This window comes from Methylobacterium sp. V23, from assembly GCF_002917135.1.
Taxonomy (GTDB): Bacteria; Pseudomonadota; Alphaproteobacteria; order Rhizobiales; family Beijerinckiaceae; genus Methylobacterium.
Genome location: NZ_PDHT01000013.1, coordinates 54,636 through 150,680 on the forward strand (window position 1 = coordinate 54,636; position 96,045 = coordinate 150,680).

Consider the following 96,045-nt stretch of genomic DNA (forward strand, 5'->3'; position numbering starts at 1 on the left):
TGGCCGGGGATGAAGGCGACGTCGTCGCCCAGCGGCAGGACCTTGTCCTTGATCGCCCGGATCAGCTGCTCGTGGCTGCCGCCGGGCAGGTCGGTGCGCCCGACCGAGCCCTTGAACACCACGTCGCCCACCAGGGCGAAGCGCGCGTCGCGGCTCATGAAGACCACGCTGCCGGGGGAGTGGCCGGGGGCGTGCAAGATGTCGAAGGCCAGGCCGCCGACCTCGACCCGGTCGCCGTCGGTGAGCCAGCGGTCCGGCGTCACGGCCCGGGCGGCGTCGATCCCGTAAGTGGCGCCGGTCTCCGGCAGGCTGTCGAGGAGGTAGCGGTCGGCCTCGTGCGGGCCCTCGATCGGCACGCCGAGCCGGTCCCGCAGCTCGGCCGCGCCGCCGGCATGGTCGATATGCCCGTGGGTGAGCAAGATCTTCTCGATGGTGATGCCCTGGGCGGCGATCGCCGCCTCGATCCGGTCGAGGTCGCCGCCCGGATCGACCACGGCGCCGACCTTGGTCTCGTCCGACCAGATCAGGGTGCAGTTCTGCTGAAAGGGAGTCACCGGAATGATTCCGGCGCGGGGCGTACCTGGCATCGCTGCTCTCGCGGGATGGCGCCGCGGCGGCGCGGACGGGCCGCCCGCCCCGGCAGGGGGTTGGCGCCGCTGCGGCGCCGGTGGGCCTGTCTAGCCCGAGATCGGCGCGGGCGCGAATCCGCCGCGCCCGGGGCGGTCCCGGGCGTGGCGGCTCCGAGATCGCGGTCCTCGGGGCGCGGCTTCCAGGTCTCGGCTTCCAGCTCCCGGCTTCCAACTCCCGGCTTTCCGGTCCCGGCTTCCAGGTCCCGGCTTCCAGGTCTCCGCTTCCCGGTCTCGGCCCCCATGTCGCGCCCCCATGGTCAAACTTCGGCCTCGCCACGGGCCTAACGGAGCCTTAACCACGGTCCGGCCGCACGCCTCGCCGGGCGAGCCACCGTCCCCCTTCCCCATCCGGGCCCCTTGCGCACATGCTGAAAACCGCCTTCGTCGCCGCACGGGACCGGCAGCGCCTCGGGGAGATCGCGTCCGTCCTCATCGGCTTCGGCGTCACCAAGGTGGTCGAGCGCCTCGGCCTCGCCCAGGTGGCGCGCCTCGCCAAGCGCCGGACGCCGCAGGTGGACATCGCCCGCCTGTCGCAGCCCCAGCGCGTGCGCCGGGCGATCGAGACCCTGGGGCCGACCTTCGTCAAGCTCGGGCAGATCCTGGCGAGCCGCCCCGATCTCCTGACGCCGGAATGGACCGAGGAGCTGGAGAAGCTCCACAGCCAGGTCTCGCCGATCCCGTGGGAGCGCATCCGGCCCCAGCTCGAGGAGGATCTCGGGGCGCCGCCCGCGGAGATCTTCGCCGAGTTCGACACCACGCCGCTGGCCGCCGCCTCCATCGCCCAGGTCTACCGCGCCCGCCTGCAGACCGGCGAGGAGGTGGTGGTGAAGGTGCTGCGCCCGGGCCTGCGCAAGACCATCGAGGCGGACCTGCGCCTGATGGGCCACGCCACCCGCATCGTCGTGGACGAGTGGCCGGAATTCGGGCGCTACCAGCCCCAGGAGCAGATGCGCCACCTCGCCAGCGGCCTCTACGGCGAGCTCGACCTCATCAACGAGGCGCGCAACTGCGAGACCATCGCGGCGATCTTCGCCGACCGCGACGACATCGTGGTGCCCAAGATCCACTGGGAATGGACCTCCGAGCGGGTGCTCGTGCAGGAATTCGTGCACGGCATCCCGCCCAACGACCATGCCCGCCTGGACGCCGCCGGCTACGACAAGGTGCTGCTCGCCCAGAAGGGCACCGACGCCTTCCTGCAGATGGCCCTGATCGAGGGCGTGTTCCACGCCGACCCGCATCCCGGCAACATGCTGATCATGCCGGACAACCGGATCGGCTTCATCGATTTCGGCATCATCGGGCGCCTGTCCCAGCGTCGGCGGACCCAGCTCCTGATGCTGATCGGCGCGATGCTCAAGGAGGATTCCGACGGGCTGATGGCGGTGCTCCTCGACTGGAGCGGCTCGAGCAACCCGGACCTGACCAAGCTGGAGGCCTCGTCGCAGGCCTTCGTCGCCCGGCACACCGGCGCGACCCTCGATTTCGGAGCGCTGCTCACCGACTTCATGACCATGGCCCGCGAGAACGACCTCGCCATGCCCACCGATCTCGCCATCCTGTTCAAGGGGCTGGTGACGGCCGACGGCGTGATGCGCCAGCTCGACCCCGGCTTCGACCTGTTCTCGGCCGCAGGCCCCACCGTGAAGCGCAAGCTCGCCTCGCAGTTCTCGATCAAGGGCCTGACCCGCAAGGTCGAGGCGGTGGGCGCCGGCCTGTTCGGCGCGGCCTCCGAGCTGCCGACCTTGATCCACCTGATGCTGGTGCGCCTGAAGCAGGGCCGCGTCACCGTCGAGATCGAGCTCAAGGGCATCGAGAAGCTCACCCGCGGCATCGAGCGCGCCGCCGCCCGCATCGCGGTGGCGCTCATCGTCGCCGCCTTCGCGACCCAGCTCGCCCCCCGCTTCATGGACCTCGGCACGCCCGCCTTCATCACCGTCGGCGCGGTGGTCTGCGTGATCGGGATCGGCTGGCTCGTGTTGCTGGGCCGCAACAAGTAGCGGGTCGGGCGATCCTCAGGACGTCGCGGCGGGTTCGGCCGCGCGGGGGCGGACGCCGGAGTAATCCACCGTCGCCCGCGCCTTCGACAGGTCGTGGGCGTTCTGGAGGTTGAGCCAGAATTGCGGTGCCGTCCCGAAGCGGACGCCGAGCCGGATCGCGGTATCGGCGGTGATGCCACGCCGCCCGCGGATGATTTCCGAGACGCGATGGGCCGGGACCCCGATTTCCGCCGCGAACTGTCGGGCGGAGAGGTCGAGCGGCGTCAGGTATTCCTCTACGAGGATTTCGCCGGGATGGGTGCGAATGCGGGCCATGGTCGATCGCCTGTGCGGTCTCGCGATCCTGTCCTCGGTCCTGATGTTTGAAAAGGCCTGCCGTGGAACAGCAGAGGGTCTGCCAGTGGCGACGATCGGACGACTGACCGCGGCATTGGTCGGGGCAACGGCATGCTGGCCGCGGACCGCGTGCGACGCCCGCGAACCGGAGGACAGAGTGTCGAAAACGCTCAGCGGATCGTTTCTATGAGGTTGTAAAGTTCGCGCTTGAAATTACCTGAAGTTGGTAAGCCCGTGTGGGCTGCGAACGGAAGGAAGCGTGCACCATCGCTGATCGCGCGGTCAGGAAGACCGGAAAGAACGCTCAGGGCGACATCACGACGTTGTGTAACGACGGCGACGCGTGGTCGCCGCGTCGGAAGCCCGATGCCATCAACGACATCGAGTCCGGGCTCCATACCTATCATGTGCCCTGGATCAACGGACGGACCGAGATCCGGGTCGTCCAGGGGCCGAACGGCAAGTACCTGCGGACGGACCGCGATACGACGACCCGAAACAACCTGGACGATCTTCCGGATTGCTGATCTGGTTCAGGGTCCGGGCGCGACCCCCGCGGCGGCCCGGCTCCCGGCGGGGCCGCCGCGCCGGCGCCTTCGCAGCCGGCTCACCCCACCCGCCGCTTCAGCGGGGCGTCGAGGCCGCCGACGCGGAACCAGTGGTAGCCGTAGCGCTCCATCATCAGGCAGTGGCGGCCCTCCGCGTCCGCCTCGCAGCGGCGGCCGGTGAGGAGGTCGACGAGGATCCGGCCCTCCGGCCCCTCGACCCCGGCCGAGAGTTCGATCTCCATCGGCGTGCCCGCGAGGTTGTGCACGCAGAGCACGGAATTGCCCTCCCAGTCGTAGCGGATCGCCAGGATCGCCGGCGAGGCGGTCTCGATCACCGCGAAGTCGCCCCAGCCGATCTCCGGCACCTCCTTGCGGGTGCGGATCACGCTCTCCATCCAGTTCAGGAGCGAGCCGCGGTCGTGGCGCTGGCTGGCCACGTTGACGTGGTCGAAGCCGTAGGCACCGTGGTCGATCACCGGCAGGGTCGGGGTCTCGCTCTTGGTGAAGCCGCCCTGGGCCTCGTCGCTCCACTGCATCGGCGTGCGGGCGCAGTCCCGATCCTTGAGCGTGAGGTCGTCGCCCATGCCGATCTCGTCCCCGTAGCGCAGGACCGGCGTGCCCGGGAGGGTGAACATCAGGGAATAGGCGAGCTCGATGCGCTGCTGGTCGCCCCCGAGCATCGGGGCGAGGCGGCGCCGGATGCCGCGGTCGTAGAGCTGCATCCCCTTCTCGGGCCCGAAGGCGGAGAACACCGCCTGGCGCTGCGCCTCGGTGAGGCGGCCGAGGTCGAGCTCGTCGTGGTTGCGCAGGAACACCGCCCACTGGGCCGAATCCGGCCGGTTCCAGGTCTTGCGCATGGCCTTGGCCAGGGGGCGCCCGTCGCCGGCGGCGAGGCCGTAGAACAGGGCCTGGTTGACCTGGAAGTTGAACAGCATGTGCAGCCGGTCGGCGTCGTCGCCGAAATATTCGAGATCCTTCTTGGGCAGGATGTTGGCCTCGCCCAGGATGATGGCGTCGCCCTGGCGCCATTGCAGGAACTCGCGGAAGTCGCGCAGCATGTCGAACTGCTCGTCGGGCTCGCCCGTGACCTCCGGCCCCTTCTTGGCGATGACGAACGGCACCGCGTCCATTCGGAAGCCCGAGACGCCGAGCTGGATCCAGAAGCCCATGATCTTCTGGATCTCGGCCCGCACCGCCGGATGGGCGGTGTTGAGGTCCGGCTGGAACGGCATGAAGCGGTGGAAGTAGTAGGCCCCCGCCTTGGCGTCGCGGGTCCAGGTCGTGGTCTGGACGCCGGGAAACACCATGCCCTCGTCGGCGTGGGGCGGCCGGGTCTTCGACCAGACGTACCAGTCCCGGTAGGGCGAATCCGGGTCCGCGCGGGCGGACTGGAACCAGGGATGCTGGTCCGAGGTGTGGTTGACCACAAGGTCGATCAGGACGCGCAGGCCGCGCTGCTTGGCCGCGTGGGTGAAGGCGACGAAGTCCCCGAGCGAGCCGTAATCCGGGTCGACGCCGTAATAGTCAGAGATGTCGTAGCCGCCGTCGCGCTTCGGCGAGGGCTGGAACGGCATCAGCCAGATCGCCGTGATGCCCATGCCCTGCAGGTAGTCGAGCCGGCGCTCCAGCCCGGCGAAGTCGCCGATGCCGTCACCGTTGCCGTCGAGGAAGGTCCGGACCGACAGGCAGTAGACGACGGCGTTCTTGTACCAGAGGTCCTTGATCATGCCGGCATCCCCGGGGGCGGGGGCCCCGGAGCCACAACGCGGCCCCGCGGGAAAGCGTTGCCGTGAGCGTGGCCGTCCGCATGACCCTTCGCATGACCGGGCGCATCGCCAGCGGGCGCCGTCCCAAGCGTGGCCGCGTCGTCCTTAAATCAGCCGCCTTGTGCAGCGCATCTGCCACGCTCCGGCGCGCGGCCTCGGCTATGACCCGTGCGGACCCAGTCCCGTGACGACCCAACCTCCGGTATCCCGGCCCGCATGAACATCATCCTGATCAAGCTGTTCGCCACGGCGCTGACGCTCAGTCAGGTCACGACGCGGCCGGATGCGGTGAAGACGCAGTTCGATCCCGTGACCGACAAGGCCCAGGTGGTGCAGATCCTGCGCGACGGCTGCGCCCACATGCGCAAGGCCTTCGACATCGAGGACATCAACCTCGACGAGCTGATCTCCACGGCCATGGAGGACCCGAGCGGGGTGGCGGGCGCCAGCGCCCCCAAGATCCTGCACGGCCTCGACATCGGCGAGCTCAACGTCAGCTACCGCCAGTTCTGCAAGGGCGAGACGCCCAAGGACTCGCCCTTCGACGCGGCCGAGGTCATCGCCTTCTACAACAAGGCGGTGGCCGACCTGCCCTCGGCCGAGGCCCTGAAGGAGCGCAAGCTCCCCGGCGCCAGCCTCATCCTCGACGGCGCGGGCAAGCGCTACGCCGAGGCCTTCGAGGCCAATGGCCGGCGCCTGAGCGTGCCCATCGCCGAGGTGCCGGCGATGGTGCAGAAGGCCTTCGTGGCGGCCGAGGACAAGCGCTTCGAGACCCACCGGGGCATCGACGAGCGCGGGGTGATCCGCGCCTTCATCGGCAACCTCGCCTCCCCGGGCCGCCCGGCCGGCGGCTCGACCATCACCCAGCAGGTGGTCAAGAACCTCTCGGTCGGCGACGACGTCACCTACGAGCGCAAGATCCGCGAGATGATCGTGGCCTCCCGCCTGGAGCACATCCTGGGCAAGCCGCAGATCCTGGAGCTCTACCTCAACGGCATCTATCTCGGCCGGGGCGCCTACGGCATCGAGATGGCGGCGCGCAGCTACTTCGGCAAGTCGGTGGGCCAGCTCACCGTGCCGGAGGCCGCGCTGCTGGCCGGCATGCCCAAGGGCCCGAACTTCTACAACCCTGACAAGTACCCCGACCGGGCCCGCGAGCGCCGGGCCTACGTGCTGGCGCGCATGAAGGAAGAGGGCGTCATCACCGAGGCGCAGCTCGCCGAGGCCGCCAACGCGCCCCTCGGCCTGAAGCCGATCGACGCGGTCCGGCGCGATTCCGGCTTCTACTTCGTCGACCACCTGGCCCGGGAGGTGCGCACCTTCGCGGGCGTCGACTCCCTCACCGCCGCCAGCCACGTGGTGCGCTCCACCATCAATGCGGGCCTGCAGACCGCCACGGAGGCCGCCCTGCAGGAGGGTCTCTCCACCTACGAGCGCGCCACCGGGCGCGCCCGCTACGAGGGGCCGGAGCTCAACCTCGCCGACGCCGTGCGCAAGCTCGAGGCGGCGGTGCCCGCCGCCGAGGCCTCGCCCCTCGGCGTGCCCCTCCTCACGGGCGATTCGGTCAAGCCGGCTCCTGGTCCGAAGCCGGCCCCGAAGACGAAGGCCGAGCGCAGGGCCGCGGCCGCCGCCGATAAGGCGGCCGAGCAGGCCGCCCCCAAGGTCGAGCGCCCGAAACCGGCCTGGCAGCGGGCGCTGGAGACCGCCCGCCCGGTCCTCTACGACGTGCACTGGCCGCTGGCCGTGGTCCTCGACACCGGACGCGGCGGCACCGCGAAGGTCGGCCTCGCCGACGGCCGCACCGCCAGCCTTGAGCCGGGCCCGGCCCGCGGAAAGCTCCAGCCCTACGACGTGGTGCGGGTGAAGCTGCGCGATCCCGGCGCGAAGGTGCCGCGCGCCGACCTGCGGGTACGTCCCGGCGTCCAGGGCGCCGCCCTGGTGCTGGAGAACCGGACCGGGCGCATCCTCGCCATGGCGGGCGGCTTCTCCTATCCGGTGAGCCAGCTCAACCGCGTCACCCAGACCGTGCGCCAGCCGGGCTCGACCCTGAAGCCCCTCACCTACCTCGCCGCGCTCAATGCCGGCCTGCAGCCCAACACCCTGGTGATGGATTCCGCCATCACCCTGCCGCCCATCGGCGGCGTCGGCGAGTCCTGGTCGCCGAAAAACTACGAGGGCTCGGGGGCCGGGGCCACGACCCTGCGCCGGGGGCTGGAATTCTCCAAGAACCTCGTCACCGCCCGCCTGCTCCAGGGCGGCATCGCCGACAAGGCGCCGGCCAGCCTGCAGAAGGTCTGCGACCTCGCCCTGGAGGCGCAGATCTACGCCGCGTGCGAGCGCTACTATCCCTTCGTGCTCGGCGCCCAGCCGGTGCGGATGGTGGACCTGGCGGCGTTCTACGCCGCGGTGGCCAACGAGGGCGCCCGCCCGGCGCCCTACGCCCTGGAAGCCGTCGAGCGCGACGGCAAGACCCTCTATACCCGCGAGGCCCGGGCCCCGATCCGGATCGGCTCGGCCGACCGGGTGGCGTTCTACCAGCTCAAGACCATGCTGCAGGGGGTGACGAACCACGGCACGGCGGCGGCGCTGAGCCGGTTCTCGTCCTCCATCGCGGGCAAGACCGGAACCTCCGAGAACGAGAACGACGCCTGGTTCGCCGGCTTCACCAACGAGATCACCATCGTGGTCTGGGTCGGCTACGACAATGCCGACGGCACCCGCCGGACCCTCGGGCACGGACAGACCGGAGGCCACCTCGCGGTGCCCATCGCCGGCTCCATCCTCCAGGCGGCCTGGGCCAACGGCGTGCCGCGCACGTCCCTGGCCCCGCCCTCCCCGGAGGCGCGCCAGGACCTGCTCGAGGCCAGCATCGATCCGCGCAGCGGCCAGCGCGTCGACGGCGGCGGGTTCCAGGAGCATTTCCGGATCAAGGACGGCCGGATGGCCGACACCCAGTACAAGCTGCTGCCGCGCGAGACCCGGACCGCCATGCGGCCCGATCCCGAGGATGGCGACCTCGGCGCCGAGGACGAGGCCCCCGACGTGGCGGGCGGCCTGTTCGGCGGCCTCGACGGCAGCAGACGGGCGCAACCGGACTACGATCAACGCCGGGGGCAGCCCGAGGCCGATCTCCTCGATCCCTACGGCGAGCGCCGCAACCGCCGGGCCCAGTCCGAGACCTACCAGCCCTGGCCGGGCACGCAGCGCTCGCCCTTCGGCGACGAGGAGGAGGTCCGGCCGCGCCAGCGCCGCCGCGATCCCGACTACCTGTTCGGCGACGAGCCGCGCTTCTAGGGCATGCGGCGCCGTGAGACGCCCGCGGGCGACATCCGAGGTGCGTGGCACGGCGCTGGGGCCGATGCGGAGAAGGCCGGCGCCATGCTGACGCCCGGGTCCCAGGGCCGGTTTGCCGATCCGCCCCCGCCCGAACTCCGCCCGGGCCGCGGCGGCCATTGCGCGGTGGCGGGCACCTTCTACAGGGCCGTGGCCCCGGCCCATGCGGCGGCGGCGCTGTCCGGGTCGCACCGGGCCGGGCGCTATTCGCGGCCGGGCCAGCCCACGCTGTATCTCAGCGCCTCGCGGGCCGGGGTCGACGCGGCGATGCGCGCCCACACCACCGCGACCGATCCGGCGAAGGTGGTTCTCACCCTCCGGGTCGAGGCCGACGGCCTCTTCGACCTGCGCGACGCCGAGGCCGTTGAACGCGTGCGGCGGGCCGCCGGCGCCCCGTTCGGCGACTGGCAGCAGGATCTCGCGGACGGGCGCGAGCCGTCGTCCTGGCGCGCCCGCGACTGGATCGCTGCCCAGGGCGCGCAGGGCCTGATCGATCCATCCCGCCGGGCGCCGGGCCTGTGGCACCTCGTGCTGTTTCACTGGAACGTCACGGGTGCGCCGCAGGTGTGCCGGTGACGGCCCGGCCGGGCGCGCCGGCCGCCTGCCCCTGATTCGACGGACCGCCGGCCGAGACCGGGGCGCGCGCCCACATCCTTCCCCGACTCCGTCCTTCCCCGACTCCCATTCTTCCCCCGACTTTCGAGGCCCCGACGTGAACAGGCAGATTTCGCAAGCGCCGCTCTCCCGCAGCCGCAGGCCGACGACCCTTCTCGCCGCCCCCGTCCTGACCCTGGCCCTGGCTCTGGCCCTCGCGGGCGGCACCCTCCCGCCGGCCCGTGCCCAGGAGGGCATCAAGCTGCAGCCGCCCGCGAGCCCGGCGGTGTCGGAGCGGATCAAGGACGTGCCTGCCATCGAGGCGGCCGGCGTCACCGGCCTGAAGCCCGGCACCATCCTGTTCACCGACCATCGCGACGATCCGACCAAGCCGGAGAACGGCCTCGTGGCCTATCTCGACTGGGGCAAGCTGCGCCCCGGCGAGCGCGCGGCTCTGGCGCCGCACCCGACCTATGCCGAGCCCGACTACGTGCAGACCCTGAACGGGGTGGCCAAGCGTCGGCACGAGACCCTGAAGGTCTACGTGGCGCAGGGGCGCTTCGTGGTGGCGAAGGCCCCGGAGAGCATCGACCTCTCCGCCTACGCCACCCTCGGCTTCGTCGCGAAGATGGACCCGGTGATCAAGCACAAGGCCCTGAACCCGGCCGACGCCACGCCGAACAAGGACCCGGCGGCGGCCTTCGCCAAGCGGCCGGACCGGCCCTGGTGCGAGGTCGGCACGACCTGCATCGAGTCGCGCTACGACCTGGAGGGCAAGCTGCCGCTCGGCGTGAAGCTCGCGAACCGGCTGGAGGACGGGGCCTCGAAGAAGATCGCCGAGTTCGTCTCGTTCCAGAGCGAACTGCGCACCCTGCCCCCGGCGGAGATCGCGGCCCTGGGCAACCTCACCAAGGTCGACACGCCGGTGACCGGCGGGCTGGAGCAGACGATCTTCTGGGTCAACCAGATCCTGCGCTTCGGCAAGTTCCTGGCGGTGTTCCAGCCGATGCCGGGCGATCCCGGCAAGACCGTGGTGACCACCTACATGGCCCTGGCGATCAAGGGCGACGTCCTCGACCGCAAGCAGGAATACGCCCGCGTGCCGGTGCTCAAGAACCTGCTGCCGGCCCAGGTGCTGATGGGCAACTCGTCCTTCAACACCGGCACCTCGATCAGCGCTGGCCTGCCGACCTACGCCCGCAACCGCATGATCGCCTTCGCGGACGCGCTGGCGAAGAACTGAGGGCGGGCCCTGGGGCACGCGCCTCCCCGGCGGATCCCGGGCCTGCCCGAGATCCGTCGCGCTCCCAGCGGATCCCGGGCCTGCCCGAGATCCGTCACGCTCGTGGAGTGGCGTTGAAGGCGGAGAGGCTTGGGCGACCCCCGACCGTCGGAGGCCCGCGGAGCCACTTCCGCGCCGAGCCTCGTCCCGCGCCGGGGAGAGGGACACGCCCTCCGTCCAGGCCGGGCGACGCTGATCCGCTCCGGCTTCCCGGCGGGGTGATGGCAAGCGACAGCGCATCGTCGTTCCGAGGCGCCGTCGGCGAGCCCGGAATCCAGACCCGCCAACGCTGTCACATCTTGCGCCGCCTGCGCGCCTGGATCCCGGGCGCCGCTGCGCGGCCCCGGGATGGCGGGGTGGGACGGCAACCGTTTCACCGCGCGAACCAGTCTTCGCGGTCAACCCGGGTGGACGCCGTCGCGTCGCTCAGGTCCTCGCGTGGAGGACGGCGTCACGCCCACGCCCCTCCCCCATCCGGGGAAGGGACGCACCGGGGGACGCTGCCGGCTCAGTTGCCGCGGAAGGCGATCGAGGGCATCGACGGCTGGGTGTACTGGCGGTTGACGTCGCGGCGGGTCTGGGTGCCGTTGGTGTTGCTGGACTGGCGATAGTTGCTGGTGTCGAAGGCGTCCGAGAGACCGCTGCGCCCGCTCGGGCTGTCGCTGTTGCAGGCGCAGAGGCCGCCCAGGAGGGTGGCGGCGAGGGCGAGGGAAGCGAGGCGCATCGGGGCGGATCCTGTGGCGAAAGCAGCGCCTGTGGTGCTGCCCTGGCCCCGCGCCCGTCAAGCGCAAGGCTAACGAATCGTCGCCGGTTCCTGCCGTACTGATGTTGCCGTGCCACGAAAATGCTCACCACCTCGGCAAGGAAGCGGCGGTTCGGGGGGTGAAGATGGGGAATCGCGGCGCGTGCAGGCTGGCGCTTTGCCCGCGAACACGCGAGACATGGTGTCAATGAGCAACGTCGTTCCCTTCCTCCGCCGCCCCGCCGATCCGCCGGTCGTCATCAGCGACGTGGTGGCGGTCGCCGACGATCTCTTCGCGCTCCTGGAGCAGCTGGAGATCGTGGGCGCCCGGGCCGCCGCCATGGGACGCCCGGCCCGCGAGGTCGAGCGCACGGTCCAGAACCTCCTCGACGCCGTGACGGCCGTGGAGCGGGCCCTCGACTGTATCGGCGAGGGCGACGAGGCCGGCCAGGCGCGCTGACGGCCGGTCCGCACCGGCTTTCCCGGTCCGGGTCCTGACGCGAATGCACGAATCGGCCCGATGACGGCACGCGTCCACTGAAGTTCCCATCAAAACGACAAATTTGTCTCAGCAAAGGTCTACTTGTAGACAGACGGATGCGACGGCTCTGCGCTAGAGGCCGAAGAGACAGACGGTGAACACAGCGCACGGCATGGGCCCGGCCTCCGATCGACCTACGGGCAACCTTCTCCTCGACGGCCTCCGGCCCGAGGATCGCGCGCTGCTCGAGCCCTTCCTCGACCCCCTGCCGCGGGAGCGCGGCGAGTCCCTGTTCGAGGCCGGCAGCGACGTCACCTCCATCGCCTTCCCGTGCCGGCAGGCGGTGGTCACCCTCATCGTCGCCATGCGCGACGGCCGCAGCGCCGAGGTCGCCACGGTGGGTCGCGAGGGCGCGGTGGGCGGCGTCGTCAGCAGCGGCTTCCTGCCCGCATCCACCAACGCCGTCGTCCAGATCGGCGGACCGATCCTGCGCATGGACGCCCTGCGCCTCCAGGAGGCCAAGCGGGTCTCCCCGGCCCTGCGCAACCTGTTCACCCGCTACGCCGACTGCCTGCTCGCGCAGGTCCTGCAATCGGTGGCGTGCAACGCCCTGCACCCGATCGAATCGCGCTGCCTGCGCTGGCTCCTGACCCTGCAGGACCGCATCGGCACCGACGTCCTGCCGGTGACCCACGAGCTGCTCGCCACCATGCTGGGCGTGCAGCGGACCTACCTCACCCGGATCCTGCGGGCGCTGCAGCAGCAGGGCCTGATCGAGGTCGGGCGCGGCCGCATCACCATCCGCAACCGCGTGCTGGCGGAGACCGCCGCCTGCGAGTGCCACGGCGTCGTGCGCAGGCACTACGAGACGGTGCTCGGCGCGGTCTACGATCCCGGCGGCGGCCTGGTGGCGGTGGAGCCGCCCCCCGACCGGCGGGAGACGGACGCGCCGCGCGAACTCGCGACGTCCGAACCGGCCTGACCCTCCCCTCCGCAGAGCCCCGCTTCCCCGCCTGCCCCCGATGACGCAGCCCGCCGCAAACCAGCAGCCCGGCCAGGCCCCGGACGAGCCGCCCCCGGCCGCCGGGGACCGGACGGCTGCGGGCGCGCCGGGCTTCGACGCGGCAAGTGGTCCCCCGAGTGATTCCGCAAGCGATCCCACAGGTGATCCCGCGGATGCGGCGCTGCTCCTGCGTCTTGCCGCTGAGTCGGCCGGCCTCGGCCTGTTCACCTACGACCCCGCCACCCGGACCTTCCGGTGCGACGCCGGATTCCGGAGCCTGCTCGGCCTCGCCGCGTCGGGGCCGGTCGCCGACGCGGACACCGTCCTCGCGGCCCTCGACCCCGAGGATCGCGCCGCGCTGGACGCGGCGTTCTGCGCCGCCCTCGCTCCGGCGGGGTCCGGGACGCTGGACTGCACGGTCCGGCGCGTGACCTCGACACGACCGCGTTGGATACGGGCGCGGGCGCGACGCGTGGTCGACCAGGGCCGCGCGGCCCGCCTGGTCGGCACGATGCAGGACGTCACCGAGGCGCGGGCGGCCGAGATCGCCGCACGCGCCACCAACGACGCCATCCGCGACTGGGACCTCGCCACCGGAGTCGTGCTGTGGAATCCCGCCCTGACCACCGCTTACGGCTGGGCGCCGTCGGAGGTGGGACCGACCAGCGCCTGGTGGCTCGCCCGGATCCACCCGGACGATCGCCCCGGCGTCGAGGCCGCTCTGGGCTCCGCCCTCGCGGGCGGCGTCGAGGCCTGGAGCCAGGAGTACCGGTTCCGGCGCGCCGACGGCACCTACGCGGAGGTCCTCGACCGCGGCGCCCTGGTCCGCGACGCGGACGGAATCCCCCTGCGCATGAGCGCCGCACTGCTCGACCTGACAGAGCGCAACCGCGTCGGCGCGCAGTTCCGGGCGGTGTTCCAGGGCGCCAATATCGGCATCGTCCAGTTCGATCCGCGGACCGTGCGCGCCTTCGCGGTGAACGCCAAGCTGTGCGAGATCTGGGGGGCGCCGGAATCCGAGATCCTCGGCCATTCCCTCGCCCGCTGGACACCGCCCGAGGACGACGAAGACCGGGCGGGGCTGCACGAGCGCCTCGCGACCGGGGAGACCCTGCAGCTCCGCCTGGAGAAGCGCTACCGCCGCATGGACGGGCGCATCATCTGGGCGCGGGTCAACCTGGTCTCACAGCGCCTGGGCGGCGACGTCCACGCCACGGCGATGATCGAGGACATTACCGAGGAGAAGCGCGCCGATGCCCGCCGCGAGGCGCTGATCGCCCTCGGCGACCGCCTGCGCGACCTGCACACGCACGCCGACGTGGTCGCCGCCACGGCCGAGAGCCTGGGGCGGACCCTCCTGGTCGCCCGGGCGGGCTATGCCCAGGTCGACCCCGGCGGTCAGATCGCATCGCTCAATCCCGACTGGACCGCCGAGGGGGACGCGGATGCGACCCACGCCGTCGGCCTGCCGACCGCGTCCCGGTCGACCCTGGCGGCGAGCGTCGGCCGTCTGGTCCGCGGCGACGTCATCAGCGTGGCCGATATCGCCGCAACGCCCGAGCGCGTCGACGACCCGGAGGGCTATGCCCGGCTCGGGATGCGCGCCGTGATCAAGGTGCCGGTTCTCCGCCGGGGCCGCCTCGTAGGCATTCTCTACGTCCTCGATCGCCATCCCCGCGATTGGAGTGCCGGCGAGATCACGTTCGCGCGCGAAGTGGCGGAGCGCGCCTGGGGCGGTCTCACCCGCGTCGAAGCCGACGAACAGCAGCGTACGTTGAACCGGGAACTGAGCCACCGCCTCAAGAACACCCTCGCGATGGTCCAGGCCATCGCCTCGCAGACCCTGCGCAACGTCACCGATATCGAGGCCGCCAAGGAAGCCCTGGCGGCCCGTCTCATCGCCCTCGGCAAGGCACACGACATCCTGCTCGCCGGGGTGCACGAGAGCGCCGAGATGGAAGCGGTGATGCGCGGCGCCCTCTCGATCCACGACGATCGGCAGCCCGGGCGCTTTGCATTCGCGGGCCCTGCGGTCCTTCTCGGCTCGAAGGCGGCCCTGGCCCTCGCGCTGATGCTGCACGAGTTGGCGACCAACGCCGCCAAGTACGGTGCGCTCTCGGTTCCCGATGGACGGGTCAACCTTCACTGGAGCCTCGACCAGGATCGAACCACGGGTGGGACGATGGTCCGTCTGATCTGGTCCGAAGCGGACGGGCCGATGGTCACACCGCCCACGCACAAGGGGTTCGGGTCGCGACTGATCGAGCGCGGCCTCGTCGGTGCCGTCGGCGGCACGATCGCGCTGGACTACCATCCCACCGGTCTCGTCTGCAGCGTGGCAGCACCCCTGGAAGGCTTCCAGTCCAGTGGCTGATCGCCCGAGGACGTGACCGGGTTCCGCCTCCTGCGCGTAACCCACGCATTGCCGCTGCACCGCACCCTGGGCTAGAGGGCGAGACCATGTGGACACGCCTCGCCCATCCCGGTCACTTCCTGCGCTGGACCCAGCCCGTGATGCCCTGGCTTGCCGGGCTGTCGGGTCTGCTCCTCGTGGTCGGTCTGTATCTCACCTGGTTCGTCGTGCCGCCCGATTACCAGCAGGGCGAGACCGTACGGATCATGTACATCCATGTGCCGGCGGCCTGGCTCGGCGTTTTCTTCTACGGCGCCATGGCGATCTCGGCCATCGGAACCCTCGTCTGGCGTCACCCCCTGGCCGATGTCGCCCAGCGCGCCGCCGCGCCGATCGGGGCGGCGTTCACGCTGATCTGCCTCGTGACCGGATCTCTGTGGGGCAAGCCCATGTGGGGCACCTACTGGGTCTGGGATGCGCGCCTGACCTCGATGCTCGTGCTTTTCCTGATCTATTGCGGGATTATCGCCCTGTGGCGGACGATCGAAGATCCGAGCCGGGCCGCGCGTGCCATCGCCATCCTGACCCTGGTCGGCGCGGTGAATCTGCCGATCATCAAGTTCTCGGTGAACTGGTGGTCGACCTTGCACCAGCCGGCGTCGATCATGCGCATGGGCGGATCGTCCATCGATCCCAGCATGCTCTACCCGCTGCTCGAGATGATCCTTGCCTTCACGATCCTCGGCGTCACACTGCACCTCCAGGCTATGCGCACCGAGATCTTGCGGCGCCGAATTCGGGCCTTGACCCTGCGGGAAGCCGAACGCCTCGATGCCGGCCCGTCGTCCGCACGTGGGGCGTCGATGAGCCAGGGGGCGATGGGGCAAGCGCCGATCGGTCGGGCGGTTCAGAGCCTGTGAGCCGCATCGATGTAGGCAGCAGGGACAGGCACCCCGGAAATCTCACTCGTGAAGTTTTGTCTATGACCCTTGGCCAGCACGCCGGCTACATCCTGGGGGCCTATGCCTTCACCGCTCTGGTGGTTGGTGGGCTGACTCTTCATGCGTTGCGCGATCAACGCTCTCGGAAGCGAGAACTGGATCGCCTGCAGGGTGAGGTGAAAGACGGTCCGGGAGGCCGCGCGTGAGCACGCCCGAATCCTCGATGCAAAGTCCGGAACCAGTCCGGCGTTCGCTGCTGGTCATCCTGCCGCTCGTCACGTTCGCAGTCCTTGCTGGAGTCTTCTTTCTTCGCCTGCGCTCGGGTGCCGATCCCGCGGCCATTCCCTCGGCGCTGATCGGCAAGCCGGCGCCGACCTTCACCCTGCCGGCGATGCCGGGCTTGGTTTCACAGGGCGCGCCCGTTCCCGGCCTCTCTCATGCCAATCTTCTGGGCAAGGTCACGGTGGTCAATTTCTGGGCTTCATGGTGCGCTCCCTGCCAGATCGAGCATCCCCAGCTCATGCGACTGGCGCGGGAGCCTGGCGTCCACTTGGTCGGCATCGACTACAAGGACACGCCGGAGAATGGGCGCCGTTTCCTGACCCGGAACGGCGTTCCCTTCCAGGCCGTGGGGCTCGATACGGAGGGACGCACCGGCATCGATTTCGGTGTCTACGGAGTTCCCGAGACCTTCATCATCGGACCGGATGGCACCATTCGGGACAAGCTGGTGGGAATCCTGACCCCGGAGAGCTATCCCGGTGTGCTCGACAAAATTCGATCCATCGGATCGGCGGCCTCCGCCCCGCGATGACCTGACCCGACGGACGCTCAGCGCCTGGCCCGGAGGAGGCGGCGATATTCCGTCTCAGGCACGCCGTAGCTGTCCCCCGCCGCGGCCTTGAGCTTGTCCCGGTCCAACACCTGAACGTGCGAGCGCCGAGCCTTGATCATCCCGGCGCCCTCCAGGCTGTGTATCGCCGTCGTCACGCCGGGGCGGCGCACGCCGAGCATCGTCGAGAGGAACTCGTGTGTGACGGGGAACTCGTCTCCGTCCACCCGATCGTGGCACATCAGAAGCCAGCGGGCGAGGCGCTCTTCCAAGGTATGACTGCCGTTGGACAGCGCGGTTCCAGCGGTCTGCAAATGGGCCACATAGGCGTAATGCGCGAAGATCCCCCTCAGGAGTCGCCGCTCCTCGATGAGGCGCCGGAATGCCGTGGCTTCGACCCGGACGGCATCCCCCTCGATCTGCACGAAGGTCTCATGGGGCGTCCGGTCGACATCGAGCAGCAGCGGGACCCCGACAATTCCTTCAGGACCGGTGATGCACACCTCGATCCGCCGGCCGTCGGGCGTAGCGGCAACCTCCGAGGCGATACCCGATTCTAAGAAATAGACGTGCGTGATCGATTTGTTGGCGGCGATCAGGATGTCTCGGCGCCCCAGCGCCACGCCCTCCGCAACGGATTGGATCGCCTCATAATCATCAGGGCTGAGGATGCTGAGGAGGTGATTTCGAACGTATCGCTGTGACGGCACCGGCATGAAACGTAGCGGCTCGATAGAGCAGCTATCGAACGTCTTGCTGCTCGGACAGGGGGACAGACGTCTCTCATAGCCGGATCTAGGTCTTAAGGAACTGCATCAGAGGGCGTCTGTACTATGTCGTACAATTTGCTGGGGAGGCTATGTCTGCCCCTGCTCCGGAATGTACGCTATCGTACGGTTGAAAATGCGATCTCGAGTAAGACTCGACCGGATGGATCCGTAACTTCGAAGCTGCGGCACTCCCAGATTTTGGGATCACCATAGGTCTCTGGGCGCCTGCGAATGTCGTGAACGGTGCGCTCGACGAGATCGCGTGCCTCAGGCAAGCCCGATAAGACATCGCCTTCGGGATCAAAGATCAATGTATCTCGGTCCCGGATATTTAGGAAGTACTGGGGCATGGCGGATTCATCCGGTGATTACCTGAGGGAACTGCACCATGCGAAGCTTGAACGGCGCCGCAAGGTGCTTGTTCTTGTAAGGGGGGTTCCTCCCCTCTTAGACGATCGTCTCCAGGCCTCTTCGTACGTGCAGCCACAGCTAAGGGTATCTGCACAACAGATCTTTATTCTTGTTTGTCACTGCTGGATTGGCTCTCCATAATCTCACCTACAAGAACGGCAATCAAGGATAGAACAATATTTCAATCGGTTGTGATTATATATTTCTAACGAAATTTATATTAAAAAAGATATAGATTGTTATCTTATATCACAAGGGGAGTTTCTGTCTTTCTAGATAAGTTCTTCGTCTGATAACGGACCGAAATACAACTCGTTGTTATCTTCACAATGCAGCATCGATATGGCATGTCCACTTCGTCGCCCAAGTTAAGTACGGGCTGCGGGTGACCTTGCGTTCGCACTCCCGCTTTTTGATTGCCGGGGTTGTGACGTCGATCATTGTTCAATCCGAGGTTCGCAACCGCCTCCTTCGCGCGTTGCCGCCATCCGAGTTCGAGCGACTTCGATCAGCGCTGGTTCGTTGCTCATTCGAGCAGGGAGCCTTGCTCGAAGCCCCTGGCGAGCCAATTGCGGCCGTACATTTCCCGGAGCCGGGCATGATCTCCGTGATCGCTCACGCGTCCGACGGTGTACAATCAGAGGCTGGGATCGTCGGGCCAGAGGGTATGATCGGCATCGCCTTGCTCAACGGGGTCGATAGCGCGCCGCACAGCGCTCTCGTTCAGGTGCCGTGCCGGACCCTGCGCATCGACGCGGATGCATTCCGGACGGCACTGTCCGAGAGCCGGGCTCTGCACGCCTACTTCCTGCGCTACGCTCAGTTCTACGCCGTGCAACTGGCCCAAGCCGGTCTCTGCAATGCGCATTTCACTATCGAGCAACGCCTCGCCCGCTGGCTGCTGATGTGTCACGACCGGGCCGACCGGGAGGATTTGCCGCTGACCCATGAGACGCTCTCACTGATGCTCGGCGTCCGGCGTGCAGGCGTGACGACCGGGCTGCGCGTGCTCGAACTCGCCGGCGCCCTGAAGATGCGCAGGGGCGGCATCGGAATCCGTGATCGTGTTGCACTTCTCGCTGTCGCCGGGGCATCCTACGGCGTTCCTGAGGCCGAGTATGCCCGCATCATCGGCGCAGCTTGAGGAACGCCGTCAGCTTCGCGCGATATCAAGGGGAACTGCTATCAGGCTCTTTGCGCTCATGGCGCAGAAGAAGCGGTGTCTGGGCCAACGCGAAGGCGATAGTCAGCGGCATGATGCCGAAAACCTTGAAGCTGACCCAGAAATCTTCCGTCTGAGTCCGCCAGACGACCTCGTTGATCACCGCCAGGAAAAGGAAGAACACCCCCCAGCGGAAGGTCAGCTTGCGCCATCCATCCTCCGTAAGGGCGAACATCGAATCCAGTACGACCGAGAGCAGGGACTTGCCGAAGGCGAGGCCGCCCAGCAGCACGACGCCGAACAGCGTGTTCACGATGGTCGGCTTCATCATGATGAAGGTCTTGTCCTGTAGCGCCAGGGTCAATCCTCCGAACACGATCACCACCACACCCGAAACCAGGGGCATGATCGGCAGGCGCCGCATCAGCGCATAATGGACCGCGAGAGCCGCCACGGTTGCGGCGATGAAGATGCCGGTCGCCACAAACAGCTTCTGATCCGGGTGGACGCCCAGGCGTTCGGCATAGGCGTTGCCGAAGAAGAAGACCATCAGCGGCCCGAGCTCGAGGGCGAGCTTCAGGAACGGGGGGAGATGGCGGTGCGGGGGAATGGCTTCAATCTGCATGGTGTCCGTCATATAGGGTTGCGGGTGACGGCTTGCCGCGACACGGCGCTTCAGGGTGCGTGCCGTCTCACCCGGCGTCCAGTCCTGCGATGGCCCGGGCGAAGTCTCGGGCAGCGAAGGGCTCCAGGTCCTCCACGCCCTCACCGACGCCGATGAAGTGCACCGGCAGGCCAAACTTGGCGGCGAGTGCCACCAGGATGCCGCCGCGAGCCGTGCCGTCGAGCTTGGTCATGACGAGGCCGGTCACGTTCGCTGCTTTCGAGAACAGCTCGACTTGGCTCAGTGCGTTTTGACCCACGGTGGCGTCGAGCACGAGGAGCACTGCGTGGGGTGCTTGCGGGTCGATCTTGCGGATCACCCGAAGAATCTTTTCCAGCTCCGCCATCAAGCCTGCCTTGTTTTGCAGCCTGCCCGCCGTGTCGATGAGGAGCACGTCGCTCCCTTGCGCCTTGGCGGCTTCGTAAGCGTCAAAGGCGAGGCCCGCGGCGTCCGCGCCCTGCGCTCGGGCGATGACGGGCGTCTGTGTGCGCTGGCCCCAGACCTTAAGCTGCTCGATCGCCGCAGCACGGAAGGTGTCGCCCGCGGCCAGCATCAGGGAGTGCCCTTCTGCCTTGAGCTTCAGTGCGAGCTTACCGATGGTGGTGGTCTTGCCCGCGCCGTTGACCCCGATCATCAGGATCACGAAAGGCTTCTTCGAGGTATCAATGCGAAAGGGAATCGCCACGGGAGCGAGCGCGCGCTCCACCTCCGCCGCCAAGATCTCGCGGACCGCATCCGGCGAAATACCCTTCTCGTAGCGGCCCTTGCCTACGGCCTCCGAGATTCGGGTTGCCGTCTCGATGCCGAAATCTGCCTGGATCAGGGCGTCCTCAAGCTCCTCCAGAGTGTCGGCGTCGAGCTTGCGCTTGGTGAACAGGCCGGTGACGCGCTCGGTCAGGGCCGAGGAGGTCCGCTTCATGCCTCCCGTCAGGCGGCTCCACCAGCCGCGGGTCGGTTCTTCCGAAGCCGCGTCGGGCTCTGGCATGAAAATCTGAGTCGAGACTTCCGGCTCGAGCTCGGGACGTGGTGCGAGTGGGACTGCCTGTGCCGGCTCGGGTGCAAAGGCTTGGCTCGTTGTGTCGGCGGCCTTGGCTCCCCGTGCGGGATCGTCGCCGGCCGTGCCGGCGGGCGGACGCTCCTCCGCGCCCTCCACGGGCTGGAGGTCTGCGCCCTCGAGTTCGTCCGGGATCGCATTCTTGCCCGGTGTCCCTTCACCCGGCTCACCGGGCGGTGGCGGTACGTGGAAGACGTCCGTTGCGGCCGTGGCGAAATCGGGTTGACCCTCGGACAGCGAGGCGGGGGAGTCCACGGGCAGCGCGGCCGGTTCGACCACCGGCTCGACGATGGTCTTTGCGACCGGTTTGGGATCTGGCGGTTGAACCGGCACCGGGGCGGGCCGCTCCTCCTCCTTGGTGCCGAACATCTTGCGCAGCAGCCAGCCCGGCCTCTTGTCTTCGCTCATTCCCGCTTGCTCCCCGGACCCGGCATGGTTAGCGCAGGGCCATGCCCCCAGCCGATGCCCTCGTAACAGACATAGGCGCGCGCCTCCTCTACCGCGATGCCCTTATGCTCGTCATCGACAAGCCGGCGGGTTTGCCGGTCCATCCTGGCCCCAAAGGCGGCGAGACTCTCACCGATCATCTCGACGCTCTGCGCTTCGGTCTGCCTCGCCGGCCCGAGGCAATCCATCGCCTCGATCGCGATACCTCGGGCTGCCTCGTCCTCGGGCGCCACGCCAAGGCCCTTGCGCGCTTGAACAAGCTCTTCGCCGCGAGCGGCACGGTCGTGAAAACCTACTGGGCCCTGGTCGAGGGCGAGCCAGAGGTGGGGGCCGGCGAGATCGCCCTGCCCCTGGCGCGTCGCTCCGACGATCCCCGCTCCTGGTGGATGAAGGTCGACCCGGCGGGCGATAACGCCCTCACCCGCTTCGCGGTCCTTGGGTGCGGCGGCGGCCTGACTTGGCTCGCCCTCTCGCCGGTTACCGGGCGGACGCATCAGCTGCGCGTCCACTGCGCCGCGATGGGCTTTCCCATCCTCGGCGACCCGATCTACGGCACTGCCCCCCGCAGCGGCAGCCCGGGCCTCCAGCTGCATGCCCGCGCGCTCACTCTCCCGCTCTATCCAAAGAAGCCCCCAATCCGGATCGAGGCGCCGGCGCCTAGGCATATGCAGGTGGGATTGGCAGGGTGCGGGCATCGGGGAACCGGCAGCGCTTAGACGACCGATCGGCCGCGATCCACTTAGGCGGCGATGAGCGCCCGTCCGTCGTGCCCGACAATTGTCACGTCGGTGAAGAGTCCGGGCGGTGTCTCGGGCGGGAGCCGGACCGGCGTGAAGGCGTCCGTGCGGCCGAGGCCACCCCGCTCCGTGAGCACCCGGCGGGTCTGGCCCACCTCGCCGGCGAGATGGGCCGCGAGGGCGGCGTCGCCAGCAGCCCGCAGGCGCGCGGCGCGATCCCGGATGACGTCGCCGGGTACAGGTGGCATCCGGGCGGCCGGAGTGCCGGGGCGGGCGGAATACGGGAAGACGTGGAGATGCGTCAGGCCGCACTCGGCCACGAGGTCGAGGGAGCGGGCGAACTGCGCGTCGGTCTCGGTGGGGAAGCCCGCGATCAGGTCGGCCCCGAAGACGGCGCCGGGGCGCAAGGCCCTGACCGTGTTGCAGAATCTAATCGCGTCGGCGCGGGCGTGACGCCGCTTCATCCGTTTCAGGATGAGGTCGTCGCCGGCCTGGAGGGAGAGATGGAAATGCGGCATCAGCCGCGCCTCGCCGGCAATGGCCGCCATGAGTGCCGCATCGGCCTCGATGGAATCGATCGAGGAGAGGCGCAGCCGGGCGAGGCCGGGGACCTGCGCGAGGATGGTCTGTATCAGGTATCCCAGGCTCGGGGTCGCGTCGAGGTCGCGCCCATAGGCGGTCAGGTCGACCCCGGTGAGCACCACCTCGTGTCCGCCGGACTCGACGATGCGCGCGACTTGGTCGACCACGTCCCACAAGGGCACGGAGCGCGAGTTTCCGCGCCCAAAGGGGATGACGCAGAAGGTGCAGCGGTGATCGCAGCCGTTCTGGACGGGGATGAAGGCGCGGGTCTGGCCGGCGATGCCGGTGATCCGGGTCGGCGTGGCGCGGCGTACCGCCATGATGTCGTCGACGGCGGTCCGTGCCTCCGGACGGCTGGGAGCGGACCAGGTCTCGGCTCGGCCCTTGGCGTCGTTGCCGACGAGGCGCGCCACCTCCGGCATGGCCGCGTAGGCGTCGGTCTCCACCTGGGCGCCGCAGCCGGTGACCACGATCTCGGCGCCGGGGCGTTCGCGGGCAAGCTTTCGGATCGCCTTGCGGGCCTGGCGACCGGCCTCGGCGGTCACCGCGCAGGTGTTGACGATGACGAGGTCCGCGGACGTCGTCGTCGCCGCAGCCGCGTGCCCGCGCATCACCTCGGATTCGACGGTGTTGAGGCGACAGCCGAAGGTCAGTGTCTCGACCGTCATCTCAGGCGGCGTCTTCGGCCGAGAAGATCTCCGGCGGGAAGCTGCCGTCCCATTCCAGCGCTACCGGGCCGGTCATCAGAACGTGGTCGTCCGCGCGCCATTCGATGACGAGGTCGCCGCCGGGCAGGCTCACGGTGGCGCCGCGACCGATCATTCGCAGGCGCGAGGCGGCCACCACGGTGGCGCAGGCGGCGGTGCCGCACGCCTGGGTCAAGCCTGCGCCCCGTTCCCAGACCCGCAGCTTGATCCGGTCCGGCCCCAGCACCTGGGCGACCGAGATGTTGGCGCGGTCCGGAAAGATCGGGTGGTTCTCCAGCATCGGGCCCATGCGGGCGAGATCGTAGGTGTCAGGATCGCGATCCACGAAGAACACCGCGTGCGGGTTGCCCATGTTCACGACGCTCGGCGAGTGCAGCACCGGATCGTCGATCGGACCGATCTGGAGTTCGATCCGGCGGGTGTCCTGGAAAGGCTCGGCCAGGGGAATCTCGGTCCAGGCGAGCTTCGGCCGGCCCATGTCGACGGTGAAGGAGCGCTCGGCGACGCGCTTGACGCCCACGAGCCCGCCGCGGGTCTCGAGGAGGAGCCGGCCGCTCTCGGCCGGCCGGGCCATGGCGGGGTCGTCGAGCATCGCGTAGGCGACGCAGCGGGTGCCATTGCCGCAGGCGCCGGCTTCCGAACCATCGGTGTTGTAGATCCGCAAGGACGCATCGGTGCCCGGCGTACGGGTATCGTGGATCACCATGAGCTGGTCGAACTGCGCCCGGGGATACGCCGCGATGGCACGCGCCTCCCCGGCCGAGACCTGCGTCTGCATGCCGCGCAGGTCCAGCACCACGATCTGGTTTCCGGCTCCATGCATCTTCAGGAACCGTCGATGGGCAAGCTCGCTCATGCCGCCTTGTCTCTGTGTCGTGCGTCCGGGATGTTCGAGATCGCGCAGGTCGACGGACCCCCGCGAGGGCGACCGGCCCTGGTGGGGCTATAGGCCAAAGCGTCCGCGCACGCACGGGCCTCGAGCGGCGTGGCTGCGTTGCAGAAGCGCCGCGCTTCATCCGCTTCGTGCGGCGCGGCACCCGGGACGTCTCGCCCAAGGCGGGTATCGCGCCTAGGTTCTTCGTACGGGCCCAGGGGTGCGCGATTCGACGTGCCCCGCGCCGATCCGGAGCCACCGCCTTGACCCGCCCCAGCTTCTTGACCCGCCCCAGCTTCAAGTCGCTCGCCACAGTGCTCGCCGGATGCGTCGCGCTGTCGACGGCCTGCGCCGCGAACCCGGCCCAGGCGCAGGCGGTCACGCCCCCGGCCGCGGCCAACCCGCTGCCGACCACCACCAACCCCGATCCGAAGACGCCGGGCACGGCGGACATCCCGGTGCCGGCCCAGGCCGGGACGGCCCCCTCCGCCACGCCGCCGGCCGGCCCGCGGCAGACCCTGGTGGCGACCCCCGGCGACGCCAACGACGTCGACGAAGTCTCGCTGCCCGCGAAGCCCGCGGCGATCCTCGCCGGGCGGACGAAGTGGGAGGAGGCGGTACCGAGTCTGAAGGCTGCGTTCCAGCGCATCGAGGCCGATCTCGCCAAGGCCGGCATTCAGGCCGTGGGCCGGCCGATCGCGGTCTTCGCCAAGACCGACGACGACGGCTTCCAGTACGATGCGATGATCCCGATCGCTGCGATGCCGGACCCCAAGCCGGCCGAGGCCGACGGCCTGCGCTTCGGCACCACGCCGAGTGGTCGCGCCCTCCGGTTCCCGCACAAGGGGTCCTACGACGAGATCGATGGCACCTACGAGACCCTGACCGCCTACCTGGATGCCAAGGACATCGTCGTGCAGGATAAGTTCATCGAGGAATACGTCACGGACCTGAACGACAAGGCCGACGAGAAGCTCGACGTGAACATCTACGCCCTGCCGAAGTAGCGGGCAGGCAGGCGATGATGTCGCCGACCGGCGAGCCCACGTAGCGCACCACGAAGACGAAGCCGGATCGGATGGCGCTGCCGCTGCCGATGAGGGCCATGTCGGTGATGAGCGCCGCGATGGTCCGGAACAGGGCGAGCGTCTTCGCGCGGTGCGAGAGCCCGAAGAGCGTCGGTCTCGACCTCCGTTCTCAGTAGCGAGGATGCGGTGGCGGCCGAGTTGCTCGATCCGTGCGATCGGCGCGGTGAGGAGGATCCCGACGAGGTCCTGGCTCAGGGTGGCGTTGCTGCAGCGGCCGGCCAGGGCGCTGCCAAGGCCGGGAATCAGGCTTCGGCGATACTCAGCACCCCGAGCTCCGGAAAGATCCCCGGGGAGTCGTCCGTCGGCCCGCGTTCCACGTCGATCGCGGCGCTGACCTTCGCCAGCATTGCGGCGATCGCGACTTCACACACGGCTTCGACGGCCGACGAGATCGCCACCCGGGGGCGGGGCCGGCCGCAGGAGCCTCATGGCATCCCGGCCGAGTCGTTTGCGTCCAGCCCTGGGTTGCCTGTTCGAGACTTCATCTCGGACGTGGGCGTGAGGGGCAGTTCAGGTGTGCAGCGCCGAGCGACATCCACGCTGAGGCGGGCATCCTCAGAACAGGCTGGGCTGCTCGGGCGGTTCGGTGCGCGAGCCCCCCTCCAGGGCCAGCAGGAAGCGCTTGATGTCGAGGCCGCCGCCAAAGCCCGTCAGGGCTCCGCCGGCACCAATGACCCGGTGGCACGGTACGACGATCGGCAGGGGATTGGCGCCGTTGGCCGCTCCCACGGCGCGGCTGGCGCCGGGCCGCCCGATTCGGCGGGCGAGTTCGCTGTAGCTGATCGTTTCCCCCGGCGGGATCTCGGTGAGAGCCTGCCAGACCGCGTGTTGGAACGGAGTGCCCCGCGGTGCCAGGGCGAGATCGAAGCGGGTGAGGCACCCGTCGAAGTAAGCTTCGAGCTGTGCGCGCGCCGGAGCGAAGGCGGTGTCGTCGCGGTACCAGTCCGGCCCCGGCGTCACCGCGCCCTTGCCGCGCGGAAACCCGATGCAGGCGAGGCGTTCATCCGGTCCGGCGAGGACCAGCGGACCGATGGGGGTCGACAGGATCGTGTAGCGTGTTGCTGGCATGGCGAGGCTCGTCATCGAAGGGCCTGACCTTCGCTCTCTGTCCGGTCAGATTTCGAGGATGGGCGGTTTTTCGATTGGGAATGCGCCAGGCCGCTTGTCCGGCGACCGGACCCTTGTGCCGGGCGGACGCAAAGGCTCGCTGAAAAATTCAGGCATATTCTGCCGATGATTTACAACTAATCACCGTAATAAACAACTCAAGGTTTGGGCTCGATACTGATCTTTCTGGAGTTGATCGGTCTGTCCGATTCACCATTCCGGTGGATTTTGCGCAAATCATTTGCATAACGGAAAAAACCTCGCCTTACAGGGACGGCATCCTGGCGCGCATCCTGACAAGGCGGAGCGCTGGAGGAGGCTGCTGACGGCAGGCGCATCGGACAAGTTGCAATGACGGGTCATCCGCGTCCCGATCCGGTCACCTGGCGCTCCCAGGGACGGTTCGTTGCCAGTATCGCATCGATGCGACAACTCCAGCTGTTCAACGATCGCGGCGGACTCGCAATCGGTTTCGACGTCCTGCGTTCGACCATGCCCGACATCGCGATCGCCGGCAGTCAGAACGAGGCCTTCAGCCTGTGGGAGACCCGCTCGTCCAGCGGCTTCGTGACGAAACCCAAGTTCAACGCGCAGCTGATCACGATCCGCTTCGTGACGAGCGGTCACGTCATCTATCGGCGCCGGTCCGGAGACGTCGACGGCGTTCCGACTCATGCGACCCTCGTCAACTTCAGCGACCTGCGGGAGGTCCAGGCCTTCGGCGCATTCGGTGCGGTCAGCGGGACGTTCAGCGTCGAGGCGCTGATGGCCGCCCAAGTGGCCCTGACGGGCATCCGCGATGGTACCCTGCCGGACCTCGCGCCCACGGCTCCCGTGGCGACCCCTGCCATGATGGCCCTGTTTCTCACCCTGCAGCGGGTTCAGCAGCAGATCCAGGGACTCGACAGCCATGACGACCTGACCTTCCCGCTCCTGAAGGAGATCCTGAGCTACCAGCTGCTGTCGGCTTGGCCCCGGCGCGTCGCCCCTGCTCCGTCCCAGGCGCAAGACATCCCCTCCCGCAGCCTCAGGCGGGCGCTCGACTACATCGCGGCGAATCTTTCGCGGGCCCTGACCCTGGCCGACATCGCGGCAGTGGCGGGGATCAGCGTCCGCTCGCTTCAGGACCGATTTCGCCGTGACCTCGGGCGTACGCCCGTTCAGGTAATCCTCGAGCTTCGGCTGGCGCAAGCCCACCGGGACCTGATGTCCCCCACCAAGGCGTCCCTCTCGGTCGCCGACATCGCCCGCTCCTGGGGCTTCGTTCATATGGGCGATTTCGGCCAGCGCTACCGTCGCCAGTACGGTCGCACGCCGACGGAAACCCGCCGCGCCAGCCGCGCCCTCTGAGGCGTTCGGACCGGCCCGGCACCGTTGCGGGGCGCCGAGAATGCTCGGCCCTCGCCAACGATCGGATCGGCGTTGGGGCGTTTCTATCGGGATTGCGCGCGACCGTATCACGATTGCGATGATTTGACAGTTTCTGTCATTTGACAGAATTTGAGTAAGCGTCGCTTTGCCGAAAAGAATAGTTCCAAAAGTGCGATCAATCTGCGGGGCGGACTTCAAGTGCCTGGCGGGAGATTTATCGGTCTATCGCGGCAATGATGGTTGTATCTCTGTTGCAGCAGAGTGCCGACGGTGCAGACTCTCTTTATCCAAGCCTTTCCCGATGTTGCAATCACACGTGTCGCCAGATGCCGTATACTGAACCCACGCTTGCCTGGCTGGAAAACCTCAACCGGGGTCGGACCGTCGCACCGCGAGCCTTCGCCGAAGGCGCCGGCTCGGCCACGGCGGACGCGCAGCCGACCTCGTTCGACACTGCCGATACGACGGGCCTCGAGGACGAATTGCAGAAGCGTCTCGGCCAGATCGTGTTCTCGACCCTCTGCGAGAAGCTCGGCCGATCGGCCCTGCTGTCGGTGGAGAGTGACCTCGCCGCGACCGGGAGCCTGACGCCCGATCATCTCCGGGCCGCGCGTGCCCTGCTCAACTGGTCCATGTCCGATCTTGCCCTGTAGAGCGGCCTCTCGATCTCGACGATCAAGCGCATCGAGTTGGAACCGCAGGACGTCACTCGGCGCAGCTACCGCCTCGTGGTCGACACCCTGCGGGGCGGGGGCATCCGCTTCGTCACCCTCGAGGGCGGCACGATCGCGGTGGCCAAGGCAAGCCGGGCCGCGCCGCCGGCGTCCGCGCTTCTGCCGCAGATCCCCGGCCACGCGGGCTGACGCGCGGCGTCCCGCTCAGAACAGCGGGATGTCGTGATGGCTGAGCCCCGAATGTGGGGTGTGATGGGGGGCGACGTCGAGGTGCGCGCCGGACTCGGTCCCGGTCGCATGATCGCCGGCCTCAAGCAGACTGGGCTCCGGAGCGTCGGCCATCGTGGCCATGGCCTCGACGCGCAGGTCGGCGGCCGGATCGCCTGCTCCTTGGCCGCCCTCTGCGAATACGAAGCTGTCGGCACCGGCTTCGCTCGCGACCCGGTGGTGGCCATGGCTGACCGCGTGGTCCCCGTACCCCTGGTGCCGAGCGGCGTGCTGGTCGGGTCCGACCGGCGTGGCGGTGCCGTCCTGATCACCCGGTGTCGTGGCGGGTGGCGGCGTGAGCGGTGTGGCCTCGGGCAGAGCCGCCGCGCCGCCGCGACCGTCATCGTGCAGGAGGCCGTCATCATGCATGATCTGGCCCGGCAGAACGCCCTCGGTGTCGACGCCGATGAGATCCAGCTTGGCGACGTAGCTTCCCATCCCGGCCGCTTCGGCCTGAGCGTGGACATCGGCGACCTTCTGCGCGCCGGTCACGTACTCGATCGCGACGACGTCCTTGCCGGCATCCTGGGCGATCTTCAGCTGGTCGAGGCTCGCCTGCGTCTCGGCGGTAGGCTGCTTCGCGGAACCGTCATCGTTGTAGAACAGGTTCTCTTTGAACAACCCGTCGATGCTGTCGACGTAGGCTTTGTCGGTCAGCAACTCCTCCGCCCCGTTGACCCAGACCTTGAACGTCGGAGCCTGCGCCTTGGCATAGGCGCTCAGCTCCTGGACGAGCGTCCGCATCGCACCGGCGGCGTCGCCCCCGGGCGCATGCGCCTGGGACCAGGGCAGTTGGAACGCATCGACCACGTCGAAGTAGATCCCGTCATAGCCCGCCTTCACCATCCGATCGATGGAGGCTTCGGCGACCCCTTTCCACTCCGGCGTCCAGTAGGCGACCTCGAAATCGCCCGCCCAGTTCGGGTCCTCGGGTCCGAGCGCTTCGCTCGGGATCGAGGCGAAGTAATCCCGGTAGGCCTCGGCCTCCCCGAGGCTGAAATAGCCGAGGAGCAGGGCCTGGCCCGGGCCGCCGCCCATCTGCTTCACCTCGGCCGGCGTGAACATCTGTCCGTCATCGGTGTAGACTTCGACCACCTTCACGTCGAACGGCGCGGCCGCGATCACCGCGGGATCGACGCCTTGCAGGACATACATCGCCGTCTTGGGCATCTCCGTGCCTCCCATGGTGTTTCTGTGCTTTTGGATGGGTGATGAGTCGGGGCCTGCGCGGGCCGGGACCCGTCGGGTCTCGCGGGCCGTGCGCCCTGTGACCGGCGCCCTAGTCGGTGGGGGCCAGGTCGTCCGCGGACCAGGTCTCACGGATGTTGCCCACGTCGATCTCGTAGGCTTCTCCGAGATTCCAGACGCCGACGACGGCGCCGACGCGGCCGTCGGGCAGGCGCACCAAGTCGAGGTGAATGAAAGGGGAAGGGGTCACGGGCACATCCTCCAGCGTCTTCGCCAACGGAGTGCGCCGTCTTCGAACCCGAATATCAGTTCATGTGGCGCAACCGGGGCGATCAATACGACTGACAATTGATGTAGATATTTTTTCCTGCCGTATTGAATTGGTGTTAATCTTAGACGTTTATGGGATTGACGTCAAAGCGCGCTGATCTACGGCCCCGAACCGGGGACGGATGGCTGCGCTTCGGCGCATCCGGCCGCGGCGTGCCGCCAAGGCGGTTCGGACCGGCGGGAATGGACCACGTGGGGAGCCAGGATGTATTCCACAGCGATCAACAGCAGCGTTGCTTGCTGATCTTTGTAAGGCCAAGTTCCAGCCACAATCTTCAAGAAGTCTACGGCTCCTGCTATTTCTGCGGAGGCGGTCATGACAGTGACGATCTTTGATCCTCTGACCGGGAAGATGGTGACGATCACGCTGCCCGACTGGCGATAGGCCGAGGGCTGTGCCGCGCGGGCATCACGCGTAAGGGGACGCTCCCGTCCCGGGCGGGCCGGGGGCGCGATGCACGGGCCCTACTCCGCCGCCTCGCTGTAGGACTCCACCGGCGGGCAGGCGCAGACGAGGTTGCGGTCGCCGTAGGCGTTGTCGACCCGGTTGATCGGGGGCCAGTACTTGTCCATCCCCAGGCTTCCGTTCGGGAAACAGGCCGCTTCGCGGGAATAGGGGCGTTCCCAGGCGCCCACGAGGTCCCGCACCGTGTGGGGGGCGTGCTTCAGGGGGTTGTTGGCCCGGTCCATCCGCCCGTCCTCGATGGCACGGATCTCCTCGCGGATCGCCAGCAGGGCGTCGCAGAAGCGGTCGATCTCGCCCTTGGTCTCGGATTCGGTGGGCTCGATCATCAGGGTGCCGGCCACCGGCCAGGACATGGTCGGCGGGTGGAAGCCGCAATCGATCAGGCGCTTGGCGATGTCGTCGACGCTGACGCCCGCACTCTTCTGGAACGGCCGCACGTCGATGATGCACTCGTGCGCCACCCTGCCCTGCGCGCCGGAATACAGCACCGGGTAGGCTCCCTTCAGACGCGCCGCGATGTAGTTGGCGTTGAGGATGGCGATGCGGGTCGCCTGGGTGAGGCCGCGCCCGCCCATGAGCAGGCAGTAGCTCCAAGAGATCGGCAGGATCGAGGCCGAGCCGTAGGGCGCCGCCGAGACCGCCCCCGCCTCCCCCGTGCGCGGGTCGGTGGGCAGGAACGGGATCAGGTGCGCCTTCACGCCGATCGGACCCATGCCGGGGCCTCCCCCGCCGTGGGGGATGCAGAAGGTCTTGTGCAGGTTGAGATGGCTGACGTCGGCCCCGATATCGCCGGGGCGGGCGAGGCCCACCAGGGCGTTCAGGTTGGCCCCGTCGAGGTAGACCTGTCCGCCGTGGCCGTGGACGATGTCGCAGATCGCGCGGACCTGCACCTCGAACACCCCATGGGTCGACGGATAGGTGATCATGCAGGCGGCGAGCTTCTCGGAATGCTGCTCGGCCTTCCGCCGGAAATCGTCGAGGTCGACATTGCCTTGCGCGTCGGCCCCCACGACCACGACGCTCATGCCGCACATTTGCGCCGAGGCCGGGTTGGTGCCGTGAGCCGAGGACGGGATCAGGCAGACGGTCCGGTGCACGTCGCCCCGCGACAGGTGATAGGCCCGGATCGCCAGGAGTCCGGCATACTCGCCCTGGGCACCGGAATTCGGCTGCATCGAGATCGCGTCGTAGCCGGTGATGGCGCAGAGCTTGTCGGACAGATCGTCGATGAGCTCCCGGTAGCCAAGGGCTTGGTCCGCCGGGACGAAGGGATGGATCTCCGAGAATTCCGGCCAGGAGATCGGCAGCATCTCGGCGGTGGCATTGAGCTTCATCGTGCAGGAGCCGAGCGGAATCATCGCACGATCGAGCGCCAGATCCCGGTCGGCGAGACGGCGCATGTAGCGCGTCATCTCGCTCTCGGCCCGGTTCATGTGGAAGATCGGATGGGTCAGGTAGGGCGAGGTCCGCATCAGCCCGGCGGGCAGACGGTTCTCCGGCCAGGCCTCGTCGTAGGCCGGGTCCGTCGCCCCGAAGGCGCGCCAGACGGCCTGGAGAATGTCGGGCCGGGTGCGCTCGTCCACCGTGATACCGACGCGGTCGTCGCCCACCTTGCGCAGGTTGACGCCGTTGGCCGCCGCCTGTCCAAGGATCAGGCCCTGGAAGGCCCCGACCCGGACGGTGATCGTGTCGAAGAAGTGCTTCGGCTCCACCGTGAAGCCGAGGGCCTCGAGCCCGGCGGCGAGACGCACGGCGTCGCGATGGACCCGGGCCGCGATCGCCTTCAGTCCGCGCGGGCCGTGGAACACCGCGTACATGCCGGCGATGACCGCGAGCAGCACCTGCGCGGTGCAGATGTTCGACGTCGCCTTCTCGCGGCGGATGTGCTGCTCGCGCGTCTGGAGCGCGAGGCGGTAGGCGCGGTTGCCGCGGGCATCCACCGACACGCCGACGAGGCGACCCGGCAGGGTGCGCTTGTGGGCATCGCGGGTCGCCATGTAGGCCGCGTGCGGGCCGCCATAGCCCATCGGCACGCCGTAGCGCTGCATCGAGCCGATGGCGATGTCCGCGCCCATCTCACCCGGCGATTTCAGGAGCGTCAGCGCCAGCGGGTCCGCCGCCACCACCGCGACCGCCCCGGCCGCGTGCAGGTCGGCGATGGGCTGGGTCAGGTCGCGGATCCCGCCGCAGACGCCGGGATACTGGAAGATCGCACCGAAGACCTGGGCGGGATCGAGGTCCTTGGCCGGATCGCCGACCACGACGGTCCAGCCCAGCGGCGCGGCGCGGGTGCGCAGCACCGCGAGGGTCTGGGGCAGGCACTCGGCATCGACGAAGAAGGCGGTCTTTGCATTGCCGGAGATCCGTTGGGCCATGCCCATGGCTTCCGCCGCTGCGGTGGCCTCGTCGAGCAACGAGGCGTTCGCGATGTCGAGGCCGGTCAGGTCGCAGACCAGGGTCTGGAAGTTCAGGAGCGCCTCGAGCCGGCCCTGGCTGATCTCCGGCTGATAGGGCGAGTAGGCGGTGTACCAGGCGGGGTTCTCGAAGATGTTGCGCTGGATCACCGGCGGCATGGTGGTGCCGTGATAGCCCTGCCCGATCAGCGAGACGAGGAGCCGGTTCTTGTCGGCGATGCCCCGCATGTGCTCGATCACCCGACGCTCCGTCATGGCGACCCCGAAATCGAGGCACTCGTCCTGCCGGATGTCGGCCGGCAGGGTCTCGTCCATCAGGGCCGGCAGGCTCTCGGCGCCGACGACGCCGAGCATCGTCTCGATTTCCTGCGTCGTCGGGCCGATGTGGCGGCGGTTGGCGAAGTCGTAGGGGTCGTAGCGGTCGGTGGTCATGGGGGACCTCGGATGTCGCTGGTGCGGGAATGGGATCGCGCTGCCCTCCCCCTGATGGGGAAGGGATCGAGCGTGGGGCCGCCGGGTGATCCTCGATCACCGGGAGGCCGCGGGCGTCGGCCCTGCCTGTCCGGACGGGGGCAGGCGCCGCTCCGCGGATCGGAGGGGCGGCGCTACTTCGCGAATTCGGCGTAGGCGGCCTCGTCCATCAGCCCGTCGAGGCTGGCCGGATCGTCGAGGCGGATGCGGTAGAGCCAGCCTGCGCCCTGCGGGTCTGTGCCCACGCTGGATGGGTCGGTCACGGCCGCCTCGTTAACCGCGATGACCTCGCCGGAGACCGGCGCATAGACATCCGAGGCCGCCTTGACGGATTCGACCACCGCCGCGGCCTCGCCCTTGGTCAGCTTCGCGCCCACCTTTGGCAGCTCGATGAAGACGAGGTCTCCGAGCTGTTCGGCGGCGTGGGTGGTGATACCCACCGTGGCGACCTCGCCGGTGCAGTCCAGCCACTCGTGCTCGTCCGTGAACTTCCGCATCGCACTCTCCTGGTTGTTGGCAAAGGGGATTGGAACGGGCCCGATCAGGCGCGCTTGAAGCCTGCGGGAACGAAGGGCAGGGCCGCGACCGCGACGGCGAGGCGCTTGCCCCGCACTTCGGCGAAGACGCGGGTGCCGGGGGCAGCGAGCGCGGCCGGCAGGTAGCCCATGGCGATGGGGGCCTGCAGGCTGGGTCCGAAGCCGCCGGAGGTCACTTGGCCGATCGCCGTGCCGGTCTCGTCGGCGAACAGCGGCGCGCCCGCCCGCACGGGAGTGGGCCCCTCGGGACGCAGGCCGACCCGCTTGCGGCTCGGGCCGTCCTCCAGGGCGGCGAGGATGCGCGCAGCACCGGGAAAGCCGCCGGCCCGGACCCCGCCGCGCCGGCGCACTCTCGGAATGGCCCAGGACAGCCCGGCCTCCACCGGGTCGGTGCCCGGGTCGATGTCGTTGCCGTGCAGGCACAGCCCCGCTTCCAGGCGCAGGGAATCGCGGGCGCCGAGCCCGATCGGCAGCACGGCCGGATCGGCCAGCAGCGCTTCGGCCAGGGCCTCGGCCTTGTCCTCGGGGATCGAGATCTCGAAGCCGTCCTCACCGGTATAGCCGGAGCGGGTGACGATGGCGGAGGCACCCAGCAGCCCGAGCATTCGCACGTCCATGAAGCGCATCGCGGCTACCTCCGGTGCGAGGCGCGTCAGGGCTGCCTCGGCGCCCGGCCCCTGCAGGGCGACGAGGGCGCGGGCCAGCACCGTGACCGTGCAGGCGTCGGCGAGATGCGCACGGAGATGGGCCTCGTCGGCGACCTTGTTGGCGGCGTTGACCACGAGGACGAGGCTGTCGCCGCAATGGGCGACCATGAGGTCGTCGCGGATGCCGCCCGATGCATCGAGGAGGAGCCCGTAGCGCTGGCGGCCCGACTTCAGGCCCAGGACATCGATGGGCAGGAGGGTCTCGAGGGCGCGCGCCACGTCGTCGACATCGCCCGAGTGCGGGGTGAGCCGGATCTGACCCATATGCGAGACGTCGAACAGCCCGGCCTGGGCCCGCGTGTGCAGGTGCTCCTTGAGCAGGCCCGCCGGGTACTGCACCGGCATGGCGTAGCCCGCGAAGGGGACCATGCGGCCGCCGTGACGCAGGTGCAGGGCATGGAGGGGCGTGCAGGCAACATCGGGGGACATCGGATTACTCCACGACAAACAGCCTCCGGAAGCTCGACTGAGCGTTTCCGGCTGCCCCCATCTGTCGCGGTTACCTGAGAGCTTCTCCCCGACCGCTGCTGCGGTCCGGGATTTCTCCTTCGGTGGACGCCATCAGGCGCCTCTCTCCAGATTGTCCAACGGTACGGTGATTGTGCCTGAGAGTTTCCGGGGGTGGTTGCTCCGTCGGCGCCATGGTTCGAAAGTTTCTGCGTGTGAAACGCTCGACCTGGGCTCTCCCGTATCGTCCTTGATGACCCCGTCAGGGTTTCACATCGCACTGCGTCAGGCAAGGCGCCCTGCCCGGCCGGTGCGTTACGCTTTCGCCGATCCGTCAGTCCGAGCATGATACGCGACCGCGCTCGGGAACCGCGGCGACTCCGGCCGGATTCCCCCGATATGCCGATCGCACCCGGACGAGACCTCCCCGAACACGATCTCGCCGGGCCCCGCCCCCGCCGGGGCCGCGTCCCGAAGCCGGGCTCAGCCGCAATCGACCCGGCCCTGACCGACAAGGCGCTGGCGATCCACGCGCGCCTCTGCCCGGTCTATGGCTGCCCGATCCCCTACTTCCACAGCCTCGACCCGTTGAGCGAACTCGTCTCCTCGCTGCTCTCCCACCGGACCCGCAACGCCGAGTCCGGCCGCGCCTTCAAGGCCCTCCGGGCGCGCTATCCCGACTGGGACCAGATGCTGGCTGCCCCCGTCTCCGACATCGAGGCGACCATCGCGGGGGTGACCTGGCCCGAACTGAAGGCGCCGCGGCTCCAGGCGATCCTCTCCGCCGTGCAGGCGCGCCACGGTGCACTGAGCCTCGACTTCTTGAAGAATATGGCGGTGGAAGAGGCCCGGGCCTGGCTCGAGGCGATTCCCGGAATCGGGCCGAAGACGAGTGCGGCAGTGCTCTCCTTCAGTATTCTTCGGATGCCGGCCCTGCCGGTGGACAGCCACCACCACCGGGTTGCCCAGCGCACCGGACTCATCGGTCCCCGCGTCGATGTCGGGCCGTCCCACCCGATCCTGCGGGCGCAACTGCCGGCGGACTGGAGTGCACAGGCGCTCTACGACAATCATGAAGTGCTGATGCTGCACGGGCAGAAGGTTTGCCACCACCGCAATCCCGCCTGCACCCGCTGCGTGCTTCTCGACCTCTGCCCCGAAGGACAGGCGCGGACGGGGAGCGGGGGCGCGATCCGCGAGCCGTAACGGCTCCGCTCGGCTCGTCGCGACGATCCTGCGCGATTGCCGGAGGGTTTCGTGGAGCCTTGACCGGTTCCGGCATGGCGTCCAGAAACCGGCGCTCGGCTGCACGGGATTTCGTCCGCGGCCGCTCTCCCTCAATTCGCACGAGGACCCCGCCGCGATGACCGCGTTCAAGGAACTGGTGTTCTCCGGCGTACAGCCGACCGGGAACCTGCATCTCGGCAACTATCTCGGCGCCATCAAGCGCTTCGTCGAGATGCAGGCGCGCGATGCGCAGTGCCTTTACTGCGTCGTCGACCTGCACGCGATCACCCTGTGGCAGGACCCGGCTGCGCTGAAGGGCCAGATCCGCGAGGTCACCGCCGCCTTCCTCGCTGCCGGCATCGACCCGAAGCGCTCGATCGTCTTCAACCAGAGTCAGGTGCCCCAGCACGCCGAACTCGCCTGGATCTTCAATTGCGTCGCGCGGCTGGGCTGGCTCAACCGCATGACCCAGTTCAAGGACAAGGCCGGCAAGGACCGGGAGAACGCCTCGATCGGGCTCTACGACTATCCCGTGCTGATGGCGGCCGACATCCTGGCCTACCGCGCCACCCACGTGCCGGTGGGCGAGGACCAGAAGCAGCACCTCGAGTTGACCCGCGACATCGCCCAGAAGTTCAACAACGACTTTTCGCAGTCGATCGCCGCCCACGGGCACGACGAAGGAGCCGGCTTCTTTCCTGTCACCGAGCCCCTGATCGGCGGGCCGGCGGCGCGCGTCATGAGCTTGCGCGACGGCACCAAGAAGATGTCGAAGTCGGACGCCTCCGACAATTCGCGGATCAACCTGACGGACGATGCCGACGCCATCGCGGCCAAGGTGCGCAAAGCTAAGACCGACCCCGACGCCCTTCCCTCCGAGGTGGCGGGCCTGGCCGGGCGCCCCGAGGCGGACAATCTGGTGGGCATCTTCGCGGCCTTGAAGGATGTCACGCGCGAGGAGGTCCTGCGCGACTTCGGCGGCGCCCAGTTCTCGGCCTTCAAGGGCGCCCTGGTCGAACTCGCCGTCGAGACCCTGGCGCCGCTGGGCGCCGAGATGAAGCGCCTCGTGTCCGATCCGGCCGAGATCGACGCGGTGCTGGCCGACGGCGCCGAGCGCGCCGAGGCCATCGCGGCCCCGACTCTCGACGCCGTCAAGGACATCGTCGGATTCGTCCGCCGGGGACCGCGCCTGCGGATGGTGTGAGGAGACGCGGCCCTTCCCCACGCGCGGGAAAGGGCCGCTCGGGAGGCGTCAGCTCTCGCCGCGGGCGACCCGGGCCTCGTACTCGGGCAGCTCGATCTGGCCTTCCCGCGCGACGCGGGCCTTGTCCGCCTCGGGGATGACGTCGGCGACCATGTCGAGACGCTTCCAGAGGGCGAGCGGCGTCTCCTTGTCGGGGGTGGGCACGTACCGGTTCTGCGCCACCTTCTGGTACTTGTGGATGTAGCGCGGGCAGTTGACCCAGGCCTTCGTCACTTCGACGCGGACGAGGTACTTGGCCTCCGTGTACTCGGCCATCAGGGGATCGTCGCGCAGCATCCGGGCATGGCCCTGGACGCGGACCCTGTGCGGGGTCTCGAAGTCGATGAACAGCAGGCCGACCTTGGACTGCCCCTCGATGTTGCCCATCGAGTACCACATGCCGTTGCCGTCGAAGCCCGGGAACACCAGCGTGTTGCCCTCGATCACCTTCACGATGCCGGGGCTACCACCCTTGTAGGAAACGGTCGGCATGCCGTCGGGATCGACGGTGGAGAGAAAGAACATGTCTCGGCTGCCGATGAAGGCGGCCTCGGTCTCGCCGATCTTGTCCTGGACCCAGCCCGTGTCCAGGCGCTCGGCGAGCTTGACGGTATTGAACTCTTCCTGCAGCGCGCGATGCGCGTCGGAGTAGAGCGATGCCATGGGGGTCCTCCGCGTTTCGGCTGCTCTCATCCGGGCGGCCGTTGCCCGGGATGATCGCGGGAAACCTATCCGAGCACAACAGGCGCCGCCGCTTCGTCGCGTCCGAGGGGGCGTGCCGTGGCCCCGGTTCGCGCATGAAAAAACCGGCGCCGCTCTCGCGACGCCGGCTTCATCCCTCAAAGGAGACCGGGCGACGCCGGTCTCCTCCATCCCGACTCAGTTCTTGGACTTGTCGACGAGGGCCTTCTCGGAGATCCACGGCATCATGCCGCGCAGCTTGGCGCCGACTTCCTCGATCGGGTGGGCGGCGAGCTTGGCGCGGGTGGCCTTGAACGAGGTTTGGCCGACCTTGTTCTCGAGCATCCAGTCGCGGGTGAACTTACCCGACTGGATGTCGTTGAGGACGCGCTTCATCTCGGCCTTGGTCTCCGGCGTGACGATGCGGGGACCGGTGACGTACTCGCCGTACTCGGCGGTGTTCGAGATCGAGTAGTTCATGTTGGCAATGCCGCCCTCGTAGATGAGGTCGACGATGAGCTTCACCTCGTGCAGGCACTCGAAATAGGCCATCTCGGGGGCGTAACCGCCCTCGACCAGGGTCTCGAAGCCGGCCTTGATCAGCTCGACGAGGCCGCCGCAGAGCACGGCCTGCTCGCCGAACAGGTCGGTCTCGCACTCTTCCTTAAAGGTGGTCTCGATGATGCCGGCGCGGCCGCCGCCATTGGCCGAGGCGTAGGACAGGCCGAGGTCGTGGGCGTTGCCCGAGGCGTCCTGCGCGATGGCGATCAGGGTCGGCACGCCGCCGCCCTTCAGATACTCGCCGCGCACGGTGTGGCCGGGGCCCTTCGGCGCGACCATGAGCACGTCGAGGTCCTTGCGGGGCTCGATGAGGTTGAAGTGGACGTTGAGGCCGTGGGCGAACAGGAGGGCGGCGCCCTGCTTCATGTTCGGCGCGAGGGACTCCTTGTAGATGTCGCCCTGGAGCTCGTCCGGGGTCAGCATCATGACGACGTCGGCCTGCTTGGCGGCCTCGGCCACCGACATCACCGTGAAGCCCTCGTGCTCCGCCTTCTTGGCGGTGGCCGAGCCCTCGCGCAGCGCGATGACGATGCCCTTGACGCCGGAATCGCGCAGGTTGAGCGCGTGGGCATGGCCCTGGCTGCCGTAGCCGACGATGACGACCTTCTTGCCCTTGATCAGGTTGAGGTCGGCGTCACGATCGTAATAGACCCGCATGGGTTGGTTCCTCTTCTCGTGGGGTGTCAGGGTCGGGCCTGGCCGTAGAGGGCCAGGAACTGATCGACGGCGCGGGCCGCGTCGCGTCGGATCTCGGCGGCGTCGAGGTCGAGCGCGTCGCCGAGAAGAAGTCTGATCTGAATGTCGCGCCCGACCAGACCCAGGAAGGTCCGGAAGGCCGTCTCGCTATCCTCGAAGGCCAGGAATCCGGCCGTGCGTCCCGCCTCGAGCACGGGCTTGACCCGCCCACCGATGGCCAGCCGCCCGTTCGCCAGCACGATGCCACCGAGGTTGCTCTTGCGCGAGCCGGCATGCGCGATGGCGATGCGGTTGAGAACCACCGAGGTGCGACCTGCGATGACGTCGAGCCAGGTCACCGCGAAGTCGAGCAGGCGGTCGCGCAGGGTGGCCGCGTCGAGGGCGCTCTTGGCGTCGCGCCCCGCATGGACCCGCGAGGCCTGCCAACGCACCGTGGCGGTGAGGAGGCCGTCTCGGTCCCCGAACCACTTGTAGAGCGTTTCCTTCGAGCAGCTCGCGCGGCGTGCCACCGCATCCATGGTAAGCTGGTCGCCTTCCTCGACGAGCAGGGCGAGCACGGCATCGAGCACCGCCTGCTGGCGGGCCGAAGGCGCATCGTGCACCGTCTCGTTAGAAGGGGCCGAACTCGGGGACATGCTTCCTGTGCGCCAGTACCGTACCGTACGGTACGCGGTTCCCTAAGCCGATTCGGTCACCTGGGCAAGGGGCGCATCGCCGAACCCTACGCGGGCAGTTTGAGGCCTTCGCGGGCGAAGACCGACTGCACGGCGGGGCGCGCGGCCATGGCCCGGGCGTGGGCCGTCCAGGCGGGGAAGCGCTCGGCCATGTCGAAGCCCAGCGCCGGACCCCGACCCCAGGTCCAGAACAGCAGAAGATAGGGATCCGCGACGCTGTAGGTCTCACCGAGAGCCCAGCCGCCGTTGGAGAGCTTGACCTCGGTCATCGTGAACAGGTCGCCGCAGGTCTCAGCCCCCTTGGCCTGGATGCCGGGGAAGGCCGATTCGTCGTTCGTGTAGCGTTCGGCCCGGCGGATATGCGCGTAGGCGATGTGGTGGCCCGTGGAGAGCCAGCCGAGCCATTCGTCGACCCGTGCCTGGTCGCGCGGGTCCTGCGGCCAGAGGCCGGCTCCAGGGTGCATCCGCGCGATGTGGCGCAGGATCGCGGTGTTCTCGGTGAGCACCCAATCGCCCTCTACGAGGGCCGGTACGCGGCCGCGCTCGTTGACGGCGAGGTAGCCGGGCGCCCGCTGGTCGCCCTTGGCAAGGTCGAGCCGCACCGTCTCGTAGGGCGCTCCGGTCTCCTCAAGGGCGATGTGGGAGGCGAGCGAGCAGGCGCCCGGAGCGTAGTAGAGGATGGTCATAGAAGCTCCGGGTCGTTGCAGGTGATGCCGATCGGGGTCGCGAACGTCCCGGGGCCTTGGGACAGGGCGAAGTTCGGCACCGAGGCGATCGGCGGGACAAAGCGCCCGTCGTCCGATCCCGTTCGGGCCCTGTCTCGACGCTTTCGCTTCGGCGCAGACCGCCGTCTGGGGGCGGTCTGCGGCCGGGATTTACATCGGCTCGGCGCCGCGTCCCATCGCGGCGATGCCGGTGCGGGAGATCTCCACGAGGCCGATCACCGTCATCAGGCTGATGAAGCGATCGATCTCCTCGGTGGTGCCGGTGACTTCGAACACGAAGGAGTTCAGGGTCGCATCCAGGGTCTTGGCGCCGAAGGCCGCCGCGAGGGTCAGCGATTCGGTGCGGTGTTCCCCGGTGCCCGCCACCTTGACGAGACAGAGTTCGCGTTCGAGGGCTTTGCCCTGGAGTGTGAGGTCGACGACCCGATGCACAGGCACGAGGCGGTCGAGCTGCGCCTTGATCTGCTGAATCACCGCGTCGGTTCCGGCGGTGACGATGGTGATGCGGGAGAGGTGGCGCGCCACCTCGGTCTCCGACACCGTCAGGCTCTCGATGTTGTAGCCCCGTCCCGAGAACATGCCGGAGATCCGGGCGAGCACGCCGGGCTCGTTATCGACGATGACGGCCAGGGTGTGCCGGTTGATCGGCTCGACCCGGCCGGCATCGGGATAGTGCGTGTTCATGGCGTTCATGGCGTGCCCCGGATCTTCGTCTGCGATGGCGTGTCGTGGGTGGCCCGGCGGGGCCGATCGGAAAGGGACCGGGCGCGGCCGCGCCCGGTCCGAATGTGTCAGGATGGGTCCGGAGGCTCAGACCAGCATCTTGCCCTCTTCCGAGATGACGTCCCCGATCTCGACCCCGGTCTCGCCGAGGTAGTCGGACAGCAGCATCTCGTTGTGCGCCTTGCCCGACGGGATCATCGGGAAGCAGTTCTCCTTCTTGTCGACGACGCAGTCGAAGACGACGGGGCCGTCATAGTCGAGCATCTCGGCGATCGCGGCGTCGAGGTCGCCCGGCTTCTCGCAGCGGATGCCCTTGGCGCCGTAGGCCTCGGCCAGCTTCACGAAGTCCGGCAGGCTCTCGGAGTAGCTCTGCGAGTAGCGCGAGCCGTGCAACAGCTCCTGCCACTGGCGCACCATGCCCATGTACTCGTTGTTCAGGATGAAGATCTTGACCGGGAGGCGGTACTGAACCGCCGTGGACAGCTCCTGCATGTTCATCAGGATGGAAGCCTCGCCGGCGATGTCGATGACGAGCCCGTCAGGGTGGGCGAGCTGCGTGCCGATGGCCGCCGGCAGGCCGTAGCCCATGGTGCCGAGGCCGCCGGAGGTCATCCAGCGATTCGGCTCGTCGAACTTGAAGTACTGCGCCGCCCACATCTGGTGCTGGCCGACCTCGGTGGTGACGTAGGTCTCGCGGTCCTTGCAGGCCTCGTAGAGGCGCTGGACGGCGTATTGCGGCTTGATGATCGTGCCCGACGGCCAGTAGGCGAGGCAGTCGCGCGCCTTCCAGGTGCGGATCTTGGTCCACCAATCCTCTAGGCGGGCCTTGTCCGGCTGGCGCGGCAGCGCCGTCCAGGCAGACAGCATGTCCTCGAGCACCGAGCCGCAATCGCCGACGATCCCGACATCGACCTTGACGACCTTGTTGATCGAGGACGCATCGATATCGATGTGGATCTTCTTCGAGAACGGCGCGAAGGCGTCGAGGCGGCCGGTGATGCGGTCGTCGAAGCGCGCACCGATGCAGACCATGACGTCGCACTCATGCATCGCCAGGTTCGCCTCGTACGTCCCGTGCATGCCGAGCATGCCGAGGAACTTCTCGTCCGAGGCCGGGAAGGCGCCCAGGCCCATCAGGGTCGAGGTCACGGGGAAGCCGGTCTCGGCGGCGAGCTTGCGCAGCAGGGCCGAGGCGTGCGGACCGGCATTGATGACGCCGCCGCCGGTGTAGAGGATCGGCCGGCGGGCCGAGGCCATCAGCTCGACGGCCGCCTGGATCTGGGCCGCATCGCCCTTGAAGGCCGGCTTGTAGGTCTTGTGGCCGTTCTGGGTGGGGCGCTCGTAGACGCCGGACGCGAACTGCACGTCCTTCGGCAGGTCGATGACGACCGGGCCGGGTCGGCCGTTCGCGGCGACGTAGAACGCCTCGTGCAGGATGCGCGGCAGGTCGTCGATCGATTTGACCAGGTAGTTGTGCTTCGTGCAGTGGCGCGTGATGCCGACCGTGTCGCACTCCTGGAAGGCGTCCGTGCCGATCAGGTGCGTGGGAACCTGGCCGGTGATGCAGACCAGCGGGATCGAATCGAGCAGCGCGTCGGTCAGGCCGGTGATGATGTTGGTGGCGCCGGGGCCCGAGGTGACCAGGACGCAGCCGACCTTGCCGGATGAGCGCGCATAGCCCTCGGCCGCATGGACGGCGCCCTGCTCATGGCGCACCAGGATGTGCTTGAGAGTCTCCTGGTGGAAGAGCGCGTCGTAGATCGGCAGCACCGCGCCGCCGGGATACCCGAACAACGTGTCGACACCCTGATCCTGAAACGCCCGGATGACCATTTCGGCCCCGGTCATGACCTCGCCGCCCATCGTCCTGCTCCTTGAAACTCTGTGTGCTGTACGTGTCGTCCGGTGCGTCGCGGCAATAAAAAAGGGCCCCGAGGGACCCTGCATGCGCCACCATTCGGATCGCGGACCCTGCTGTCAGGTCCGCCCCGTCGGTGGCGCTTCCGTTACGATAAGGATAGCACGCATCGCGTCTTCGTCCGCCTCGTTCGTCCGCCCGACAGGGCGAATCGAAAATCGTGAGGCGTGTCTTACCGAAGGCGGCGACACCGGTCAACGCCGAGACGCACGATCTTGCCGGTACAGGCGTCGCACATCCCCAGACGACAAGCGCCGGACGCGGACCGAATTACTCGACCGGAACTTCCCCCAGAATGGCGCCGGTCTTCGGGTCCGCATCAAATCGCATGCGTCGTCCGTCCTTGATCCCCTCGCCGTCCCAGTGGCCGTCATCGGCTTCGAGCTTGGTGATCTCGCTGTAGCCTGCGCTCTTCAGGGCCTGCTTCGTCTGGGCCGGCGTGAGCCAATCGGCCCCCGGAACCTCCGCCCGCGCCATTCCGGAAACTGCCAGAAGGACGATGGTCAGGGCAGCGGCACGGAGGGGATGGGCGGTTCGGGGCACGCGAAGACTCCTGAGGCGGCATGGCCCCGTGGGCGCAGGCGCACAGGGTTCGCGGAAGTTAGGGCGAATGGCCGGCGCCGCGAGGGCGCGACCTCGGCCGGGGCACGGATTCGTGTTTGCCCCGCACGGCATCGCCGTCCTATCACGTGCGAGGTCCGGGATCGGATCGCGCCCGATCCCGCCCGTGAGGACCCTGCCCCTGTCCGAAACCAGCGCTTTCCTCCTCTTGGACGTGGCGGGCGTCGCCTGCGCGCTCGCGCGGACGTCGGTGAGCGAGGTGCTGCCGCTGCCGGACCTGCACGCCCCGCCGGCCGGGGGTGGGCCGCTTGCGGGGTTCCTCAATCTCGGGGGCAGCCCAGTGCCCGTGGTCGACCTTGCCCGGCTTCTCGGTCTGAGCACAAACGCCGCGCGTCGGGATGCCGGCGACGCCTACCAGCACATTCTCCTCGATGCGCCGCGGGGCACCGGCTTCCTGGTCGACCGCGTCGCGGACCTGATCACCGTCGAGAACGCGGCGCTGCGTCCGGTTGCGGCCGAGCGGACGCTCAACGGCTGCGTCGTTGCTGAGATCGCCCGGGATGACGGGCTGGTTCACGTGCTCGGCCTGGCACACCTTCTGTCGGCGGAGGAACGGGCGCGCCTGTCGGCCCTGACCGATGCGGCCGCCGAGCGCCTCGCCGCCCTGTCGGCCGCCTGACCCGGCCGGCACCCGCCATGCAGCACCCATGACGCGTCCGCCGCGCTCCGGCCCGGAGGTCGATCCGGGCTTTCCGGCCCTCAAGGCCCGGATCATCGCCCGCACCGGTCACCATTACTACGCCGACAAGGACGACCTCCTGTTTGACCGCCTGCGCAAGCGCTTCCGGGCGCTCGGGCTCGCGGATGCGACGGCCTACGCCGCCTGCCTCGACGACCGCCTGACCGGCGGCCCGGAATGGGCCGCGCTGGAGGCCGAGATCACCATCGGCGAAACCTTTTTCTTCCGCTACGCCGAGCAGTTCGCGGCCCTGCGCACCACCATCCTGCCCGCGCTGATCGCCGCCCGCGCCTCCGAGCGCACCCTGCGGGTCTGGAGCGCCGGCTGCTCCACCGGGGCCGAGCCCTACTCGATCGCCATCCTGCTGCACGAACTCCTGGGAACCGCCCTGCCGGAGTGGCGGATCGCGATCCTGGGCACCGACATCAGCACGGCCGCCCTCGAGACCGCGCGGGCGGGGATCTATGGTCGCTGGGCCCTCCGGACCCTGCCCCCCGGCGAGCGCCTGCGCTACTTCGTGCCGGGCCCGGCCGTCGCGGGGCCGGGCCGCGACGGCACCTATGCCCTGCGGCCGGAATTCCGCCGGATGGTGCGCTTCGAGCGGCGCAACCTGATGGACCTCCTCGACGTCCGTGCCGCCCCGCCCGTGGCGGAGTTCGACCTTATCCTCTGTCGCAACGTGCTCATCTACTTCGAGGCCGAGATCGTCCTGGGAATCGTGCGCGCCCTCGGCCGGCGCCTGACGCCCGAGGGCTGGCTCCTGATCGGGCATGCCGAGCCGAACCCGGCCATCGCGGCGATGCTGGAGCCCGTGAACCTGCCCGGAACCGTCGCCTATCGGCCACGGGGCGCCAGCCCCCCGGTCCCTCCGCCGACGCCCTGGATCCCGGAATTCATTCCCGAACCCATCCCGGTCGCTCCGCCGGTGCCCGTCTTCGGGAGCCCGGAGGCGGCCGAGCCCGACGCGTCCAAATCCACCCTGGTGGACTCCACCCTGGCCGACGTCCCCGCGCCGCACGGCGCGGATGCCGTCGAGCCCCTGGACGATACGGTCCGGCCGGACGATCTGACCCGCATCCGAGCCCTGGCCGATGCGGGTGAGACCGCGGAGGCCTGGCGGGCGATTCGGGCGGCGATCCGCACGGCGCCGACCGATCCCGTGCTGCACTACTATGATGGCCTCCTCGCCCACAGCCTCGGGCGCGAGGCCGAGGCCGAGCGGGCCTGGCGGGGCGCGCTTTACCTCGACCGCACTTTCGTGATGGCGCATTACCAGCTCGGCCTGCTGATGATCGGCCTCGGACGGCGGGCCGACGCGGCGCGGGCCCTCGACAACGCCATCCGTCTGGCCCAATCCCTGGCGCCGGATGCGGTGGTGGCCGAGGGCGACGGGCTCGGCCCGCACGAGATCGCGCGCAGCGCCGCCCTTGCCCGTGCCGGCGTGACAGGAGAAGGGCCGTGACGCAGACCCGGGCCGAAGCCTCCGCCGCGCGCACGCAGGCCCTGCGTGCCGAGCGCTCCCGCTTGCTGGCGAGGCGTGGACGGGGAACGGCGGAGACTGCCGGACCGACGCGGGCCTATCTCGTCTGTGCCTGTGGCGGCGACCGCTTCGCCCTTGCCCTCGCCCAGGTGGCACAGGTGCTGCCGGCCCGGCCGGTGACCCCCCTGCCCGGCGCCCCAGCGGCGATCCTCGGACTCATCGCCATCTCCGGCCGCGTCATCAGCCTGATCGCCCTCGCCCAAGCCCTTGGACGCGCCGCCGCGGCGGCCAGCGACGAGGGCCACGTCGTCCTGCTGCGGGGCGCGGGCGTTCCGGTGGCGCTCGCCATCGATCGCGTGCTCGGTGTGGCTGACATCGCCGAGACGACGGACGTTCCGGCCCTGTCCGAGGCGGGTTTGAGCCCGGAGGCGGTTTCGGGCTATGCCCCGCCCGGTGCCGGACCGGATGGGGAACCCGGGTTCGTCGTCGTCGATCTGCCGCGCCTCCTGCGGCGGTACCTGCCGTGACCGTGCCTGCCGTGACCGTTTCTGCCTCGCCGCCGCTCGGGCGGTGAGACGACTCGAACTGCCGAGGCCCGGGGTGCCCTGCCCTGAGTCTCGGTCGATTTCCCGGAGCCTGGAGCCCCTCGTGTCGATCTCGATCGGAAAACGCATCCTCCTCGGCTTCGTTGCCATCACCATCGTCATCGTGGCGCTTGGCTTCTACGCCCTCGGGCAGATCGGCGTGGTGCGCGACACGACCGACGGCATCGTCACCCGCGACCTCACGGTGGCGCGCCAGCTCGACGATCTCGCCAACAAGGCCCGGGACATGGGTCTCCAGCGCCGCAACGCCATCATCGCGCTGCTGATGCGGGCGCGGGGCGGCCCGGAGCGGGATGACGGTTCGGCCTCCTGGCGCCGGTCCGCCACCGAGGCCGAGGCGATCCTTGCCGAACTCGTGCGCGCGACGGACGGCTACCGGGCCCGGTCGGTCTCGGAGGAACGCAGTCTCGCTTGGCGCAAGGTGAATGCCATCGCCATCGAGGCCGTGGGCGAACTGCGCGAGCTGCGCAGCGCGAGCGAGGCGCAACTCGCCTTGATCGCCGCCAAGGACGTGGAGGGTGTCGAGGCCCGCAACGACGCGCTGAACCGAAGCCAGGACATGTTCCTCAGCGACATCGAGCGCACCCGCAGCGCCCTCGACGAGGGTATCGCCGCCGGCCAGCGCGGCGTCGCCGATCTCTACGAGCGCAGCCGCCTCTCCATCCTGCTCACGCTGGGTGCCTGCATCGTTCTCAGCATCCTCATCACCCTGCTGATCAGCCGGGCCGTGGTACGACCCCTCGAGGAGGTGATGGCCTTCGCGGAGCGGGTCGGCGAGGGCGACCTCTCGGGGACCCTCGAGGCGCGGGGCAAGGACGAGATCGGCCGTCTCGGGCGCACCCTGAACCGCATGGTGGCCGGCCTCGCCGATCTCGCCCGGACCAACCGGGCCGCGACCTCCGACCTCAACGCGGCGGCGGCCGAGATCCGCGCCTCCGCCCAGGAGCAGGCCGCCAGCGTCGAGGAGCAGTTCGCCGCCGTGCAGGAGACCGCCGCCACGGTCGACGAGATCACGCATTCCGGTGCGCAGATCGGCAAGCGGGCCGGCGAGGTCATCGCCACCGCCCAGTCGACGGCCCAGACCTCCCGGGCCGGCCTGCGTGCCGTGGCCGACACCGCCCGGGCAATGGACTCGATCCGCGAGCAGGCCGAGGCGGTGGCCGGCAACATCGTCGCCCTCTCCGAGAAGACCCAGGCGATCGGCGACATCATCACCACCGTCAACGACATCTCGGAGCGCACCCACCTCCTGGCGCTGAACGCCGCCATCGAGGCGGCAGCGGCCGGTGAGAGTGGGCGCAGCTTCGCGGTGGTCGCCTCGGAGATGAAGCTCCTGGCCGACCAGGCCAAGGCGGCCACCGGGCAGGTCCGGACGATCCTCGGCGAGATCCAGCGCGGCATCAACACTTCGGTCATGCTCACCGAGGAGGCGGTCAAGCGCGCCGCCACGGGCAAGGCCCGCTCCGACACCACCCAGCGGACCATCGAGGAGATTACCGCCCGGGTCGAGGAGAGCGTCCAGACCTTCCAGCAGATCGTCGCCTCGACGAACCAGCAGCAGCTCGGCATCGAGCAGGTGATGGGCGCCCTCCAGAACATTCGCCAGGCGAGCCAGCAGACGGCGGCCGGTACCCGGGAGGTCGAGGCGGCCTCCGCCAATCTCACCGAACTCGCCCAGGCGCTGATGACGCTCGCCGAGCGCTACCGGCACTGAGAGGAGCTCTGCGTTTCCGGGCGCTCCGGTCTCGCGGGGGATGCATGATGAACGAATGGCTTCGCGCGAGTTCCGGACCTTCGGACTTCGCCGTAACCCAGGGGCGGCCTTAGGCGACGGATGGACATTCGCCAGCTTCTACTCGCGGCGTTCGAGGTCGAGCACCGCGAGCACATCGATGCGATCCGCGCCGCCCTCGGGGGCGAGGACGGCGAGCACGTGCCCGATTGGAACGACGTCTTCCGGCGGGCGCACAGCCTGAAGGGCGCCTCCCGGGCCGTCGACCTGCCGGCGGTGGAGGCCGTCGCCCATCGCCTGGAGACCCTGTTCGAGCGCGTGGTGGCGCAGGAGGTCGGGCTCTCGCAGACCGCCACAGCCGCTGTCCACCTCGCCCTCGACCGGATCGAGGCCTACGTCGCTGGGCTGACCGATGGGATAGGCCCGGACATGCCCGCCGATGCCCTCGCGGCCCTGGATCGCGCCCTCGATCCGAGCGCGGCCACGCCACACGAGTCGGATCGGGAGTTGGCCCCGGCTCCGGCCCCGGCCACCGAGCCTGCCGCGCCCACCGCTCCGGCTCCGAAATCCGCACCGCCCGAGACGCCCACCGACGTCGCTCAGACGCTCCTGCGGGTTCCCGCGGACGCCGTCGAAGCGCTGACACGGGCCACGCATGAACTGGCCAGTGCCCTCGGGGGCGAGGCCGTTCTGGCTGACGGTATCGCCCGCCTGGGTCGCCGGGCTGCCGATCTTGCCCGTCTCGCCGAGCGCCGGCGCGGCGCCCGCGGATCGGAGCCGGACCTCGATGCGCGGGCCCTGGAAACCGGCCTCCTCGCCCTGGCGCGCGATGCCGCGGAGCTTGCGCGGGTTCGCAGCGCCCTCGCGTCTTCCATCGAGGGCGCCATGACGCGGGTCGCCGGCGAGGCCGAGCGCCTGGCCCTGGTTCCGGCCGAGACCGCCTTCGGGGGATTCGCGCGGGCCCTGCGCGACCATGCGCGCGAGGCTGACCGCGCCATCACGGTGACCGCGCGCGGCCTCGACCTGCCGGTCGATCGCGGGATGCTCCAGGTCCTCAAGGACCCGGTCTTGCACGCTCTGCGCAATGCCCTGAGTCATGGGGCCGAACCCCCCGAGACGCGCCGGCGCCTCGGCAAGACCGATGCCCTGGCGATCGGCCTCGACGTCGAGGTCCAGGGGGGGCGCCTGGTCGTCCGGGTCCACGATGACGGACGTGGGCCTGACCTCGCCGCGATCGCCGAAACCGCCCGGCGCCGGGGCCTGCTCGCGGCCGATGCCGATCCCGGGCCGGAAGCGCTGCTCGCCCTGGTCTTCGAACCCGGCTTCTCCACCGCCTCCGCCGTCGACACCCTCTCGGGACGCGGCATCGGTCTCTCGGTGGTGGCGGACGCGGCGCGCCGGCTCGGCGGCACGGTTCGCCTCCTGCCGCGGAGCCCCTACGGGACTGAGCTCGTCATGGCGCTGCCGCTCTCGGCGGCTCGCCGGGCGATGCTCCTCGTCCGGGCGGGCGGGATGACCTACGCGCTCCCGAGCGCTTCGGCCGAGCGTCTGCTGCGCTTGGAGCGCGGCGACCTCGCGCAGGTCATGGGTCGCACCGTTGCGCAGGTGGAGATCGGCGGAGACCTCGTCAGCGTGCCGGTGCTGGACCTGGCGGGCCTTCTCGGGCTGCCGGCCCGCGCAGAGGAGGCCGACGCCACCTGCCCGGCGATCCTTCTCCGCGGCAACGGGCGCCGTTGTGTCCTCGCCGTCGACGCGTTGTCCGATGTGACCACCCTGCGGGTGTTGGCGGCCCCACCGATCGGGACCGATCCGCGGTTGATCACCGGAACCGTGATCCTGCCGGGAGACCGGCCCGCTCTCGTCCTTGATGCCGAGGGGCTGGTCGCACGGGCGGGCGAGGCCGGCTCGGCCGCGGCACCGCACCCCACAGGCATCCGCGGAACGATCGCGCAGGCGCCACGTTCGACGATCCTCGTGGTGGATGATTCCATCACCACGCGAACCTTGGAGAAGGGTATCTTGGAGGCGGCAGGATACCGCGTCGTCGTCTGTGTCGACGGCCAGGATGCGCTCGACCGCCTGCGGGCGGGCATCGAACCCGTGGATCTCGTCGTCGCCGACGTGGAGATGCCACGGCTCGACGGCTTCGGATTGCTGAAGGCCCTGCGCGCCGAGGAGGCCTTCGCACAGCTGCCGATCATCCTGATGACCTCGCGCGGCGATGCCGAGGACGTGGCCCGCGGCCTCGACCTCGGGGCGGACGCCTATCTCACGAAGCAGACCTTCGACCAGCGCAAGCTCCTCGACACCATCGGGCAATTGCTGTGACCGGACACGAGCGGGACGGAACGACGCCGGGAGTGCCCGCGCGGGTGCGGGTGATGCTGGTCGAGGATTCCCTCGTGGTGCGCCAGCTGCTGATCCATATCGTCGGCCGGGATCCGCGACTGGAAGTCGTGGCGGCCGTGGCCTCCGGCGAGGAGGCGCTGGCGACGATCGGCCAGGTCCGCCCGGACGTCGTCTCGATGGACATCCGTTTGCCGGGAATCGATGGCCTGGAGACGACGCGGCGGATCATGGCCGAGCGCCCGACCCCGATCGTGGTCATCGCTGACGCGATCGAGGATTCCTCTCTGCGCATCTCAATGAACGCCCTGCGGGCCGGGGCGCTTTCAGTGGTGGAGAAGCCGGTGGCCACCACCAATGCCGGCTACGACGCCGCTGCCAGCGAGATCTGCACGCAGCTGCGCATTATGGCCGCCGTGCCGGTGATCCGGCGCCGGCCGATCGGCTCGGAATGGGCCGGTCGCGTCGCTGCGCCGCCGCCGTTGGCCGCCGCCCTCAAGGTGCCCGAATCCGCCAGCGTCCTGGCCATCGCCGCATCGACCGGTGGGCCGCCGGCCCTCGCCCGGGTCATTGGAGCGCTGCCGGCAAGTTTCCCCATTCCGGTTCTGGTCGTCCAACACATGGGTCCCGCCTTCATGGAGGGGTTCGCCACTTGGCTGAACGGGGTCGTCGGGCTGCCGGTCTCCCTGGCCCGCGAGGGTGAGCGGGCCGAGGCTGGCCGCGTCTACGTGGCGCCGGGGGACCGGCACCTGGAACTCGGCGGCGGTGGCCACCTGCGCATCACCGATGCCGCTCCCGTGGGTGGCCAGCGCCCGGCCGCCACCGCATTGTTCCGCTCAGTCGCCCGGTATGCCGGGGCCCGCGGCATCGGCGTCCTGCTCACCGGGATGGGCGAGGACGGAGCCCTCGGCCTCCTCGACATGCGCCGGGCCGGAGGGCTCACCGTCGCCGAGGACGAGAGCACCGCAGTGGTGTTCGGCATGCCGGCCGCCGCGATCCGCCTCGCGGCCGCCGGGACCGTGCTGCCCCTGGACCGGATCGCCGCCCATCTCGCCCGCGTCGCAGAGGCCGCGCCGTGACCGAGGCCATCCCGCCCCGCCTCCTCCTCGTCGAGGATTCCGAGACCCAGGCCCTGGAACTGCGGCTGCTGCTCGAGTCGAAGGGTTTCGCGGTCGAGCGCTGCGCCACCGCCGAGGCGGCCCTCGACCATCTCAACACCCGCCTGCCCGATCTCGTGGTGGCGGACCATCATCTTCCCGGCATGAACGGCGACGAGTTCGCCCGCCAGCTCCGGCTCTCGCTCCGCACCCGCGCCCTCCCCCTCCTGATGCTCACCGGCGCCCGCGACGGCGAGCGCCAGGGCCTGGAGAGCGGTGCCGATGCCTACGTGGCGAAATCCGCCGATCGCGACCTCCTCGTGCTGCGCATCCGGGCTCTCCTGCGCGAGCGCATGGGCGGCAGCGACGGGCCCGGTGTCTCCGCCTTCCGCCGGGGGCGGGTCCTCGTGGTCGATGCCAGCGCCACCTACCGGACTTTCCTCGCCGGGCTCCTCGCCCACGAGGGGCAGGAGGTCACCACCGCCGACAGCCACGCGGCCGCCATCGCGGCTCTGGAGGCAGAGGGCGCTGCCTTCGACTGCGTGACGATCGACCTCCTCGCCACGACCTATGACGGCCTCGCCCTCTGCCGGGCGATCAGCGACCACCGCAACGCCGGACTCGCGGGCCGGGAGGCCGGCGCCCCCACCTTTCAAGTGGTCGGCATCGCCGGCTCCAACCCGGCCAAGGACTTCCTGGTGGAGGCCTTCGCCGCGGGCGCCGATGACGTGGTCTCGAAATCCGACGGCGAGATCCTGGTGATGCGGGTGCGCAGCCTCGTGCGCCGCAAGCTCTTGGAAGAGGACAATCGCCGCATCGCGGGCGAATTTGGCGCCCGTGAGCGGGCCCTGGAACGGGCCCGGGCCGAGGCCGAGGCGGCGGAGGCACGTGCTGCCCTGGCTGGGGCTCTGGAGCAGGCCAACGCGGACCTCGCCACCGCTAACCGCAAGCTCACCGACGCGCAGGCCAAGCTCGTCCAGGCGGCAAAGATGGCCTCCCTCGGCGAACTGGTGGCTGGCATCGCCCACGAGATCAACAACCCCCTCGCCTTCATCCTCGCTCACCAGGGCACGGTGGAGCGCATCCTCGGCGAGGTCGCTGCGGCGCCGGATTCGCCCGACAGCCCGCGCCGGCTCAGGAAGTGCGGCGACCGGGTCGGGGCGATGCGCATGGGCCTGACTCGCATCCAGGACCTCGTCCTCAACCTGCGCAAGTTCTCCCGCCTCGACGAGGGCGAGCGCACCCTGGTCCACGTGCCCGAGGCGATCGAGACGGTGCTCGCCTTGATCCAGCACAAGCTCGGCGACCGGATCGCGGTGCTGCGGGATTTCTCGGGCCGGCCGGAGATCCATTGCACGCCTGCCCTCCTGAACCAGGTCGTCATGAACATCCTCGGCAATGCCGCGGACGCGATGCCCGAGTCCGGCACCATCACCATCGAGACCCGCGGCCTCCCCGACACCGACATCATCCGGATCAGCGACACCGGCCCCGGCATCCCCGAGACGCTGCGCGAGAAGATCTTCGAGCCGTTCTTCACTACGAAACCCGTCGGGTCCGGCACAGGCCTCGGCCTCGCGATTGCCTACAGTGTCGTGCAGGCGCATAGCGGCACGCTCAGCGTCGAGGCCGCTCCCGGAGGTGGGGCCTGTTTCGTCATCGGCATCCCACGGCAGACGGGTTGAGCATGTCACAGGGCACGATCCTCGCCGTCGACGACGAACCCGACATCCTCATCGCCCTCGAGGACCTCTTCGAGGACCAGTACCGCGTTCTCACCACGACGAAGCCGGCCGAGGCGCTGCAGATCCTGGCCGGCAACCCGGACATCGCCGTGATCCTCTCGGATCAGCGCATGCCGGGCATGACTGGCGACGCCATGCTGGCCGAGGCACGCAAGGTTCACGACGCCCAGGCCATCCTGCTCACCGGCTACGCCGACATGAGCGCGGTGGTGGCGGCCCTGAACCAGGGCGGCATTACCGGCTACGCCACCAAGCCCTGGGATGCGAACCTGCTGCGCAACACCGTGCGCCAAGCCTTCGAGCGGCATCAGCTCGGACGGGACCTCTCGACGGAGCGGGCGCTGCTGCGCGGCCTCCTGGACAATGCCGAGGATGCGATCTCCTTCAAGGATGCGGAGGGGCGCTTCGTGCGCCTCAACGCCCGCAAGGCCGCGGGTCTCGGTGGAGACGTCGCCGGCTGCCTCGGACGCACCGAGGATGCGATCCTGGGCGACGGCGCCGCCATCCGCAGGGCGGATGCCGCCGTGATCGCCGCCGGCGAGCCGAGCGACAGCCTGGTCGCCGAGGGGGCGACCGGAGCCGAGCGCTGGCGCCACGTGACCCGCGTGCCGATCCGCGACGCGGGGGGCGAGATCACCCACCTTGCCACCATCGAGCGCGACGTCACCGACCAGAAGTCCCTGGAGGCGCGCCTTCGGCAGTCGGACAAGATGCAGGCGCTGGGGACCCTGGCCGGCGGCATCGCCCACGACTTCAACAACCTGCTGATGGCGATCCTCGGCAGCCTCGAACTCGTGGCGCCGAAGGTCGCCGACCAGCCACGGGTCCAGCGCCTCGTCGGCAACGCGATGCAGGCGGCCCAGCGCGGCGCCTCCCTGACCAAGCGCCTCCTCAGCTTCAGCCGCTCCCGCGACCTGCGCCCCCGCGCCGTCGACGTGAACGGACTCATCACCGGGATGCATGATCTGCTGGCGGGCAGCCTCGGCGGTCTCGTCACCGTCGAGACGATCCTCGCCCCCGAGGCACCGGCCGCCTGCGTCGATCCGGACCAACTCGAACTCGCGATCCTCAACCTCTGCATCAATGCCCGCGACGCCATGCCGGAAGGTGGCCGCATCGTCGTTGCAACCCGCAGCTTCGCGCTGGACGACGATCCGGACTTGCCGGCCGGCGCCTATTTGTCCGTCGAGATCAGCGATGCAGGCAGTGGCATCGCCCCGGAGATCCTCGCGCGGGTCTGCGAACCATTCTTCACCACCAAGGCGGTGGGCCAGGGGACGGGCCTCGGACTCGCCATGGTCTTCGGCCTCGCCCAGCAATCCCACGGGCGGCTGCGCATCGAGAGTGCACCGGGTGAAGGCACCCGCGTTCAGATTATCTTACCGCGGGTCGAAGCCACAGATCTCGACGAGGTGGCGACGCCGGGCGCCGCGCTGCCCGCCGCCCGAGCGGCACGCATCCTCGTCGTCGACGACGACCCGGAGGTCCGGCACGTGACGGCCTCGTTCCTGTCGAGCTTCGGCTACAGCGAGCGCGAGGCCAGCGACGGCTCCACCGCCCTGTCGCTGATGGAACAGGGGACCTTCGACCTCGTCGTCGCCGATCTGGCGATGCCGGGCATGACCGGCGTGGAGTTCGCCGAGATCGTGCGGGCGCGCTGGTCCGACGTGCCCGTGCTGATCGTCACCGGCCATGCCGAGGCGATCCCGATCCCGCCTGACCTGCCGGTGCTGCGCAAACCTTTCGAATCCGCTGATCTTGCAGCGGAAGTCTCGCGACTCCTCGACCGGGCCGCCTGACGCGGCGGACATGGCGGCGGGAAATCGCTTTGGCGCGGGCTCATTCCGGCCAACAAAAAAGGCGGCCCGGAAGCCGCCTTCTTCGTCGTCGGACGGAGGCGAGGCTTACGCCGCGTCGTCCACCAACATGGGGCCGGAATCCTTACCGCGCGCGTCGACGTCACGGTCGACGAACTCGATGACCGCCAGGGGGGCGTTGTCGCCGTAGCGGAAGCCGGCCTTCATGATACGGCAGTAGCCGCCCGGACGGGTGTTGTAGCGCGGGCCGATCACGGCGAAGAGCTTGCGGACCATGGCCTCGTCGCGGATCTGCGACATGGCGAGGCGGCGGGCGTGCAGGCTGTCGGTCTTGCCGAGGGTGATCAGCTTTTCGATGACCGGACGCAGATCCTTGGCCTTCGGCAGGGTGGTGACGATCTGCTCGTGCTTGATCAGCGCGGCCGACATGTTGGCGAACATCGCCTTGCGGTGCTCGGTGGTGCGGTTGAAACGACGACCGCGAAATCCATGACGCATGATGGCTGTCCTTGGTTGATGGCCGCCGTGCCACGGTACGGCCAAGCGCCCCTCCGAAATGGTCTTCGGGGCTGTTCATTCCGCATGACCCCGCGGCGGGATTCGTTCTGGGCGTCCGCGTCGGGCTAACCCCCGCAATGCCTGCCGGATGCGGCAACGGCGCAAGGCCATCGCCGCATCCGGCTGAGGCGGACGCGCCGTGCGCCTAGTAGTGCTCTTCGAAGCGCTTGGCGAGGTCCTCGATGTTCTCCGGCGGCCAGCCGGGGATGTCCATGCCGAGGTGGAGGCCCATCGCGGCCAGCACTTCCTTGATCTCGTTGAGCGACTTGCGGCCGAAGTTCGGGGTGCGCAGCATCTCGCCCTCGGACTTCTGGATGAGGTCGCCGATGTAGACGATGTTGTCGTTCTTCAGGCAGTTCGCCGAACGCACCGAGAGCTCGAGCTCGTCGACCTTCTTGAGCAGGGCCGGGTTGAAGGGGAGCTGCGGCGCGAGCGGCTGCGCCTCCTCCTTGCGGGGCTCCTCGAAGTTCACGAACACCTGGAGCTGGTCCTGGATGATGCGCGCGGCGTAGGCCAGGGCATCCTCCGGCGACACGGCGCCGTTGGTCTCGATCGTCATCGTCAGCTTGTCCTTGTCGAGATCCTGGCCCTCGCGGGTGGTCTCGATGCGGTAGGACACCTTGGTGACGGGCGAGAACAGGGCGTCGACCGGGATCAAGCCGATCGGCGCATCCTCGGGACGGTTCCGCTCAGCCGGGACGTAGCCCTTGCCGGTGGCGACCGTGAACTCCATCCGGATCTCAGCGCCGTCATCGAGCGTGCAGATCACGAGGTCGGGGTTCAGGATCTGAACGTCGCCCACCGTGCCGATGTCGCCGGCGGTGACGACGCCGGGACCGGTCTTGCGCAGGGTCAGGCGCTTGGGGGCCTCGGTCTGCGAGCGGATGGCGATCGTCTTGATGTTGAGGACGATGTCGGTGACGTCCTCGCGCACGCCGGGGATCGACGAGAATTCGTGCAGCACGCCGTCAATCTGCACCGAGGTCACGGCCGCGCCCTGGAGCGAGGACAGCAGCACGCGGCGGAGCGAGTTGCCGAGCGTGGTGCCGAAGCCGCGCTCGAGGGGCTCCGCGACGACGGTGGCGACCCGCTTGGGGTCGTGCCCGGTCGAGACCTGGAGCTTGTTCGGCTTGATGAGCTCTTGCCAGTTCTTCTGAATGACCACGATGCTACCTCTCGCAAGATCGGCGCGGGCCACATGGGTGGTCCACGCATTGCCCGTCGACACCGCGCCATCGGCGCCCGGCGGGCTGGAAATTGTTGCGTCCGCGTCAGGCGCGAACCGTTACTGGGCCGCGACCCAGAGCTCCGGAACGAAGCTGTAGGTGGCCCCGTCCCGGGCGACGTAGCCCAGGGCCGGAAACTCCAGATGGGCACCCGCCACGAAGGTTCGGTCACCCGAAACGGCGTCGAGCATCCGGCGACGCACGGCGCGTGCCTGATCCCCGTCGACGTCGAAGACCATACCGGCTTCCGGCTGCTTGAACTGGATCGCCGGCAGGTGAATGATGTCCGCCCACATCAAAAGCGACGCGTCGCCCGACGTGATGCGGTAGCCGGTATGGCCCGGCGTATGGCCCGGCAGGGGAATCGCCTCGATCCCCGCTGCCACGCTGCCGCTCGTGACCGTGCGCAGACGTCCGCCGTAAGGCGCGGTCGCCTGGCGGGCCATCTCGAAATAGGGCTTCGCGCCGTCCGGCGCCCGTGACAGCGCGCCGTCGTCGAGCCAGTGCGCCGCTTCGTCGGCATGAACCACGAGTTCGGCATTCGGGTAGGCCGCCGAACCGTCATCCCGGATCAGCCCGCCGGCATGGTCGGGATGCAGATGCGTGAGCAGGACCGTCTCGATGCTGTCCGGCGAAACGCCGGCCGCGGCGAGAGCCGCTGGAACGCCACCGAGGGACGGGCCACCGAAATGGCCCATCCCGCTGTCGATGAGGAGCGGCTTGCGCCCCGGACCCGTGATCAGGAATGCGTTGAGCGTGATCCGGGGATCCTGCGCGCGAAAGCCAGCGGCCTGTAAGGCGCCGGCCTCCGCACGATCGATCCCGGTGACGAGATCCAGCGAACCCTGAAGGTAGCCGTCATTCATCACCGTGACCGTCAGGTCACCCAAGCTCCACCGCAGCACACCCGGAAGCGGATTCTGAGCATTCGACACGCGCGTCTCCGTAACAGGCCCCAAAGGTTCGCGTTGGTCGCGCCTCAGACGCGACGACGCTTGCGCGGGCGGCAGCCGTTGTGCGGGATCGACGTCACGTCACGGATCGACGTCACGGTGAAGCCGGCGGCCTGGAGCGCGCGCAGGGCCGATTCACGACCCGAACCCGGACCGGACACTTCGACCTCGAGGGTGCGCATGCCGTGCTCGGCAGCCTTGCGGGCAGCATCCTCAGCGGCAACCTGGGCGGCGTAGGGGGTCGACTTGCGCGAACCCTTGAAGCCCATGGCACCGGCGGACGACCACGAGATGGTGTTGCCCTGGGCGTCGGTGATGGTGACCATCGTGTTGTTGAACGACGCGTTCACGTGCGCGACGCCCGAGACGATGTTCTTGCGTTCGCGGCGACGGACGCGGGTGGTTTCCTTGGCCATGTGTTCTCTCGTCCTTCAGGCGCGCCCGTCATTCCAGGCGCTCGGGAGTCTTCTCGGATGCCGGCGGCACGGATTTGGAACACCGTGCCGCGACGCAGGACTGGGCGCACAGGGATCCTGGCGCCGACGTCAGGAGACCGCCCGAAGAACGGACTCCCGGTTCGGATCGATTACTTCTTCTTGCCGGCGATCGGCTTGGACTTGCCCTTGCGGGTGCGCGCGTTGGTGTGCGTGCGCTGGCCGCGGACCGGCAGGTTGCGGCGATGGCGCAGGCCGCGGTAGCAGCCGAGATCCATCAGGCGCTTGATGTTCATCGAGACTTCGCGGCGCAGATCGCCCTCGACGATGTAATCGCGGTCGATGGTCTCGCGGATCGACAGCACCTCGGCGTCGGTCAGCTGATTCACGCGACGCTCGGCCGGGATCCCGACCTTGCCGGTGATCTCCTCGGCCTTCTTGGGGCCGATGCCGTGGATGTACTGCAGCGCGATGACGACGCGCTTGTTGGTCGGAATGTTAACGCCAGCGATACGAGCCAAGGTGTCTCTCCATGGGGCGCCGGACCTGAGGCCGGGCCGGGTGTCACGCGCGTCCGGTGGAGACCGGCCCCTGCGCGCCGTCCAAAACGACAAATCGGCCCGCATCGACCTCTAAGAGAGGCGATCCGGACCCACTTCCTCTGAACGAAGACCGGCCCACTAGCGCGGGCCGGGGAATGTGTCAACCCGGGTGACTAAATCAATCCGCAAAGGTCGCGGGCCGGAGGCCGGACCGTCGGCTTGACCGATCAGGACTCCGCCGAAGCGGTGTGCCGGTCGAGGATCGCCACCAGATCCTCCGTGACGGCGTCGACCGGCTTCATGCCGTCGATGGTCTGCAGCAGCCCGGTGCCGGCATAGTAGTCGGACAGGGGCGCGGTCTGCTTGCGATAGGCGTCCAGGCGAGTCTTGAAGACCTCGGGCGTGTCGTCCTTCCGCACCGGCTGACCGCGGGCTGCGGTCTCCTCGGCGCGCTTGGCGATGCGGCCGACCAGAGCCTCCTCGTCAACGACGAACTCGATGACGGTGTCGAGGGCAATTCCCTTTTGCGACAGCATGGCATCGAGGGCCTTCGCCTGCTCCACCGTGCGCGGGAAGCCGTCGAGGATGAAGCCCGGCTTGGCATCCGCCTCTTCGATGCGGTCGGCGACGATCCCGACCACGATGGCGTCGGACACCAGACCACCCGATTCCATCACGCTCTTGGCCTGCAGGCCGACCGGCGTACCGGCGGCGACGGCTGCCCGTAGCATGTCGCCGGTGGAGAGCTGAGGAATGCCGTAGCGTGCTACGATCCGCTCGGACTGCGTCCCCTTCCCCGCGCCGGGCGGCCCAAGCAGGATGATGCGCATGGTGTCGTTTCCTCAGGTCCGTTCTGCTTGGATATCCGGCGATCCTGCGAAACGCCGGGTCTCGGAATTCTAGCAAGGGTTGCGGTGCGCTTGAAGCCTGCACCGCATCGCCCTTAGCGTCGGCGGGTCGCCCCACGCAGCTTGGCCTTCTTGACGAGGCCTTCGTATTGATGGGCCATCAGGTGCCCGTGGATCTGCGCCACCGTATCCATCGTCACCGAGACCACGATGAGCAGGGAGGTGCCGCCGAAGCCGATGGCCGCCGAGGAATACGATGCCAGGATCTCGGGCACCAGACAGACGAAAGTCAGGTACAGCGCCCCGATCAGGGTGATGCGGGTCAGAACCTTGTCGATGAAGGCCGCCGTGCGCTCGCCCGGGCGGATGCCGGGAATGAAGCCGCCGTGCTTCTTCAGATTGTCTGCCGTCTCCTCCGGGTTGAAGACCACCGCGGTGTAGAAGAACGCGAAGAAGATGATCAGGGCGGCGTAGAGGACCATGTAGAGCGGCCGGCCGTGGCCGATATAGGTCGTGATCGTCGCCAGGACGCCGGTGCCGCCGTTGTTGGCCGAGAAGCTCGCCACGGTGGCGGGCAGGAGCAGCAGCGACGAGGCGAAGATCGGCGGGATGACGCCGGCGGTGTTGAGCTTCAGCGGCAGGAACGAGGTCTGGCCCTCGTACATGCGGTTGCCGACCTGGCGCTTCGGGTAGTTGATCAGCAGCCGGCGCTGGGCGCGCTCCATGAACACGATGAAGTAGACGAGCGCGACGGCGGCCACGCCCATGCCGAGGATGACGGCCGAGGAGAGCGCGCCAGTGCGGCTGAGCTCCAGGGCGCCGACGATCGCCACCGGCAGGTGGGCCACGATGCCGGCGAAGATGATCAGCGAGGAGCCGTTGCCGATGCCGCGCGAGGTGATCTGCTCGCCGATCCACATTAGGAACAGCGTACCGCCGGTCAGGGTGATGACCGTGGACAGGATGAAGAAGGGACCGGGTTCGATCGCGGCGCTCGAGCCCTGGAGGCCGAAGGCGATGCCCCAGGACTGAACCAGCGCCAGCACCACCGTGAGGTAGCGGGTGTACTGGTTGATGACCTTGCGGCCCGATTCACCCTCCTTCTTCAGCGTCTCGAGGCTCGGAATCACCGAGGTCAGGAGCTGGATGATGATGGAGGCCGAGATGTACGGCATGATGTTGAGCGCGAAGATCGCCATGCGCTCGACGGCACCGCCGGAGAACATGTTGAACAGCCCGAGCACGCCGCCCGATTGCTGCTGGAAGTTCCGCGCGAACTGCTCCGGGTCGATGCCCGGGATCGGGATATAGGTCCCGAGACGGAACACGATGAGCGCGCCCAGCGTGAACCAGATGCGCTTCTTGAGCTCGTCGGCCTTGGCGATGGCCCCGAAATTGAGGTTCGCGGCAAGCTGCTCGGCGGCTGAGGCCATGGCACCGGTTCCTGATATCGATCCGCACGGGAGCCGAAGCTCCCCATAAACTGATACGGCGGCCACGCGCGAGGTTGCACGGGCCGCCGCTCAGAGCTTCGACTTAAAGTCTGGCGTTGGGCTACGCAACCACGCGGGCGGGCTTGCCCCGGGTCGAGACGCCGTCGCCATACGTCACGGCGACCGAACCGCCAGCCTTCTCGACACCCTCGATCGCCGACTTCGACGCGCGGGTGACCTCGAAGGTCAGCTTGGTGGTGAGCTCGCCGACGCCGAGGAGCTTCACGCCGTCACGGGCGCGGGCGCAGATGCCGGCGGCGATCAGGGTCTCGACGGTGACGGTGGCGCCCGCCTCGATGCGACCGGCATCGACAGCCTGCTGGACGCGGCCGAGGTTCACCTCGTTCAGGTCCGTGGAGTACAGATTGTTGAAGCCGCGCTTCGGAAGGCGACGATGCAACGGCATCTGGCCACCCTCGAAGCCCTTGATGGAGACGCCGGTGCGGGCCTTCTGACCCTTCACGCCGCGTCCTGCGGTCTTGCCCTTGCCGGAGCCGATGCCCCGTCCGACGCGCATCCGGTTCTTGGTGGCGCCGTCGTTGTCGCGGAGTTCATTCAGTTTCATGATGCCCTCCCTCAGGCCGCGTCGCCAAGGACGCGCACGAGGTGCTGCACCTTGCGGATCATGCCGCGCACGGAGGGGGTATCCTCCAGCTCGGAAACCCGGTGCAGCTTGTTGAGCTTGAGGCCGATCAGCGTTGCGCGCTGGTCGCCTTCGCGGCGGATCGGCGAACCAATCTGCTCGATGCGGAGAGTCTTCTGTGCCATTGGACCCTCCCCTTACGCGACGGCGGCTTCGGACATGTCGGACGGATCGGCATCACGGCGACGGGCCTGGAGGGCCGACACCTTGAGACCGCGACGGGCCGCGACGGAGCGCGGGCTGTCCTCGTTCTTGAGCGCCTCGAAGGTGGCGCGCACGAGGTTGTAGGGGTTCGAGGAGCCGAGGCTCTTGGCCACCACGTCCTGCATGCCCAGCGTCTCGAAGACGGCGCGCATCGGGCCGCCGGCGATGATACCGGTGCCCTGGGGGGCGGCGCGGAGGATGACCTTGCCGGCGCCATGACGACCGTAGACGTCGTGGTGCAGGGTGCGGCCCTCGCGAAGCGCCACGCGGACCAGACCACGCTTGGCGGCTTCCGTCGCCTTGCGGATCGCCTCGGGAACCTCACGGGCCTTGCCGTGGCCGAAGCCGACGCGGCCCTTCTGGTCGCCGACGACGACGAGGGCTGCGAAGCCGAAGCGACGGCCGCCCTTCACCACCTTGGCGACGCGGTTGATGTGGACGAGCTTGTCCACGAACTCGCTGTCGCGCTCCTCGCGCTCATCGCGGCGGCCGCGGCCACCGCCTTCACGTTCACGTGCCATACTGAATATCCATCTCACTGACGCGGGTGGCGGACCCGCTCGCTTGAATCGTTCGGAACGGAGAGCGGCCTGCGCCGCCCTCCTCCGCCATTCTTAGAACTCGAGGCCACCCTCACGGGCGGCGTCGGCGAGCGCCTTGACGCGCCCGTGATAGAGGTAGCCCGAGCGATCGAAGATCACCTGGGTGACGCCCGCAGCCTTGGCGCGCTCGGCGACGAGCTTGCCGACGGCCTGGGCGGCCGAGACGTCGGCACCGGTCTTGAGATCGGTGCGCAGATCCTTCTCGAGGCTCGAAGCCGACGCGAGCGTCTTGCCCGCCGCGTCGTCGATGACCTGAACGTAGATCTGCTTCGAGGAACGGAACACCGAGAGCCGGGGCCGTCCATTGGCCGCCGCCCGCAGCGCGCGGCGCACACGCGCCTTGCGGCGGTCGAGTGCATCGATTTTGCGTGACATGTTCGGCGGCCCTTACTTCTTCTTGCCTTCCTTGCGGAAGATGAACTCTCCCGCGTACTTCACGCCCTTGCCCTTGTAGGGCTCAGGGCCGCGATAGTCGCGGATCTCGGCGGCCACCTGGCCGACCACCTGCCGGTCGATGCCGGAGATGACGATCTCGGTGGGCTTCGGCACCGCAATCGTGATCCCTGTCGGGATCTCGTACTCGATGTCGTGGCTGTAGCCGAGCGAGAGCTTCAGAGCCTTGCCGGCCATCGCGGCGCGGTAACCCACGCCGGTGATCTCGAGCTTCTTCTCGAAGCCCTTGGAGACGCCCTCGACGAGGTTCGCCACCTGTGCGCGGGAGGTGCCCCAGAGCGAGCGGGCCTCCTTGGTCTGGTTCTTGGGCTGCACCGAGACGGCGCCGTCCTCGAACTTCACGTCGACCACGTTGGGAACGACGTACTGAAGCTCGCCCTTGGAGCCCTTCATCTTCACCGTTTGACCGGTCACCGTGGCCGTCACGCCGGACGGGACGGGAACGGGCTTCTTGCCTACGCGAGACATCGCCTTATTCCTCCAAGTCCGAGATCAGAACACCTTGCAGAGCACTTCGCCGCCGACGTTGCGCTCGCGCGCCTCGTGGTCGGCCATGACGCCCTGCGGGGTGGACACGATGGTGACGCCGAGGCCGTCGGCGACGCGCGGCAACTCGCCGACCGACGAGTAGACACGGCGGCCGGGCTTCGACACGCGCTGGATCGAGCGGATGACGGGCTGGCCGTCGTAGTACTTCAGCTCGATCGCGAACTCGGTCCGGCCATTGCCGTAATCCGTGGTCGCGTAGTCGCGGATGTAGCCCTCGGACTTGAGGACGTCGAGCACGCTGGCACGCAGGCGGGAGCCGGGCGTCTGGACGACGTTGCGGCGGCGCTGCTGACCGTTGCGGATGCGGGTGAGCATATCACCCACGGGATCGTTGACCATGGTGGTTGCTCCTTACCAGCTCGACTTGACGAGACCGGGGATCAGACCCTGGTTGCCGAGTTCGCGCAGCGCGATGCGCGAGATGCCCATCTTGCGATAGAAGGCGCGCGGACGGCCGGTCATGCCGCAACGGTTGCGGACGCGGGTGGGGGACGAGTTGCGGGGCAGTTCCGCGAGCTTGAGGCGCGCCTCGAAGCGCTCCTCCATCTCGAGGGACTCGTCATTCGCCGTGGCAAGCAGCGCCTTGCGCTTGGGAGCGTAGAGCTTCACCAGCGCTTCGCGGTGCTTGTTCTTCTCGATCGAGCTTTTCTTTGCCATTTCTCTCTCCGGTGTCCGCGTATGAGACCCTAGCGGGGGCTCACTGCCGGAACGGGAATCGGAACTGCGTGAGGAGCGCGCGCGCCTCAGCATCGGTGCGGGCGGTCGTCTGGATGACGATGTCCATGCCCCAGGTGGCCTCGGCCTTGTCGTACGAGATCTCCGGGAACACGAGGTGCTCCTTCAGACCCAGGGCGTAGTTGCCGTTGCCGTCGAAGGAGCGCGGGTTCAGGCCGCGGAAATCGCGGACGCGCGGGAGCGCGATCGTGATCAGGCGATCCATGAACTCGTACATGCGCTGCTTGCGCAGCGTGACCTTGCAGCCGATCGGCATGCCCTCGCGGACCTTGAAGGTCGCGATGGCCTTGCGGGCCCGGGTGATGACCGGCTTCTGGCCGGCGATCAGCGCCAGGTCGCCGGCAGCGACGGTGGCCTTCTTGGAATCGGCGGTCGACTCGCCGACGCCCATGTTGATCACGATCTTCTCGATGACCGGAACCTGCATGGGGTTCTTGTAGCCGAACTCTTCGATCAGCTTCTGGCGCACCACTTCGTCGTAGTGCTTGCGCAGGCGCGGGGTGTACCCGTCAGTGTTCTTCTCAGCCATCGATCAGATCCCCCGAGCGCTTGGCGAACCGGACTTTGCGGCCGTCGTCGAGAATGCGGAAACCAACGCGCGTGGGCTGACCATCCTTCGGGTCGGCGACAGCGATGTTGGAGAGGTGAATCGCAGCTTCCTTGGAGACGATGCCGCCTTCCTGGTTCTGCGTCTGCTTCTGGTGCTTCTTCACCAAGTTGATGCCGCGAACGAACGCGCGATCTTCCTTCGGGAGCACCTGGATGACCTCGCCGGAGCGACCCTTGTCACGACCGGTAAGGACGACGACCTTGTCGCCTTTCTTGACCTTGGCGGCCATCACAGCACCTCCGGCGCGAGCGAGATGATCTTCATGTGGTTGCGGGCGCGCAGCTCGCGCGGCACCGGTCCGAAGATGCGGGTGCCGATCGGCTCCTTCTGATTGTTGATCAGAACGGCTGCGTTCTTGTCGAAGCGGATCACCGAACCGTCGGGACGCTTCACTTCCTTGGCGGTGCGCACGACGACCGCCTTCATGACGTCGCCCTTCTTCACGCGACCACGGGGAATTGCTTCCTTGACCGAGACCACGATGATGTCGCCGACACCGGCGTATTTACGCTTCGACCCGCCCAGAACCTTGATGCACATCACGCGGCGCGCACCAGAGTTGTCGGCGACGTCCAGATTCGTCTGCATCTGGATCACGGGCAGTGACCTTTCCTTGTTTCAGGCGGGTTTCCGCACGCGGACGGTATTGTCCGGCGGACGACGCCTGATGGGGATCTGATGTCCCCGGCTCATGTAAAGCACCGCGCAATCGGTGTTTGACACACCGGCACGGCCGCCGCGTACGAGGGGTGCGAACACCCCTCTCAAATGTCGCGAAGGCACGCCGGATACACCAGGGCGTGGATCTGTGCAAGGGTCAATTGCCGACCCGGCTCAGAGATCGGCGCTTCGCCCGCCCGATGCCGCCATGCGCAGATCCGGCCGGCGCGCCGGAACGTCGGCGAGTTCGACCACACCCCGGTCGAGGCGGGCCTGGCTGTCGATCGCCTCGCCGAGGACGACGGCCACGCTGCGGCGGGTGATCCGATTCCCCATCTCGGTGGTCAAGGCTGCGAGGGCGAGCCGGTAGACCATTTCCTTCAGATAGGCCGCACTCGCGCCCTCGGTGCGCGCGACGATTTCCGGAAGGGCCCCAGGGTCGAAGATCAGGGACGCGCCGAACAGGGTGAGCAGGCGGGCACGGCACGAGGCATCCGGGCAGGCAATCTCGATCGCCACGTCGATCCGCCCCGGCTGTGAGATCAGGGCCGGGTCGATATTCCGCGGATGATTCGCAGTGAAGAGGAACAGGATATCTGCGTCGGCCGAAAGGCGTTCCATCTCGCTCAGCAGGCTCTGAAGCCCGCCCGTCTCGGTCGAGCCCTTGGGAGCCTGTCGATCGTGACCGATCCGGTCGACGTTCTCGAGGACCACCAGGCTGGGCTGGAAGCTACGCGCAAGCTGCAACTGATCGCCCAGGCACCGCCCACCATCGGGCGTCACCAAGACGGTCGTGCGATCGGGCAGGTTCGAAGCGACGTAGCGGGTAACGTGGGTCTTTCCGTTACCGGGAGGTCCGTAGAGCAGCAGTCCCCGGCAGGTCGATTGCCCGAACCGCCTGAGATCTCCGCGATGGCGATCGAATGCGAAGACGTGATGATCGAGTCGCGCCATCGTCGGGTCGTCGAGAATGACCTGGGCCCGCGTCACCGACGCCGACCGGCGGACACGCATTCCCGCTTCCGACGGGGGATCGAGCGTAACGACCTTGCCACGATAGCGCGTCGATCCAGCCGCGGCGTCCTGGATCGACGAGAGAAAATCGCGGGCGAATCCGACGGACGTCGCATCGGGCAGCGTCGCCACTTCGAGCCGCACGACGCGCCCCTCCTGCGCGGACCATGACCGAGAGAGCAGGACAGCCGCCGGACGGTTCGAGATCCGGAACAGCCACAATGCATTGCTCAGCGCCTCGAAAGGCTTCGCATCGCCGAGATCGAACTCATGGAACTCGGGGGGCGCGATCGCGACCGGCCGCGCCCCACAGCGTACCAGGAGGCTGGAGATCGTCAGGGGATCGCGCAGCTCAGGCTGATGAAGACCGGTGCGCACGACATTGAGCCGCGACAGCATTCCGAGCGCTGCAGCCTGGATGTCCGGCAACAGGTGCAGACCGAAGCTGCGCTGGCTGGTGACGATGCCGTCGATTTCGCGTGCGCCGAAGAACGCGACGAGAAGTCCGCAGGCACTGTTCAGGCTGTCCGCCACGCGACCATCCCCCTCGTCTCGCACCCAAGGTCACGAGGACCGCCTGGACACGGCGGATCCTCGAATCCTCTGTCGAACGAGATCAGAATTCTGGTAGCGACCACCCGAAACGACTCGGGTTCGGCACACCGATGCGGAGCAGGCACAAAAAAACGGGCGCAGAACCCTGCGCCCGTCTCCTCGACCGTGCATGACGATCAAGCTTCGGCGGAGACCGCTTCCGAGCTGGCGCCCTCGACGAGCTTCCAGGTCTTGGTCTTCGAGAACGGACGGCACTCCTCGATCGAGACGGTCTGACCGACCTTGGCGACGTTGGCTTCGTCGTGGGCGTGGTAGTTCTTCGAGCGACGGACGGTCTTCTTCATCACCGGATGGGTGAAGCGACGCTCCACCTTCACGACGATGGTCTTCTCACCCTTGTCGCTGACGACGACGCCCTGCAATACGCGCTTCGGCATGATGTACTCCTCAGGCCTGCGCCGACTTCAGCGTCTTCTGACGCTGAAGCGTACGAACGCGGGCGATATCGCGGCGGACTTCGCGGACGCGCGCGACGTTCTCAAGCTGGCCGGTGGCGCCCTGGAAGCGCAGGTTGAACTGCTCCTTCTTCAGGTTCAGCAACTCATCGTTCAGCTGATCGGGCGACAGGGCGGCCAGATCCGACTGTCTCTGCGACGACTTCATGATCCCCTCCCTCTCAATCAGCGATGCGCTGAACGACGCGCGTGCGGATCGGGAGCTTCGCCGCGCCGAGGCGCAGGGCCTCCTTCGCAACGTCCTCGGCCACGCCGTCGACTTCGAACATGATACGTCCGGGATGCACACGGGCAGCCCAGAACTCGGGTGCACCCTTACCGGAGCCCATGCGGACTTCGGTGGGCTTGGCGGTGACCGGCACATCCGGGAAGATCCGGATCCAGACGCGGCCTTGGCGCTTCATCTCACGCGTGATCGCGCGGCGAGCCGCCTCGATCTGGCGCGCGGTGATGCGCTCGGGCTCGACGGCCTTCAGGCCGAAGGTCCCGAAGTTGAGGTCGAAGCCGCCCTTGGCCGCACCGTGGATGCGACCCTTGAACTGCTTACGGAACCTGGTCTTCTTGGGTTGCAACATGGCAGCCTCTCAACACCTTTCTGGGTGACGGGGTCACGAACGCGCCGTTAGGCGTGCTCGCGCCGGCCGCGCTCGCGGCCACCCTCACCATCGCGCTCGCGACGGCCGCCCGAACGGCCACCCTCTTCCTGCGCCTTCTTGTCCTGTGCCATCGGGTCGTGCTCGAGGATCTCGCCCTTGAACACCCACACCTTGATGCCGCACGTCCCGTAGGTCGTGAAGGCCGTCGCAACGCCGTAGTCGACGTCGGCGCGGAGGGTGTGCAGAGGGACGCGACCCTCGCGGTACCACTCTTGCCGAGCGATCTCGGCGCCGCCGAGACGGCCCGAGCAGTTGATGCGGATGCCCTCGGCGCCCAGACGCATCGCCGACTGAACGGCGCGCTTCATGGCGCGGCGGAACGCAACGCGACGCTCGAGCTGCTGGGCAATCGAGTCGGCCACGAGCGTGGCATCGATCTCGGGCTTGCGCACCTCGACGATGTTGATCGTCACGTCGGCCTTGGTGAGCGTACCGACCAGCTTGCGCAGCTTCTCGATATCCGCGCCCTTCTTGCCGATGACCACGCCCGGACGACCCGAGTGGATGGTGACGCGGCATTTCCGGTGCGGACGCTCGATCACGATCTTCGAGACGGCGGCCTGCTTGAGTTGCTTCATGAGGGCGGCGCGGATGGCGACGTCCTCGTGCATCAGTTTCGCGTATTCACCCTTCTGGGCGAACCAGCGGGAGTCCCAGGTCCGGTTGATACCGAGCCGAAGACCGATCGGATTGACTTTCTGGCCCATCAGGTCCTCCTCACGCCGCTTCGGCGGTCGGGACTTCGCGCACCACGATGGTGAGGTTCGCGAAGGGCTTCAGGATACGGGCGCCGCGGCCACGCGCACGGGCGTGGAACCGCTTCAGCACGAGCGCCTTGCCGACGAACGCCTGGGAGACGACGAGATCGTCGACGTCCAGGTTATGGTTGTTCTCGGCATTGGCGATGGCGCTCTCGAGGCACTTCTTGACCTCGCGGGCGATCCGCTTGCGGGAGAACTCGAGATCGGCGAGAGCCGAGTCGACCTTCTTGCCGCGAATGAGCTGCGCGACGAGATTGAGCTTCTGGGGGCTGACGCGCAGCATGCGCGCGACGGCCTGAGCCTCGTTCTCGGGGAGCGCGCGGGGAGTGGCGGGCTTGCCCATGATCAGCGCCTCTTCGACTTCTTGTCGGCTGCGTGACCGTGGAAGGTGCGGGTCGGCGAGAACTCGCCGAACTTGTGGCCGACCATTTCCTCGGAGACGTACACCGGGATGTGCTTCTGCCCGTTGTGCACACCGAAGGTGAGCCCAACGAACTGCGGCAGGATCGTGGAGCGGCGGCTCCAGATCTTGATGACTTCGTTACGGCTGGAACCGCGAGCGGCTTCAGCCTTCTTGAGGAGGTAGCCGTCGATGAACGGCCCCTTCCAGAGCGAGCGTGCCATGGGCGTTACTTCTTACGGTTATGACGGCTGGACAGGATGAAGACGTCGGTCCGCTTGTTCGAGCGGGTCTTCTTCCCCTTCGTGGGAACGCCCCAAGGCGTGACCGGGTTACGGCCGCCGGAGGTACGTCCCTCACCGCCGCCGTGCGGATGGTCGACCGGGTTCATGGCGACGCCGCGCACGTGCGGGCGCTTGCCGAGCCAGCGGTTGCGGCCGGCCTTGCCGAGCGAGATGTTCATGTGGTCCGGGTTCGAGACCGCACCGACGCTGGCGAAGCACTGACCGTGGACCAGGCGCTGTTCGCCCGAGTTCAGGCGGAGCGTGACGTAGCCCTGATCGCGGCCGACGATCTGGGCGTAGTTGCCGGCGGAGCGGGCAATGGCGCCGCCCTTGCCGATCTTGAGCTCGACGTTGTGGACGATCGTGCCCACGGGCATGTTGCCGACCGGACCGGCATTGCCGGGCTTGATGTCGACCTGCTCGGCCGCGATCACCTTGTCGCCCGGCGACAGGCGCTGCGGAGCCAGGATGTAGCTCTGCGTGCCGTCGGGGAAGGCGATCAGCGCGATGAATGCGGTCCGGTTCGGATCGTACTCGATCCGCTCGACCGTGGCGGACACGCCCATCTGCTCGCGACGCTTGAAGTCCACGTTGCGGAGCGTGCGCTTGTGACCGCCGCCACGGAAGCGGACCGTGATGCGGCCGAGGTTGTTGCGGCCGCCGGACGACGACTTGCCCTCGGTGAGCTTCTTGACCGGCTTGCCCTTGTAGAGCTCACGGCGGTCGACGAGCACGAGCTGGCGAAGGCTCGGCGTGACCGGTTTGAATGTCTTCAAGGCCATCGGTGGTAATCCTTAACCCGACTTGTCTCAGAGGCCGGTCGTGACGTCGATCGTCTCACCCTCGGCGAGGGTTACGATCGCTTTCTTCACGTCCGAACGCTGTCCGCGAAGTCCGCGGAAGATCTTCTTCTTGCCCTTGGTGACGAGCGTGTTCACGCCCGTGACCTTGACGTCGAACAGCTTCTCGACCGCTTCCTTGATCTGCGGCTTGGTCGCCTTCGGGGAAACCCGGAACACGACCTTGTTCTGTTCGGTGAGGTTCGTCGCCTTCTCGGTGATGACCGGGGAGACGATGATATCGTAGTGGCGCGGATCGGCACTCATTGAAAACGCGCCTCCAGCGCATCGATCGCTGCGCGGGTCAGCACGAGCTTCTCGCGACGCAGGATGTCGTACACGTTGATGCCCTGGATCGGCAGCACGTCGATCTGCGGGATGTTGCGGGCGGCGCGTGCGAAGTTCACGTCCACCTCGGCACCGCCAATGATCAGGGCGCTGGACAGGCCCATCTTCTCGAAGCGCTCGACGAGCGCCTTGGTCTTGCCCTCGGCGAGCTTCACGTCGTCGACGATGATGAGGGTCGAATCCTTCACCTTCGCGGAGAGCGCGTGCTTCAGGGCGAGCGCACGGACCTTCTTGGGCAGATCGTGAGCATGGCTGCGCACGACCGGACCGAAGGCGCGTCCACCACCGCGGAACTGCGGGGCGGAGGCTGCGCCGTGACGGGCGTTACCGGTGCCCTTCTGCTTATACAGCTTCTTGCGCGTCCGGTTCACATCCGAGCGGTTCTTGACCGCATGGGTGCCGGCCTGACGCTTGGCGAGCTGCCAGCGCACCATGCGCTGGAGCAGATCGGCCCGGGGCTCGAGACCGAAGATGGTCTCGTCCAGGTCGACGGAACCGGCACCGGCGCCATCGAGCGTGGAGATATCGAGCTTCATCACGCGTTCTCCTCGGAAGCGGGAGCCTCGGTGGCGGGAGCGGAAGCGCCCTGCTCACGGAACTTGCCCGGCTGCGGAACGTCCGCGGGGAGCTTACGCTTCACCGCGTCGCGGATCTGGATCCAGCCGCCGGCGACACCCGGAACGGCGCCCTCGACGAGGATGAGGCCGCGCTCAGGATCCGTACGCACGACGCGCAGGTTCTGGGTTGTGACCCGGTCGACGCCCATGTGACCGGGCATCTTCTTGTTCTTGAAGGTCTTGCCCGGATCCTGACGGCCACCGGTCGAACCGATCGAGCGGTGCGAGATGGACACGCCGTGGGTGGCGCGCAGACCGCCGAAGTTCCAGCGCTTCATACCGCCGGCGAACCCCTTACCCGTGGTGGTGCCCGTCACGTCGACGAACTGGCCCGGGATGAAGTGATCGGCGGTGATCTCGGCGCCGACCGGGATCAGCTTGTCCTCGGACACGCGGAACTCGGCGAGCTTCTGCTTGGGCTCGACCTTGGCGACCGCGAACCGGCCGCGCTCGGCAGCCGACACGTTCTTCACCTTGGCTTTGCCGACGCCGACCTGAAGGGCGACGTAGCCGTTCTTCTCGACGGTACGGTGGGCAACCACCTGGCATTGATCGATTTTGAGCACTGTGACGGGGACATGTTCGCCTGCATCCGTAAAGATGCGGGTCATGCCGACCTTCTGTGCGATGACGCCTGAGCGCATAGGTGTCTCCCTCGCGCGATTCTACGGTAAGCTCTAAATCCCCGCGGGACTTAGAGCTTGATCTCCACGTCCACGCCGGCGGCGAGGTCGAGCTTCATCAGCGCGTCCACGGTCTGGGGCGTCGGATCGACGATATCGAGGACGCGCTTGTGGGTGCGCATCTCGAACTGCTCGCGCGACTTCTTGTCGATGTGCGGCGAGCGGTTGACGGTGAACTTCTCGATATGCGTCGGCAGCGGGATGGGACCACGGATGGTGGCGCCGGTGCGCTTGGCCGTCGAGACGATCTCGCGGGTCGACGCATCGAGGATGCGATGGTCGAACGCCTTGAGGCGGATACGAATATTCTGACCGTTCATGACCTGAAACCTTGGCGGGGCGATGGTGGGGCGGGCGCGAGGACCCGCCCCTCAATCGTTCCCTGCAGACGTGACCGTTGGGACGGACGATTACTCGTTGATGGCGGCGACGACGCCGGCGCCGACGGTGCGTCCGCCTTCACGGATGGCGAAGCGCAGCTTCTCTTCCATGGCCACCGGCACGATCAGGGTGACGTCCATGGTCACGCTGTCGCCGGGCATCACCATCTCGGTGCCCTCGGGCAGCACGCACACGCCGGTCACGTCCGTGGTGCGGAAGTAGAACTGCGGGCGGTAGTTGGTGAAGAACGGCGTGTGGCGGCCGCCCTCCTCCTTGGTCAGGATGTAGGCCTCGGCCTTGAACTTGGTGTGGGGCTTGACCGAGCCGGGCTTGCACACGACCTGGCCGCGCTCCACGTCCTCGCGCTTGGTGCCGCGCAGCAGCACGCCGACGTTGTCGCCGGCCTGGCCCTGGTCGAGCAGCTTGCGGAACATCTCGACGCCCGTGACCGTCGTGGTCTGGGTGTCGCGGATGCCCACGATCTCCACCGTCTCGCCGACCTTGACGATGCCGCGCTCGACGCGACCCGTCACCACCGTGCCGCGGCCCGAGATCGAGAACACGTCCTCGATGGGCATCAGGAACGGCTTGTCGATCGGACGCTCCGGCTGCGGGATGTAGGCATCCACGCTCGCCATCAGCGCCAGCACCGCGTCGTGGCCGATCGCCTTGTCGCCGTTGTCCAGCGCCACCTTGGCCGAGCCCTTGGTGATCGGGATGTCGTCGCCCGGGAAGTCGTACTTCGAGAGGAGCTCGCGCACCTCCATCTCCACGAGCTCGAGGAGCTCGGCGTCGTCCACCAGATCGACCTTGTTCAGGAACACCACCAGGGCCGGCACGCCGACCTGACGGGCCAGCAGGATGTGCTCGCGGGTCTGGGGCATCGGGCCGTCGGCCGCCGACACCACCAGGATCGCGCCGTCCATCTGCGCCGCGCCCGTGATCATGTTCTTCACGTAGTCGGCGTGACCGGGGCAATCCACGTGCGCGTAGTGCCGGTTCGTGGTCTCGTACTCCACGTGCGCCGTCGAGATCGTGATCCCGCGCGCCTTCTCCTCAGGCGCCTTGTCGATCTGGTCGTACGCCGTGAACGTCGCCCCGCCCGTCTCGGCCAGAACCTTCGTGATCGCCGCCGTCAACGACGTCTTGCCGTGATCCACGTGACCAATCGTGCCAATGTTGCAGTGCGGCTTCGTACGCGCGAATTTCTCTTTGGCCATGATAGCCTCCGTCTGATCTGATGTTGCGTCTGAAGGGATGCGGGTGGCGCCCCGTGGGGTGCCGCCGTCTTAGGCGTACTTGGCGACGACCTTCTCGGCCTCGCCGCGCGGCACCTCTTCGTAATGGTCGAACTGCATCGTGAAGTTGGCGCGGCCCTGGGAGAAGGACCGCAGCTGGTTCACGTAGCCGAACATGTTGGCCAGCGGCACCATCGCGTTGATGACGTTCGCATTGCCGCGCATGTCCTGGCCCTGGATCTGGCCACGGCGGGAGTTGAGATCGCCGATCACCGAACCGGTATACTCTTCCGGCGAGACGACCTCGACCTTCATCACCGGCTCAAGGAGCACCGAACCACCCTTCTGGAGGGCTTCACGGAGCGCCGCACGGGAGGCGATTTCGAAGGCGAGGGCTGACGAATCGACGTCGTGATAGGCACCGTCGATCAGCTCGACCTTGATGTCGACGACCGGGAAGCCTGCCAGGATGCCCGCACCCAGAACCGAGTTCAGACCCTTTTCGACGCCGGGAATGTACTCCTTGGGCACCGTACCGCCGATGATCTTCGACGAGAACTCGAAGCCCTTGCCGGGCTCGTTGGGCTCGACGATGAACTTCACCCGAGCGAACTGACCGGTACCACCGGTCTGCTTCTTGTGGGTGTAGTCGATCTCGGTGCGCTTGGTGAGCTTCTCACGATAAGCGACCTGAGGCTGACCGATATTCGCGTCGACCATATAGGTACGGCGCAGGATATCGACCTTGATGTCGAGGTGGAGCTCGCCCATCCCGCGAAGAATGGTCTGGCCCGACTCCTGGTCCGTCGAGACCCGGAACGACGGGTCCTCGGCAGCAAGCTTGGCGAGGGCGATGCCGAGCTTCTCCTGATCGGCCTTCGACTTGGGCTCGACGGCGATCTCGATGACCGGCTCCGGGAACTCCATCTTCTCGAGGATGACGGCGTCCTTCGGGTCGCACAGGGTGTCACCCGTCCGCGTCTCCTTGAGACCGGCCAGCGCGACGATGTCGCCCGTGAAGGCTTCCTTCACGTCCTCGCGGTTGTTGGCGTGCATGAGCAGCATGCGACCGACGCGCTCTTTCTTGTCGCGCGACGAGTTGATGACGTTGGCGCCCGACTCGATCTTGCCCGAATAGACGCGGCAGAACGTGATCGTTCCGACGTGCGGATCGTCCATGATCTTGAACGCGAGCATGGAGAAGGGATCGCTGTCCGACGGATGACGGACGATCTCTTCCTCGGTCTTGAAGTCGAGGCCCTTGATCTCGCCGCGATCGGCGGGGGACGGCAGGTAATCGACGACGGCATCGAGCAGGGGCTGCACGCCCTTGTTCTTGAAGGCCGAACCGCAGAGCACCGGATGGAACGCGCGGCGCTGAACGGCGGTGCGGACGAGGCGGTGCATCGTCTCGGCATCGGGCTCGACGCCGTCGAGGTAGGCCGACATGGCGTCGTCGTCCATCTCGACGCAGGCCTCGACCAGCTTGATCCGGTACTCGGCGGCCTGGTCAGCGAGGTCGGCCGGGATCTCCGTCTCGGAGAAATCGGCACCGAGCTTCTCGGAGGTCCAGACGATAGCCTTCATCTTGATCAGGTCGATGACGCCCTTGAAGGTCGTCTCGGCGCCGATCGGCAGCTGCAGGCACACCGGCTTGCCGGCGACGCGATCAATGATGTCGGCCACGCATTTGAAGAAGTCGGCACCGATCTTGTCCATCTTGTTGACGAACACGACGCGGGGCACGTCATACTTGTCGGCCTGGCGCCAGACGGTCTCGGTCTGCGGCTCCACGCCCTGGTTGCCGTCGAGCACGCAGACCGCGCCGTCGAGCACCCGGAGCGAGCGCTCCACTTCGATGGTGAAGTCCACGTGGCCGGGGGTGTCGATGATGTTCAGACGCTTGTCGCGCCAGAAGCAGGTCGTCGCGGCGGACGTGATCGTGATGCCACGCTCCTGCTCCTGCGTCATCCAATCCATCGTCGCGGCGCCGTCATGGACTTCGCCGATCTTATGGGACTTGCCGGTGTAGTAGAGGATCCGCTCGGTGGTCGTGGTCTTGCCGGCATCGATGTGAGCCATGATGCCGAAGTTGCGGTAGTCCTCGATCGCGTGCGTGCGGGGCATCGGATTGCTCCTGAAAGGGTCCGGGTCCGCTTACCAGCGGTAGTGCGAGAAGGCGCGGTTGGCTTCGGCCATCCGGTGGGTGTCTTCACGCTTCTTCACGGCGTTGCCGCGGTTGTTGGCGGCGTCGAGCAGTTCGGCGGACAGGCGCTCGACCATGGTGCGGTCGTTGCGGCCGCGGGCCGCCTGGATGAGCCAACGGATGGCGAGAGCCTGACGGCGCTCGGTGCGCACCTCGACGGGGACCTGGTAGGTCGCGCCGCCGACGCGGCGGGAGCGCACCTCGATCGCCGGAGCGACGTTCTCGAGAGCGGCGCGGAAAACCTCGATCGGGTTTGCACGGGCGCGGTTCTCGACGATGTCGAAGGCGCCGTAAACGATGCGCTCGGCGGTCGACTTCTTTCCCTCGTACATGATCGAGTTCATGAACTTGGTCAGCACGATGTCCCCGTACTTCGGGTCCGGGATGATCTCACGCTTCTCGGCAGAATGGCGGCGGGACATCGCTCGCTCCGTCTTAAACTTGGTCTTCTTGAAACCACCCTGCGCAGGCCGCCTTGAGCCTCTGGGAGGCCGGCGACATCCTTACAGGGTGCGCGAATATCGGTCTTACTTCGGACGCTTGGCGCCGTACTTGGAGCGGCGCTGCTTACGACCCTTGACGCCCTGCGTGTCGAGCACGCCGCGCAGGATGTGGTAGCGCACGCCCGGAAGGTCCTTCACGCGGCCGCCGCGGATCATCACCACGGAGTGCTCCTGAAGGTTGTGGCCCTCGCCCGGGATGTAACCGATGACCTCGAAGCCGTTGGTCAGACGAACCTTGGCGACCTTGCGGAGCGCGGAGTTCGGCTTCTTCGGTGTCGTCGTGTAGACGCGGGTGCAGACGCCACGCTTCTGCGGGCAGGCGTCGAGCGCCGGCACCTTGTTGCGGCTCTTCTGCGCCTTGCGCGGCTGAGCGATCAGCTGGTTGATCGTCGGCATGCCAATCCTCTCGAAACGCGTCACCTGCGTCGGTGACCGTCGAAATCCAAATCTCGTTCTGGCCGGCCCCGGCATCGCACATGACTGTGCGACGAAACGCAAAACCGCGCCCCAGGCTGATGTCAGCCTTTGGCGCGCCGTTGCAAGCAGAGGATCACCTGCATCGAAGCAAGCGATCGTGCCGGGCTGACACGTGTTCGTCTGTTGAAGTCGGATGCGTTTAGGAAGCCTGGATCGAGGCTCTGGGCCTCACGATCGATTGCTGCCTACGGCCAGCCGTTCAATGAGGGCCTGATAGAGGCGGATTCGCCCCGCGTCAACCCATTCTGTTACAAGTTCATGAAGTTGCGGGCCCTGGGTGGACCGTCAATCCTCATCGATGACGTCCAACAAAAAGGGGCCGCCCCATGGGCGGCCCCTTCTGGTTCAAGGCACTGGGTCGTCGGCTTATTCGGCCGCGGGGGGCAGCTCGGAGAGAGGCTGCGCCCCGCTCTCGGCCGCCTTCTGCTGCAGGATGAGGTTGTCGCGACGCCGCGCCACGGCGCGGATCTCGGCAGCCATGGAGCCCGTCCCGGCGGGGATGAGCGAACCGACGATGACGTTCTCCTTGAGGCCTTCGAGATAGTCGATCTTGCCGTTGACGGCCGCCTCAGTGAGCACCCGGGTGGTCTCCTGGAACGAGGCCGCCGAGATGAACGACTTCGTCTGCAGGCTCGCCTTGGTGATGCCGAGGAGGACCGGCACGCCGACGACCGGCTTCTTGCCCTCGGCAAGCAGCTTCTCGTTGACCTCCGCCAGCTCCGTCCGGTCGATCTGGTCGCCGGTGAGGATGTCGGAATCCCCGCCGTCGGTGATCTCGACCTTCTGCAGCATCTGCCGGACGATAACCTCGATGTGCTTGTCGTTGATCGACACGCCCTGGAGCCGGTAGACCTCCTGGATCTCGTTGACGAGGTAGGCAGCGAGCTCCTCCACGCCCTTGATCGCCAGGATGTCGTGCGGCGCCGGGTTGCCGTCGACGATGTAGTCGCCAAGCTCGACCACGTCCCCGTCCTGAAGGTGGATGTGCTTGCCCTTCGGGATCAGGTACTCGACCGCCTCCGACCCGTCATGCGGCGTCAGCGTCAGACGGCGCTTGTTCTTGTAGTCGCGACCGAACTGGATCGTGCCCGACTTCTCCGCGATGATGGCCGCGTCCTTCGGACGACGGGCCTCGAACAGCTCCGCCACCCGCGGCAGACCGCCGGTGATGTCGCGGGTCTTGGCCGAGTCGGCCGAGACACGGGCGAGGATGTCACCGGCCTTCACCTTCGCGCCCGGATCGTAGCCGATGATGGCGTCGACGGGCAGGAAGTAACGGGCATCCGAACCGCGCGGCAGCTTCATCGGCTTGCCGTCGGCATCGAGCACCAGCATGGCCGGCTTGAGGTCGGCGGTGCGGGCCGTCCCACGCCAGTCGATGACAACGCGCTTGGCGATGCCGGTCGACTCGTCGGTGGTCTCGGTGATCGACTGGCCGTCGATCAGGTCCTCGTAGGCCACCACGCCGTCCGTCTCGGTGATGATCGGGCGGGTGTAGGGGTCCCACTCGGCGATGCGCTGGCCGCGCTTGACGGTGTCCCCCTCGTCCACGCGGAGCTTCGCGCCGTATTGCAGGCGGTGGTTCGCGCGCTCGGTTCCGTCGGACCCGACGATGACGATGGAGACGTTACGGCCGGTGGCGATGAGATCGCCGTCCGAGTTCCGCGCCAGGGCGCGGTTGCGGATCTTGATCGTGCCCTCGAAGCTCGACTCGATGAAGGACGAGTCGGAGATCTGGGCGGCGCCACCGATGTGGAAGGTACGCATGGTGAGCTGGGTGCCCGGCTCGCCGATGGACTGTGCCGCGATGACGCCGACGGCCTCGCCCATGTTGACGGGCGTGCCGCGGGCGAGATCGCGCCCATAGCAGGTGGCGCAGACGCCGCTCTTGGTGGCGCAGACGAGCACCGACCGGATCTTGACCTCCTGGATCCCGGCGGCCTGGATGGCCGGCAGGTGCTTCTCCTCGATGGTCTCGTTCGTCTTGACGATCACCGTGCCGTCGAGGGCCACGAGGTCCTCGGCCGTGGCGCGGCCGAGGATGCGGATGGCGAGCGGAGCCACGACCTGGCCCGCATCCACGATGGCGCGCATGCGGATGCCGTTGGTGGTGCCGCAATCGACCTCGCGGATGACCGCGTCCTGCGCCACGTCGACGAGACGACGGGTCAGGTAGCCCGAGTTTGCGGTCTTCAACGCCGTGTCCGCGAGGCCCTTGCGGGCGCCGTGGGTGGAGTTGAAGTACTCGAGCACGTCGAGGCCTTCCTTAAAGTTCGAGATGATCGGCGTCTCGATGATCTCGCCGGAGGGCTTGCTCATCAGACCGCGCATGGCGGCGAGCTGGCGCATCTGCTCGCGGGAGCCGCGGGCGCCGGAATTCGCCATCATGTAGACCGAGTTGACCTGCTTGTCGGTCCCGTTCTCGTCCTTCTGAACCGCGGAGATCGCGGCCATCATCTCGTCCGCCAGGCGGGCCGAGCACTTGCCCCAGGCATCAACGACCTTGTTGTACTTCTCACCCTGGGTGATCAGGCCGTCGTTGAACTGCTGCTCGAACTCCTTGACCAGATCGCGGGTCGACCCGACGATCGACCACTTGTTCGCCGGCACGACCATGTCGTCCTTGCCGAACGAGATGCCGGCCTTGAACGCGTGGTTGAAGCCGAGCGCCATGATCCGATCACAGAAGATCACCGACTCCTTCTGACCGCAGTGGCGGTAGACGGTGTCGATCATCGCGGAGATCTCCTTCTTGGTCATCAGCTTGTTGACAACATCGAAGGGAACTTTGGCGTGCTGCGGCAGGGCCGTGGACAGGATCACCCGGCCCGGCGTGGTGTCGTAAGTCTTCGTCAGCGGCTCCCCGTCGGGACCGATGCCGTTCCAGCGCCAGCGGATCTTGGTGTGCAGCTTGACGGTCTTGGCCGCCAGAGCGTGCTCCAGTTCGCCGATGTTGCCGAAGACGCCCTGCATCGGGTTCTGCTTGTTGGTCGGGTCGAAGGCGCCGATCGCCCCCTCGGCCACGATCGACAGGTAGTAGAGGCCGAGCACGATGTCCTGCGACGGCACGATGATCGGGTGACCGTTCGCCGGGTGCAGGATGTTGTTGGTCGACATCATCAGAACGCGCGCTTCCAGCTGAGCCTCGAGGCTCAGGGGGACGTGCACGGCCATCTGGTCGCCGTCGAAGTCCGCGTTGAAGGCGGTGCAGACCAGCGGGTGCAGCTGGATCGCCTTGCCCTCGATCAGCTTCGGCTCGAAGGCCTGAATGCCGAGACGGTGCAGGGTCGGCGCACGGTTCAGCATCACCGGATGCTCGCGGATCACCTCATCGAGGATGTCCCAGACCTCCGGCTTCTCCTTTTCGACGAGCTTCTTGGCCTGCTTCACCGTGGCGGAGAAGCCCTTGGCGTCGAGGCGCGCGTAGATGAACGGCTTGAACAGCTCCAGCGCCATCTTCTTCGGCAGGCCGCACTGATGCAGCTTGAGCTCCGGACCGACGACGATGACCGAACGGCCGGAATAGTCGACGCGCTTGCCGAGAAGGTTCTGGCGGAAGCGGCCCTGCTTGCCCTTCAGCATGTCGGCGAGCGACTTCAGCGGACGCTTGTTGGCGCCGGTGATGACGCGGCCGCGGCGGCCGTTGTCGAACAACGCGTCCACCGCTTCCTGAAGCATGCGCTTCTCGTTGCGGATGATGATGTCGGGCGCGCGCAGTTCGATCAGCCGCTTGAGGCGGTTGTTGCGGTTGATGACGCGGCGGTAGAGGTCGTTCAGATCGGACGTGGCGAAGCGTCCGCCGTCCAGGGGAACGAGCGGGCGCAGATCCGGCGGGATCACCGGCACCACGGTGAGGATCATCCACTCGGGCTTGTTGCCCGACATCTGGAAGGCCTCGATGATCTTCAGGCGCTTGAGGAGCTTCTTGGGCTTCAGCTCGGAGGTGGTGGTCGCGATCTCCTCGCGAAGCGCATCGGCGATGCCGTCGAGGTCGAGCTCCTGCAGGATCCGGCGGATGGCCTCGGCGCCGATCATGGCGGTGAAGCTGTCCTCGCCGTACTCCTCCTGGGCGCGCAGGTACTCCTCCTCCGACAGGAGCTGACGCTCCTTGAGGGGGGTGAGGCCCGGCTCGATGACGCAGTAGGATTCGAAGTACAGGATCCGCTCGAGGTCCTTGAGGGCCATGTCGAGCAGCAGGCCGATGCGCGAGGGCAGCGACTTCAGGAACCAGATGTGGGCGACGGGGGCGGCGAGCTCGATATGGCCCATGCGATCGCGCCGCACGCGCGCGAGGGTCACCTCGACGCCGCACTTCTCGCAGATGACGCCCTTGTACTTCATGCGCTTGTACTTGCCGCACAAGCACTCGTAATCCTTGATCGGTCCAAAGATACGCGCGCAGAACAGGCCGTCACGCTCTGGCTTGAACGTGCGATAGTTGATCGTCTCGGGCTTTTTGATTTCGCCGAAGGACCACGAGAGGATCTTCTCCGGCGACGAGATCGAAATCTTGATCTGGTCGAAGCTCTGGGGCTGAGCCTGCTGGTTGAAAAGATTCATGACCTCTTGGTTCATGATCTACTCCTGCTGACGAGGCGCACCCTCCGCCGAGGGGCTGACCGCGTGCTGAAAACGGATGCGGCGCGACGACCGGCCGGATCGTCGCTGACCGTAGAATGGGAGGCCCTGCCCCTCCCCGCTCGGACCGCGCCGGGGTCGAACCCGGCGCGGGAGCGTGATGCGGTGGTTATTCGGCCGCCTCTGCGGGCGGCTCGATCTGGTCGTTGGCGAGCTTCTTCGAGGAGGTGAGCTCCACGTTGAGGCCCAGCGAGCGCATCTCCTTGACGAGCACGTTGAACGACTCGGGGATGCCGGCCTCGAAGGTGTCGTCGCCGCGCACGATGGCCTCGTAGACCTTGGTGCGGCCGGCAACGTCGTCCGACTTGACCGTGAGCATCTCCTGCAGCGTGTACGCCGCGCCATAGGCTTCGAGCGCCCAGACCTCCATCTCGCCGAAGCGCTGACCGCCGAACTGTGCCTTTCCACCCAGCGGCTGCTGCGTGACGAGGGAGTACGGGCCGATCGACCGGGCGTGGATCTTGTCGTCCACCAGGTGGTGCAGCTTCAGCATGTAGATGTAGCCCATCGTGACCTTGCGGTCGAAGGGCTCACCCGAGCGGCCGTCATAGAGGGTCGACTGGGCCGACCGGTCGAGACCGGCCATTTCCAGCATCTGCTCGATGTCGGCTTCCTTGGCGCCGTTGAACACCGGGGTCGCCATCGGCACGCCGCGGCGTACGTTGTTGGCAGCCTCGGCCAGTTCGTCGTCGGACAGACCTTCGAGCTCGGACGGCGAGTAGATCGCCTTCATCTCGTCGCGGAGCGGCTCGATGTCCTGGCTGCGAAGGTAGGCGTCCACGGCCTGGCTGACCTTGCGGCCGAGGCCGGCTGCGGCCCAGCCCAGATGGGTCTCGAGGATCTGACCGACGTTCATGCGCGAGGGCACGCCGAGCGGGTTCAGCACGATGTCGGCATGCGTCCCGTCCTCCAGGAACGGCATGTCCTCGATCGGCACGATCCGGGAGACGACGCCCTTGTTGCCGTGGCGGCCGGCCATCTTGTCGCCGGGCTGGATCTTGCGCTTCACCGCCACGAAGACCTTGACCATCTTCATGACGCCGGGCGGGAGTTCATCGCCGCGCTGCAGCTTCTCGACCTTGTCGAGGAAGCGCTGCTCGAGGCGCTTCTTCGACTCGTCGTACTGCTTCTGCATCGCTTCCATCTCGGTCATGAGACGGTCGTCGATGACGGCGAACTGCCACCACTGCGAACGCGGATACTCGCTGAGGAGCTCACGGCTCAGTGTGGTCTCCTTCTTGAAACCCTTCGGACCCGCGATGGGTGCCTGGCCGATGAGGACCGTGGCGAGACGCGCGTAGGTGTTGCGATCCAGGATCGCCTGCTCGTCGTCACGGTCCTTCGCGAGGCGCTCGATCTCCTCGCGCTCGATCGCCTGGGCGCGCTCGTCCTTGTCGACGCCGTGGCGATTGAACACCCGGACCTCGACGATCGTGCCGGTCACGCCCGGGGGAACCCGAAGCGAGGTGTCGCGCACGTCAGACGCCTTCTCGCCGAAGATGGCGCGGAGGAGCTTTTCCTCCGGCGTCATCGGGCTCTCACCCTTCGGCGTGATCTTGCCGCACAGGATGTCGCCGGCGTGAACCTCGGCACCGATATAGACGATGCCGGCTTCGTCGAGGTTCTTGAGCGCCTCTTCCGAGACGTTCGGGATGTCGCGAGTGATCTCTTCCGGACCGAGCTTGGTGTCTCGGGCCATCACCTCGAACTCCTCGATGTGGATCGAGGTGAACACGTCATCCTTCACGATCCGCTCGGAGAGCAGGATCGAGTCCTCGAAGTTGTAGCCGTTCCACGGCATGAACGCGACGAGCACGTTCCGACCGAGAGCGAGCTCGCCGAACTCGGTGGAGGGACCATCGGCGATGATCTCACCTTTCTTCACGGCCTCGCCGACGCGCACCAGCGGCTTCTGCGTGATGCAGGTCGACTGGTTTGAGCGCTGGAACTTCTGCAGGCGATAGATGTCGACGCCGGGCTTGTTGGCGTCGGCCTCCTCGGTGGCCCGGATGACGATACGGGTGGCGTCCACCTGATCGACGATGCCGGTGCGGCGAGCCGCGATGGCGGCGCCGGAATCGCGAGCGACGACGGCCTCCATGCCGGTGCCGACGAAGGGCGCGTCGGCGCGAACCAGCGGCACCGCCTGGCGCTGCATGTTCGAGCCCATCAGCGCACGGTTCGCGTCATCGTTCTCGAGGAACGGAATGAGCGCGGCCGCGACCGAGACGAGCTGCTTCGGCGACACGTCCATGAGGTCGACGCGATCCGGCGGCACGACGATCACGTCACCGGCCCGACGGCAGACCACCAGGTCCTCCGTCAGCTTGAAGCTCTCGTCCATCTGCGCGTTGGCCTGGGCGACGTAGTACTTCGCCTCCTCCATCGCCGACAGGTAGGCGACGTCGGTGGTGACGACGCCGTCCTTCACCCGCCGGAACGGGGTCTCGATGAAGCCGTACTTGTTCACCCGCGCGAAGGTGGCGAGGGAGTTGATCAGGCCGATGTTCGGGCCTTCCGGCGTCTCGATCGGGCAGATGCGGCCGTAATGAGTCGGGTGCACGTCGCGCACTTCGAAGCCGGCGCGCTCGCGGGTGAGACCGCCTGGGCCAAGCGCCGAAAGGCGACGCTTGTGCGTCACTTCCGAGAGCGGGTTGGTCTGGTCCATGAACTGCGAGAGCTGCGACGAGCCGAAGAACTCGCGCACGGCCGCGGCCGCGGGCTTCGCGTTGATGAGGTCCTGCGGCATCACCGTGTCGATGTCGACGGAGGACATCCGCTCCTTGATGGCACGCTCCATGCGGAGCAGGCCGAGGCGGTACTGGTTCTCCATCAGCTCGCCCACCGAACGCACCCGGCGGTTGCCGAGGTGATCGATGTCGTCGATCTCGCCCTTGCCGTCGCGCAGGTCCACCAGGGCCTTGACGACCGCGAGCATGTCCTCCCGGCGGAGCGTCCGCACGGTGTCCTCGGCGTCGAGGTCGAGACGCATGTTCATCTTCACGCGGCCGACGGCCGAAAGGTCGTAGCGCTCGGGGTCGAAGAACAGCGAGTGGAACATCGCCTCGGCGGTGTCGAGGGTCGGCGGCTCACCGGGACGCATGACCCGGTAGATGTCGAACAGCGCGCCTTCGCGGCCCGAGTTCTTGTCCACCGCGAGGGTGTTGCGGATGTAGGGGCCGACGTTGATGTGGTCGATATCGAGCAGCGGCAGCTCGGAGATGCCGACCTCTTCCAGGCTCTTCAGGAGCTTGTCGGAAATCTCGTCGCCGGCTTCCGCCCAGATCTCGCCGGTCTTGGCGTTGACCAGGTCCTCGGCGATGTACTGGCCGATCAGATCCTCGTCGGTCGCCTTGAGGAACTGCACGCCGCGCTCGGCGATCTGCCGGGCGTTACGGGCGTTCAGCTTCTTGCCGGCCTCGAGCACGACCTCGCCGGATTCCGCGTCGATGAGATCGACGGAGGCCTTGAAGCCCTTCAGGCGCTCGGCGTCGTAGGGCACGCGCCAGTCGGTGCCGTCGCGGTCGTAGACCACCCGGTTGTAGAAGGTCGACAGGATCTCTTCGCCGTCGAGGCCGAGGGCGAACAGCAGCGACGTCACGGGCAGCTTGCGCTTCCGGTCGATGCGGACGTGCACGATGTCCTTGGCGTCGAACTCGACGTCGAGCCAGGAGCCGCGATACGGGATGATGCGCGCGGCGAACAGGAGCTTGCCCGAGGAGTGGGTCTTGCCCTTGTCGTGGTCGAAGAACACGCCCGGGGAGCGGTGCATCTGCGAGACGATGACGCGCTCGGTACCGTTGACGATGAAGGTGCCGTTCTCCGTCATCAGGGGCATGTCGCCCATGTAGACGTCCTGCTCCTTGATGTCCTTCACCGACTTCGCGCCGGTATCGGGATCCACATCGAATACGATGAGGCGCAGCGTGACCTTGAGCGGGGCCGCGAAGGTGATGCCGCGCTGGCGGCACTCGTCGACGTCGTATTTCGGCTGCTCGAACGTGTACTTCACGAACTCGAGCAGGGCCGTCGAGGAGAAGTCCGAGATCGGGAAGACCGACTTGAACACGGTCTGCAGGCCTTCGTCGCCCCGTCCGCCTTCCGGCTCATCCATGATCAGGAACTGGTCGTAGGACGCCTTCTGAACCTCAATGAGGTTCGGCATCTCGGCGACTTCCTTGATCTTGCCGAAGAATTTGCGAATCCGCTTGCGACCGACCAGCGTGTTGGCCATGGGTGACCTCGCTCCTACGTCCCGCGTACCGGGTGCCCGGGGAAGGCGTCTGCCTCCCGCGACCAGGCTTCAGGCCCGCCCCGCCGGACGACGCCCTCCCGAACTGAAAATCCCGTGGCCCTTGCGTGGGCCGGTCGGGCCGCCCTGAAGCGACCATGGCCCACGGGTGGGAACCCGCGGGCCGTTGGTGCCGTCAGGCCCAAACGGACCGGACGGAGGGTGATGGGCCGGAACGGCCCATCCAAGCGTCTTACTTGAGCTCGATCTTGGCGCCAGCCTTCTCGAGCTGGGCCTTGAGCTTCTCGGCCTCTTCCTTGTTGACGGACTCCTTGACGGCCTTCGGAGCGCCCTCGACGAGGTCCTTGGCTTCCTTGAGGCCGAGGCCGGTGATCGCGCGGACCTCCTTGATGACCTCGATCTTCTTGTCGCCAGCGGCGGTCAGCATGACCGTGAACTCGGTCTGCTCCTCGGCGGCGGCGGCAGCGCCACCACCGGCAGCCGGACCGGCGGCCACGGCGACGGCAGCGGCAGCCGAGACGCCCCACTTCTCTTCGAGCATCTTGGCGAGGTCGGCAGCCTCGAGAACGGTCAGCGAGGACAGGTCGTCGACGAGCTTGGCAAGATCAGCCATGGTGGTATTCCCTTGGATATCGGTTTGAACGGATGGGTTGAGAAGGGCGATGCGGCCTCAGGCCGCTTCGCTCTGAGCCTCGTCCTTGGTGGCATAGGCCCCGAACACGCGGGCGAGCTTGGCCGCCGGTGCGTTGACGACCTGGGCGATCTTGGTCGCGGGAGCCTGGATGAGGCCCACGATCTTGCCGCGCAGTTCGTCGAGGGACGGCAGCGAGGCGAGCGCCTTCACACCGTCCGGGTTCAGGGCAGTCGTGCCCATGGCGCCGCCGAGGATCACGAGCTTGTCGTTGACCTTGGCGAAGTCCACCGCAACCTTGGCGGCCGCGACCGGATCGCTCGAATAGGCGAGCAGGGTCGGACCCTTCAGGAGGGGCTTGATGGAGGCGACGTCCGTGCCATCGAGAGCGATGTTGGCGAGGCGGTTCTTGGTGACCTTCACGGTGGCACCGGCCTGCTTCATCTGCGAGCGCAGCTTCTGCATGTCGGCGACCGTGAGGCCCTTGTAGTGGGCCACGACGACAACGGCGGTGTTCGCGAACACGCCGTTGAGCGTCGAGACGAGATCAGCTTTGGCTGTCCTGTCCACTGGGGCTCTCTCCGGTTGGCGGAACCCGAGAACGGGTCCGCCGGTTGCACATGCCGCCCGGGACGGAACTCGGCTTAACAAGAAGCCGGAACGTCCTTGGCGACGCTTCACGGCCCTGTCCCCTACCGCCCCCCGGAACGGGTGGACGACATGGGTGAGATGGTTCAAACCGATGCCTCACCTCTTCCGCGCGATGCGAACCCGGTGAGGGCAGTAGAATTTCGGTCTTCCCAGTCTGTGCAGGCTTGCGGATTAAGCCGGTGACCCGGCGCCTGCAGTCTCGGACAGGACATGGCCGGACGAAGCTCAGAAGGGGTTTTATGCCCCTCAAAGCCTTCCGGCCAACACCACCTGGTTGCCCAGGCGATCTTTCAATCGGAATACGACCGATCGGTCGATTCCTTTCGCATGTGTGAAAACGTTGAGCGGGGTCTATAGAGCCTTGCAAGCAGCCTGCCAAGTGCCCCGGGGTAATTATTCCGTCGCAGGAAGCGCTTTTTCCTTGACGGCGCAGGCGGTGCCGGAGCGCGATCCGGCACCGCCCGCAGAAGGGCCGTAACGCCCTGTCAGGTCGGCAGGAATTTGCGTGCGGCCCGCCACCATGGCTCGCGGGCATTGTGCTTCTGCTCGGCCTTGGCGGCGTAGAACGAGGCGTTGTGCTCGCCGCGCAGGGCCTCCCGAGTAAAGCGGATGAGGTGGTGGGCGACGAAGCCCATGTTGAACACCGCTTCGATCTGACCACGCTTCAAGGCATGGCCGGCCGCTCGCCAGAACACCCGTCGGTAATCGGACAGCAACCCGACGCGCACCGCGATGTTGAAGCCCAGCACGAGGCCGCGGCGCAGATTGGTTCGGGTGAGCTTCCCCTTCACCGGCGTCTTGATCCGGTTCGGGTAGGTCACCTCGACCTGATGCCGGAAGCGCTCGAAGATTTGGGCCGGCTCATAGGCATGGGCGATGGCCCGGCGCCAGGAGGCCACGACGTCGTCGTGCGGGCGCTTGAACAGCACGTTCGATTCGAGGGCCGCATCGTGGACGAGGCGGTTCTCGCGGGTGAGACGATCCCAGAGCGGCGTCTTCGGCAACGCCTGCAGCAGGTTCATCGTCAGCACCGGCACGGCCGACTTGTCGATGAAGTCGATGAGTTTCTGCTCCGACTGATCGGTGTCGGTATCGAGGCCGAGGATGATGCCCGATGTCACTTCGAGGCCGTAGCGGTTCAGGGTCTCGATCGCCTCGTACATCGGCACGGCGGCGTTGTGCTTCTTGTCGATTCCCGCGAGGGCGTCCTCCTCCGGCGTCTCGATGCCGACGAACACTGTCATGAAGTTGGCCTGCCGCATCAGCTCGAGGATGTCGGGCTGCTTGGCCATGTTCAGGGTCGCCTCGCAGGCGAACTGGAGCGGATAATCGTTCTTCTTCTGCCACGCCACGAGGTGGGGCAGCATGTCCTTCGTGGCCTTGCGGTTGCCGATGAAGTTGTCGTCGACGAAGTAGACCACCGCCGGATGGCCGGGTTGGGCGATGATGGCATCGAGCTCGCCGAGCATCTGCTCGGGGCTCTTCAGGCGCGGCTGGCGGCCGTAGAGCTGCGGGATGTCGCAGAACTCGCAGCGATAGGGGCAGCCCGAGGAGAATTGCAGGGACCCGATGAGGTAGCGCTTGAGGGGCGCCGCCTCGTAGGCCGGGGCCGGGAAGTCGGAGAGCGGCAGACGCTCCTTGGTTTCCAGGCGAACCTGCGTCGCCGGAATCGAAACGTCCCGGTCGAGAATCTTCACGAGCTCGTCGGTGGCGTCACCGATCTCGCCGAGATGCAGGTAGTCGAATTCGGGATACTGCTCGGGGGAGCCGGAGACCGAGGGTCCACCCAGCGCCGTCACCTTCCCGGCCGCGTGGGCCCGGGCATAGATGTCCCGGATCTGCGGGGCCTGGATGTGCATGCCGGACACGAACACCGCGTCGGCCCAGGCGAAGTCCGCCGCGCCAGCCCGGGCGATGTTCTCGTCGATGAACCGATACTCCCACGACTCGGGCATGTAGGCCGCGATCAGCAGGAGCCCCTGCGGGGGCATGAAGGCCTTCACGCCGCCCATGAGGGGGTAGGCGTGAGAGAAGGTCCCGAAGGACGGCGTGTAGGCGGGAAAGACGCACAGGATGCGTCGCTTCGAGGTCACGGAGAGGGAGCATCGCATGACTGCATACCTAGCACAGGCCTACGCGAAGGCGTCACCCTCCGATGTTGTTTTCTTAAGCGTTCCGAGCATCGTCCGCCCCGGCGCCCGAGCGGGCCGCGCGTCCCTCACGGCTCTTTGATCGTGACGCCGCCTGAACCGTCGCTCCGTCGCTGCTGGGGAAGGCGGGGTCCGCGTGCACTGGCTGGTCGTTATTCGACCTGACTGTCATCCCCGTCACCGACCAAGCGTCCCAGTATTTCCAGGGCGACGGTCAGCCGGTCCGGGGATGGCGATCCGAGGGCGAGTCGGACCCCGTTCGGCGCCGGGTCCGGACCGACCGCGAAGGCGCTGGCCGGCGAGACGGCAACGCCGTTGCGTGCGGCCGCCATGGCGAAGCGCTCCGGTGTCCACGGGTCGGGAAGTCCGAGCCAGAGGTGATAGGCCCGTGGATCGCCCTGGAGGTCGAGACCCCTCAGCACCGCCCGCGCCAGGGTCTGCCGGGCGGCTGCGTCGACGCGCTTGGCGGCCCCGAGGCGTCCGGCGAGCCCATCCCCGATCACGTGCAGGGCCATGGCGAGAGCCAGGCCGTTGGCTGTCCAGGCGCCGTTGCGAATGGTGCGGGCAAGGCGCTCGACTAGGGCGGGCGGAGCGGCGACAAACCCCAAGGTCAGCCCGGGCGCGACCCGCTTCGACAAGCTGTCGACAAGGATCACGCGATCCGGGGCCAGGGCCGCCAACGGCGCCTCGTCGCAAAGGAAGCCGTAGACGGCGTCCTCGATGGCGATGATGTCGTGCCGTTCGAGGAGGCGGGCGATCGCCCCTCGGCGCTCAAGGCCCATGGTATGCCCAAGCGGGCTCTGCAGCACGGTCTGAAGATAGACGGCGCGGAGGGGCGCTGCCTGATGGGCGGCCACGAGAGCGTCGGGCCGTACACCGTCCGCATCGACCGCGAGGGGCACGAGGGTGATGCCGAGGCGGGCGGCGATGCCTTTGATCACCGGATAGGTCAGTGCCTCGACGCCGATGCGATCGCCCGGCCGTGCCAGGGCTGCCATGGCGGCGGCGATGCCCTGGCGGCCGGCCCCGGTGAACAGCACCTGCTCCGCGCCCGCTTTCCAGCCTCCACGGGTGAAGAATTGTGCCGCGAGCGCCCGGACCTCGACGGATCCGGCCGGCCGGACGGGGGGGAAGGCCGCGTCCAAGGCTGCCGGCGTGATCAGCGTTGCCAAGCTCGCAGCGAGGTCGGCCGACTGGTGCGGCAGGACCGAGAACACGTGCTCCAGATTGATCGGGCCCGGCGCATCCTCCGACAGCAGAGCCGCGACGGATGTCGCCGGCGCGCGGATGAACGTGCCCCGGCCGACTTCCCCGGAGACGAGGCCGCGTCGCGTCAGCTCGGCATAGACCCGGCTCGCCGTGGAGACGGCGATCCCACGCTCGAAGGCAAATTGGCGCTGCGGCGGCAGCCGCGTGCCGGCGGGCAGCGCACCGGAGGCGATCTCGGCAGCAATGCCATCGGAGATCGAGCGGAAATCCGTCACGGGCACATTGATCCGAGTGCAATGTTTTCATTGATCGGAAATTGATTAGGATCAATGAGGAAGTGCAACACGACGGAGGACTCCGGTATGGCAGTCAGCGACGATCTTGATTTAGCCTTGACGCTGGAGGGACAAGGCCAGGAGTCTCAGCACCGTAGCGCGGTGAGGTTCACGTTGGCGAGTCTCATTGCTCTGATGATGCTCTGGCGTCGGCGCTCGGAGGGCCGTCGTGCAATACGCTCCATGACCTCGGAGCAATTGCGCGATCTTGATCTCGATGTCGCGGCCCTGCGTCGGGAATCCGATAAGCCGTTCTGGCGCGCCTGAGCACAAACGAAAACGCCCGGCCGCAAGGCCGGGCGCTTCCACAGGGTTCTGATTCGGACGATCAGACGGTGAGCACGCTCGCGGGCTCGACCTTCACGCCCGGACCCATCGAGGAGGTCACCGCGACGCGCTGAACGTACTGTCCCTTGGCGCCGGCTGGCTTGGCCTTGGAGACCGCGTCGGCGAAGGCCTTGATGTTCTCGACGAGCTTGTCGGCGTCGAACGAGACCTTGCCGATGCCGGCGTGGATGATGCCGGCCTTCTCGACGCGGAACTCGACCGAGCCGCCCTTGGCGCCGGCGACGGCACCCTTCACGTCCATGGTCACGGTTCCGACCTTCGGGTTCGGCATCAGGCCGCGCGGGCCGAGCACCTTGCCGAGACGGCCGACGAGCGGCATCAGGTCGGGCGTCGCGATGCAGCGATCGAACTCGATCTTGCCGCTCTGGACGATCTCGAGGAGGTCCTCGGCGCCCACGATGTCGGCGCCGGCGGCCTTGGCCTCGTCGGCCTTGGCGCCGCGGGCGAACACTGCCACCCGCACCGTGCGGCCGGAGCCGTTGGGCAGGTTGCAGACGCCGCGGACCATCTGGTCAGCGTGGCGCGGATCGACGCCGAGGTTCATCGAGATCTCGACGGTCTCGTCGAACTTGGCGCTGGCCTTCTCCTTCACGAGCTTGATCGCTTCGTCGATGGGATAGAGCTTGAGCGCGTCGATGCCCTCGCGGGCGGCGCGGATGCGCTTGCCTTCGTGTGCCATTGTGCCCTCCCCTTAAGCGACGACGTCGAGGCCCATGGCCCGCGCGGAGCCACGGATCATGGCGACGGCGGCGTCAACCGAGTCGCAGTTCAGGTCGGGCATCTTCTTCTCGGCGATCTCGCGCAGCTGCGCCTCGGTCACCTTGCCCACCGTCGGGCCCTTGCCCGGGGTCTTCGAGCCGGAAGCCGGCTTCTTGCCGATCTTCAGGCCTGCGGCCTTCTTCAGGAAAAAGGTCACCGGCGGCTGCTTCATCTCGAAGGTGAAGGAGCGGTCCTGGTACGCCGTGATGACGACCGGGATCGGCGTGCCCTTCTCGATCTGGGAGGTCTTCGCGTTGAAGGCCTTGCAGAATTCCATGATGTTGAGGCCGCGCTGACCGAGCGCGGGGCCGATGGGCGGCGACGGGTTCGCGGCGCCGGCCGGAACCTGAAGCTTCACGTAGCCCGTGATCTTCTTTGCCATAGGGACTGCTCCCAAAGAATGCCCGGCATCCGGCTGGCCTCAGCGCGAACGGAACGGGCGGTTGCAGGTCGCGGTTCGGCCCGTGGACCCCGGCGGCGAACCGGGCGGGCCTCCCGCGTGTGACACCGTCACGAGGGACGGTGGCTCCACGCCCGGCCTGGACCGAGCGGGAAGACGCAGAGCGAGCCGGCGACGGCTCGCTCGAAATCGAGCTGGATCAGACCTTCTCGACCTGTCCGTACTCGAGCTCGACCGGCGTCGCGCGGCCGAAGATCGAAACGGCGACCTTGAGGCGCGAACGGCTCTCGTCGATTTCTTCGACGGTGCCGTTGAAGGAGGCGAAGGGACCGTCCGACACCCGGACCGTCTCGCCGATCTCGAAGGACACGGAGGGCTTGGGACGATCGACGCCCTCGGCAACCTGCCCCTTGATGCGCTCGGCCTCGGCATCCGGGATCGGAACCGGCTTCGACTTGTCGGCGCCGAGGAAGCCCGTCACCTTGGGGGTGTTCTTGATGAGGTGGTAGACCTCGTCGGTCAGGTCGCACTTCACCAGGACGTAGCCGGGGAAGAACTTGCGCTCCGCATCGACCTTGCGGCCACGGCGCACCTCGACGACCTTCTCGGTCGGAACCATGACCTCGTCGAACAGCTCCATCAGGCCACGCTGGGCCGCCTGATCCTTGATGGACTGCGCGACCTTATTCTCGAAATTCGAGTAGGCGTGGACGATGTACCAGCGCTTCGACACGGTTCTCACCAAATCCTGACGTCAGTCAGCCCGATCGCACCGCAGCGCGCCCGGGCCGAGAAGTTGTTAGGCGCCGACCCCGAGGATCAGGGTCACGAGATAGCGCAGCGCCTGGTCCACCACCGTGAAGAAGATGCTCGCCACCACCACCATGATGAACACCATCACGGTGGTCACGACGGTCTCCTTGCGGGTCGGCCACGTGACCTTGCGGCCCTCGTCGCGAACTTGGCTCAGGAACTCGGCCGGGCCGACGCGCTTCTGCGCGGGACGCGCGGGCGGAGTCGCCCGAGGGGGCGTCGGCGTGGTGGAACCGCGCTGCGGGGTGCGCGCGAGATCCACTTTCTTCGATGCTTCGTTCGATGCCATGGCGCCAACAACAGGGAGATCGGCCCGAGCTTCGGGAAAGCGCGACGCGGCGGCTCCGGAGAGGAGCCTGCATCGACGGCTTTCATCGATCTCGGAAGGCGACCGCTCTAACGCAAGTCGCCGGGCTTGTCGACTGCGCCCAGCCGGACTTCGCGGAGTAGCGATCTGCTGGAAAGGAAGGGGGCTGGGAGGGTCGACAGGTCTGATGCGGCCAAATGGCAGGAGTGGAGGGACTCGAACCCGCAACCTCCGGTTTTGGAGACCGGCGCTCTGACCAGTTGAGCTACACTCCTATGCAGAGGACGAGTCCTCCGCCGCGGCGCTGCTATAGACCGGTCGGGACGCCTTCGCAATGGCCAAACCGCGTCGTCGGCGAAGAACCTTTGTGAGGGTTCTCCGGCCGGCGCCGACCTCGAAAACGACGGCGGCGCCCCGGATGATCCGGGGCGCCGCGTCGGTCTCGTATCCCCTGTCGGAGCGCCCGGGAGGGGCGCCCGACGGCGGACGATTACTCGTTGATGGCGGCGACGACGCCGGCGCCGACGGTGCGTCCGCCTTCACGGATGGCGAAGCGCAGCTTCTCTTCCATGGCCACCGGCACGATCAGGGTGACGTCCATGGTCACGCTGTCGCCGGGCATCACCATCTCGGTGCCCTCGGGCAGCACGCACACGCCGGTCACGTCCGTGGTGCGGAAGTAGAACTGCGGGCGGTAGTTGGTGAAGAACGGCGTGTGGCGGCCGCCCTCCTCCTTGGTCAGGATGTAGGCCTCGGCCTTGAACTTGGTGTGGGGCTTGACCGAGCCGGGCTTGCACACGACCTGGCCGCGCTCCACGTCCTCGCGCTTGGTGCCGCGCAGCAGCACGCCGACGTTGTCGCCGGCCTGGCCCTGGTCGAGCAGCTTGCGGAACATCTCGACGCCCGTGACCGTCGTGGTCTGGGTGTCGCGGATGCCCACGATCTCCACCGTCTCGCCGACCTTGACGATGCCGCGCTCGACGCGACCCGTCACCACCGTGCCGCGGCCCGAGATCGAGAACACGTCCTCGATGGGCATCAGGAACGGCTTGTCGATCGGACGCTCCGGCTGCGGGATGTAGGCATCCACGCTCGCCATCAGTGCCATCACCGCGTCGTGGCCGATCGCCTTGTCGCCGTTGTCCAGCGCCACCTTGGCCGAGCCCTTGGTGATCGGGATGTCGTCGCCCGGGAAGTCGTACTTCGAGAGGAGCTCGCGCACCTCCATCTCCACGAGCTCGAGGAGCTCGGCGTCGTCCACCAGATCGACCTTGTTCAGGAACACCACCAGGGCCGGCACGCCGACCTGACGGGCCAGCAGGATGTGCTCGCGGGTCTGGGGCATCGGGCCGTCGGCCGCCGACACCACCAGGATCGCGCCGTCCATCTGCGCCGCGCCCGTGATCATGTTCTTCACGTAGTCGGCGTGACCGGGGCAATCCACGTGCGCGTAGTGCCGGTTCGTGGTCTCGTACTCCACGTGCGCCGTCGAGATCGTGATCCCGCGCGCCTTCTCCTCAGGCGCCTTGTCGATCTGGTCGTACGCCGTGAACGTCGCCCCGCCCGTCTCGGCCAGAACCTTCGTGATCGCCGCCGTCAACGACGTCTTGCCGTGATCCACGTGACCAATCGTGCCAATGTTGCAGTGCGGCTTCGTACGCGCGAATTTCTCTTTGGCCAT

The 96,045-nt window shown here is 67.6% G+C and carries 95 protein-coding genes, 1 tRNA gene and 1 riboswitch (1 of these 97 cut by a window edge); of the genes, 28 read left to right on the plus strand and 68 right to left on the minus strand.

Annotated elements, in window-relative coordinates; translation table 11 throughout:
- Positions 1 to 587, minus strand: partial view of an MBL fold metallo-hydrolase gene (locus tag CRT23_RS14050; RefSeq protein ID WP_103710215.1) — the 5' portion only. 58 nt of this gene lie to the left of the window's left edge; 587 of the gene's 645 nt are visible here — the first part of the coding sequence; it begins with the start codon at positions 585 to 587; its stop codon lies beyond the left edge, outside the window.
- A 407-nt stretch (positions 588 to 994) separates the two neighbouring features.
- Between CRT23_RS14050 and CRT23_RS14055 the strand changes: the two genes are divergently transcribed.
- Positions 995 to 2,629: an AarF/UbiB family protein gene (locus CRT23_RS14055; protein ID WP_055949454.1), complete on the plus strand. Its 1,635-nt coding sequence runs from the start codon at positions 995 to 997 to the stop codon at positions 2,627 to 2,629.
- Positions 2,630 to 2,644: 15 nt separating this feature from the next.
- Here the strand turns inward: CRT23_RS14055 and CRT23_RS14060 are convergent, their stop codons facing one another.
- A complete protein-coding gene (locus tag CRT23_RS14060) occupies positions 2,645 to 2,944 on the minus strand; it encodes a HigA family addiction module antitoxin (protein WP_103710216.1) in 300 nt (99 codons plus the stop codon).
- Between the two features lie 257 nt (positions 2,945 to 3,201).
- Between CRT23_RS14060 and CRT23_RS14065 the strand changes: the two genes are divergently transcribed.
- Entirely contained in the window at positions 3,202 to 3,492 is a 291-nt protein-coding gene (locus CRT23_RS14065; protein ID WP_280951982.1) for a DUF3892 domain-containing protein, read from the plus strand.
- 80 nt (positions 3,493 to 3,572) lie between these two features.
- On the opposite strand, the gene CRT23_RS14070 is transcribed toward CRT23_RS14065, so the two are convergent.
- The gene (locus CRT23_RS14070; protein WP_103710217.1) at positions 3,573 to 5,240 is read right to left on the minus strand and encodes an alpha-amylase family protein; all 1,668 of its coding nucleotides are present in this window, start codon (positions 5,238 to 5,240) and stop codon (positions 3,573 to 3,575) included.
- Positions 5,241 to 5,495: 255 nt separating this feature from the next.
- On the opposite strand from CRT23_RS14070, the gene CRT23_RS14075 reads away from it, so the two are divergent.
- The 3 genes from CRT23_RS14075 (at position 5,496) to CRT23_RS14085 (ending at position 10,449) form a co-directional block, all read left to right on the plus strand.
- Positions 5,496 to 8,573 (plus strand): transglycosylase domain-containing protein, encoded by a 3,078-nt coding sequence (locus CRT23_RS14075; RefSeq protein ID WP_103710218.1) that lies wholly within the window; start codon positions 5,496 to 5,498, stop codon positions 8,571 to 8,573.
- Positions 8,574 to 8,576: 3 nt separating this feature from the next.
- Positions 8,577 to 9,188 (plus strand): RES family NAD+ phosphorylase, encoded by a 612-nt coding sequence (locus tag CRT23_RS14080; RefSeq protein ID WP_210202081.1) that lies wholly within the window; start codon positions 8,577 to 8,579, stop codon positions 9,186 to 9,188.
- A 274-nt stretch (positions 9,189 to 9,462) separates the two neighbouring features.
- A complete protein-coding gene (locus CRT23_RS14085) occupies positions 9,463 to 10,449 on the plus strand; it encodes a hypothetical protein (RefSeq protein ID WP_103710262.1) in 987 nt (328 codons plus the stop codon).
- 547 nt (positions 10,450 to 10,996) lie between these two features.
- Here CRT23_RS14085 and CRT23_RS14090 read toward each other — a convergent pair.
- Complete coding sequence (locus tag CRT23_RS14090; RefSeq protein ID WP_055949441.1) at positions 10,997 to 11,212, minus strand: hypothetical protein; 216 nt, start codon at positions 11,210 to 11,212, stop codon at positions 10,997 to 10,999.
- A gap of 226 nt (positions 11,213 to 11,438) precedes the next feature.
- Between CRT23_RS14090 and CRT23_RS14095 the strand changes: the two genes are divergently transcribed.
- From CRT23_RS14095 to CRT23_RS14120, 6 genes are all read left to right on the plus strand, one after another.
- On the plus strand, positions 11,439 to 11,690 hold the full coding sequence (locus CRT23_RS14095; protein WP_103710219.1) for a hypothetical protein: 252 nt from the start codon (positions 11,439 to 11,441) through the stop codon (positions 11,688 to 11,690).
- Between the two features lie 193 nt (positions 11,691 to 11,883).
- The gene (locus CRT23_RS14100; protein WP_103710220.1) at positions 11,884 to 12,693 is read left to right on the plus strand and encodes a Crp/Fnr family transcriptional regulator; all 810 of its coding nucleotides are present in this window, start codon (positions 11,884 to 11,886) and stop codon (positions 12,691 to 12,693) included.
- Positions 12,694 to 12,733: 40 nt separating this feature from the next.
- Positions 12,734 to 15,088: a PAS domain-containing protein gene (locus CRT23_RS14105; protein ID WP_103710221.1), complete on the plus strand. Its 2,355-nt coding sequence runs from the start codon at positions 12,734 to 12,736 to the stop codon at positions 15,086 to 15,088.
- Between the two features lie 86 nt (positions 15,089 to 15,174).
- Positions 15,175 to 15,987 carry a heme ABC transporter permease gene (locus CRT23_RS14110; RefSeq protein ID WP_103710222.1) on the plus strand — a complete coding sequence of 271 codons (813 nt, stop codon included), beginning with the start codon at positions 15,175 to 15,177 and terminating at the stop codon, positions 15,985 to 15,987.
- A gap of 62 nt (positions 15,988 to 16,049) precedes the next feature.
- Positions 16,050 to 16,214, plus strand: a complete 165-nt coding sequence (gene ccmD / locus CRT23_RS14115) for a heme exporter protein CcmD (RefSeq protein WP_103710223.1) — start codon at positions 16,050 to 16,052, stop codon at positions 16,212 to 16,214.
- A gap of 17 nt (positions 16,215 to 16,231) precedes the next feature.
- On the plus strand, positions 16,232 to 16,822 hold the full coding sequence (locus tag CRT23_RS14120; protein WP_103710263.1) for a DsbE family thiol:disulfide interchange protein: 591 nt from the start codon (positions 16,232 to 16,234) through the stop codon (positions 16,820 to 16,822).
- A 17-nt stretch (positions 16,823 to 16,839) separates the two neighbouring features.
- On the opposite strand, the gene CRT23_RS14125 is transcribed toward CRT23_RS14120, so the two are convergent.
- Positions 16,840 to 17,556 carry a Crp/Fnr family transcriptional regulator gene (locus CRT23_RS14125; RefSeq protein ID WP_103710224.1) on the minus strand — a complete coding sequence of 239 codons (717 nt, stop codon included), beginning with the start codon at positions 17,554 to 17,556 and terminating at the stop codon, positions 16,840 to 16,842.
- Positions 17,557 to 18,406: 850 nt separating this feature from the next.
- Between CRT23_RS14125 and CRT23_RS14130 the strand changes: the two genes are divergently transcribed.
- Positions 18,407 to 19,165 (plus strand): Crp/Fnr family transcriptional regulator, encoded by a 759-nt coding sequence (locus tag CRT23_RS14130; protein WP_245436227.1) that lies wholly within the window; start codon positions 18,407 to 18,409, stop codon positions 19,163 to 19,165.
- Between the two features lie 25 nt (positions 19,166 to 19,190).
- On the opposite strand, the gene CRT23_RS14135 is transcribed toward CRT23_RS14130, so the two are convergent.
- Together CRT23_RS14135 and ftsY are read right to left on the minus strand one after the other, a co-directional pair.
- Positions 19,191 to 19,808, minus strand: coding sequence for a septation protein A (locus tag CRT23_RS14135; RefSeq protein ID WP_103710264.1), 618 nt, complete (start codon positions 19,806 to 19,808; stop codon positions 19,191 to 19,193).
- 67 nt (positions 19,809 to 19,875) lie between these two features.
- Positions 19,876 to 21,309: a signal recognition particle-docking protein FtsY gene (gene ftsY / locus CRT23_RS14140; RefSeq protein ID WP_103710226.1), complete on the minus strand. Its 1,434-nt coding sequence runs from the start codon at positions 21,307 to 21,309 to the stop codon at positions 19,876 to 19,878.
- 41 nt (positions 21,310 to 21,350) lie between these two features.
- Here ftsY and CRT23_RS14145 point away from each other — a divergent pair, with 41 nt between their 5' ends.
- Positions 21,351 to 22,064, plus strand: a complete 714-nt coding sequence (locus tag CRT23_RS14145) for an RluA family pseudouridine synthase (protein WP_103710227.1) — start codon at positions 21,351 to 21,353, stop codon at positions 22,062 to 22,064.
- Positions 22,065 to 22,087: 23 nt separating this feature from the next.
- Here CRT23_RS14145 and mtaB read toward each other — a convergent pair whose 3' ends face one another.
- Together mtaB and dapF are read right to left on the minus strand one after the other, a co-directional pair.
- Positions 22,088 to 23,335, minus strand: a complete 1,248-nt coding sequence (mtaB, locus tag CRT23_RS14150) for a tRNA (N(6)-L-threonylcarbamoyladenosine(37)-C(2))-methylthiotransferase MtaB (RefSeq protein ID WP_103710228.1) — start codon at positions 23,333 to 23,335, stop codon at positions 22,088 to 22,090.
- A gap of 1 nt (position 23,336) precedes the next feature.
- Complete coding sequence (gene dapF / locus CRT23_RS14155) at positions 23,337 to 24,230, minus strand: diaminopimelate epimerase (protein ID WP_103710229.1); 894 nt, start codon at positions 24,228 to 24,230, stop codon at positions 23,337 to 23,339.
- A gap of 353 nt (positions 24,231 to 24,583) precedes the next feature.
- Here dapF and CRT23_RS14160 point away from each other — a divergent pair, with 353 nt between their 5' ends.
- Positions 24,584 to 25,255, plus strand: coding sequence for a GyrI-like domain-containing protein (locus tag CRT23_RS14160; RefSeq protein ID WP_245436234.1), 672 nt, complete (start codon positions 24,584 to 24,586; stop codon positions 25,253 to 25,255).
- Between the two features lie 323 nt (positions 25,256 to 25,578).
- On the opposite strand, the gene CRT23_RS28495 is transcribed toward CRT23_RS14160, so the two are convergent.
- Positions 25,579 to 25,734 carry a hypothetical protein gene (locus tag CRT23_RS28495; protein ID WP_181017352.1) on the minus strand — a complete coding sequence of 52 codons (156 nt, stop codon included), beginning with the start codon at positions 25,732 to 25,734 and terminating at the stop codon, positions 25,579 to 25,581.
- A gap of 157 nt (positions 25,735 to 25,891) precedes the next feature.
- Positions 25,892 to 26,404: a methylated-DNA--[protein]-cysteine S-methyltransferase gene (locus tag CRT23_RS14165; RefSeq protein WP_103710266.1), complete on the minus strand. Its 513-nt coding sequence runs from the start codon at positions 26,402 to 26,404 to the stop codon at positions 25,892 to 25,894.
- Positions 26,405 to 26,794: 390 nt separating this feature from the next.
- Between CRT23_RS14165 and CRT23_RS14170 the strand changes: the two genes are divergently transcribed.
- The 3 genes from CRT23_RS14170 to CRT23_RS28500 all read left to right on the plus strand — a co-directional run bounded on the left by CRT23_RS14170 (position 26,795) and on the right by CRT23_RS28500 (position 28,677).
- A complete protein-coding gene (locus tag CRT23_RS14170; RefSeq protein ID WP_103710230.1) occupies positions 26,795 to 27,793 on the plus strand; it encodes a helix-turn-helix domain-containing protein in 999 nt (332 codons plus the stop codon).
- A gap of 347 nt (positions 27,794 to 28,140) precedes the next feature.
- Positions 28,141 to 28,467, plus strand: coding sequence for a hypothetical protein (locus tag CRT23_RS14175; protein ID WP_103710231.1), 327 nt, complete (start codon positions 28,141 to 28,143; stop codon positions 28,465 to 28,467).
- 36 nt (positions 28,468 to 28,503) lie between these two features.
- Positions 28,504 to 28,677: a hypothetical protein gene (locus tag CRT23_RS28500; protein ID WP_181017353.1), complete on the plus strand. Its 174-nt coding sequence runs from the start codon at positions 28,504 to 28,506 to the stop codon at positions 28,675 to 28,677.
- 15 nt (positions 28,678 to 28,692) lie between these two features.
- Here the strand turns inward: CRT23_RS28500 and CRT23_RS14180 are convergent, their stop codons facing one another.
- The 5 genes from CRT23_RS14180 to gcvT all read right to left on the minus strand — a co-directional run bounded on the left by CRT23_RS14180 (position 28,693) and on the right by gcvT (position 35,296).
- Positions 28,693 to 29,925: an endo alpha-1,4 polygalactosaminidase gene (locus CRT23_RS14180; RefSeq protein WP_181017354.1), complete on the minus strand. Its 1,233-nt coding sequence runs from the start codon at positions 29,923 to 29,925 to the stop codon at positions 28,693 to 28,695.
- Positions 29,926 to 30,034: 109 nt separating this feature from the next.
- Positions 30,035 to 30,193: a hypothetical protein gene (locus tag CRT23_RS28505; RefSeq protein WP_156375565.1), complete on the minus strand. Its 159-nt coding sequence runs from the start codon at positions 30,191 to 30,193 to the stop codon at positions 30,035 to 30,037.
- Positions 30,194 to 30,738: 545 nt separating this feature from the next.
- Positions 30,739 to 33,585, minus strand: a complete 2,847-nt coding sequence (gcvP, locus tag CRT23_RS14190) for an aminomethyl-transferring glycine dehydrogenase (protein WP_103710233.1) — start codon at positions 33,583 to 33,585, stop codon at positions 30,739 to 30,741.
- 173 nt (positions 33,586 to 33,758) lie between these two features.
- A complete protein-coding gene (gene gcvH, locus CRT23_RS14195) occupies positions 33,759 to 34,121 on the minus strand; it encodes a glycine cleavage system protein GcvH (RefSeq protein WP_103710234.1) in 363 nt (120 codons plus the stop codon).
- A 44-nt stretch (positions 34,122 to 34,165) separates the two neighbouring features.
- On the minus strand, positions 34,166 to 35,296 hold the full coding sequence (gcvT, locus tag CRT23_RS14200; RefSeq protein ID WP_103710235.1) for a glycine cleavage system aminomethyltransferase GcvT: 1,131 nt from the start codon (positions 35,294 to 35,296) through the stop codon (positions 34,166 to 34,168).
- 51 nt (positions 35,297 to 35,347) lie between these two features.
- A riboswitch (glycine riboswitch) is annotated at positions 35,348 to 35,456 on the minus strand.
- Between the two features lie 257 nt (positions 35,457 to 35,713).
- Between gcvT and CRT23_RS14205 the strand changes: the two genes are divergently transcribed.
- A complete protein-coding gene (locus CRT23_RS14205) occupies positions 35,714 to 36,520 on the plus strand; it encodes a Fe-S cluster assembly protein HesB (protein ID WP_103710236.1) in 807 nt (268 codons plus the stop codon).
- Between the two features lie 157 nt (positions 36,521 to 36,677).
- Positions 36,678 to 37,745 (plus strand): tryptophan--tRNA ligase, encoded by a 1,068-nt coding sequence (trpS, locus tag CRT23_RS14210; protein WP_103710237.1) that lies wholly within the window; start codon positions 36,678 to 36,680, stop codon positions 37,743 to 37,745.
- Between the two features lie 48 nt (positions 37,746 to 37,793).
- Here the strand turns inward: trpS and CRT23_RS14215 are convergent, their stop codons facing one another.
- The 7 genes from CRT23_RS14215 to CRT23_RS14245 all read right to left on the minus strand — a co-directional run bounded on the left by CRT23_RS14215 (position 37,794) and on the right by CRT23_RS14245 (position 44,305).
- A complete protein-coding gene (locus tag CRT23_RS14215) occupies positions 37,794 to 38,447 on the minus strand; it encodes a pyridoxamine 5'-phosphate oxidase family protein (RefSeq protein WP_103710238.1) in 654 nt (217 codons plus the stop codon).
- 216 nt (positions 38,448 to 38,663) lie between these two features.
- Positions 38,664 to 39,683: a ketol-acid reductoisomerase gene (gene ilvC / locus CRT23_RS14220; protein ID WP_103710239.1), complete on the minus strand. Its 1,020-nt coding sequence runs from the start codon at positions 39,681 to 39,683 to the stop codon at positions 38,664 to 38,666.
- 26 nt (positions 39,684 to 39,709) lie between these two features.
- Positions 39,710 to 40,357 carry a TetR/AcrR family transcriptional regulator gene (locus CRT23_RS14225; RefSeq protein WP_103710240.1) on the minus strand — a complete coding sequence of 216 codons (648 nt, stop codon included), beginning with the start codon at positions 40,355 to 40,357 and terminating at the stop codon, positions 39,710 to 39,712.
- Positions 40,358 to 40,443: 86 nt separating this feature from the next.
- Positions 40,444 to 41,082: a glutathione S-transferase family protein gene (locus tag CRT23_RS14230; protein ID WP_055949368.1), complete on the minus strand. Its 639-nt coding sequence runs from the start codon at positions 41,080 to 41,082 to the stop codon at positions 40,444 to 40,446.
- Between the two features lie 189 nt (positions 41,083 to 41,271).
- The gene (gene ilvN / locus CRT23_RS14235; protein ID WP_055949365.1) at positions 41,272 to 41,814 is read right to left on the minus strand and encodes an acetolactate synthase small subunit; all 543 of its coding nucleotides are present in this window, start codon (positions 41,812 to 41,814) and stop codon (positions 41,272 to 41,274) included.
- Between the two features lie 117 nt (positions 41,815 to 41,931).
- Positions 41,932 to 43,707, minus strand: coding sequence for an acetolactate synthase 3 large subunit (locus CRT23_RS14240; protein WP_103710241.1), 1,776 nt, complete (start codon positions 43,705 to 43,707; stop codon positions 41,932 to 41,934).
- Between the two features lie 325 nt (positions 43,708 to 44,032).
- Positions 44,033 to 44,305, minus strand: coding sequence for a PepSY domain-containing protein (locus CRT23_RS14245; RefSeq protein WP_245436229.1), 273 nt, complete (start codon positions 44,303 to 44,305; stop codon positions 44,033 to 44,035).
- 193 nt (positions 44,306 to 44,498) lie between these two features.
- On the opposite strand from CRT23_RS14245, the gene CRT23_RS14250 reads away from it, so the two are divergent.
- The 8 genes from CRT23_RS14250 to CRT23_RS14285 all read left to right on the plus strand — a co-directional run bounded on the left by CRT23_RS14250 (position 44,499) and on the right by CRT23_RS14285 (position 55,866).
- Positions 44,499 to 45,002: a chemotaxis protein CheW gene (locus CRT23_RS14250; protein WP_245436236.1), complete on the plus strand. Its 504-nt coding sequence runs from the start codon at positions 44,499 to 44,501 to the stop codon at positions 45,000 to 45,002.
- Positions 45,003 to 45,030: 28 nt separating this feature from the next.
- The gene (locus CRT23_RS14255; RefSeq protein WP_103710268.1) at positions 45,031 to 46,524 is read left to right on the plus strand and encodes a protein-glutamate O-methyltransferase CheR; all 1,494 of its coding nucleotides are present in this window, start codon (positions 45,031 to 45,033) and stop codon (positions 46,522 to 46,524) included.
- Positions 46,521 to 47,069: a chemotaxis protein CheW gene (locus CRT23_RS14260; RefSeq protein ID WP_103710243.1), complete on the plus strand. Its 549-nt coding sequence runs from the start codon at positions 46,521 to 46,523 to the stop codon at positions 47,067 to 47,069. The genes CRT23_RS14255 and CRT23_RS14260 overlap by 4 nt, the downstream gene beginning before the upstream one ends.
- 121 nt (positions 47,070 to 47,190) lie before the next feature.
- Positions 47,191 to 48,861 (plus strand): methyl-accepting chemotaxis protein, encoded by a 1,671-nt coding sequence (locus CRT23_RS14265; protein WP_055949353.1) that lies wholly within the window; start codon positions 47,191 to 47,193, stop codon positions 48,859 to 48,861.
- Positions 48,862 to 48,981: 120 nt separating this feature from the next.
- On the plus strand, positions 48,982 to 51,207 hold the full coding sequence (locus tag CRT23_RS14270; protein WP_103710244.1) for a response regulator: 2,226 nt from the start codon (positions 48,982 to 48,984) through the stop codon (positions 51,205 to 51,207).
- Positions 51,208 to 51,260: 53 nt separating this feature from the next.
- Positions 51,261 to 52,304, plus strand: a complete 1,044-nt coding sequence (gene cheB / locus CRT23_RS14275) for a chemotaxis-specific protein-glutamate methyltransferase CheB (protein WP_103710245.1) — start codon at positions 51,261 to 51,263, stop codon at positions 52,302 to 52,304.
- Positions 52,301 to 54,007, plus strand: a complete 1,707-nt coding sequence (locus CRT23_RS14280) for a response regulator (protein WP_103710246.1) — start codon at positions 52,301 to 52,303, stop codon at positions 54,005 to 54,007. Before cheB ends, CRT23_RS14280 begins: the two co-directional genes overlap by 4 nt.
- Before the next feature lie 2 nt (positions 54,008 to 54,009).
- Positions 54,010 to 55,866 carry a response regulator gene (locus CRT23_RS14285; RefSeq protein ID WP_103710247.1) on the plus strand — a complete coding sequence of 619 codons (1,857 nt, stop codon included), beginning with the start codon at positions 54,010 to 54,012 and terminating at the stop codon, positions 55,864 to 55,866.
- Positions 55,867 to 55,971: 105 nt separating this feature from the next.
- Here CRT23_RS14285 and rplQ read toward each other — a convergent pair whose 3' ends face one another.
- The 39 genes from rplQ to CRT23_RS14480 form a co-directional block, all read right to left on the minus strand.
- Positions 55,972 to 56,382: a 50S ribosomal protein L17 gene (gene rplQ, locus CRT23_RS14290; protein WP_103710248.1), complete on the minus strand. Its 411-nt coding sequence runs from the start codon at positions 56,380 to 56,382 to the stop codon at positions 55,972 to 55,974.
- Positions 56,383 to 56,587: 205 nt separating this feature from the next.
- Positions 56,588 to 57,607 carry a DNA-directed RNA polymerase subunit alpha gene (locus tag CRT23_RS14295; protein ID WP_055949333.1) on the minus strand — a complete coding sequence of 340 codons (1,020 nt, stop codon included), beginning with the start codon at positions 57,605 to 57,607 and terminating at the stop codon, positions 56,588 to 56,590.
- A 120-nt stretch (positions 57,608 to 57,727) separates the two neighbouring features.
- Positions 57,728 to 58,603 (minus strand): MBL fold metallo-hydrolase, encoded by an 876-nt coding sequence (locus CRT23_RS14300; protein ID WP_103710249.1) that lies wholly within the window; start codon positions 58,601 to 58,603, stop codon positions 57,728 to 57,730.
- A 44-nt stretch (positions 58,604 to 58,647) separates the two neighbouring features.
- Entirely contained in the window at positions 58,648 to 59,037 is a 390-nt protein-coding gene (gene rpsK, locus CRT23_RS14305) for a 30S ribosomal protein S11 (RefSeq protein WP_055949325.1), read from the minus strand.
- 170 nt (positions 59,038 to 59,207) lie between these two features.
- Positions 59,208 to 59,576, minus strand: coding sequence for a 30S ribosomal protein S13 (gene rpsM / locus CRT23_RS14310; protein ID WP_019904471.1), 369 nt, complete (start codon positions 59,574 to 59,576; stop codon positions 59,208 to 59,210).
- Between the two features lie 248 nt (positions 59,577 to 59,824).
- Positions 59,825 to 60,427 carry an adenylate kinase gene (locus CRT23_RS14315; protein WP_055949322.1) on the minus strand — a complete coding sequence of 201 codons (603 nt, stop codon included), beginning with the start codon at positions 60,425 to 60,427 and terminating at the stop codon, positions 59,825 to 59,827.
- Positions 60,428 to 60,540: 113 nt separating this feature from the next.
- Positions 60,541 to 61,878 carry a preprotein translocase subunit SecY gene (secY, locus tag CRT23_RS14320; protein ID WP_055949319.1) on the minus strand — a complete coding sequence of 446 codons (1,338 nt, stop codon included), beginning with the start codon at positions 61,876 to 61,878 and terminating at the stop codon, positions 60,541 to 60,543.
- Between the two features lie 121 nt (positions 61,879 to 61,999).
- A complete protein-coding gene (rplO, locus tag CRT23_RS14325) occupies positions 62,000 to 62,503 on the minus strand; it encodes a 50S ribosomal protein L15 (RefSeq protein ID WP_055949317.1) in 504 nt (167 codons plus the stop codon).
- An 11-nt stretch (positions 62,504 to 62,514) separates the two neighbouring features.
- Positions 62,515 to 62,706, minus strand: a complete 192-nt coding sequence (rpmD, locus tag CRT23_RS14330; protein ID WP_055949314.1) for a 50S ribosomal protein L30 — start codon at positions 62,704 to 62,706, stop codon at positions 62,515 to 62,517.
- Between the two features lie 12 nt (positions 62,707 to 62,718).
- On the minus strand, positions 62,719 to 63,306 hold the full coding sequence (rpsE, locus tag CRT23_RS14335) for a 30S ribosomal protein S5 (protein ID WP_055949312.1): 588 nt from the start codon (positions 63,304 to 63,306) through the stop codon (positions 62,719 to 62,721).
- A gap of 93 nt (positions 63,307 to 63,399) precedes the next feature.
- On the minus strand, positions 63,400 to 63,762 hold the full coding sequence (rplR, locus tag CRT23_RS14340) for a 50S ribosomal protein L18 (RefSeq protein ID WP_055949309.1): 363 nt from the start codon (positions 63,760 to 63,762) through the stop codon (positions 63,400 to 63,402).
- Between the two features lie 12 nt (positions 63,763 to 63,774).
- Entirely contained in the window at positions 63,775 to 64,308 is a 534-nt protein-coding gene (gene rplF, locus CRT23_RS14345) for a 50S ribosomal protein L6 (RefSeq protein ID WP_103710250.1), read from the minus strand.
- A 24-nt stretch (positions 64,309 to 64,332) separates the two neighbouring features.
- A complete protein-coding gene (gene rpsH, locus CRT23_RS14350; RefSeq protein WP_055881679.1) occupies positions 64,333 to 64,728 on the minus strand; it encodes a 30S ribosomal protein S8 in 396 nt (131 codons plus the stop codon).
- Between the two features lie 12 nt (positions 64,729 to 64,740).
- Positions 64,741 to 65,046: a 30S ribosomal protein S14 gene (rpsN, locus tag CRT23_RS14355; RefSeq protein ID WP_055949303.1), complete on the minus strand. Its 306-nt coding sequence runs from the start codon at positions 65,044 to 65,046 to the stop codon at positions 64,741 to 64,743.
- Between the two features lie 40 nt (positions 65,047 to 65,086).
- Positions 65,087 to 65,653 (minus strand): 50S ribosomal protein L5, encoded by a 567-nt coding sequence (rplE, locus tag CRT23_RS14360; protein ID WP_055949300.1) that lies wholly within the window; start codon positions 65,651 to 65,653, stop codon positions 65,087 to 65,089.
- Positions 65,646 to 65,963, minus strand: coding sequence for a 50S ribosomal protein L24 (gene rplX, locus CRT23_RS14365; protein ID WP_055949297.1), 318 nt, complete (start codon positions 65,961 to 65,963; stop codon positions 65,646 to 65,648). Before rplX ends, rplE begins: the two co-directional genes overlap by 8 nt.
- Positions 65,963 to 66,331: a 50S ribosomal protein L14 gene (rplN, locus tag CRT23_RS14370; protein ID WP_055949294.1), complete on the minus strand. Its 369-nt coding sequence runs from the start codon at positions 66,329 to 66,331 to the stop codon at positions 65,963 to 65,965. Before rplN ends, rplX begins: the two co-directional genes overlap by 1 nt.
- Before the next feature lie 237 nt (positions 66,332 to 66,568).
- On the minus strand, positions 66,569 to 67,942 hold the full coding sequence (locus CRT23_RS14375; RefSeq protein ID WP_103710251.1) for an ATP-binding protein: 1,374 nt from the start codon (positions 67,940 to 67,942) through the stop codon (positions 66,569 to 66,571).
- 197 nt (positions 67,943 to 68,139) lie between these two features.
- Positions 68,140 to 68,400, minus strand: a complete 261-nt coding sequence (gene rpsQ / locus CRT23_RS14380) for a 30S ribosomal protein S17 (RefSeq protein ID WP_055949288.1) — start codon at positions 68,398 to 68,400, stop codon at positions 68,140 to 68,142.
- Positions 68,401 to 68,410: 10 nt separating this feature from the next.
- Positions 68,411 to 68,626 (minus strand): 50S ribosomal protein L29, encoded by a 216-nt coding sequence (gene rpmC / locus CRT23_RS14385; RefSeq protein WP_018044221.1) that lies wholly within the window; start codon positions 68,624 to 68,626, stop codon positions 68,411 to 68,413.
- A gap of 13 nt (positions 68,627 to 68,639) precedes the next feature.
- The gene (gene rplP, locus CRT23_RS14390) at positions 68,640 to 69,053 is read right to left on the minus strand and encodes a 50S ribosomal protein L16 (RefSeq protein ID WP_055949287.1); all 414 of its coding nucleotides are present in this window, start codon (positions 69,051 to 69,053) and stop codon (positions 68,640 to 68,642) included.
- A gap of 47 nt (positions 69,054 to 69,100) precedes the next feature.
- Positions 69,101 to 69,841, minus strand: coding sequence for a 30S ribosomal protein S3 (gene rpsC / locus CRT23_RS14395; RefSeq protein WP_055949284.1), 741 nt, complete (start codon positions 69,839 to 69,841; stop codon positions 69,101 to 69,103).
- Positions 69,842 to 69,851: 10 nt separating this feature from the next.
- A complete protein-coding gene (gene rplV / locus CRT23_RS14400; protein WP_055949281.1) occupies positions 69,852 to 70,238 on the minus strand; it encodes a 50S ribosomal protein L22 in 387 nt (128 codons plus the stop codon).
- A gap of 2 nt (positions 70,239 to 70,240) precedes the next feature.
- Entirely contained in the window at positions 70,241 to 70,519 is a 279-nt protein-coding gene (gene rpsS / locus CRT23_RS14405) for a 30S ribosomal protein S19 (protein WP_055949278.1), read from the minus strand.
- Positions 70,520 to 70,524: 5 nt separating this feature from the next.
- On the minus strand, positions 70,525 to 71,361 hold the full coding sequence (gene rplB / locus CRT23_RS14410) for a 50S ribosomal protein L2 (RefSeq protein WP_055949274.1): 837 nt from the start codon (positions 71,359 to 71,361) through the stop codon (positions 70,525 to 70,527).
- A gap of 27 nt (positions 71,362 to 71,388) precedes the next feature.
- Positions 71,389 to 71,685 carry a 50S ribosomal protein L23 gene (locus CRT23_RS14415; RefSeq protein ID WP_018044227.1) on the minus strand — a complete coding sequence of 99 codons (297 nt, stop codon included), beginning with the start codon at positions 71,683 to 71,685 and terminating at the stop codon, positions 71,389 to 71,391.
- Positions 71,682 to 72,302: a 50S ribosomal protein L4 gene (gene rplD, locus CRT23_RS14420; RefSeq protein ID WP_103710252.1), complete on the minus strand. Its 621-nt coding sequence runs from the start codon at positions 72,300 to 72,302 to the stop codon at positions 71,682 to 71,684. The genes CRT23_RS14415 and rplD overlap by 4 nt, the downstream gene beginning before the upstream one ends.
- Positions 72,302 to 73,027: a 50S ribosomal protein L3 gene (gene rplC, locus CRT23_RS14425; RefSeq protein ID WP_103710253.1), complete on the minus strand. Its 726-nt coding sequence runs from the start codon at positions 73,025 to 73,027 to the stop codon at positions 72,302 to 72,304. The genes rplD and rplC overlap by 1 nt, the downstream gene beginning before the upstream one ends.
- A gap of 50 nt (positions 73,028 to 73,077) precedes the next feature.
- Positions 73,078 to 73,386 carry a 30S ribosomal protein S10 gene (gene rpsJ, locus CRT23_RS14430; protein ID WP_018044230.1) on the minus strand — a complete coding sequence of 103 codons (309 nt, stop codon included), beginning with the start codon at positions 73,384 to 73,386 and terminating at the stop codon, positions 73,078 to 73,080.
- A gap of 90 nt (positions 73,387 to 73,476) precedes the next feature.
- A complete protein-coding gene (gene tuf, locus CRT23_RS14435) occupies positions 73,477 to 74,667 on the minus strand; it encodes an elongation factor Tu (RefSeq protein ID WP_055949261.1) in 1,191 nt (396 codons plus the stop codon).
- 69 nt (positions 74,668 to 74,736) lie between these two features.
- Positions 74,737 to 76,812, minus strand: a complete 2,076-nt coding sequence (gene fusA / locus CRT23_RS14440; RefSeq protein ID WP_055954716.1) for an elongation factor G — start codon at positions 76,810 to 76,812, stop codon at positions 74,737 to 74,739.
- Positions 76,813 to 76,842: 30 nt separating this feature from the next.
- Positions 76,843 to 77,313, minus strand: coding sequence for a 30S ribosomal protein S7 (gene rpsG / locus CRT23_RS14445; protein ID WP_055954713.1), 471 nt, complete (start codon positions 77,311 to 77,313; stop codon positions 76,843 to 76,845).
- A gap of 105 nt (positions 77,314 to 77,418) precedes the next feature.
- Positions 77,419 to 77,790, minus strand: a complete 372-nt coding sequence (gene rpsL, locus CRT23_RS14450) for a 30S ribosomal protein S12 (protein WP_018044234.1) — start codon at positions 77,788 to 77,790, stop codon at positions 77,419 to 77,421.
- Positions 77,791 to 78,237: 447 nt separating this feature from the next.
- Positions 78,238 to 82,446 (minus strand): DNA-directed RNA polymerase subunit beta', encoded by a 4,209-nt coding sequence (rpoC, locus tag CRT23_RS14455; protein WP_055954709.1) that lies wholly within the window; start codon positions 82,444 to 82,446, stop codon positions 78,238 to 78,240.
- 172 nt (positions 82,447 to 82,618) lie between these two features.
- Complete coding sequence (rpoB, locus tag CRT23_RS14460; protein WP_055954707.1) at positions 82,619 to 86,743, minus strand: DNA-directed RNA polymerase subunit beta; 4,125 nt, start codon at positions 86,741 to 86,743, stop codon at positions 82,619 to 82,621.
- A gap of 250 nt (positions 86,744 to 86,993) precedes the next feature.
- Positions 86,994 to 87,374 carry a 50S ribosomal protein L7/L12 gene (gene rplL, locus CRT23_RS14465; RefSeq protein WP_055954704.1) on the minus strand — a complete coding sequence of 127 codons (381 nt, stop codon included), beginning with the start codon at positions 87,372 to 87,374 and terminating at the stop codon, positions 86,994 to 86,996.
- A 57-nt stretch (positions 87,375 to 87,431) separates the two neighbouring features.
- A complete protein-coding gene (rplJ, locus tag CRT23_RS14470; RefSeq protein WP_055954702.1) occupies positions 87,432 to 87,962 on the minus strand; it encodes a 50S ribosomal protein L10 in 531 nt (176 codons plus the stop codon).
- Positions 87,963 to 88,528: 566 nt separating this feature from the next.
- Positions 88,529 to 90,154, minus strand: a complete 1,626-nt coding sequence (locus CRT23_RS14475) for a B12-binding domain-containing radical SAM protein (protein ID WP_055954697.1) — start codon at positions 90,152 to 90,154, stop codon at positions 88,529 to 88,531.
- A 191-nt stretch (positions 90,155 to 90,345) separates the two neighbouring features.
- Complete coding sequence (locus tag CRT23_RS14480) at positions 90,346 to 91,677, minus strand: PLP-dependent aminotransferase family protein (protein ID WP_348628856.1); 1,332 nt, start codon at positions 91,675 to 91,677, stop codon at positions 90,346 to 90,348.
- A gap of 87 nt (positions 91,678 to 91,764) precedes the next feature.
- Here CRT23_RS14480 and CRT23_RS14485 point away from each other — a divergent pair, with 87 nt between their 5' ends.
- Positions 91,765 to 92,004, plus strand: coding sequence for a hypothetical protein (locus CRT23_RS14485; protein ID WP_146056388.1), 240 nt, complete (start codon positions 91,765 to 91,767; stop codon positions 92,002 to 92,004).
- A 61-nt stretch (positions 92,005 to 92,065) separates the two neighbouring features.
- On the opposite strand, the gene rplA is transcribed toward CRT23_RS14485, so the two are convergent.
- The 6 genes from rplA to tuf (CRT23_RS14515) all read right to left on the minus strand — a co-directional run bounded on the left by rplA (position 92,066) and on the right by tuf (CRT23_RS14515) (position 96,045).
- Entirely contained in the window at positions 92,066 to 92,764 is a 699-nt protein-coding gene (gene rplA, locus CRT23_RS14490; protein WP_055954688.1) for a 50S ribosomal protein L1, read from the minus strand.
- Positions 92,765 to 92,776: 12 nt separating this feature from the next.
- The gene (gene rplK, locus CRT23_RS14495) at positions 92,777 to 93,226 is read right to left on the minus strand and encodes a 50S ribosomal protein L11 (RefSeq protein ID WP_018044245.1); all 450 of its coding nucleotides are present in this window, start codon (positions 93,224 to 93,226) and stop codon (positions 92,777 to 92,779) included.
- Between the two features lie 217 nt (positions 93,227 to 93,443).
- Positions 93,444 to 93,977, minus strand: a complete 534-nt coding sequence (nusG, locus tag CRT23_RS14500; RefSeq protein WP_056218143.1) for a transcription termination/antitermination protein NusG — start codon at positions 93,975 to 93,977, stop codon at positions 93,444 to 93,446.
- A 66-nt stretch (positions 93,978 to 94,043) separates the two neighbouring features.
- The gene (gene secE / locus CRT23_RS14505) at positions 94,044 to 94,346 is read right to left on the minus strand and encodes a preprotein translocase subunit SecE (protein ID WP_055954682.1); all 303 of its coding nucleotides are present in this window, start codon (positions 94,344 to 94,346) and stop codon (positions 94,044 to 94,046) included.
- Positions 94,347 to 94,562: 216 nt separating this feature from the next.
- Positions 94,563 to 94,639 (minus strand) — tRNA-Trp (locus tag CRT23_RS14510).
- Positions 94,640 to 94,854: 215 nt separating this feature from the next.
- Complete coding sequence (tuf, locus tag CRT23_RS14515) at positions 94,855 to 96,045, minus strand: elongation factor Tu (RefSeq protein ID WP_103710256.1); 1,191 nt, start codon at positions 96,043 to 96,045, stop codon at positions 94,855 to 94,857.

Excerpts from the sequence above, each read along its gene's own strand:
- ccmD (WP_103710223.1), top strand. The coding sequence starts at position 16,050 with ATGACCCTTGGCCAGCACGCCGGCTACATCCTGGGGGCCTATGCCTTC.
- CRT23_RS14095 (WP_103710219.1), top strand. The coding sequence starts at position 11,439 with ATGAGCAACGTCGTTCCCTTCCTCCGCCGCCCCGCCGATCCGCCGGTC.
- rpsL (WP_018044234.1), bottom strand. The coding sequence starts at position 77,790 with ATGCCGACGATCAACCAGCTGATCGCTCAGCCGCGCAAGGCGCAGAAG.
- gcvH (WP_103710234.1), bottom strand. The coding sequence starts at position 34,121 with ATGCGGAAGTTCACGGACGAGCACGAGTGGCTGGACTGCACCGGCGAG.
- rplK (WP_018044245.1), bottom strand. The coding sequence starts at position 93,226 with ATGGCAAAGAAGATCACGGGCTACGTGAAGCTTCAGGTTCCGGCCGGC.
- rpsE (WP_055949312.1), bottom strand. The coding sequence starts at position 63,306 with ATGGCACGTGAACGTGAAGGCGGTGGCCGCGGCCGCCGCGATGAGCGC.
- CRT23_RS14075 (WP_103710218.1), top strand. The coding sequence starts at position 5,496 with ATGAACATCATCCTGATCAAGCTGTTCGCCACGGCGCTGACGCTCAGT.
- CRT23_RS14230 (WP_055949368.1), bottom strand. The coding sequence starts at position 41,082 with ATGACCATCCTCTACTACGCTCCGGGCGCCTGCTCGCTCGCCTCCCAC.
- CRT23_RS14485 (WP_146056388.1), top strand. The coding sequence starts at position 91,765 with ATGGCAGTCAGCGACGATCTTGATTTAGCCTTGACGCTGGAGGGACAA.
- CRT23_RS14120 (WP_103710263.1), top strand. The coding sequence starts at position 16,232 with ATGCAAAGTCCGGAACCAGTCCGGCGTTCGCTGCTGGTCATCCTGCCG.
- CRT23_RS14205 (WP_103710236.1), top strand. The coding sequence starts at position 35,714 with ATGCCGATCGCACCCGGACGAGACCTCCCCGAACACGATCTCGCCGGG.
- CRT23_RS14175 (WP_103710231.1), top strand. The coding sequence starts at position 28,141 with ATGCCGTATACTGAACCCACGCTTGCCTGGCTGGAAAACCTCAACCGG.
- trpS (WP_103710237.1), top strand. The coding sequence starts at position 36,678 with ATGACCGCGTTCAAGGAACTGGTGTTCTCCGGCGTACAGCCGACCGGG.
- CRT23_RS14225 (WP_103710240.1), bottom strand. The coding sequence starts at position 40,357 with ATGTCCCCGAGTTCGGCCCCTTCTAACGAGACGGTGCACGATGCGCCT.
- rpsS (WP_055949278.1), bottom strand. The coding sequence starts at position 70,519 with ATGGCACGCTCGCTCTGGAAGGGGCCGTTCATCGACGGCTACCTCCTC.
- ftsY (WP_103710226.1), bottom strand. The coding sequence starts at position 21,309 with ATGAGCGAAGACAAGAGGCCGGGCTGGCTGCTGCGCAAGATGTTCGGC.
- rpsH (WP_055881679.1), bottom strand. The coding sequence starts at position 64,728 with ATGGTCAACGATCCCGTGGGTGATATGCTCACCCGCATCCGCAACGGT.
- tuf (WP_055949261.1), bottom strand. The coding sequence starts at position 74,667 with ATGGCCAAAGAGAAATTCGCGCGTACGAAGCCGCACTGCAACATTGGC.
- CRT23_RS14315 (WP_055949322.1), bottom strand. The coding sequence starts at position 60,427 with ATGCGCATCATCCTGCTTGGGCCGCCCGGCGCGGGGAAGGGGACGCAG.
- fusA (WP_055954716.1), bottom strand. The coding sequence starts at position 76,812 with ATGCCCCGCACGCACGCGATCGAGGACTACCGCAACTTCGGCATCATG.
- CRT23_RS14110 (WP_103710222.1), top strand. The coding sequence starts at position 15,175 with ATGTGGACACGCCTCGCCCATCCCGGTCACTTCCTGCGCTGGACCCAG.
- CRT23_RS14145 (WP_103710227.1), top strand. The coding sequence starts at position 21,351 with ATGCCCCCAGCCGATGCCCTCGTAACAGACATAGGCGCGCGCCTCCTC.
- rpsG (WP_055954713.1), bottom strand. The coding sequence starts at position 77,313 with ATGTCCCGCCGCCATTCTGCCGAGAAGCGTGAGATCATCCCGGACCCG.
- CRT23_RS14240 (WP_103710241.1), bottom strand. The coding sequence starts at position 43,707 with ATGGGCGGCGAGGTCATGACCGGGGCCGAAATGGTCATCCGGGCGTTT.
- rpsC (WP_055949284.1), bottom strand. The coding sequence starts at position 69,841 with ATGGGCCAGAAAGTCAATCCGATCGGTCTTCGGCTCGGTATCAACCGG.
- dapF (WP_103710229.1), bottom strand. The coding sequence starts at position 24,230 with ATGAGCGAGCTTGCCCATCGACGGTTCCTGAAGATGCATGGAGCCGGA.
- rpmD (WP_055949314.1), bottom strand. The coding sequence starts at position 62,706 with ATGGCACAGAAGACTCTCCGCATCGAGCAGATTGGTTCGCCGATCCGC.
- ilvN (WP_055949365.1), bottom strand. The coding sequence starts at position 41,814 with ATGAACGCCATGAACACGCACTATCCCGATGCCGGCCGGGTCGAGCCG.
- rplD (WP_103710252.1), bottom strand. The coding sequence starts at position 72,302 with ATGAAGCTCGATATCTCCACGCTCGATGGCGCCGGTGCCGGTTCCGTC.
- cheB (WP_103710245.1), top strand. The coding sequence starts at position 51,261 with ATGCTGGTCGAGGATTCCCTCGTGGTGCGCCAGCTGCTGATCCATATC.
- CRT23_RS14080 (WP_210202081.1), top strand. The coding sequence starts at position 8,577 with ATGCGGCGCCGTGAGACGCCCGCGGGCGACATCCGAGGTGCGTGGCAC.
- rplP (WP_055949287.1), bottom strand. The coding sequence starts at position 69,053 with ATGTTGCAACCCAAGAAGACCAGGTTCCGTAAGCAGTTCAAGGGTCGC.
- rpsK (WP_055949325.1), bottom strand. The coding sequence starts at position 59,037 with ATGGCCAAGGAAACCACCCGCGTCCGTCGCCGCGAACGCAAGAACATC.
- rplO (WP_055949317.1), bottom strand. The coding sequence starts at position 62,503 with ATGAAACTGAATGAACTCCGCGACAACGACGGCGCCACCAAGAACCGG.
- rplQ (WP_103710248.1), bottom strand. The coding sequence starts at position 56,382 with ATGCGTCATGGATTTCGCGGTCGTCGTTTCAACCGCACCACCGAGCAC.
- rplC (WP_103710253.1), bottom strand. The coding sequence starts at position 73,027 with ATGCGCTCAGGCGTCATCGCACAGAAGGTCGGCATGACCCGCATCTTT.
- CRT23_RS14100 (WP_103710220.1), top strand. The coding sequence starts at position 11,884 with ATGGGCCCGGCCTCCGATCGACCTACGGGCAACCTTCTCCTCGACGGC.
- gcvP (WP_103710233.1), bottom strand. The coding sequence starts at position 33,585 with ATGACCACCGACCGCTACGACCCCTACGACTTCGCCAACCGCCGCCAC.
- CRT23_RS14105 (WP_103710221.1), top strand. The coding sequence starts at position 12,734 with ATGACGCAGCCCGCCGCAAACCAGCAGCCCGGCCAGGCCCCGGACGAG.
- CRT23_RS14255 (WP_103710268.1), top strand. The coding sequence starts at position 45,031 with ATGACGCGTCCGCCGCGCTCCGGCCCGGAGGTCGATCCGGGCTTTCCG.
- rplE (WP_055949300.1), bottom strand. The coding sequence starts at position 65,653 with ATGGCTGAGAAGAACACTGACGGGTACACCCCGCGCCTGCGCAAGCAC.
- gcvT (WP_103710235.1), bottom strand. The coding sequence starts at position 35,296 with ATGTCCCCCGATGTTGCCTGCACGCCCCTCCATGCCCTGCACCTGCGT.
- rpoB (WP_055954707.1), bottom strand. The coding sequence starts at position 86,743 with ATGGCCAACACGCTGGTCGGTCGCAAGCGGATTCGCAAATTCTTCGGC.
- rplL (WP_055954704.1), bottom strand. The coding sequence starts at position 87,374 with ATGGCTGATCTTGCCAAGCTCGTCGACGACCTGTCCTCGCTGACCGTT.
- CRT23_RS14165 (WP_103710266.1), bottom strand. The coding sequence starts at position 26,404 with ATGCCAGCAACACGCTACACGATCCTGTCGACCCCCATCGGTCCGCTG.
- rplX (WP_055949297.1), bottom strand. The coding sequence starts at position 65,963 with ATGGCCGCCAAGGTCAAGAAAGGCGACAAGGTCGTCGTCCTTACCGGT.
- rplF (WP_103710250.1), bottom strand. The coding sequence starts at position 64,308 with ATGTCTCGCGTAGGCAAGAAGCCCGTTCCCGTCCCGTCCGGCGTGACG.
- CRT23_RS14180 (WP_181017354.1), bottom strand. The coding sequence starts at position 29,925 with ATGCCCAAGACGGCGATGTATGTCCTGCAAGGCGTCGATCCCGCGGTG.
- rpmC (WP_018044221.1), bottom strand. The coding sequence starts at position 68,626 with ATGAAGTCGTCGCAGAGACAGTCGGATCTGGCCGCCCTGTCGCCCGAT.
- CRT23_RS14135 (WP_103710264.1), bottom strand. The coding sequence starts at position 19,808 with ATGCAGATTGAAGCCATTCCCCCGCACCGCCATCTCCCCCCGTTCCTG.
- CRT23_RS14285 (WP_103710247.1), top strand. The coding sequence starts at position 54,010 with ATGTCACAGGGCACGATCCTCGCCGTCGACGACGAACCCGACATCCTC.
- mtaB (WP_103710228.1), bottom strand. The coding sequence starts at position 23,335 with ATGACGGTCGAGACACTGACCTTCGGCTGTCGCCTCAACACCGTCGAA.
- rplV (WP_055949281.1), bottom strand. The coding sequence starts at position 70,238 with ATGGGCAAGCCCGCCACTCCCCGCGCGCTCCCCGAGAACGAGGCTCAG.
- CRT23_RS14270 (WP_103710244.1), top strand. The coding sequence starts at position 48,982 with ATGGACATTCGCCAGCTTCTACTCGCGGCGTTCGAGGTCGAGCACCGC.
- CRT23_RS14090 (WP_055949441.1), bottom strand. The coding sequence starts at position 11,212 with ATGCGCCTCGCTTCCCTCGCCCTCGCCGCCACCCTCCTGGGCGGCCTC.
- rpsN (WP_055949303.1), bottom strand. The coding sequence starts at position 65,046 with ATGGCAAAGAAAAGCTCGATCGAGAAGAACAAGCACCGCGAAGCGCTG.
- CRT23_RS14070 (WP_103710217.1), bottom strand. The coding sequence starts at position 5,240 with ATGATCAAGGACCTCTGGTACAAGAACGCCGTCGTCTACTGCCTGTCG.
- CRT23_RS14170 (WP_103710230.1), top strand. The coding sequence starts at position 26,795 with ATGACGGGTCATCCGCGTCCCGATCCGGTCACCTGGCGCTCCCAGGGA.
- rplR (WP_055949309.1), bottom strand. The coding sequence starts at position 63,762 with ATGTCACGCAAAATCGATGCACTCGACCGCCGCAAGGCGCGTGTGCGC.
- secY (WP_055949319.1), bottom strand. The coding sequence starts at position 61,878 with ATGGCCTCAGCCGCCGAGCAGCTTGCCGCGAACCTCAATTTCGGGGCC.
- rplA (WP_055954688.1), bottom strand. The coding sequence starts at position 92,764 with ATGGCACACGAAGGCAAGCGCATCCGCGCCGCCCGCGAGGGCATCGAC.
- tuf (WP_103710256.1), bottom strand. The coding sequence starts at position 96,045 with ATGGCCAAAGAGAAATTCGCGCGTACGAAGCCGCACTGCAACATTGGC.
- CRT23_RS14055 (WP_055949454.1), top strand. The coding sequence starts at position 995 with ATGCTGAAAACCGCCTTCGTCGCCGCACGGGACCGGCAGCGCCTCGGG.
- rpoC (WP_055954709.1), bottom strand. The coding sequence starts at position 82,446 with ATGAACCAAGAGGTCATGAATCTTTTCAACCAGCAGGCTCAGCCCCAG.
- secE (WP_055954682.1), bottom strand. The coding sequence starts at position 94,346 with ATGGCATCGAACGAAGCATCGAAGAAAGTGGATCTCGCGCGCACCCCG.
- rplB (WP_055949274.1), bottom strand. The coding sequence starts at position 71,361 with ATGGCCTTGAAGACATTCAAACCGGTCACGCCGAGCCTTCGCCAGCTC.
- CRT23_RS14125 (WP_103710224.1), bottom strand. The coding sequence starts at position 17,556 with ATGCCGGTGCCGTCACAGCGATACGTTCGAAATCACCTCCTCAGCATC.
- CRT23_RS14475 (WP_055954697.1), bottom strand. The coding sequence starts at position 90,154 with ATGCGATGCTCCCTCTCCGTGACCTCGAAGCGACGCATCCTGTGCGTC.
- ilvC (WP_103710239.1), bottom strand. The coding sequence starts at position 39,683 with ATGCGGGTCTATTACGATCGTGACGCCGACCTCAACCTGATCAAGGGC.
- rpsJ (WP_018044230.1), bottom strand. The coding sequence starts at position 73,386 with ATGAACGGTCAGAATATTCGTATCCGCCTCAAGGCGTTCGACCATCGC.
- CRT23_RS14215 (WP_103710238.1), bottom strand. The coding sequence starts at position 38,447 with ATGGCATCGCTCTACTCCGACGCGCATCGCGCGCTGCAGGAAGAGTTC.
- CRT23_RS14415 (WP_018044227.1), bottom strand. The coding sequence starts at position 71,685 with ATGAGTGCCGATCCGCGCCACTACGATATCATCGTCTCCCCGGTCATC.
- CRT23_RS14060 (WP_103710216.1), bottom strand. The coding sequence starts at position 2,944 with ATGGCCCGCATTCGCACCCATCCCGGCGAAATCCTCGTAGAGGAATAC.
- rpsQ (WP_055949288.1), bottom strand. The coding sequence starts at position 68,400 with ATGCCGAAGCGCGTATTGCAGGGCGTCGTCGTCAGCGACAAGGGTGAG.